102 protein-coding genes and 1 tRNA gene (2 of these 103 only partly in view) are annotated in these 115,343 nt (G+C 40.6%); 64 read left to right on the forward strand and 39 right to left on the reverse strand.

Annotated features, from left to right (window positions below; all coding sequences use genetic code 11):
- The 4 genes in view from CLV99_RS09215 to idi are tightly spaced (at most 8 nt apart) and all read left to right on the forward strand, a layout consistent with a single transcriptional unit that may run on beyond the window.
- Positions 1 to 339 carry the 3' end of a phytoene/squalene synthase family protein gene (locus CLV99_RS09215; RefSeq protein ID WP_133584219.1) on the forward strand. The gene continues 498 nt to the left of window position 1, outside the view, so the window shows 339 of its 837 coding nt (coding positions 499–837); the start codon falls outside the window, past its left edge; the stop codon is at positions 337 to 339.
- Positions 336 to 788, forward strand: a complete 453-nt coding sequence (locus CLV99_RS09220; protein WP_246032725.1) for a sterol desaturase family protein — start codon at positions 336 to 338, stop codon at positions 786 to 788. Before CLV99_RS09215 ends, CLV99_RS09220 begins: the two co-directional genes overlap by 4 nt.
- Before the next feature lie 4 nt (positions 789 to 792).
- Entirely contained in the window at positions 793 to 1,491 is a 699-nt protein-coding gene (locus CLV99_RS09225) for a lycopene cyclase domain-containing protein (protein ID WP_133584220.1), read from the forward strand.
- 8 nt (positions 1,492 to 1,499) lie between these two features.
- Entirely contained in the window at positions 1,500 to 2,030 is a 531-nt protein-coding gene (idi, locus tag CLV99_RS09230) for an isopentenyl-diphosphate Delta-isomerase (protein ID WP_133584221.1), read from the forward strand.
- A 37-nt stretch (positions 2,031 to 2,067) separates the two neighbouring features.
- On the opposite strand, the gene CLV99_RS09235 is transcribed toward idi, so the two are convergent.
- The 3 genes from CLV99_RS09235 to CLV99_RS23215 form a co-directional block, all read right to left on the reverse strand.
- Entirely contained in the window at positions 2,068 to 2,580 is a 513-nt protein-coding gene (locus CLV99_RS09235; protein ID WP_133584222.1) for a pyridoxamine 5'-phosphate oxidase family protein, read from the reverse strand.
- A gap of 251 nt (positions 2,581 to 2,831) precedes the next feature.
- Positions 2,832 to 3,425, reverse strand: coding sequence for a hypothetical protein (locus tag CLV99_RS09240; protein ID WP_133584223.1), 594 nt, complete (start codon positions 3,423 to 3,425; stop codon positions 2,832 to 2,834).
- A gap of 274 nt (positions 3,426 to 3,699) precedes the next feature.
- Positions 3,700 to 3,855, reverse strand: a complete 156-nt coding sequence (locus CLV99_RS23215; protein ID WP_162850081.1) for a hypothetical protein — start codon at positions 3,853 to 3,855, stop codon at positions 3,700 to 3,702.
- Positions 3,856 to 4,169: 314 nt separating this feature from the next.
- On the opposite strand from CLV99_RS23215, the gene CLV99_RS09245 reads away from it, so the two are divergent.
- The 5 genes from CLV99_RS09245 to CLV99_RS09265 all read left to right on the forward strand — a co-directional run bounded on the left by CLV99_RS09245 (position 4,170) and on the right by CLV99_RS09265 (position 12,517).
- Positions 4,170 to 4,739 carry an RNA polymerase sigma-70 factor gene (locus CLV99_RS09245; RefSeq protein ID WP_133584224.1) on the forward strand — a complete coding sequence of 190 codons (570 nt, stop codon included), beginning with the start codon at positions 4,170 to 4,172 and terminating at the stop codon, positions 4,737 to 4,739.
- A gap of 92 nt (positions 4,740 to 4,831) precedes the next feature.
- Positions 4,832 to 6,016, forward strand: coding sequence for a FecR family protein (locus tag CLV99_RS09250; RefSeq protein WP_133584225.1), 1,185 nt, complete (start codon positions 4,832 to 4,834; stop codon positions 6,014 to 6,016).
- Between the two features lie 297 nt (positions 6,017 to 6,313).
- A complete protein-coding gene (locus CLV99_RS09255) occupies positions 6,314 to 9,778 on the forward strand; it encodes a SusC/RagA family TonB-linked outer membrane protein (RefSeq protein ID WP_162850082.1) in 3,465 nt (1,154 codons plus the stop codon).
- 9 nt (positions 9,779 to 9,787) lie between these two features.
- Positions 9,788 to 11,353: a RagB/SusD family nutrient uptake outer membrane protein gene (locus CLV99_RS09260; protein WP_133584227.1), complete on the forward strand. Its 1,566-nt coding sequence runs from the start codon at positions 9,788 to 9,790 to the stop codon at positions 11,351 to 11,353.
- Between the two features lie 12 nt (positions 11,354 to 11,365).
- Positions 11,366 to 12,517: a TlpA disulfide reductase family protein gene (locus CLV99_RS09265; RefSeq protein ID WP_133584228.1), complete on the forward strand. Its 1,152-nt coding sequence runs from the start codon at positions 11,366 to 11,368 to the stop codon at positions 12,515 to 12,517.
- 527 nt (positions 12,518 to 13,044) lie between these two features.
- Here the strand turns inward: CLV99_RS09265 and CLV99_RS09270 are convergent.
- From CLV99_RS09270 to CLV99_RS09280, 3 genes are all read right to left on the reverse strand, one after another.
- Positions 13,045 to 14,115 (reverse strand): ligand-binding sensor domain-containing protein, encoded by a 1,071-nt coding sequence (locus CLV99_RS09270; RefSeq protein ID WP_133584229.1) that lies wholly within the window; start codon positions 14,113 to 14,115, stop codon positions 13,045 to 13,047.
- Between the two features lie 97 nt (positions 14,116 to 14,212).
- Positions 14,213 to 14,710, reverse strand: a complete 498-nt coding sequence (locus tag CLV99_RS09275; protein ID WP_246032726.1) for an ORF6N domain-containing protein — start codon at positions 14,708 to 14,710, stop codon at positions 14,213 to 14,215.
- 245 nt (positions 14,711 to 14,955) lie between these two features.
- Positions 14,956 to 15,165: a helix-turn-helix transcriptional regulator gene (locus CLV99_RS09280; RefSeq protein WP_133584230.1), complete on the reverse strand. Its 210-nt coding sequence runs from the start codon at positions 15,163 to 15,165 to the stop codon at positions 14,956 to 14,958.
- Between the two features lie 999 nt (positions 15,166 to 16,164).
- On the opposite strand from CLV99_RS09280, the gene CLV99_RS09285 reads away from it, so the two are divergent.
- From CLV99_RS09285 to CLV99_RS09295, 3 genes are read left to right on the forward strand one after another with little or no spacing between them, the layout of a single operon-like run.
- The gene (locus CLV99_RS09285) at positions 16,165 to 19,533 is read left to right on the forward strand and encodes a SusC/RagA family TonB-linked outer membrane protein (protein WP_133584231.1); all 3,369 of its coding nucleotides are present in this window, start codon (positions 16,165 to 16,167) and stop codon (positions 19,531 to 19,533) included.
- A 12-nt stretch (positions 19,534 to 19,545) separates the two neighbouring features.
- Positions 19,546 to 20,901, forward strand: a complete 1,356-nt coding sequence (locus tag CLV99_RS09290; protein ID WP_133584232.1) for a RagB/SusD family nutrient uptake outer membrane protein — start codon at positions 19,546 to 19,548, stop codon at positions 20,899 to 20,901.
- Between the two features lie 16 nt (positions 20,902 to 20,917).
- A complete protein-coding gene (locus CLV99_RS09295) occupies positions 20,918 to 22,147 on the forward strand; it encodes a TlpA family protein disulfide reductase (RefSeq protein ID WP_162850083.1) in 1,230 nt (409 codons plus the stop codon).
- Positions 22,148 to 22,207: 60 nt separating this feature from the next.
- On the opposite strand, the gene CLV99_RS09300 is transcribed toward CLV99_RS09295, so the two are convergent.
- The 3 genes from CLV99_RS09300 to CLV99_RS09310 all read right to left on the reverse strand — a co-directional run bounded on the left by CLV99_RS09300 (position 22,208) and on the right by CLV99_RS09310 (position 23,326).
- The gene (locus CLV99_RS09300) at positions 22,208 to 22,438 is read right to left on the reverse strand and encodes a hypothetical protein (RefSeq protein WP_133584234.1); all 231 of its coding nucleotides are present in this window, start codon (positions 22,436 to 22,438) and stop codon (positions 22,208 to 22,210) included.
- Positions 22,439 to 22,510: 72 nt separating this feature from the next.
- The gene (locus tag CLV99_RS09305) at positions 22,511 to 22,816 is read right to left on the reverse strand and encodes a hypothetical protein (RefSeq protein ID WP_133584235.1); all 306 of its coding nucleotides are present in this window, start codon (positions 22,814 to 22,816) and stop codon (positions 22,511 to 22,513) included.
- Positions 22,817 to 22,882: 66 nt separating this feature from the next.
- Positions 22,883 to 23,326 (reverse strand): hypothetical protein, encoded by a 444-nt coding sequence (locus tag CLV99_RS09310; RefSeq protein ID WP_133584236.1) that lies wholly within the window; start codon positions 23,324 to 23,326, stop codon positions 22,883 to 22,885.
- Between the two features lie 264 nt (positions 23,327 to 23,590).
- Between CLV99_RS09310 and CLV99_RS09315 the strand changes: the two genes are divergently transcribed.
- Positions 23,591 to 24,721 carry a hypothetical protein gene (locus CLV99_RS09315; protein ID WP_133584237.1) on the forward strand — a complete coding sequence of 377 codons (1,131 nt, stop codon included), beginning with the start codon at positions 23,591 to 23,593 and terminating at the stop codon, positions 24,719 to 24,721.
- A gap of 29 nt (positions 24,722 to 24,750) precedes the next feature.
- On the opposite strand, the gene CLV99_RS09320 is transcribed toward CLV99_RS09315, so the two are convergent.
- Positions 24,751 to 24,945, reverse strand: coding sequence for a hypothetical protein (locus tag CLV99_RS09320; protein WP_133584238.1), 195 nt, complete (start codon positions 24,943 to 24,945; stop codon positions 24,751 to 24,753).
- A 374-nt stretch (positions 24,946 to 25,319) separates the two neighbouring features.
- On the opposite strand from CLV99_RS09320, the gene CLV99_RS09325 reads away from it, so the two are divergent.
- The 3 genes from CLV99_RS09325 to CLV99_RS09335 all read left to right on the forward strand — a co-directional run bounded on the left by CLV99_RS09325 (position 25,320) and on the right by CLV99_RS09335 (position 26,973).
- The gene (locus CLV99_RS09325) at positions 25,320 to 26,078 is read left to right on the forward strand and encodes a hypothetical protein (protein ID WP_133584239.1); all 759 of its coding nucleotides are present in this window, start codon (positions 25,320 to 25,322) and stop codon (positions 26,076 to 26,078) included.
- Positions 26,079 to 26,190: 112 nt separating this feature from the next.
- The gene (locus CLV99_RS09330; protein ID WP_133584240.1) at positions 26,191 to 26,595 is read left to right on the forward strand and encodes a DUF5675 family protein; all 405 of its coding nucleotides are present in this window, start codon (positions 26,191 to 26,193) and stop codon (positions 26,593 to 26,595) included.
- Between the two features lie 180 nt (positions 26,596 to 26,775).
- A complete protein-coding gene (locus CLV99_RS09335) occupies positions 26,776 to 26,973 on the forward strand; it encodes a hypothetical protein (protein ID WP_133584241.1) in 198 nt (65 codons plus the stop codon).
- A gap of 533 nt (positions 26,974 to 27,506) precedes the next feature.
- Here CLV99_RS09335 and CLV99_RS09340 read toward each other — a convergent pair.
- From CLV99_RS09340 to CLV99_RS09350, 4 genes are all read right to left on the reverse strand, one after another.
- Positions 27,507 to 29,525 carry a fimbrillin family protein gene (locus CLV99_RS09340; RefSeq protein WP_133584242.1) on the reverse strand — a complete coding sequence of 673 codons (2,019 nt, stop codon included), beginning with the start codon at positions 29,523 to 29,525 and terminating at the stop codon, positions 27,507 to 27,509.
- A 14-nt stretch (positions 29,526 to 29,539) separates the two neighbouring features.
- The gene (locus CLV99_RS23220) at positions 29,540 to 29,716 is read right to left on the reverse strand and encodes a hypothetical protein (protein ID WP_162850084.1); all 177 of its coding nucleotides are present in this window, start codon (positions 29,714 to 29,716) and stop codon (positions 29,540 to 29,542) included.
- Positions 29,717 to 30,016: 300 nt separating this feature from the next.
- Positions 30,017 to 30,580, reverse strand: coding sequence for a biliverdin-producing heme oxygenase (locus CLV99_RS09345; RefSeq protein WP_133584243.1), 564 nt, complete (start codon positions 30,578 to 30,580; stop codon positions 30,017 to 30,019).
- A 262-nt stretch (positions 30,581 to 30,842) separates the two neighbouring features.
- Positions 30,843 to 30,924: transfer RNA gene (locus CLV99_RS09350), tRNA-Leu, on the reverse strand.
- 746 nt (positions 30,925 to 31,670) lie between these two features.
- On the opposite strand from CLV99_RS09350, the gene CLV99_RS09355 reads away from it, so the two are divergent.
- The 26 genes from CLV99_RS09355 (at position 31,671) to CLV99_RS09480 (ending at position 59,730) form a co-directional block, all read left to right on the forward strand.
- Complete coding sequence (locus tag CLV99_RS09355) at positions 31,671 to 32,891, forward strand: OmpA family protein (RefSeq protein ID WP_133584244.1); 1,221 nt, start codon at positions 31,671 to 31,673, stop codon at positions 32,889 to 32,891.
- A 187-nt stretch (positions 32,892 to 33,078) separates the two neighbouring features.
- On the forward strand, positions 33,079 to 33,924 hold the full coding sequence (locus tag CLV99_RS09360) for a DUF5106 domain-containing protein (RefSeq protein ID WP_162850085.1): 846 nt from the start codon (positions 33,079 to 33,081) through the stop codon (positions 33,922 to 33,924).
- A gap of 37 nt (positions 33,925 to 33,961) precedes the next feature.
- A complete protein-coding gene (locus tag CLV99_RS09365) occupies positions 33,962 to 35,116 on the forward strand; it encodes an MraY family glycosyltransferase (protein WP_133584246.1) in 1,155 nt (384 codons plus the stop codon).
- Positions 35,113 to 36,081: an NAD-dependent epimerase/dehydratase family protein gene (locus tag CLV99_RS09370; protein ID WP_133584247.1), complete on the forward strand. Its 969-nt coding sequence runs from the start codon at positions 35,113 to 35,115 to the stop codon at positions 36,079 to 36,081. The genes CLV99_RS09365 and CLV99_RS09370 overlap by 4 nt, the downstream gene beginning before the upstream one ends.
- Positions 36,081 to 37,091, forward strand: a complete 1,011-nt coding sequence (locus CLV99_RS23555) for an acyltransferase family protein (protein WP_133584248.1) — start codon at positions 36,081 to 36,083, stop codon at positions 37,089 to 37,091. The genes CLV99_RS09370 and CLV99_RS23555 overlap by 1 nt, the downstream gene beginning before the upstream one ends.
- A 19-nt stretch (positions 37,092 to 37,110) precedes the next feature.
- Complete coding sequence (locus CLV99_RS09380) at positions 37,111 to 38,670, forward strand: lipopolysaccharide biosynthesis protein (protein ID WP_133584249.1); 1,560 nt, start codon at positions 37,111 to 37,113, stop codon at positions 38,668 to 38,670.
- A gap of 6 nt (positions 38,671 to 38,676) precedes the next feature.
- Positions 38,677 to 39,666, forward strand: a complete 990-nt coding sequence (locus tag CLV99_RS09385) for a glycosyltransferase family 2 protein (RefSeq protein WP_133584250.1) — start codon at positions 38,677 to 38,679, stop codon at positions 39,664 to 39,666.
- A gap of 62 nt (positions 39,667 to 39,728) precedes the next feature.
- Positions 39,729 to 40,145: an adenylyltransferase/cytidyltransferase family protein gene (locus CLV99_RS09390; RefSeq protein WP_133584251.1), complete on the forward strand. Its 417-nt coding sequence runs from the start codon at positions 39,729 to 39,731 to the stop codon at positions 40,143 to 40,145.
- Positions 40,142 to 41,203 carry an iron-containing alcohol dehydrogenase family protein gene (locus CLV99_RS09395; protein ID WP_133584252.1) on the forward strand — a complete coding sequence of 354 codons (1,062 nt, stop codon included), beginning with the start codon at positions 40,142 to 40,144 and terminating at the stop codon, positions 41,201 to 41,203. The genes CLV99_RS09390 and CLV99_RS09395 overlap by 4 nt, the downstream gene beginning before the upstream one ends.
- Positions 41,204 to 41,249: 46 nt before the next feature.
- Positions 41,250 to 42,140 (forward strand): LicD family protein, encoded by an 891-nt coding sequence (locus tag CLV99_RS09400; RefSeq protein WP_133584253.1) that lies wholly within the window; start codon positions 41,250 to 41,252, stop codon positions 42,138 to 42,140.
- 11 nt (positions 42,141 to 42,151) lie between these two features.
- Positions 42,152 to 43,087 carry a glycosyltransferase family 8 protein gene (locus tag CLV99_RS09405; protein WP_133584254.1) on the forward strand — a complete coding sequence of 312 codons (936 nt, stop codon included), beginning with the start codon at positions 42,152 to 42,154 and terminating at the stop codon, positions 43,085 to 43,087.
- Positions 43,084 to 43,971, forward strand: a complete 888-nt coding sequence (locus CLV99_RS09410; protein ID WP_133584255.1) for a beta-1,6-N-acetylglucosaminyltransferase — start codon at positions 43,084 to 43,086, stop codon at positions 43,969 to 43,971. Before CLV99_RS09405 ends, CLV99_RS09410 begins: the two co-directional genes overlap by 4 nt.
- Entirely contained in the window at positions 43,961 to 44,941 is a 981-nt protein-coding gene (locus tag CLV99_RS09415; protein WP_133584256.1) for a glycosyltransferase family 2 protein, read from the forward strand. The genes CLV99_RS09410 and CLV99_RS09415 overlap by 11 nt, the downstream gene beginning before the upstream one ends.
- Positions 44,942 to 44,944: 3 nt before the next feature.
- The gene (locus tag CLV99_RS09420) at positions 44,945 to 46,192 is read left to right on the forward strand and encodes a hypothetical protein (protein ID WP_133584257.1); all 1,248 of its coding nucleotides are present in this window, start codon (positions 44,945 to 44,947) and stop codon (positions 46,190 to 46,192) included.
- Positions 46,189 to 47,325 carry a glycosyltransferase family 4 protein gene (locus tag CLV99_RS09425; RefSeq protein WP_133584258.1) on the forward strand — a complete coding sequence of 379 codons (1,137 nt, stop codon included), beginning with the start codon at positions 46,189 to 46,191 and terminating at the stop codon, positions 47,323 to 47,325. Before CLV99_RS09420 ends, CLV99_RS09425 begins: the two co-directional genes overlap by 4 nt.
- Entirely contained in the window at positions 47,322 to 48,464 is a 1,143-nt protein-coding gene (locus CLV99_RS09430) for a glycosyltransferase (RefSeq protein WP_133584259.1), read from the forward strand. The genes CLV99_RS09425 and CLV99_RS09430 overlap by 4 nt, the downstream gene beginning before the upstream one ends.
- Positions 48,442 to 49,569, forward strand: a complete 1,128-nt coding sequence (locus CLV99_RS09435) for a glycosyltransferase (protein WP_133584260.1) — start codon at positions 48,442 to 48,444, stop codon at positions 49,567 to 49,569. Before CLV99_RS09430 ends, CLV99_RS09435 begins: the two co-directional genes overlap by 23 nt.
- A 17-nt stretch (positions 49,570 to 49,586) precedes the next feature.
- A complete protein-coding gene (locus CLV99_RS09440; RefSeq protein WP_133584261.1) occupies positions 49,587 to 50,039 on the forward strand; it encodes a S24/S26 family peptidase in 453 nt (150 codons plus the stop codon).
- Complete coding sequence (locus tag CLV99_RS09445; protein WP_133584262.1) at positions 50,036 to 50,305, forward strand: PqqD family protein; 270 nt, start codon at positions 50,036 to 50,038, stop codon at positions 50,303 to 50,305. The genes CLV99_RS09440 and CLV99_RS09445 overlap by 4 nt, the downstream gene beginning before the upstream one ends.
- A 1-nt stretch (position 50,306) precedes the next feature.
- Complete coding sequence (locus tag CLV99_RS09450; RefSeq protein ID WP_133584263.1) at positions 50,307 to 51,401, forward strand: nucleotidyltransferase domain-containing protein; 1,095 nt, start codon at positions 50,307 to 50,309, stop codon at positions 51,399 to 51,401.
- 1 nt (position 51,402) lies between these two features.
- Entirely contained in the window at positions 51,403 to 53,025 is a 1,623-nt protein-coding gene (locus tag CLV99_RS09455) for an ABC transporter ATP-binding protein (RefSeq protein WP_133584264.1), read from the forward strand.
- A 29-nt stretch (positions 53,026 to 53,054) separates the two neighbouring features.
- Positions 53,055 to 53,999, forward strand: coding sequence for a hypothetical protein (locus CLV99_RS09460; protein WP_133584265.1), 945 nt, complete (start codon positions 53,055 to 53,057; stop codon positions 53,997 to 53,999).
- A 73-nt stretch (positions 54,000 to 54,072) separates the two neighbouring features.
- Positions 54,073 to 54,882, forward strand: a complete 810-nt coding sequence (locus CLV99_RS09465) for a polysaccharide biosynthesis/export family protein (protein ID WP_211348490.1) — start codon at positions 54,073 to 54,075, stop codon at positions 54,880 to 54,882.
- Between the two features lie 4 nt (positions 54,883 to 54,886).
- Positions 54,887 to 57,262 (forward strand): GumC family protein, encoded by a 2,376-nt coding sequence (locus tag CLV99_RS09470; RefSeq protein WP_133584266.1) that lies wholly within the window; start codon positions 54,887 to 54,889, stop codon positions 57,260 to 57,262.
- Between the two features lie 175 nt (positions 57,263 to 57,437).
- Complete coding sequence (locus CLV99_RS09475) at positions 57,438 to 58,919, forward strand: helix-turn-helix transcriptional regulator (RefSeq protein ID WP_133584267.1); 1,482 nt, start codon at positions 57,438 to 57,440, stop codon at positions 58,917 to 58,919.
- A gap of 61 nt (positions 58,920 to 58,980) precedes the next feature.
- Positions 58,981 to 59,730, forward strand: coding sequence for a tyrosine-protein phosphatase (locus tag CLV99_RS09480; protein ID WP_133584268.1), 750 nt, complete (start codon positions 58,981 to 58,983; stop codon positions 59,728 to 59,730).
- Positions 59,731 to 59,814: 84 nt separating this feature from the next.
- Here the strand turns inward: CLV99_RS09480 and CLV99_RS09485 are convergent, their stop codons facing one another.
- From CLV99_RS09485 to CLV99_RS09520, 8 genes are all read right to left on the reverse strand, one after another.
- Positions 59,815 to 62,985, reverse strand: a complete 3,171-nt coding sequence (locus CLV99_RS09485; protein WP_133584269.1) for an efflux RND transporter permease subunit — start codon at positions 62,983 to 62,985, stop codon at positions 59,815 to 59,817.
- A 24-nt stretch (positions 62,986 to 63,009) separates the two neighbouring features.
- The gene (locus CLV99_RS09490; protein WP_133584270.1) at positions 63,010 to 64,149 is read right to left on the reverse strand and encodes an efflux RND transporter periplasmic adaptor subunit; all 1,140 of its coding nucleotides are present in this window, start codon (positions 64,147 to 64,149) and stop codon (positions 63,010 to 63,012) included.
- Positions 64,150 to 64,184: 35 nt separating this feature from the next.
- Positions 64,185 to 65,516: a TolC family protein gene (locus CLV99_RS09495; protein WP_133584271.1), complete on the reverse strand. Its 1,332-nt coding sequence runs from the start codon at positions 65,514 to 65,516 to the stop codon at positions 64,185 to 64,187.
- Position 65,517: 1 nt separating this feature from the next.
- Complete coding sequence (locus tag CLV99_RS09500; RefSeq protein WP_133584272.1) at positions 65,518 to 66,096, reverse strand: TetR/AcrR family transcriptional regulator; 579 nt, start codon at positions 66,094 to 66,096, stop codon at positions 65,518 to 65,520.
- 327 nt (positions 66,097 to 66,423) lie between these two features.
- Complete coding sequence (locus tag CLV99_RS09505) at positions 66,424 to 66,852, reverse strand: c-type cytochrome (protein ID WP_246032727.1); 429 nt, start codon at positions 66,850 to 66,852, stop codon at positions 66,424 to 66,426.
- A 1-nt stretch (position 66,853) separates the two neighbouring features.
- Positions 66,854 to 67,489, reverse strand: coding sequence for an SCO family protein (locus CLV99_RS09510; RefSeq protein ID WP_133584273.1), 636 nt, complete (start codon positions 67,487 to 67,489; stop codon positions 66,854 to 66,856).
- An 8-nt stretch (positions 67,490 to 67,497) separates the two neighbouring features.
- Positions 67,498 to 67,926 (reverse strand): transposase, encoded by a 429-nt coding sequence (locus CLV99_RS09515; RefSeq protein WP_133584274.1) that lies wholly within the window; start codon positions 67,924 to 67,926, stop codon positions 67,498 to 67,500.
- A 44-nt stretch (positions 67,927 to 67,970) separates the two neighbouring features.
- A complete protein-coding gene (locus tag CLV99_RS09520; protein WP_133584275.1) occupies positions 67,971 to 68,480 on the reverse strand; it encodes a DUF4442 domain-containing protein in 510 nt (169 codons plus the stop codon).
- A 153-nt stretch (positions 68,481 to 68,633) separates the two neighbouring features.
- On the opposite strand from CLV99_RS09520, the gene CLV99_RS09525 reads away from it, so the two are divergent.
- Positions 68,634 to 69,857 (forward strand): MFS transporter, encoded by a 1,224-nt coding sequence (locus CLV99_RS09525; protein WP_133584276.1) that lies wholly within the window; start codon positions 68,634 to 68,636, stop codon positions 69,855 to 69,857.
- A gap of 199 nt (positions 69,858 to 70,056) precedes the next feature.
- On the opposite strand, the gene CLV99_RS09530 is transcribed toward CLV99_RS09525, so the two are convergent.
- From CLV99_RS09530 to CLV99_RS09540, 3 genes are all read right to left on the reverse strand, one after another.
- Positions 70,057 to 70,692, reverse strand: a complete 636-nt coding sequence (locus CLV99_RS09530; RefSeq protein ID WP_133584277.1) for a uridine kinase family protein — start codon at positions 70,690 to 70,692, stop codon at positions 70,057 to 70,059.
- Between the two features lie 101 nt (positions 70,693 to 70,793).
- Positions 70,794 to 71,723 carry a septal ring lytic transglycosylase RlpA family protein gene (locus CLV99_RS09535; RefSeq protein ID WP_133584278.1) on the reverse strand — a complete coding sequence of 310 codons (930 nt, stop codon included), beginning with the start codon at positions 71,721 to 71,723 and terminating at the stop codon, positions 70,794 to 70,796.
- Positions 71,724 to 71,732: 9 nt separating this feature from the next.
- On the reverse strand, positions 71,733 to 72,485 hold the full coding sequence (locus CLV99_RS09540; RefSeq protein WP_133584279.1) for a hypothetical protein: 753 nt from the start codon (positions 72,483 to 72,485) through the stop codon (positions 71,733 to 71,735).
- Between the two features lie 184 nt (positions 72,486 to 72,669).
- Between CLV99_RS09540 and CLV99_RS09545 the strand changes: the two genes are divergently transcribed.
- Positions 72,670 to 74,046 (forward strand): NfeD family protein, encoded by a 1,377-nt coding sequence (locus tag CLV99_RS09545; protein ID WP_133584280.1) that lies wholly within the window; start codon positions 72,670 to 72,672, stop codon positions 74,044 to 74,046.
- Here CLV99_RS09545 and CLV99_RS09550 read toward each other — a convergent pair.
- From CLV99_RS09550 to ychF, 6 genes are all read right to left on the reverse strand, one after another.
- Positions 74,032 to 75,093, reverse strand: a complete 1,062-nt coding sequence (locus CLV99_RS09550; RefSeq protein ID WP_133584281.1) for a PA0069 family radical SAM protein — start codon at positions 75,091 to 75,093, stop codon at positions 74,032 to 74,034. The two genes, CLV99_RS09545 and CLV99_RS09550, sit on opposite strands and share 15 nt — an antisense overlap.
- Before the next feature lie 32 nt (positions 75,094 to 75,125).
- The gene (gene ppk1, locus CLV99_RS09555; protein ID WP_133584282.1) at positions 75,126 to 77,192 is read right to left on the reverse strand and encodes a polyphosphate kinase 1; all 2,067 of its coding nucleotides are present in this window, start codon (positions 77,190 to 77,192) and stop codon (positions 75,126 to 75,128) included.
- 79 nt (positions 77,193 to 77,271) lie between these two features.
- The gene (locus CLV99_RS09560) at positions 77,272 to 77,646 is read right to left on the reverse strand and encodes a hypothetical protein (protein ID WP_133584283.1); all 375 of its coding nucleotides are present in this window, start codon (positions 77,644 to 77,646) and stop codon (positions 77,272 to 77,274) included.
- A 13-nt stretch (positions 77,647 to 77,659) separates the two neighbouring features.
- On the reverse strand, positions 77,660 to 78,238 hold the full coding sequence (locus CLV99_RS09565; RefSeq protein ID WP_133584284.1) for a DJ-1/PfpI family protein: 579 nt from the start codon (positions 78,236 to 78,238) through the stop codon (positions 77,660 to 77,662).
- A 68-nt stretch (positions 78,239 to 78,306) separates the two neighbouring features.
- Entirely contained in the window at positions 78,307 to 78,864 is a 558-nt protein-coding gene (locus CLV99_RS09570) for an NADPH-dependent FMN reductase (RefSeq protein WP_133584285.1), read from the reverse strand.
- A gap of 181 nt (positions 78,865 to 79,045) precedes the next feature.
- A complete protein-coding gene (ychF, locus tag CLV99_RS09575; RefSeq protein ID WP_133584582.1) occupies positions 79,046 to 80,146 on the reverse strand; it encodes a redox-regulated ATPase YchF in 1,101 nt (366 codons plus the stop codon).
- Between the two features lie 113 nt (positions 80,147 to 80,259).
- On the opposite strand from ychF, the gene CLV99_RS09580 reads away from it, so the two are divergent.
- From CLV99_RS09580 to CLV99_RS09595, 4 genes are all read left to right on the forward strand, one after another.
- Positions 80,260 to 80,943 (forward strand): hypothetical protein, encoded by a 684-nt coding sequence (locus CLV99_RS09580; RefSeq protein WP_133584286.1) that lies wholly within the window; start codon positions 80,260 to 80,262, stop codon positions 80,941 to 80,943.
- A 104-nt stretch (positions 80,944 to 81,047) separates the two neighbouring features.
- Positions 81,048 to 81,524 (forward strand): hypothetical protein, encoded by a 477-nt coding sequence (locus CLV99_RS09585; protein ID WP_133584287.1) that lies wholly within the window; start codon positions 81,048 to 81,050, stop codon positions 81,522 to 81,524.
- A 194-nt stretch (positions 81,525 to 81,718) separates the two neighbouring features.
- A complete protein-coding gene (locus CLV99_RS09590; protein WP_246032728.1) occupies positions 81,719 to 82,672 on the forward strand; it encodes a polysaccharide deacetylase family protein in 954 nt (317 codons plus the stop codon).
- 211 nt (positions 82,673 to 82,883) lie between these two features.
- Positions 82,884 to 83,330: a DoxX family protein gene (locus tag CLV99_RS09595; protein ID WP_133584288.1), complete on the forward strand. Its 447-nt coding sequence runs from the start codon at positions 82,884 to 82,886 to the stop codon at positions 83,328 to 83,330.
- Between the two features lie 34 nt (positions 83,331 to 83,364).
- Here the strand turns inward: CLV99_RS09595 and purL are convergent, their stop codons facing one another.
- Positions 83,365 to 87,039: a phosphoribosylformylglycinamidine synthase gene (purL, locus tag CLV99_RS09600; RefSeq protein ID WP_133584289.1), complete on the reverse strand. Its 3,675-nt coding sequence runs from the start codon at positions 87,037 to 87,039 to the stop codon at positions 83,365 to 83,367.
- Positions 87,040 to 87,162: 123 nt separating this feature from the next.
- Between purL and pheT the strand changes: the two genes are divergently transcribed.
- From pheT to rny, 4 genes are all read left to right on the forward strand, one after another.
- Complete coding sequence (pheT, locus tag CLV99_RS09605) at positions 87,163 to 89,559, forward strand: phenylalanine--tRNA ligase subunit beta (RefSeq protein WP_133584290.1); 2,397 nt, start codon at positions 87,163 to 87,165, stop codon at positions 89,557 to 89,559.
- A 28-nt stretch (positions 89,560 to 89,587) separates the two neighbouring features.
- A complete protein-coding gene (locus CLV99_RS09610) occupies positions 89,588 to 89,896 on the forward strand; it encodes a hypothetical protein (RefSeq protein WP_133584291.1) in 309 nt (102 codons plus the stop codon).
- A 51-nt stretch (positions 89,897 to 89,947) separates the two neighbouring features.
- Positions 89,948 to 90,238 (forward strand): cell division protein ZapA, encoded by a 291-nt coding sequence (locus CLV99_RS09615; protein WP_133584292.1) that lies wholly within the window; start codon positions 89,948 to 89,950, stop codon positions 90,236 to 90,238.
- A gap of 270 nt (positions 90,239 to 90,508) precedes the next feature.
- Positions 90,509 to 92,068 (forward strand): ribonuclease Y, encoded by a 1,560-nt coding sequence (gene rny, locus CLV99_RS09620; protein ID WP_133584293.1) that lies wholly within the window; start codon positions 90,509 to 90,511, stop codon positions 92,066 to 92,068.
- A 168-nt stretch (positions 92,069 to 92,236) separates the two neighbouring features.
- Here rny and CLV99_RS09625 read toward each other — a convergent pair whose 3' ends face one another.
- The 3 genes from CLV99_RS09625 to CLV99_RS09630 form a co-directional block, all read right to left on the reverse strand.
- Entirely contained in the window at positions 92,237 to 93,421 is a 1,185-nt protein-coding gene (locus tag CLV99_RS09625) for a tetratricopeptide repeat protein (RefSeq protein WP_211348492.1), read from the reverse strand.
- The gene (locus tag CLV99_RS23320; protein WP_211348494.1) at positions 93,418 to 93,951 is read right to left on the reverse strand and encodes a hypothetical protein; all 534 of its coding nucleotides are present in this window, start codon (positions 93,949 to 93,951) and stop codon (positions 93,418 to 93,420) included. The genes CLV99_RS09625 and CLV99_RS23320 overlap by 4 nt, the downstream gene beginning before the upstream one ends.
- Before the next feature lie 314 nt (positions 93,952 to 94,265).
- Positions 94,266 to 94,481 (reverse strand): VF530 family protein, encoded by a 216-nt coding sequence (locus CLV99_RS09630; protein ID WP_133584294.1) that lies wholly within the window; start codon positions 94,479 to 94,481, stop codon positions 94,266 to 94,268.
- Positions 94,482 to 94,611: 130 nt separating this feature from the next.
- Between CLV99_RS09630 and CLV99_RS09635 the strand changes: the two genes are divergently transcribed.
- The 8 genes from CLV99_RS09635 to CLV99_RS09670 all read left to right on the forward strand — a co-directional run bounded on the left by CLV99_RS09635 (position 94,612) and on the right by CLV99_RS09670 (position 104,988).
- The gene (locus CLV99_RS09635) at positions 94,612 to 96,117 is read left to right on the forward strand and encodes a hypothetical protein (RefSeq protein ID WP_133584295.1); all 1,506 of its coding nucleotides are present in this window, start codon (positions 94,612 to 94,614) and stop codon (positions 96,115 to 96,117) included.
- A 143-nt stretch (positions 96,118 to 96,260) separates the two neighbouring features.
- Positions 96,261 to 96,941: a response regulator transcription factor gene (locus tag CLV99_RS09640; RefSeq protein WP_133584296.1), complete on the forward strand. Its 681-nt coding sequence runs from the start codon at positions 96,261 to 96,263 to the stop codon at positions 96,939 to 96,941.
- A gap of 1 nt (position 96,942) precedes the next feature.
- Positions 96,943 to 98,277 carry a sensor histidine kinase gene (locus CLV99_RS09645; RefSeq protein WP_211348496.1) on the forward strand — a complete coding sequence of 445 codons (1,335 nt, stop codon included), beginning with the start codon at positions 96,943 to 96,945 and terminating at the stop codon, positions 98,275 to 98,277.
- Positions 98,278 to 98,345: 68 nt separating this feature from the next.
- Positions 98,346 to 99,602, forward strand: coding sequence for a TolC family protein (locus CLV99_RS09650; RefSeq protein WP_133584297.1), 1,257 nt, complete (start codon positions 98,346 to 98,348; stop codon positions 99,600 to 99,602).
- 11 nt (positions 99,603 to 99,613) lie between these two features.
- Positions 99,614 to 100,714: an efflux RND transporter periplasmic adaptor subunit gene (locus tag CLV99_RS09655; protein ID WP_133584298.1), complete on the forward strand. Its 1,101-nt coding sequence runs from the start codon at positions 99,614 to 99,616 to the stop codon at positions 100,712 to 100,714.
- A 6-nt stretch (positions 100,715 to 100,720) separates the two neighbouring features.
- Positions 100,721 to 103,816 (forward strand): efflux RND transporter permease subunit, encoded by a 3,096-nt coding sequence (locus CLV99_RS09660; RefSeq protein ID WP_133584299.1) that lies wholly within the window; start codon positions 100,721 to 100,723, stop codon positions 103,814 to 103,816.
- A 49-nt stretch (positions 103,817 to 103,865) separates the two neighbouring features.
- On the forward strand, positions 103,866 to 104,393 hold the full coding sequence (locus tag CLV99_RS09665; protein WP_133584300.1) for a hypothetical protein: 528 nt from the start codon (positions 103,866 to 103,868) through the stop codon (positions 104,391 to 104,393).
- A gap of 1 nt (position 104,394) precedes the next feature.
- Positions 104,395 to 104,988, forward strand: a complete 594-nt coding sequence (locus CLV99_RS09670; protein WP_133584301.1) for an LURP-one-related/scramblase family protein — start codon at positions 104,395 to 104,397, stop codon at positions 104,986 to 104,988.
- A gap of 17 nt (positions 104,989 to 105,005) precedes the next feature.
- Here CLV99_RS09670 and CLV99_RS09675 read toward each other — a convergent pair whose 3' ends face one another.
- Both CLV99_RS09675 and CLV99_RS09680 read right to left on the reverse strand, forming a co-directional pair.
- Positions 105,006 to 105,845 (reverse strand): prephenate dehydrogenase, encoded by an 840-nt coding sequence (locus CLV99_RS09675; RefSeq protein ID WP_133584302.1) that lies wholly within the window; start codon positions 105,843 to 105,845, stop codon positions 105,006 to 105,008.
- A gap of 38 nt (positions 105,846 to 105,883) precedes the next feature.
- Positions 105,884 to 107,047: a pyridoxal phosphate-dependent aminotransferase gene (locus tag CLV99_RS09680; protein WP_133584303.1), complete on the reverse strand. Its 1,164-nt coding sequence runs from the start codon at positions 107,045 to 107,047 to the stop codon at positions 105,884 to 105,886.
- Between the two features lie 222 nt (positions 107,048 to 107,269).
- Here CLV99_RS09680 and CLV99_RS09685 point away from each other — a divergent pair, with 222 nt between their 5' ends.
- The 4 genes from CLV99_RS09685 to CLV99_RS09700 all read left to right on the forward strand — a co-directional run bounded on the left by CLV99_RS09685 (position 107,270) and on the right by CLV99_RS09700 (position 111,791).
- On the forward strand, positions 107,270 to 109,108 hold the full coding sequence (locus CLV99_RS09685; RefSeq protein WP_133584304.1) for an ABC transporter ATP-binding protein: 1,839 nt from the start codon (positions 107,270 to 107,272) through the stop codon (positions 109,106 to 109,108).
- Between the two features lie 116 nt (positions 109,109 to 109,224).
- Positions 109,225 to 110,415 carry an aminofutalosine synthase MqnE gene (mqnE, locus tag CLV99_RS09690; RefSeq protein ID WP_133584305.1) on the forward strand — a complete coding sequence of 397 codons (1,191 nt, stop codon included), beginning with the start codon at positions 109,225 to 109,227 and terminating at the stop codon, positions 110,413 to 110,415.
- Positions 110,416 to 110,424: 9 nt separating this feature from the next.
- Positions 110,425 to 111,045 (forward strand): histidine phosphatase family protein, encoded by a 621-nt coding sequence (locus CLV99_RS09695; protein WP_133584306.1) that lies wholly within the window; start codon positions 110,425 to 110,427, stop codon positions 111,043 to 111,045.
- On the forward strand, positions 111,045 to 111,791 hold the full coding sequence (locus tag CLV99_RS09700; protein WP_133584307.1) for a menaquinone biosynthetic enzyme MqnA/MqnD family protein: 747 nt from the start codon (positions 111,045 to 111,047) through the stop codon (positions 111,789 to 111,791). The genes CLV99_RS09695 and CLV99_RS09700 overlap by 1 nt, the downstream gene beginning before the upstream one ends.
- A 16-nt stretch (positions 111,792 to 111,807) precedes the next feature.
- On the opposite strand, the gene CLV99_RS09705 is transcribed toward CLV99_RS09700, so the two are convergent.
- A complete protein-coding gene (locus tag CLV99_RS09705; RefSeq protein WP_133584308.1) occupies positions 111,808 to 114,846 on the reverse strand; it encodes an AAA family ATPase in 3,039 nt (1,012 codons plus the stop codon).
- Positions 114,847 to 114,852: 6 nt separating this feature from the next.
- Positions 114,853 to 115,343, reverse strand: the final stretch of a protein-coding gene (locus CLV99_RS09710; RefSeq protein ID WP_133584309.1) for a metallophosphoesterase family protein. Its footprint extends 736 nt past the window's final position; the window shows 491 of its 1,227 coding nt (coding positions 737–1,227); its start codon lies off the right edge, out of view; it ends in the stop codon at positions 114,853 to 114,855.

The following is a 115,343-nucleotide window of genomic DNA, read 5'->3' on the forward strand; positions in this document are numbered from 1 at the left end:
AAAATAAACTTCTTACGTGATATGCGCGAAGATTATTTCACTTTGGGACGTGTGTATTTCCCAAATTTAGAAATGGGTAAATTTGATGATCGTGTCAAAGCAAGCATTGAGTGCGATATTAAAAATGATTTTGTGATGGCTCTAGTTGGTATCAAGCAGCTTCCCTCTTGTGCCCGATTCGGTGTTTACTTGGCCTACAGGTATTATTGGTCCTTATTCAATAAGATTCACAAAATGTCCGCTTCTGATATAATGGCCAAGCGGGTACGTATTCCCAATAGCTATAAGTTCTCTATCATGATGGAGAGCTATTTTAAATATAAAGCAGCGGTCTTATGATGTATATAGCAATTGTCATTGGTGTCTTTATACTTATGGAAGGATTTACATGGTGCGTACACAAGTATGTCATGCATGGCTTTTTATGGTGCTGGCACAAAGATCACCATAATCCTGAGCACGATAAAAAGTTGGAGCGAAACGATTACTTTTTTGTCGTTTTCGCTATACCCGCCATTTGGTTGCTTTATATAGGAAGCAGAACTGAGCTTGGGCTCTTATTTTTTATTGGTTTAGGTATTGCTATTTACGGTATGGCCTATTTTTTCGTACATGATATTTTTATCCACCAGCGTTTAAAAATTTTTAAACACACCGATAGTCCATACCTGAAGGCCATTCGCAGGGCTCATAAGCAGCATCATAAACACCGCACCAAAGAGCAGGGGGAGTGCTTTGGTTTTTTGTGGGTTCCCCTTTATTATTTTAAAATGTACTTTAAAAAATAGGTATATGGAAAGATTCACCTACCTGGCAGTAGAGTTTTTTGCTATTATTATCTGCTTTCTATTTTCATTTCATCCCAAAATTAGATTTGACCGTTATTTCTTGACGTATTTGCAGGCCAGCATAGTAGTCGCCTTGCCCTTTTTACTTTGGGATGCCTGGTTTACAGATATGGGCGTATGGTGGTTCAATGACAGGTATATAGTAGGCTATAGAATATTAGATTTGCCTATAGAGGAGATACTGTTTTTTATCATTATCCCTTTCAGCTGTGTGTTTACCTATTTTTGTCTTACCCAATTTTTTAACCTGCGCTGGTCTCATCGAACCACTTCGGTTTTTGTAGTTTCTGCGATAGGGATATTGGCTATATTAACCATGTTGTCAATAGATAAAATTTATCCCTTCATTACTTTTATAGTTACCACAGGTACTATTATTTATTTATTTTACATTGCTCATTTTCAGTATTTTTCGGAGGCGACAGCCGTGTACGGAATACTGTTGGTCGGTTTCTTTTTGGTGAATGGCGTTCTTACTGGGACAGGGTTAGAAGAACCCATAGTAAACTATAATTCGGCTTACTTCTGGAACTACCGTATTGGTACAGTACCTGTAGAGGATGCCTTCTACGGATATACTATGATACTTTGGAATGTATATCTATTCCACAAGTTCAAGGGAAAAGGTAAGGAAATAAATTAAAGAATGTTATGGAAAGAAATACCGTATTGCTTGTCAACGAACATGATGAAGAACTTATGGAAATGGATAAGCTCGACGCACATCGCCAAGGCTTGTTACATCGGGCGTTTTCTATTTTTATTTTCAATAATAGGGGACAGTTGTTGTTGCAGCAGCGCGCACCGCACAAATACCATGGAGGCAGTTTATGGACCAATACCTGTTGTTCGCATCCACAGTTGGGCGAGTGCGTCGTTGATAGTGCCCGACAGCGATTGGAGTTTGAGATGGGGCTTTCAGCAGATTTAGAACAGATCTATTTTTTTATTTATCATTCTCCTGTTGAAAATGGTTTAGTGGAGCATGAACTTGACCATGTACTCGTAGGTTTTAGTGATATCAGTCCACAGCCCAATCCAGACGAAGTAAATGATTTCAAGTGGATGGATCCCGATGAAATCGAGATTTGGATGCTAAACCGACCTCAGGATTTTACAGTTTGGTTCAAAGAAGCTTTTCCTGTACTGATGAAAACTTTGAGCGTGAAGTTGCTCCAATGATTCCTCCATTCGCATTAGAGGTAATTAAGTCCCGAAATTAATTCGGGACATTAATTTCTCCGTGAAGACCTTGGTCACTTTTATTGCCTGTAATTGCGCTGTAAAATGTCAAGGCATAGGATAATAGTTTATGATGTTTAGTATCCCAATAATGTGCTTTTTGGGGTTTTACTCGTATCAATATAATATTTGGATCCTCACGTCCTTTTTCAAACCAGCCTTCTACCATTTTATTCCAGTACTTATCAATTCTTTTTTCGTCTCTTACGAGATCTGCATCTCCCACAACCGCAAGAAATTTGAAGTCTTTAGGTGATGAAAAGTATAACTGTATTGCATTATCCGTTTTTATATTTTCGCATTTGGTACTGGCGAGAGAAGCTAGAAACCAAATTGAACCTTCATCATCCACTTCCTGTACGCTCATTGGTGTAGAGTCAGGCTGCTCTGATTTGACATTAGTGCAAAAGAAGCAAAAGTCGATTTCTTCCGCTAGCACTTTCAATTTTGTTATTGCCTCTTTTCTGTCGTTGATATTTTGCTCGCTCATCGTGTAATTATTTTTGTTAAGAATAGTGATTTTAGGAAAAATTCTGGGAGTAAACTCCCAGAATCGGTCTTATCTCTCGACAAGTAAACTGTTTATATATTCAATGAACAGAGCAAATCAAAATTAGTTCAGCACTTTTTTTTATTTCCGTTTCAGTATGTAAAATAAAGCTATTCAGTCCAGCTTGTTTCCTAAACCCCTCGAGTTCGAGGGGTCTAAATCATTCATCTACTGTGAATGGCCTATTGTTTCTATTTCTCTTTTATTGATAGTTTAGGGATATCAGTTCCGATCATCTCGTTTATGTATTTTGTCCGCTCGGTTTTCAATGTTTGTAAAAAAGGAGTAATACGCTCGCCATAACTTCTTTTCGAGTAAAAATACAGGATAATAGCTTTTTTTCCTTCGGGTAGCTCTAGCTGCTTATAGCGATATACATTAAACTCGACTATAGTCATTTTATCATTTTTACTCTCCCCAATCAAGAAATCAACAATGACCTCATTTGCTTCAGGATTTTCTATTACCTGATAATTGCATATCGGATCTGTTTTTTTTCGTTCATTTAGTTCTCTCAATTTTTGACTAACGACATCATTAATAGAAATATCAGCCTCCAGCAGCTGTATAGAGAGCATCTGATTGAAACTCTCCACTTTTTCTCCTTTAGGGAGGTATTCTTGAACGTAGTACCCTTTGTTTGGGGTACTCGACCAGGCAAGATTGAAGACCGTTTTATCAAATGTCAATGGACCTTTGACACCGATTCTATCAATAGGATCATTTATTCCAGCTGTAAATGACTGGAGTATTATACAGGATAATAATAATAGGAGGTTTTTCATATCGTTTTTTGAACAGTATTATATTTTAGTAACTTCAAATATGGAGGTGTCAACAAATGAGCGGAGAGAGTTCTCTTTATCTGGATCTTATGCTATTTAAAATATTTAATCCGCTAATAGGATCAGGTCATAATATACTAATTGGGTGTTAATATGAGAAAAACTCATTGAGATCGGGATTTCCACAATCAAATGCAACGCAATCCTTTAAGATAGATTCGTCGTATGTATGTAAAGTGCACTTTTCATATAGAAATGCCAAAACGATGGGAATTTAAATTTTAGCCTTTTTCAAAATTTTTGCGAAAACTACTAACTGTTTGGTGAACTTAACGGTCGATTTTTTTGCAATAGCAGCTTCTGCTTTGTTATCAAAAGCGATAGCAACGTCTTCTTTTAATAAAGGGATATTTTTTATTGCAATAGCCATAATTGATTGTTGTTTACAATGTTAGGGGCAAATTTAATGAAATAGTTTAAGCAACACAAGTTTTTCCCCTTCTTCTGTTTATTACTGGCCACCTTCGTTTTGCTTCGCAGAATCCACCCATTGGGTAGAGTTCTTCTTCGGTAAGATCTCTGTCTGTCTCCGTGGTTATAGTTGTATAATTAGATTTTGCAAATTTTACTTATTCTGTTCTTTACTTTATGCCAAAGTAAAGTCTAATCCCTAAATTTTTGTAAAAATATTTTACTATACTTGTCCGCATTAACTTTTGCTAATATCAATATAGGCACTAAGCAATGGAATCCTATCCGACTTATTCTGAAGAGCGGCTCTTGCAGCTGATAAAAGCTGACGATTATGATGCTTTCGAAGAGCTGTATTCCAGGTATTTCGACCTGTTGTACGGTTATGCCTACAATGTAATTCGAGATAAGGAAGTAGCAAAAGATATTATTCAAGACATCTTTACCTGGTTCTGGGAGAATAGGCAGCAGTGGCAACTTACTTCTTGTAAAGGCTATTTATTGACTGCGGTACGCTTCAAGACCGCCAGTTATTTCAGGAGCGCCAAAGTGCAAGAAAGTTTTACCCAAAATCTAAAAAATGCACCAGTTTTGTATCCCGATGAGAGTCTAGAACTGGAAGTTAAAGAGCTACAGCAGCTTATTGAATCCCTGATTCAAGACTTGCCCGATCGCTGTAGAGAAATATTCCAACTTAGCCGATTTGCGTACCAGTCCCATAAAGACATTGCCAAGAAGTTAGGTATTTCAGAGAAAACCGTAGAGGCCCAGATTACTATTGCACTCAAAAAACTAAGAGGTTCGTTAGGCAAGTATCACTATCTTTTGTTTTTATTCCTTTAGATATCAGTTTGTTATGTTTTATTTTAAATAAATTCTACTATCCTTTAGGGGATAGCGGGAAGATTATCGCTTTACTAGTATAAGCAGATGATATGGACAGAGAAGAGTTTTTACATATTGCCGGTAAAGTAGCCGAAGGTACGGCCACAGCAAGGGAACTGGAACAGTATATCTACTATTTGGACTGGTGCGAGCAACAAAGCTCGCTATGGGACGAAATGCCCACCGCCGAAAAGGACCGTATGCAAGAAGGTATCCGAGACAATATGTCGCGCGCATTGAAGCCCGTTAAAGTTATCCCAATCTATCGGAATGTAAAATGGATTGCTGCTCTTCTGCTGTTGGTCGGTTTGAGTATCCTTTTCACCCACCAATACAACGACATAGGTACAACTGCGACAGACCTTGCTCAGGTCGATTCAGCTGCTACCCGTGATATTGCTGCTGCCAAAGCAGGTATTACCCTCACGCTAGCCGATGGCCGCAGTATACAACTAGAAGAAGCGTTAGCTGGAAATATCGCTGAGCAGTCCGGTGTCAAGATATCCAAGACCACCGATGGACAGATCCGTTACGAAATCACAGGTGCTGATGCCGCGACGGTAGGCCACAATACATTAAAAACCAATCGAGGAGAGCAGATTCAAGTGGTATTACCCGATCAAACTATGGTGTTCCTTAATGCCGAGTCATCACTCCAATACCCGACCCGTTTTACCGGTCAGAAACGTGAGGTCACACTAACCGGTGAGGGCTATTTTGAGGTCGCCAAAAACAAACGATACCCATTTATAGTACACACCGACAATCAAGATATTGAAGTCTTGGGAACTCATTTCAATGTCAACGCTTACAAAGACGAGGCGAATACCAAGACCACTTTGGTTGAAGGGGCTGTACGCGTTACTGCTCACGGTGGTACGCCTGGTACGCCAAGCGTGCGGTCATTGAAACCAGGACAGCAGGCTGTGGTATCGGATAAAGCTAATGCTATCCACGTTGCAGCGGTGAATGTAGAGTCGGTCATCGACTGGAAACGGGGTGATTTTGTTTTTGATGCCGATATCCGGTCCATTATGCGTCAGTTGGCCAGATGGTACAATGTAGAGGTCGTTTATCAGGGCCACATAAGCCAGGAGCCTTTGGTGGGTACCATATCCAAGACCAAGACGTTGGGCGAAGTGTTAAAAGTACTTCAGGGAACCAATAAAGTGCGTTTTAAAATCGAGGCTGCATCTACTGCTGGGTACAGCAAAAAAGTAATTGTCAGTCAATAACCATTTTGGAGATACCGTAAACGTCAAGAAAGGAGGTCCAGGGAACACAGTAACAAATGAACCTAAAGAAGTAGCAAGTCAAAAAAGAAGAGATCGAAGGTGTGGGGACACCTCCGATCAGCGATTGGCTTACTACAAAATATGCAACTAACATTTTTTATCAATTAACCAACACAACAAATGTATAAACTTTATTATAACACTTGTGCAGGATGGGATTCGTTTGTCTGTTTTTTAACTGAGAGCAGACGTAGCAAGTCATCTATACTGCAACGACCTGAATTAAGAAAATGGCTTATGAAGATTAATTTTACCTGTATTTTGTTGCTGATTGTCTTTCTACAATCTTCCTTAGCTATAAATGCGCAAAAGATCAGTTTATCTCATAAAAATGTAGGGATTGAGACCGTATTAAAGAATATCCGTACTAATACGGGGTACGATTTTGTATACCCTAAGAGTCTTTTCAAAAATACACCTCTGATCTCTATAGAAGCAAAAAATGAAGAATTAAGCAGCGTACTTCAAAAGCTCTTCAGTAATCAGTCTGTTCAATACAGTGTAGAGAACAAGACCATTATCTTGCGCGAGAAAATATCCAGAGTTGACCATTCTACTGGTATGGAATCTTTACAGCAAATTACGGTCAAAGGACGTGTCGTGGGGGAAAAGGGAGAACCTTTAGTAGGTGCTACTGTACATGTAAAGCAGCAAGGAAAGACTATCGCGACTGATATTGGAGGCAGTTTTTCTTTAAATATGTTGCCTGACAATGCGGTATTGGTTATCTCCTATATGGGCTATGTGCCCTATGAGATCAAGGTCGGAATTAAATCAGAAGATATAGGGACCATCCGCTTAAAGGTGGTCGTATCCGAATTGGGAGAAGCCTCGGTAGTTATTAATACCGGATACCAGACCGTATCCAAAGAAAGGACCACAGGGTCTTTTGCAACAGTAACGGGTGAAAAACTAGAACAAAAACTATCTACCAATATAAAGGCAGCATTAGAGGGGCAGTTGACCGGTGTGGTGATGGACAGCAAGGGTAACTTAGAAATCCGTGGTGTATCCACTTTTCAAGCCGAAAAGACACCTTTGGTAGTTGTAGACGGTTATCCGATAGAAGGCGGAATTGATAATATCAACCCACAGAATATAGAAAATATCACTGTGCTCAAAGATGCTGTAGCAGCTTCTATTTATGGAGCGCGAGCAGCCAATGGAGTGATAGTCATCACCACTAAGAACGGTAAAAAGGGCAGACCGACCTTAAACTACTCCGGCTTGTTAAATGTGGTTGCCAAGCCACATCTCAAGGACTTAAACAAAGCATCCAGCTCGGACTACATCGATGCAGAGATTGATTTATTCCAGCAAAACCCTAATGCAGCATCAACAGTTGATAAATTAAATATGAGCCGTGTCACCTATCTGTTGATGCAGGTGCGTGAGAAGAAGATCTCCGAAGCAGATGCCATGGCCGAGATCAATGCATTACGCAATATAGATGGACTACAACAGATTGAGGACTATATGTTCCGTCCCGAATTCAGCCATCAGCACGATCTGAACATGTCAGGTGGTAGCGACGAAAACAAGTACAACGTAGCTTTAAACCTACTGGATACCCGAAACAGTTTCATCCACAGCAATTCCAAGCGGATGCTATTGGATATCAAAAACGAATGGAAGCCAGTGGACTTCCTAACTGTCGGGATAGCGGCGAATACAACCTACAACAACCGCAAATCTCCGTATATGGACTACGGTACATTGACCACCTACTATGCCAATTCTTTGTTGCAGCCTTACACGTCTATCTTCGATGCACAGGGCAATCCAGCCGAGGTATGGGGACTGAGCCAGTACAAAGTAGCTACCTACAAAAATACCGCTGGTATGAAACCATGGGACTACAATCCATTAATGGATCTCACCAAAGAAAATCGACACTATACCGATTTGCAAACGCGTATAGGCGGATTTGTTCGTGCCAGTATCATTCCAGGGTTGACGGCAGAGCTAGGTGGTAACTGGCAGCGGGGCAATAGCCAAAATAAAGCCATCCGTGATTACGATGCCTATGCCGTACGTATCGCTTTCAATGATGGGACTTCCAAAAAGAATACCGCCAATCATTATTTACCCGATGGGGGGATTATTGACGAGAGCCGTAACATGAACCAGAGCTGGACCATACGGACACAGTTGAACTATAACCAGAGTTTTGCGGACAATAAACACCGGGTCAATGCCTTGATCGGAAATGAGGTGCGTCGTATTACCTTTGACAATAATACCTTAGAAACACGCGTTGGCTATAATCCTGTTGCCGGGACTTACGTACCGATGAATGCAAAAGATTACAATGCAGGCGTATACAATTCGGACATGTTGATGGGAAGGCAGATCAGTTTAAATCCAGGCGCTTATTCTTACCGGGACAACCGTTTTGTGTCTTGGTATGGCAACGGTTCTTACGAATACGACAATCGATTTATCGTAAGCGGTAGTATCCGTATGGACATGACCAATTTCTTTGGTACCAATCCCAAGTTCCGCTATCGTCCGCTATGGTCAGTCGGTGGTACGTATAAATTAGGAAACGAAGAGTTCTTTAAAGTGGATTGGATAGACCAGTTGAATATCCGAGGGTCTTATGGTATAGGTGGGAATATATCACTGAACGAAGGACCGTTCTTAATCTTATCCTCAGGCAGGTATAGTAACGTAACCGGCGGGGTTGACCGTGTCGTACAATCGCCACCAAATGATCAATTACGTTGGGAGAAGACCAATAGTGTGAATGTTGGATTAGACCTTTCCTTCCTAAAAAATCGTTTGACAGCTACGCTAGATTATTACCACAAGAACAGTACAGACTTACTTACCTCCGAGTTTATTGATCCAACTGTTGGATTTAATCGGATGACCCGCAATGCAGGTGAGATGATTAATAAAGGATTTGAGGTTGGTTTGGCATACAAAGCAATCAATCACACAGATTTCCGTTGGACCATAGCACCTAATCTATCCTACAATTACAATGAGGTTCGTAATTACTTAGTAAAACCTACTTCTGCTTATGTAACTGCTCCGGGTGTATTGGTAGAAGGCTATCCATCCGATGCCATATGGGCATACAGTTTTGCAGGCTTAAATGAACTTGGAGAGACTAGGATTTACAATGCCCAAGGGGATAAAATTGCGCCAAGTAATGCCGAAGCTGCAGACGTTATCTATGCAGGTACCATGCGTCCCAAATTTGACCTTTCTCTAACGAATACATTTAATTATAAAAACTTCGATTTGTCGGTGTTCTTCATTGCAAAATTAGGGCATAAGTATCGCAAGGATAGTTTTAGTGGGGTTAATTACAGCAATCGTTATGTAGCAGAGCGCTGGCGTAAACCTGGGGATGAAGCCCATACGATTTACCCGGTACTCAATGCTTCCAATAGGGATATGCTTTACTTCCCATTTGTGGACGCCATGGTGGGCAATGCCAATTACATGAAGTTAAGGGATCTTACTTTATCTTACAATTTTGATCAGATGTCCAAGCGATTAAAAATGAATAAAGTCAAGATGTACGTTCAGGGACGTAACCTATTTATAGTTCGTGGCAAAGGCGTCGATATTGATCCAGAAACGGTAGAAGTCAATACCTCTTCGGGATTCTCATCACGTATCGAACAAGCTTATACGAACTTACCCGTACCTGCGCAGTTCTTTTTCGGTGTTAATTTATCTTTTTAATAGAAAATCATGAAAAGAAAATATATAAGTATACTAGTTATTGCAACATTAGCCTTGGTTTCATCCTCTTGTAGCAATTTTTTGGACGTCAAGCCAGTAGGTAAGTTAATTCCATCAAAATCGGAGGATTTGGCCGACCTGTTAAACAGTAACAATACCATGGATTGGCAATTTAGAGATGGCTATTGGGGCAATTTCTATGCATTACTAGGCGATAATTATCAGCTGAGTGAAAATCAGTCAAAATATTTCTATACACCGAGCAACTCCTATACCGAGCGTTTTGCAGCCTATACCTTTAATCCGCCGTATGAAAACCCTTACGAGGGTTCTGGCAATTGGAGTTTAGGAATATACCGTGCAGTCGAAGTATTCAACAACGTAATCGATGGTGTGCAAAACTTACCGGGGCAGTCCGATACGGACTTAGGTAAGGTGATTACTGCTCAAGCCAAAGCGGGTCGTGCATGGACTATACTATTGGGCGCATTGGCTTATGGACCAGCCTACGATCCAACCAATATAAGTCAGAAACCCGTTATGCCTTACCGTACTTTTTCCGATCCGAATACCCCAAACCCAGCACTTTCCAATATCGGTCAGTTGTTTGATTTGGCAGAACAAGATCTGAAAGATGCCTTAGTAAATGCACCGGTTAATGTTGGCAATCCAAGTCGTGCTAATTTGGCTGCTGTTCATGGACTATTGGCGCAGTTGTACATGTACAAAAGAGACTGGCCAAAAATGTTGACCCATGCACAAGAAGCTTGGGATAAATCCGTCGCTGCCAAAGGTGGCGTAAATAACCTCATTTATAACCTTAACGATTTCTATTACCAACCGAATCCGAATGCTTCTCCAGCTCCAGGTACAGATGTGGAGGTAGTGTTGGATTTGCAGGGACCAGATATGTTGTTTATGCAAAGTGAGGCACGGGAAAATTTGTTTTATCGACCAGCGCCTGATGGAGATGGCGTCATACACTATCCATCCCAAGAGTTTATCGATGTGTTTGATAAAAACACAGACCGCCGGTACAAGCTGTTTATGTTGAAGACACTGGGCTACTCCACTACCGTGGGTGGGGTAAAATATGATGATGGAGTCATCACAAACTATTATAAGGATACCAAAGTATTAACTAGTCAAGGCTTGACCTATCCCGAGTTGTTATTGATGAAAGCCGAAGCCAATGCACGTCTCAACAATTTATCTGCAGCACTTGCCGATCTAAACTTGTTGCGCACATACCGTTATTCGGGAGCTTCTACAGATCTGCCCAGTGGTGGTTCATTGGGCCAAGATGCCTTATTGTTTGAGATTTTAAAAGAGCGCCGTCGCGAGCTGCCTATAGCAACTTGTCAGCGTACATTCGATATCAAGCGTTATTCCTTGGATCAAGGCAAGCCTTGGAGCAAAACCAGTATCACACACCACATCGGTACCAAAGCCTATACGGCACCGATCAATGAAGAGTACTTTACCTTACAGATTTCCAATCCAATATTGGAGTTTAATCCACAATGGGGGATAGCCTTATGGAATGGAACTTACGACCCTACATCTAAAAAATAGAATTTTAAAGTAATGAGAAAAATTAGCATAATATTATTAATAGCTTTAACGAGCATTAGCCTAGTGCAGGCCCAATCTCTCCCTTTTACGATAAAAGGAAAGATTCAAGATATTCAAGAACCCGCTACGGTATATTTAACGTATGAATCGGCCGATAGCGGTAGACAAAAGGATAGTACGGTTTTGGTAAAAGGGAACTTTACTTTTGCAGGATCAATTAACAAGCCGCACAAAGTCACCCTAATGATAATCAAGGATTCGGATCCCAATCCACAAATCGTAAAGCACGGTTCGACAGACGAGCTAACTGGCGTGGATGGGATGATGTTTTACTTAGACCAAGGGACGAACCGCATAGAAGGTAATACTTTAAGTAAGGCCGCTATAAAAGGGAGCAAGGCGCATCAGGAATATTTGGTTTATAAAAATAAAAACTTAGCCCTCCTTAAATCCTACGAAGCACCTTTTGAGCAATGGAATGGCAAGACCGAAGAGCAAATGACCGATGAGGACCGTGCTAAGCGGGCGCAATTGGTTAAAGATTTTCGTGCGCAATCGAACGCTATCCGCGATCAATTTATTGCCGAGTATCCCAAGTCTTACGTAAGTTGGAATATGGTAGTGGATAATTCCTCCTATACGGATATTGAAAAGCAGAAAAAGCAGTTAGAAAGCTTTGGTCCGAAATTTTTGAATACGGACGAAGGTCAAAAAGCAATGCAAGATATTGAAATGGCTATTAAGCTAGCTATTGGGCAGCCGGCACCTTTATTCACGCTGGAAGATGTCAATGGAAAATCTATTTCTTTAGAAGCCTTCCGCGGCAAGTATGTCTTTATTGATTTTTGGGCGAGCTGGTGTGGTCCTTGTCGAGCGGAAAACCCCCACGTAGCAAAAGCATATGAAGCTTACAAGGACAAAAACTTTGAAGCCATTGGCATCTCAACGGATAGGAGTCGTGAAGCATGGCTTAAAGCATTGAAGGAGGACGGTACAAAATGGATTCATGTGATCGATAAAAAAGAGCGCGAAAATAATGTAGCAAATAAGTATAATGTGCGTTCGATTCCATCCACTTGGTTAATCGATCCAACAGGTAAAATCATAGCAAAGGATTTAAGAGGCGAGGATTTACAGAAAAAACTTGCAGAGATATTTAAATAATAAGTTTTTGATATTTAAGCCGTCCTGAATTTACTTCGGGACGTTTTTTTCGTCTTATTGTACTTCCATCAATCTACTATAAAAAAATACCTGAAGCGGGGAGCTTCAGGTATTTTTAACTAACCAATTATTAACCTAAATTATGAATACTAATTCAGTTGCAAAGTGTATGCCAATTCTATGCCTGCATAGTAAAATAACATAAAGGTTACGATTCTACTGTGCAGACAATAGCTATGCAAGAGATTTATTTTCTATTATCTCGCTATTTTAACCGATGATTTATGTGACACTTCAAACATTGAAGCGCACGCAGAGTGGATAACAGTCTGGAGATCCTGATCTATAATTGAGGACTGATTATAGTTCGCTGCTGAATGGGGGATAATGATAAGTACTTTTTAGGAATAAGAGTTAGCTTGAAGCAATGAGTCAAATTTAGGAAACTGTTGTTTTTGCTGCGGTACTCCATTCAGCACACTGAAATCCTGTCAGATGGACCCCGATTTTAATAACATTGATACCACCTAATTTCCTGAATAGTTAATAAATGTTTTCCCATTAAAAAGGTAAAGACCTGTTTCTCTTGTACCCACCCATAGCCTTCCCGTTTTATCTTCAAAAAGCGTCCAGATCCAAGAGTTGACGAGATCTTCGCTAAAGTTGGTGAATGATCTTCCGTCATAACGAGACAGACCTCCATCACCGCCAAACCAAATATCACCATTCCTATCTTCTATGATTGTCGTCACCAGTCCATTATATCCGGCCAAACCATCACTTTTTGTATATTTTGTAAATGTTTTTCCATCATAACGGTAAGCCCCCGCCCAATTACTGAACCATATATCTCCGTTTTTGTCCTGTACTTGGGGCCATGCCCAATTATGTCCCACTTGTTTCGAATCGAATTGGAGCGTTAGTTCTGGTAATTTAAAATGTGTTATAGATTTTCCATCGTAGCGGAACACACCTTCATTAGTCCGTCCACCGAACCATATATTACCAGCTTTATCTTCTAAAATACATTCTGCCTTATCGTTACTGCTTAAAAAGCCGTTTGGTGCCTCCTTGATCAAAAATGGCCTAAAATTTTTACCATCATAGATATAGATACCATCTATTGTTACGAACCACAGTTTTCCATTTTTAGCCTGCATCATACTATATACCCGATGCGAGTTACGGTAGGGTGGAGTTTTATCGGACGGTAGATTTTTTGCTAAAGGAATCTGCATCTTGGTGAATGTTTTGCCATCGTAGATACAAAGTCCCATTTCAGTACCGATCCATATTTTACCATCTTTATCTTCCAAAATGGAATGAATATTATTACTATTCAGACCGTTGGTCACTAGAAATTTACTAAATGATTTTCCGTCATATTTATAAAGGCCATTGTCTGAGGTTCCAAACCAAAGGTTACCCGCTTTGTCCTGTATGCCACATGAAACATTACCATTCCCAGCGGTTTTTATAAGCTTTGAATGTTCTTTTTCTCTTGGAAGCTCCTTTTTAGTAGGACCGTTGCAAGAGGTCGCCAGAAAAAGTATTACTAAGAAGGTTAAAACTTGCATTTGTGGGGAGTATCCTTTCATAGCCTAGGTGACCTTTTATCTCCTGTTAAAGATACGTAAATCAGTTATTTTATTTCATAATTTCCACGTTGTTATAATTAGTCTGTAGTTTTTCGAATTATTTTCCTCCAACTTTAAATCCGATTTCACCTTTTGAGTTCGTCCTGGTCACCGTTCTTTCTTCCTTCTCCTGCAAGCGGTCAATGTATTCAAACAACAATTCGATATTCTGATCGTGGCCTTTCTGTTTCTTGGCAATCTGTTCTACAGTATGTTTGATCTCTGCTATTTCGAGTCTAACTTCTGTATTATCGACAAGTAGCTGTCTAATACGTGTGAATATCCGCATTATTTGAATGTTGATCTGAATAGCCAGCTTGCTATTTAGTACAGATGATAGCATGGCGACTCCTTGTTCTGTAAAACAAAAAGGAGCGTATCGCAAACCTTGCTTGTCAGAATTGGAGGTCACAAATTGTGACCTCCAATTCTCAAACTCTTCATCAGACATTTCAAACATAAAGTCTTCTGGGAACCTGTCCGTATTTCTACGGACAGATTGTTTCAGAACTTTAGTTTCGACACCATAAAGACGAGCCAAATCGCGATCCAACACCGCGTCCGACTACTGGCGGATGACTTTTTGCTTCCTGATGACATAAATCTTACTTGCCAGAATTTCGTCATCAGGTGGCATAGTTTGTATTATACTTTTCTTACTCATAATTTCCCTGGGATAATAGTCGGTTTACAAGTTACTGTCTCATTCCGCTTCTTGTCTGGTAGATAAGCTTCAAATATGGTAAAGACTATCTTTTGTTTTAACTAGATATGAGCTTAAAGGTTGCATTCGGGGAGGGTTTAAATACTATTTTTTGTTGAAAAGAGGAAATCTCTAATGTCAACGTCCAGAAACTTTGCAATTTTATGTAAGTCTTCAAGAGGTGGTTGTCGATGGTTGTTAGCCCATCTTGAAACCGTTTCTTCACTTTTTCCTACATGTTTAGCGATGTCTCTGTTGGATACTTTTTTTTCTTCTAAAACCTCAGCTAGTCGATTAATTTTAAGCATGATAAATTATTTGTTAAAAATAGTTTGACGTTTGACGTCAAACATCTATATTTGTATAGATTAATAGCGAATTATACTATACAGTGTAACACTGTGTAAGAACGAGTCTCTCTATAGGAAATAAATCCGGCTTAAAACAATGACCCTAGAGAGTACAGTGGATCGTCTATTTATTACTGGAAATGCATATCTTTACAGCATATCCAGTAGGACGGTCCTTGCGCTTGTACTCCTGTGGGTTGAGTAATGGTTTACTGTTACTCATTGGTTTTTTCCATTAAGCCGGATTTTCCACCCTAACAGGAGGAGTAAGGACCGAAACCGCTGGGCCATACTGCTTGCTGTAGAAGTTTCTCGTTCACATAAACTTTATAAATTATGAGAACGAATCTTAAAACTAACAAAAGCCATTTGCCACCGATATCCCATCGGTCGTCATGGTATTCCCAATCTTTACATATAAAGAACGTTCCGGCATCGCCGGAGTAATGTAAAACAATAGTTAACAGAAAAGGAGTAGGAGAGATTGGTAAACTATGTCGTCATACCGAGCGTAGTCGAGGTATCTAAAAGCTATATATTTAACCCTATATAGTTAGTAGACCTCTCCACAAGGTCGAGGTGACGTTTACTGTCGCTAGGTCTCCGTCGTGTTTGTTAAAAAACTTACCTTTCGCAATGACGGTTTAAAAAACGTCAAAGCCCTTTTCTGTAATCCGACCTCATATATGAAAACAGTTAGTTCATATAGGTCAAGAGAATCGGTTTGTCTTATTGTTTCGTAGCTTAAAGATAGCACAGATTTTATTGCCTACCAACTAAAATGCTTTACAGAGGTATTGTTTGTCAATATCTAGCGAGGTCTGTATTTTATTTATTTCGTGAATGGATGGTCAAAAACCGATTATAAACCAAGAATAACCAATTAGATCCATTCAGAAATCGCACTAGATTTTTGAATCCGCAATGGTGAAAACTGTTGCATAATGTAACCAAAAAATGAAACATTTTTTTAGGGGTGGGAGAGAACTGCCCAAAGGGCAGGGCTATGTCTGCTCAGTAAAACAAAATAGATTATCTGCGATGAGCCCTTCGGGGTTGCTTCACTTCGTTCGCAATGACGAGAGGACTGTGAGTCGCAACGACGTGAAGCGTATATTAATAATATTCTGTGTGTTGTTTAGTTGCCTCGCGATAAGTAGGGCGGTTGCTCAGACGCAGTCGGGGTCGGTACTTGTTGGGGAAGTACGCTCGGCTGCCGATGGGCAGGCTATCGAAGGGGCTTCGGTTTCTGTAGATAGGAAGCACACGCGCACGGATAAGCAAGGGAGGTTTACGATTAGTATAGATAAGCCTACAGGCGTACTAACTATAAAACATATCGGATACAGGGAGCAACGGGTTGCCTATGAGAATACGTCTACTACATTAAAAATCGCCCTACAGACTGGTGAAAAACAAATTGAGGAGGTGGAAGTGGTATCTACTGGATATCAGAAGATACCTAAAGAAAGAGCTACGGGGAGCTTTGAGTTTGTGGATAACAAGCTTCTAAATCGTAAGGTATCCTTAAACTTTCTACAACGCTTAGAAGATGTCATTCCTTCAGTATCCACAGTCAAGGTTTACAACGATAGAAGGGGGAAACTTCCATTTACAAATATTCGAGGACGAAGCACAATCAATTCGAATGTGTGGCCCCTCATAGTTGTGGACGGAGTTCCTTATCAGGGTGATTTTAATAATATCAATCCCAATGATATTGAGAATATCAGCATACTGAAAGATGCTGCCGCGTCTTCTATTTGGGGTGCGCAGTCTGGTAATGGCGTAATCGTGATTACTACCAAGAAAGCTGACTTTGAGAATCCTATCCGGGTATCCTTCAATAATAATGTGACAGTGACAAACACGCCAAATCTATATTATTATCCACAAATGGCGACATCGGATTTTATCGATGTAGAAACTATGTTGTTTGAAAATGGCTATTACGATGGACGTTTATATAACTTTCAGTACAATCTGTCACCCGTAGTTCAGCTCTTGAAGAAGAAAAAGGAGAATAAGATATCCGAATCAGATCTCGGTGTAGAGCTAGATCGGCTACGTAAGATCGATTATAGGGATGAACTGTTAAAGTATATTTATAGAAGAGAGGTTAACCAACAGTATAATGTACAGATCGAAGGTGGGAGTAGATCGTTGCACAGTATATTTTCGGTAGGATACGATAGAGGTGCCAAAAATATTGTACAAACCAATAATAGTCGTGTTACAGCTCGAAATCATACGGTGTATCGGCCTTTGGATAATCTGAGTATAGGACTAGGGCTACAGTATAGCGAGTATGATAGAAAAGAACCTGGTACTCGTTTAGGATATTTCGAGTTTGCCGGAGGCTATGGTAATTTTCCATATATGGAGCTTGCAGATGCTAATGGTAATCCTCTTGTTGTAGATTTGATCGGACTTAATCCGGAGTTTAGGGATACTGTGGCTGGCGGCCGTTTGTTGGATTGGAAATATAGACCCTTGGCCGAGTTGGATCAGACATCTACAGAGAGTAGACTGCGCGAAACTAATGTCAATCTAGATGTCAATTACAATATCACGCCATTCTTGCAAGCTTCTTTGCTATATAATTACAGAAATGCCAATGAAGTAGTGGACAACTGGCGCGGGATTGGCAGTATCGCACAGCGCGAGGCAATCAATTATTATGCAGAATGGGATGCACATTCGGTTAAATGGAACATACCCATAGGTGACTATCTACATAAGGTCAATGGAACAAACATATCACAACAGGGAAGGTTTCAGTTGGAGTATAATCAAACCTGGCAAGATCGGCATATTGTCTCTTTATTGGCAGGAACAGAAATCAGACAACAGAAACAAGGCTCGCATGCACAGGAGTTTTGGGGATTCGACCCCGAAACATTGTCCTTTCAACCTGTTGATTATGTTAATGACTATTCATACCTGAATGGAATGTACGGCACCAGTAAGATATATGGTTATATTGATTATACGGGATTGGTCGACAGGTATACGTCTTACTTTGCAAACGCATCATATACTTTTGATAGTAGGTATATCATGAGTGCAAGCGCGCGTAAGGATGCTTCTAATCTATTTGGAGTAAAGGCGAACGATAAGGGAAAACCTTTCTGGTCTATCGGAGGAGCATGGATAGTATCTAAAGAGCGTTTTATGGAAGACGGCGTATTCTCCCTTTTGAAGTTGCGGGCTACCTATGGGCACAATGGTAATGTAAATAATAGCACTTCGCCATATCCCATCATATACAGATCCTCTCAGCCACATCATATCACTGGGCAGCCGTATGCTAATATGCAGTCGCCACCGAATCCTTCGTTACGTTGGGAAACGGTAGGAATGTTAAATTTAGGATTGGATTTTCAGATGCTGGCTAATAGGGTAGGCGGCTCTATAGAGTATTATCAAAAGTCCCCTAGAGACCTAATAGCAAATACATTGATAGATCCCACCACAGGTTTTAGTAGTATGCGTATGAATAGTGCAGATTTACTAGGTAAAGGTATCGATGTATCCTTGCATACATATAATATTAAAGATAACTTGATTGAATGGCGTACTGATCTAGTATTTGCCTATAGTCGAACCAAGGTGACTAAGTCTTACATAGCTAATCCTCGAGGCAATAATTTTCTGGCAGGAGCTTACGGTCTGATGGCTACACCTGTAGAAGGGGCTGACCTGAATAGCGTATACGCCTTCAAGTGGGCAGGGCTTGATCCACAGACAGGGATGCCTCAAGGCTATCTGGATGGAGAGGTATCTACTGCTTATTCCAAAATATATAACGATACCAAAGTACAGGATATGGACAATCACGGATCGTCCCTGCCTGTATATTTCGGTTCATTACGCAATTCATTCCGATATAAGGCTATCGATTTGTCCTTTAATATCAGTTATCAATTGGGACATAAATTTATGCGTACATCGATCAATTATTCACGATTAATGGATGAGCGGGTCGGTCATAGTGATTTTGCCCGAAGATGGCAAAAAACTGGTGATGAGAAATACACCGATGTGCCAGTATTTACCTATCCTTCTAATTACTATGCAGATTATTTTTATGAGTATTCTTCTGCTTTGGTCGGGCCGGCAGATCAGATCAAATTGAGGGATATTCAGGTCGGTTATTCTCCAAAAATCAGCGAGCGATTTAAGGTGAAGGAGCTACGTCTCTATAGCTATATGGCCAATATCGCTACCATCTGGCGAGCTAATAGAATGGGCATCGATCCAGAATATGGGATGACAAATCCCGACCCATTTTCATTTTCAATCGGTTTTAGTTTTAAACTTTAATAAAGTAACAACATGAATGTTTTGAAATATATTGTAACAGGAGCCCTGCTATGCTCAGCATGCAATGGTTTCTTGGAGATTAAGCCAGACAAGAAGATGTCTGTGCCGCATACCTTAGAAGACTGCGAACTGTTATTGAATGATTATAGTACGCTCAATACAACTTATCCTTCTATGGGGATTATCGCAGGAGAGGATTATTACCTGACATCGGCCAATTGGAACAGCATATCAGTACTAGATGATCGGAATGCGTATATCTGGTCTGATGAACCCGCAATGTTGGCCACTCCGTGGCAGGGGGCTTATAGAGTAGTCTATCTGACTAATCAGATTTTAAGCGTATTAGAACAATTGCCTAGCAGCCAAAAAGTTGGTGCTCGTTATAGTAATGCTTACGGGCATGCATTGTTCCTTCGTGCATTTGCTTTTCAACAACTGGTAGAAGTTTATGGGCTACCTTATCGACCCAATACGTCTGATATAGATTTGGGGATACCGATCCGGCTATCTCCTGATCTGGATGTGGTATCCAAGCGAGCAACGCTCAAGGATACTTACGTACAGATTGTTAGTGATTATAGCAGAGCAAAGAATCTGCTAGCCGCTGAACGGACAATAAAAGGCGGTACGTCAAAATCTGCAGCTTATGCTGCGCTTGCCAGAACCTATTTGACGATGAAGGACTATGAAAAGGCCCTTAACTATGCGGATTCAGCATGGCGTTTGCAAGCCGAATTACTCGATTATAATGGTTTGAAAGCCTCAGATAGTTATCCTTTAAAGCGATTTAACAAAGAGGTGCTATTCTCTGCATTGAGCACGCATTCCAATGCATTTGGAAGGCTGTATGTTCGCATGAATCCCGGTCTGATAGCGAGCTATAGGGTGGGTGATTTGCGTAAAGACATTTATTTTCAACCCTATGCCTTGGAGCCTTCAGTATATAGTTTTAAGGGGTCTTATGATCAGGGAGCTACGCTATTTGTGGGATTGACCACAAGCGAGGTCTTGTTGATTAGAGCAGAAGCTGCTGCACGTATTGGGAAGATAGATAAAGCTTTGACGGATATTAATCTTTTAAGAGCTAATCGTTGGAAGGATAATATATATCCGGTACTAGCGGAGCAAAATCCGGATAGACTTTTAGATACGATACTTGAAGAAAGGGCAAAGGAGCTTGTGTTCCGAGGTCGACGATGGTCGGATGTTAAACGACTGAGTGACGACCCGCTCCGGGCGGTTGAGCTGAAGAGGACTATCGATGGCAAAGATTATACAGTGCCCGTAGGCAGCCCTAAATATGCACTGATGATTCCACATATAGTCACACAGCAGAATCCAAGTGTTGAACAGAACAAAAGATAATATGAGAGGGTATGTTATGATATGTTTGTTTGTGTGGCTCGGAGTGGCACAGGCAATGGGACAATCAAGGTCTATTGATCGCAGTCAGCAGTTTTTTGTAGGGGAGTCTATCCCCGAGATGGTAACAATGCCTATAGTGAATTGGGAACAATCTGAGATTGATTTGGGCAGATACAAGGATAGGGTCGTCGTATTGGAATTCTTTGATACGTATTGTGCGACCTGCATAGAAGGGATGCCGCATCTGCAACAGGTACAACAGCAGATGGGAGATAAACTATTGGTGCTGATGGTGACCTGGCAATCCAAGGAGGTAATTGAAAAGTTCTATCGCGACAATCGCTTCTTGAAAGAGAATAATGTAAAACTACCTACGATAGTAGATGATACCCTGATGCGGAAATATTTTCCGCATCAAGGTGTGCCCCATACGGTCTTCTTGTATCAGGGGAAGGTACAAGCGGTGACCTATCCAGATTATGTCAAAAAGAAGTTTGTTGACGAGTTGTATACCACGGGAAAGCTGTCGGTACCTCAGAAAGATGATTTTAAGGAAGGGACAAAGATGTTTGAAGAAGAAGTCGGCCTGATTGGTTCGGTCAGGCTTACAGGCTATCAAGAATCTTTGGAGGAAAAGCCGGGATTGACCATAGAAAGGGATTCGGTATCGGGAGTTTATAAGACTTATTTCTATAATGTTGGCATTCTGAATGCCTATAAGGCAATACTTGCTTATATTAAAAAGCCGACTTTTATATTGACAGAACAACGGATACTATGGAAGGTGAAAGATCCGTCGAAGTACCGTTATCAAGAGGGATCAGGTGGTTCACACATATGGTTGACCCAACACGGTATTAGCTATGAGCGTAGAAGTAAAGTGGTGGGGGATTTATCTGATCAGGCTAAACTGGTGTTGAATGATCTGAATAGTTTGTTAGGATTGAGCGTATATTGGGATACCTTAGAGATGGATTGTCTTATTGTACGCAAGGCAAGAAAAAAGGTGAAATCAGTAGATGCTGTTAAAACAGGAAAAAAAATAGAGAATATAGGAATTCTTACTTTCTTAATGGACTATTCCGGCAATTATCCGCCTATAATAGATGAATCAGGGTATACAGGAGGTTTGACGATAGCGAATTATGCAAGTATTGAGGAATTGAATCTACAACTCCGATATTACGGACTGGAGATCATAACTGGGCGCAGACCAATAGAGATATTGGTTTTAGAAGAACTGTAGTGACAGCATAAAGGGGGCACTTTTGATGCCCCCAGTTATTAGTTGGCTTAATCACTAGGATTAAGCTGTACCGCGTAATCTTACGTTCGGTTGTGCTATACCTGTATGGAGCGAAAGGATCATCTCATCTTTTAACGCATCCGTTAAATCTGGATCACCATTTCCGTCAGGATTAGCATTTACCGCACAAATCTTACCACTGCCAGAACAAGATGGAGATCCTGTAACTGGTGCATAGTTGGAAGGAATTGTAGGGTTACCGCCCGTATTTAATTGAAACCATTGTGCCATAAGCTTATGATTTAAATTAACTAACTTAGATTTATGAATTGATCACAATGCAGTAGCTGTCTTGGCTAAAAATCAGATACTGCATTGGCCCCAGCCCTCGCGAAGAGGGCTTTTTGGTTCTTGGCGGTGGGACTCCTTATTTGCCAGACCATTCCCTGTATACCGCTCAGCGGGGAATACCGCAAACCTACGCCGATACCGTGCTACGGTAAGGCCTGCGATATACCCTAGTGTATCGCGCATATCGTTGGCTCTCCCCAGTATGCATCGCATAGCGATGGTGTGGGACACGATAGCTTGATCGTGTATGGCCCAGCTGGATCTGTCTGGAGATATACCACGTACTGCTCGGTATCTAGGATATGTCTTTATATTCATGACTCATTTATTTAAATAACCAAAGATGGCCTGACGATGGGAGAGGGTACATCGTTGTTGGCTCTTTTAGTTTGCGTTTATATCTGGATAAGTGATACGGAATAGGAGCTTGGCGCCCTGCTGTTGTTGTTTATAATCTTGTTGGACGTCAGCTGTAGATTGCTCGGCTACGGCATTCTGCTTCTCCTTCCATAGGACCTTGGGGTTTTGTGCCTTGGCATTCTCTATGTTGTCATTGCGGACTGGGGCCTCTTCTTTATCCAAGCTGATCGGGCCACGCAGCTGCAGGGTGTTCTGTATATCGGTACTGTAGGACTCGTGTACGAGCGGACCTAGGCTGATCAGAAAGGTGACCTGATCGGAAGATAGAGTGAAGCGGTAGCGTATCCATTCGACAAAGTCATGTGCGATATAAGTACACTCTTCGTCGATACGTCGTGTGCCACCTGTGTAGATGTAAGCGACCCATTCTTGGACGCCGATACTGCTCAATGTGAATTGTTTTTTCATCCTTTATGTGTTTTAAGTTTATCAATAGATGCCCATGGGACACCGTGCTTTGGTCATAGCAAAACTAGGCGCTTTTGCCTCCGAAATGAAGATATTTCGCGTCAAATGACGGGAAGATAGTTCCCGACGTCGGGAACTATCGAAAAGGGGGCGTAAAGGTAGAGAGACGCTTTGTGCAAAGTGGCGATTGGACTACAGATTGGATTTTTGTTGATGGGGTTTTGTTCGTAATTCGTTAATATTGAGTTGCCTAAATTTGAAATTATGAAGAATGATCTATTGCCTGCGGTAGATAAACTCCCGCTACCGGCTTGGTTGAAAAGTATTTTTGTCGGTATCCTCCACTTTGTGTTTTCGCCCTACTATGGTTGGCGTATCGGTGTGTTGTGGCCTTTTTTCCTGGGCTATGCGTACGCGATGTTTCCTTTTGAGGATATGTCGGTCGGATATGCGATGCGTCCGGCAGTGTTTGCGACTGCGGTGGAGGCTACACTGATTATCGCGGCTATTATCTACTGGGTGATGTATGTCTGTTATCTGCTGGATACGAGGTATGACTGGCATACGAAGCTGAGCCAGCGATTGGTATTTCAGGTGTGGCTGGGTGTGCTTATTCCCTTCGGATTGTTACTGGGCTACCTCTGGCAGGTTTACGGATTGGAAATGATGGTGACAGAATATATGCATTTTGTATATGCTTTGTTTCTGATTTTTTTGGTCATCCTCAATCGACAGGGCTACATTGTATATCTGCTTAATGAAACCGCCGCATCGAAGAAAAATAGGGATGCGCTAGCGCAGGATCTTTCCCTAGCAAACGAACGTGCAAAGGAGGCGGTGAGCGAACAACGCTTGGTAGAGGGAAGGAGCAACGGTCTACAGGAACAGCTTAAAATAGCACAGCTGGAAAACTTAGAACTGCGTGAACAGGTGGAGCTGCTCCAGAAAGAGAAACTAACATTGGTTGCAGAATTGGCTGATAAGGCGGCCAAGCTAGAAGTCAAAAATGATATGCCGGGCAGAGCCATATATGAGCTGTCAAATCCTGGAAAGGAAAGTCGCTTTTTTGAACAGAGGGAGATGAGCCGGTTCCAGATTGTAGACCGTAAAAATAAGAAGCCAGTTATTTATCTTTTTCTTAACACGGAGGAAAAAATCTTGATTACGGAGAGTAGCTTAACGGCATTGGCAGCAACCTATACGGATATGATACATGTAGGGCGAGATCTTTTGGTCGGAAGGCAGACATTGACCAGACTGATTAAGGATGAAGAAGGAGGTCTTAAACTGGAGGTGAATTTTCAGGATGAATTGATTGGGATATCGCTCAACCGCTGGAAAACGATCCGTACTAAGGTTGAACATGTGCTTGCAGAACGAAATAAAGGCATCTAAATCCCTCAACAGATGCCTTTGTATTTTTATCATATACAGTGCTTCTTGACTTCGTCTGGTTCTAGGCCAGTGTATTCGGCAAATTCCTGTATGCTGATATATTGCTTGTCCTTCTTGCCATAGGCATCACGGATACAGGCGAGTATGCGTCTCGATTGGGAGAGGCTCTTGCCGAGGATATTACTTACGTCCTGGGCGTAGATACATAATCTTTGTGGTTTCATATTTATTGCTTTTCTGAGAGACCTGCCCTGCGTCTACATGTTAGCGGGGGGCGAGGGATAGCCTAGTATGAAGCGGTCGATAGGTCGTGTTAGTGTATTGTTCTTTAATACTCTCCTTATACACTGTTAATACTTCAAGCATACTTGATCTATACTTAGGTTATACACCTCGCACACGGTACGCTCCCTCTCCTGAGCGTGGTCTTATGCGTTGTTATGGACTAAAGTAGCTAATAATCAAAGGGACTGCAAATGCCATTTGTGCTCATTTCGCGCATATATAACAAGTTGTACTCATTTCGCTGGCCTTTGGCCGTTACGAACATAGGTCTGGAAAGGTCATAGCATCTTTGTCCTGTCTACAAGATATTGTTATGGCAAGATTAGAAGGATTAATCAAGATGAAAGGGCAGATCGGGGATCTGACTTTCTTCAAAACGAAAGACGGCAGTTATCAGGTACGCATGAAAGGTGGTGTATCTGGCGAGCGTATCGCTACGGATCCTAGATTCCAGCGTACCCGGGAGAATGGTGCCGAGTTTGGACGTGCAGCAGCGGCCTCGAAAAAGCTCCGCGACCAACTGCGCGAACTGTTTGAGCAGAATGTGGATACGCGGATAGCGCAGCGGCTGTCTTCGCGTATGTCGGCGGTGATCAAGGCAGATTCGGTCAATGAGCGTGGCGAGCGTCGTGTGCTGGCAGAAAACCTGCCGATGTTGACCGGACTGGAGTGCAATGCTACGGCCTCGCTAACGACGGTCTTCTACGGTAAGCTGCAGTATGGGTATGACCGTGCTGCCGGAGAGGCCACACTGGCTACGGGGTCGTTCTCGCCACGTACCAAAATAGCAAAGCTGGATGGGGCTACGCATGCTCGGTTTACACTAGCGGTATTGGAGTATAGTGCGGATTCGGAGGATCTACCAGTGGTTATCGAAAGCTCACCGTATATCGATGTGACGCTGATGGCACAGCAACAGGTAGATCTCACAGCTGTACTGACAGCCGATGCGAGCAAAGCGATGCTATTATTGGTCGGTATCGGATACTTTCAGGAGGTCAACGGAGCTTATTACCCACTGGCCAATGGACTGTACAATGCATTAACTTTTGCTGCGGTGGATGTGCCGTAGTTAATGGTTAAGTATTAATGGTTTCGGAGGTTATGAGGTTATACAGTTATAAGGTTATATATAGCTTTCATAACGCTATAACTTTTATAACCTCCATAACTTAAACAAAACAATGAAAACTCAACACACCCTACATCTCCAACGGAAATATGGAGAGAAGGGAACTAATGGAACGATCTCTTATCAGGGCGAGAAGATCTGTCACACTATCGAATTACCCTGGCGTAATAATATGCAACGTATAAGTTGTATTCCTACTGGAAGGTATAAACTGGTTAAACGTACCTATACTAAGCATGGCGAGCAGATCGGTATTCCTAATGTGCTAGGACGTGAAGCTATCTTGATCCATGCGGCCAATAATGCTGAGCGAGAACTACTGGGCTGTATAGCCCCCGTAACCAAGCTGACAGGCGAAGGTACAGGTGCCGAAAGCCGCAGAGCTCTAGCAGAACTGAAAGCGCTAGTATACGGACTGTGGGATATGGGGGGCGAGGTGTATTTGGTTATTAAGTAGGTTATAAGGTTAGAGAGTTATAGAGTTAAGAAGTTAGAGAATTATAAGGTTAAGGGGGAAATCGTAAAACCGTTAATGGGTTAGGAAGTTAAAGGGAAAGCGAAATCGTAAGGGTTTTGTCTTTATAACCTTCATAACTCCGACTTTGTCGGGACTAACCTGTATAACTTAAGATTAAAAATGCACAAAATCATCAAAAAAATCAGCCAGGCGGTACAGGTGGTACTGTTGGCTCCCATCAAGCTGCCGGTAAAGGCACTGAACATTATTAAATACGTCGCGATAGGGCTGGGGGTGTTGGAAGCGGTAGTAGGTGACGGGGATGAAGGTATTGAGGGAGAGCCTCTCCCGAACTCGCTTCGGGATGAGGGGACTTAAGGAGTGAAGTGATATTAGCACGTCACCTCGACCTTGTGGAGAGGTCTATAAACTGTATAGGATTAATATAAAGCTTTTAGATCTCTCTATTCCGCTACGCTTCAATCGAGATGACGAGTGATATTAGTACGTCACTGCGAGAGTAGCGAAGCAGTCTGTTTAGACAAAAGTAGGTAACTACCTTCATAACCTCCATCACTTTCATAACTATCATCACTTTTTAAAAAAAAATGAACACAAACGAAATCCGTGCAGGTACCCTGGGTGGTACACTGTGCAGCATCTGGGCGTCTATTACGCTCGGAGATTTATTGCAGACCGTGATCATGGCGGCACTGGGTACGCTGGTGAGCTATGCGATGTCGCGCTTGTTGCAGCGGGGGCGGAGATAGTCGGGAATAAGTAGTAGCGCTAGCTAAATAAAGAACGCCTGAGGGGATAAGCCTCAGGCGTATTGGTAATATAGACAAACTTTATGAAAAATAGGATTGTAAATCATTGTAACCTGATTGCAAAAGCAATCGAGATGATGTTTAATCAAAGAAAACCTGCTCACTAAAAGTAAAAGGTGATCTATCCAACATCATATAGTGAGATTGTGCTATTAAGTGTGCAAATACATTTCCAAATATGACCGAGTTGTGTACATGCCAGCCTCCGGCAGGTGTACCCGCCTCGGGAGAGCTGGATTGTGCCAGTCGTCCATATGCGGTGTGTGCAACCGGAAAGTTATTTTGGTCGGTAGCGTAAGGTTCTATGGTTGTACTTCCGTATTGCCCCCATTGCTTTTCATTGGAAAGCATGCCGGTATCGCCTACATAGAATAGATTAAAGGTTTTGTGACGGAACATGGACACACTACCCGGTTGTTGATTGTTTCTATTAACTGCCGATTCGCTGTAAATGAAGATATTTTCTTTTTCACTAGCAGGTATATTTTCTATATAGAAGGTTGATGAACCATCCTGCCCCCAGTATTTGCCACGGGTATCGCCAAATGGCCAGCCTAATACATCGGAATCTACATTATTGAGTTTATAAATGGATCCGCTGATGTCATATAGCTTCATGGTTACGGCCTGTGAGTTGAATATTCGTTGGAAAAACACCTCAGGTCTTCCTAGATTGGTGTTTTCTATCATTAAAAATACGACTCCCCCTCGTCTTACGTATATTTCTAAGGCATCGTAATCTGCTTGTGTAAACCCTGAAAACATCCCTGCAATAATAATATCGGGATAATTGACCGGGTTTGATAATTTGTTACGGAGGATATTGGCTGTAGACCCCTGTATATCATGGGTAAAACCCTGCACCCGTACGTATTTACTGACTGCACTGAAGTTTCTGGGGTCTCTTAAGAAAGCTCCAGAAGCTTTAGCCGGATTGGATGCCGCATAACTGTAAGTATCATTTCCCTCTATATGTAGAATGCTCTTGGTCGGTATGACCTTGAACGCTTTAATTTCGACATATTGTACCCAACCTGCCCCGCCTTTGGTAAATCCAAAAGTCCGGTCTGCTAGTCCTAAACTGCTTAGAGGTAGGTCTTCAACGGTATTATTAGGATATTTGACGGAGAGTTTTTCAATATCAATGGTATAGCTGCGCTGGGAGAGGTCCGCTGTGTAATACCTCGCTTCGACCTGACGCTCGGAGTCGTTCTCTATTTTTGAAAATGTAAGGTCTGCGATAGGTACATTGGTTAATGTCCCTGTAAAACCTCCGGTCTTTATGTCAAAAGCTCTGGTTTTGACTGGTGTATTGGCTGCAAACTTGGCCAAAAGGGAGGTTATATTACCAAAGAGGCCGCGGGTATTGAGCCGTATCTTTAGTTGTTGCAATTGGTGTTTGAAGGTGATGGATAAAGGCGTGTCTCCGGTGGTCGTAGCTTTGATCGTTCCTTTGGCATATAAGAAGGGGCGATTGGGTTTGGTCTGTATCTGCGGGTTGTTTGGGTCGAGAGCAGTGATATCATCGGTGTCATCGTAGGAATAGGCATACCATTCGTAGTTTTGGTTCCGTACCACATCCAGTTTTGTAGATGTGCCTGATACTAATTGTAATGATTGTTCAAATTTTTGGGTGGCGGGATTGAACAGGACAAACCAATATTTGACACCGATTTCCATGGGAATATCAGCTGCCAATGGATTAAGCGCCCGGGTGCTCATTTGTTTGGAAGATGGAGTTGCCCTTACTTTTTCAAAACTGATCGCTTTCGCATGTTCTCCGAAAGAAAGATCGCGTCCCTCGGCCGACGTGATATCGATCTCAATATCCTTGAATTTGACAGTTTCACTGTTTGTTATCTGTTCGCCCGTAGCTGTTTTAGGAGCAATTGACATCATCTTTGCATCGGAGGAAGATACAAGATCTTCGTCAATGATACTGCCAATGGTGATGCTTAGTTTGGTCGAACCATCAGGAGTGACTTCTTTTGGCCCCTCTTTAGAACAGGCGGACAATGTAAGAATGCCCAATGCTATTATAGTAATTAGGTAATATGGTTTAGAAATTACTCCTTTTATCATTAAATTGGTCTTTCTCATTTTTTAGTGCTTTATTAAAATACCCAGTCTTTTTCAATGGTTTCGGTTTGTTCTTCCGTGATCCAAGGTTGGTTGCTTGTGCCGCCACCACCTGGACTTATAGTGGTCGATGAGGCCGCGATGCTGTGCTCTAACTCTATTTTGGTTACCGTAAATAAAGGTGGGAGGTATTCTTTTTTCTTTCTGTCCATAATATATCGTTCTTCAGTCTCTTATGCGATGGAAACGACTAAGGGGTTGTAACCTAAACGTTTAAATTGCATGTCAGGGTAAATTAAGGAAGATTCTTTTTATTACTACTTAATTGACTGTTGATTTATATACTCAAAAATACTCACGCGTGCTTTATGTGGATTAAAGCGTGTTTTTCAGTCGTTAACTAAATTGTGAGTGTGTTATGATATGCTGAGCGGGTATATTGATCAGGAATAAAAAAGAGCGAGATGGGTATTCCCTGTCTCGCTCTTTTTTGTTGACTGTTGTAGATCGTATTATTTAGCTAGGGCTATGCCGCTGAATACTTCGCCAAACTGATGGAATGTCTCATTGGCCAGTTCGATAGCGCGGGCATGGGAAGCGGGATCTGCACCGTACTGGTTCAGTACCGTGGTAAAACCTGCCCACATCTGTCCGCTATTGGCACCGTAGCCTTCGAAGAAGGAGGTGCCGCGCTCGATGCCGTACTTGTTGAGCATCTGTACGATATAGGGGCCTCCCATGATGGATCCTTCTAGCACATAGAGTGAGCTTAGTGCTTCTAAGACATTGCTTACCGCCGGAGCATGGGCCTCGGGTAGGTTGTCTACATTGCCGCCTAGTGTCTCGATATCTTTTTTGATGTAAGACGAATTACGACGCTCAGCTAGATCCGGTAATACCTCTGCCGTGACGAACGGTGCAATATTGTCCTCTACCGCACGGAAATAGGCGTAAAAACCTTTTAATACTTCGGCGTAGTCGGCTTCTGAGCGGATAGCTTTCATTTGGCGTACGACAATACCCTCGGTTTTTTGGTGCGCCGCATGGGTGCTTTCTTTGATATTTTGGCTTAACATATTCTTTCTTTTTTATTTAAAACGATTCTATACAAAGATTCGTATTTATTTTGTCTCTTTTATGCTGATTTTTTGTTTTATCTGATACGACGGTTTGAGAGGCATTAATATGGATAGAATATACTACGCATCCTGTTGGAAAAGGGTTGATGATCAGGTGAATAAATCTGTGTCGAGGGATTTAATAAGTTGTGCTTTTGAAGTAGAGATGAAGGAAAGGTGGTTAACAAAAAAAAGCGATTCAGTGATGAATCGCTTTTAGTACCCAGCGCCGGAGTCGAACCGGCACATCCGAAGATATTGGTGTTTGAGACCAACGCGTCTACCAATTCCGCCAGCTGGGCAAGCTGTTGTTTTATTGTTGACGATGCAAATATAGAGCTAATCCTTAAGATAGCAAAGAAAAATAAAGGTTTTTTTCAAAGTGACTGATTATGAAATAGAAAATTTTTGAAGCGTGTCATTTCCTTAAAAAATTTCATCTGTACACTTGTCATTTGTTATAGATTAATAAGCAATAGGCAAAGATAAAATATAAATAATTGTTTTTTGTTCGATGGGGTATACGGTCATGCTCTCTTCTTCTGCTAGGGATTGTCTGTGTTAACATGTATGTTTGAACGTTATTTTTTTTACCTATAAGGATATGTTGATTTTGTCGTTGTTTTAATTTACTCAATGGGCTGTTTTGATCCTTTTTTAGGAACAATTATATACTCAAATCGGTATGTTCTTTACAAAAACTTCAATAAAAATGTAATTCGTTTTATTTTTTCATTCATAATGTTTCAACTTCTAAGTCTGGATATGTATCGATGCTTCCGCTGCTTAAAAGGTGGTTTTTTGTGCGTTTTTGATTTGATATAAGCATAATTGACAGATCGTGTTTTTTCTCTTTTTTTTATTTGAGTATATCTGAGTATCTGTTTTTTTGGGTGTTTTACTTGTTAATTGTAAACTTTGTGCATGCTCGAATCGTCTTTTACTGAGGTCGTCATATGTACCACATATGTTGACTAAGACAGGTTCAGATTTACTTATGAAATTAAAAAGTTGTGTCTGGATTTAGGGCGCAAAAAAAAAGACCATTATGCAAAACATCTCTTTGAGGAAAAATTTTTTCCTGCTTATTACAGGGTGCTTATTAAGTGCCAATGCTTATTCACAAGCGTCCTCTTCTCATCAGGTCAAGCGGGATACGGTAGTTATCGCGGATGATAACAAGTTCCGCGTGATGACGAATTCTTTTTGGTCCAATTGGTTTATGGGAGCATCGGGTGGAGGGGAGATTTACTTTGGAGACCACAATAAGCAAATGAAACTTGGGGAACGTATAGGTCCTGTATTCTCGCTGTATGGCGGTAAATGGTTCACGCCTGGATTTGGTGCCCGTATACTGGGGTACTATGGACAGGTAAAGGGCGTTACACAGAATCATAGTTACAGTACAGGAGAGATATACGATGCCAGCCAATGGTTGGAAAAACAGAAATTTTCTTACTATCAGTTCCGTGGTGATGTGCTATTCGATCTGATGAGCCTGATCGGAGGATACCGCGAAGAACGTGTGTATTCCCTTATACCTTATGTAGGATTGGGCTTCTCTGGTATTACGGACAAACCGAAAAGAACGGAGGTAACCGGTACTGGCGGCTTTTTGAATAGATTTAGATTGAGTAGGGCAGTGGATCTTACTTTTGAGGTGCAAGGGACTCTATTTGACGATGCTTTTGACGGTGAGCTGGGAGGAAGAAAAAAAGAAGGCGCCATGGCGACGTTATTGGGACTCTCTTATAAATTCGGTAAAAATAATTGGGATAAATCAGAAACGATGGTGATCAGAGAAAGCTATGATGACGCGCTGTTAATCAAGCTGAGAGATCAGGTGTCCGCATTGTCGAAAGATAATGATGCGTTGAGAGCACAATTGGCCAATGCTAAAAATCAGAGTATGACCGAGATTGTGGTGGAGAATAAGATAATCGCAGCGCCATTGTTGATCACATTCCCAATCAATAGCAGCAAATTAAGTAATGAAGTGCGTGTAAACCTTGGTTTCCTTGCTAAAGTAATCAACTCAGGAGCAAAAGAGGTGGTGTACAATATTACGGGCTATGCCGATCAGGCAACAGGAAATAATGATGTCAATATACGCCTTTCGAAGAAGCGTGCAGATGCAGTGTATCAGGCTTTGGTCAATGAGTTTGGAGTATCGGCCAAGCAGCTTCGCGTCGATTACAAAGGCGGCGTCGGAAATATGTATTACAACGATCCGAAGCTGAGCAGAGCGGTATTGACAATTGCAGATTAAAGAACTTAATCCTATAAAACACGAACGGTCTAAATAAGAACGGTGTTGGGCCGCTCGTGTTTCCGCATCTATTGATGTAAAAAAGACTGATCGATGGCGGCTATGCTATCACCCGTCTACCTATGAAAAACAAATTTTTAATACCGTTAAGAAGTAAAGCATGATAGTAAAACTATGTCATAAATTCATGTTTTTATCAAAGTATGGGGTGTTAATAGCAGCATTTTGGGGAATGCTGCTACTATCCTGCACATCGCATAGGCAGACCGATCCGATGACATTTTGGGAAAGCTACGATTTTACTAAAATCGATATACGGAAGAATGAATTCGGTTTGGAACGGCTCTTGATGGATTTTATCCTGGCATTGGATGATCTACCCGCAGAAGAGGCAGCCCAAGCGATTGTCCATACGATGGATATAGCGAAGAAGACGCCTCTTGCTTTTCAGTTTTTTACGGACAAATTCTATGAACGGCTGTATGATCCTATATCTACGCTAAGAAACGATTCTTATTATAGTGTGGTACTCAATTATCTGATCTCGTCGGACGGAATTAGTGAGGTGGACCGCGCGAAATATAGAACGCACCTAGCGCTTGTACAGCGAAACTTGCCTGGAGTGGAGGCGAATAACTTTAGTTTTCAACGCGCAACGGGTGAAGTCGGTGATTTGCATAGTTTGAGGGGCGCATATAAACTGATTGTATTCTATGCTCCGTTATGTAAGGCCTGTAAATCGACCATGCCTGACCTGAAAGCAATACACCGCTTGGTACAGCGTACCAAGAAGAGTAAAGTGACCCTACTGACGGTGTGTGCTACTGGGCGTGAAAGTGATTGGCTCCATTATCAAGCAGAGCTTCCCGAAGAATGGATCAACGGATACAATAAGGAAGACGAAATTATACGTAATGGATTATATGACTTAAAGGCATTTCCGACTTTTTATCTGATTGATAAAGATAATAAGGTGCTTTTGAAAGATGCGGATATGGAGCGTCTGGTAGGTTATCTCAGTAGTTTATCCTGAAATAGGACTAGTTTTTTATGCTAAAAAGGAGATTGTTATGGTGATTACAGGTATTTTGCTATTGTTTGTTCCGGCCTTATTAGCCGTTGTTCTGGGGGCGCTTTTTATCCCTAGGATTCTATTGGTGGCTTACCGCAAGCGGCTGTTCGATCCGGTCAGTGATCGGAAATTACATAGTTGTATTATCCCGCGTCTAGGGGGGATATCTTTTGTGCCCATACAGTGTTGCTTGTTTGCATTGACGGTGGTTTTGGTATTTAAGTTCGGCGTAGGGGACTGGAGTGTGCAGTCTTGGGCTCTGATCTCTCATTTTGCATTGTTGTTCTGTGGATTACTGGTGCTGTATATTGTCGGTCTTGGTGATGATTTGATCGGGATCGGTTTTAAATGGAAGTTTTTATTTCAGATACTGGTAGCTTGTTTCTTTCCGCTTTCGGGCTTATGGATCAATGATTTTTATGGGCTTTTTTCTATTCATGGTATATCGCCATGGATCGGCATGCCGCTCACGGTGTTTATTGTCGTATTGGTGATCAACGCGATCAATCTTATGGATGGATTGGATGGGCTATGTGCCGGTCTGGTCGCTATAGGCTGTCTGGTATTCGGGCTGTTGTTTTATTTTTCAGGAGCTTATGTGCATGCTCTTTTTGCATTTATTACAACGGGAGCTGTCGCTCCATTTTTCTATTATAATGTATTTGGAGTAGGACGCAAAGGAAGAAAGATATTTATGGGAGATATCGGTAGTACGACGTTAGGCTATTCCCTAGCTTTTTTGGCGCTGAGCTATGTGATGAACAATTCTTTTATAAAGCCTTTTTCCAGCAGTTCTATTGTGATTGCCTATTCTATTTTATTGTTGCCGGTATTGGATGTCGCTCGGGTAATGTTTGTCCGTTGGAAGAGCGGTAAGCCGCTCTATTCGGCAGATCAGAATCACTTGCACCATCTTTTGCTGCGTCTGGGGTTGCCCCGTAAAGGAGTAATGCTATTTATGTTTGCGATCAATCTATTCTATATCATATTTAATTTACTTGCTGTGCAGGTGATGGATAATAATCTGATTTTGATATTGAATGTACTGATGTGGGGAGGCTTTTATTTTGTTTTCGAACAGTTTGAAAAGAGCCGTTTTGTAGAGAAAACAGAAGTGGTTGTATTGAGCGCAGATATAAAAGAAACTAGATGAAGATAGCAATAATTGGAGGTTCAGGTTTTATTGGTACAAACGTAATTCGACTGCTCAAGGGCATAGAAGGTTATGAGGTATTGAATCTTGACAAAAGGGAGAGTACGGCTTTTGCCGAGGTAACACGTATAGCAGATGTGCTGGACAGGGAGACGATAGTGAAGGGACTGGAAGGGGTGGATGTGGTGGTCTTACTGGCTGCCGAGCATCAGGATAATGTACATCCCATATCACTTTATTATGATGTGAATGTAGAGGGAATGCGTAATGTGCTGTATGCAATGGATCAAAACGCTATAAAGCGACTGATCTTTACGAGTTCGGTCGCTATTTATGGGCTGAATAAAGATAATCCCGATGAGTCTTTTCCTGCTGATCCTTTTAACCATTATGGTAAAAGTAAATGGGAAGCGGAATTGCTGTTACAGGATTGGTATAAGCGACATGCGGATTGGAATATTAGTATCATCCGGCCGACTGTTGTTTTTGGGGAGGGAAATAGGGGAAATGTGTTTAACCTACTGAACCAGATTGCTTCTTCCCGTTTTATGATGATAGGAGCTGGGAAGAACCAAAAGTCAATGTCCTATGTCGGTAATGTAGCTGCATTTATTTTTTTCCTAATAAAAAACAATATGGAGGGGTACGGTGTTTATAATTATGTGGACAAACCTGATTTTACTACCAATGATATTGTTTACAACACAGGGAAGGTATTGAATAAACCTATTTCGAGCTTACGGGTCCCGTACTGGGCCGGTATGCTGGGAGGCTATGCCTTTGATATCCTTGCATTTGTAACACGTAAGAAGTTTGCTGTCAGTTCGGTTCGTGTGCGGAAATTCTGCGCAGTGACGAAGTATGATGCAACAAAAGTCGGTACTTCTGGCTTTGTGGCTCCCTTTACGATGGAAGAGGGACTGGAGCGGACTTTGGTAGCGGAGTTTATGGAGAAAGGGAGCTGATGTCTGAGAATAAAATAGTAATTAATAGTTTTTCAAGTCTAGATTTATTGAAATTTGCAATGGCTATTGTCGTTGTAGCTATTCATACTGCCCCCTTTGAAGATTTATTGGTGGGGAGACTTCGTACTTATTATGATTCAACAGTAATAATAGCAGTCCCCTTTTTTTTTATGTGTTCTGGCTTTTTGTTTCAGATTAGATTGGATAAATACAAAGAGACTGAAAAGACTATTTTATTTAAAAGATACATTTATAAACTCATAAAGATGTATGTTATTTGGACGGTTATTTATCTCCCCCTTACTATTTATGGGTTTTACATCAGTAATACAGGTCTTAGAGATAGTGTTTTTTATTTTCTTCGAGGAGTATTTTTAAGAGGTGAAAATTATTATTCATGGCCACTTTGGTACTTACTATCAATGATACTATGTATGACATTTTTGTTTTTCCTGTATAAAAGAGGTTTTTCCTATAAATTTATTTTACGTATCAGTTTAGTATTCTATTTCGTGTCGATATGCTTGAACAGTCCGTATATCGATAACATTGGGTTTTCCCCTTTTTTTGTTAATCTAGTTAAAGCTTCTGTAGGTTCGGGGAGATTACTTTCTGGTTTGATTTTTATTGTCTTAGGTATTTATGTGGCTTATAATAAGAACAATGGATCCGTTTTTTTTTCATCACTGTTGTTTGTGTTAAGTTGTGTCGCGAATTACTCAAGGATTCCTTTTCTGTCGGAGTTTAGTTTAATATCCCTCGTCTATGCATTATTTTGCCTTGCTGTAATATTTCCAATAATTAATAACACTGAAGTTTCCTATTGGATGAGGAAGGCAAGTACAGTGCTATTTTTTGTTCATATGTATGTTGTCTTTATTATTCGAGAATTGCTATGGGTTAAGGATGGTTTGGCGGTTTTTATAATGACTCTTATCGTTTGTTTATTTTTCTCATTTTATATCATAAAATATCAAGAAAAATATAAAGCACTTCAGTTGCTGTTTTAAATTTTAAAATAAGATTTATATGCAAGGTAAGAGAAGCAATCAAATAGTACAGAACACAGCATTCCTTTATTTTAGAATGCTGTTGTCAATGGGAATTGGTCTCTACGCATCAAGAATTGTCTTAGAAGTTTTAGGGGTTGAGGATTTTGGTGTTTTTAATGTAGTTGGTGGGGTCGTGAGTATGCTAACTTTCTTAAATAATTCTTTGTCAAGCGCCTCTCAGAGGTTTTTAACCTTTGAATTGGGGAAGAACAATATAATGGAGCTAAGTAAGGTTTTTAATATTAGCGTTTCTATACATTTGGCGATTGCAGGTCTCGTTGTTCTGTTGGCAGAGACTGTAGGTCTGTGGTTCTTGTATCACAAACTTTCTATTCCTCCGGAAAGATTTGATGCTGCTTTATGGGTTTATCATTTCTGCGTTTTGACTGCTTTTTTTGGAATTTTGCAGGCTCCTTATATAGCTATGATTATCTCTAGAGAAGAAATGTCTCTGTTTGCGTATATATCAATTTTGGAAACGGTGTTAAGGTTGTTAATAGTTTATTTGCTCAAAGTAATAATGTTTGACAAATTATCCTTGTATGGAATTTTAACTTTCTCTGTGTCGTTTTTTATCTTTTTGCTGTACTGGCAGCTTTGTCGAAAAAGGTTTGTCGAAACAAGAATCAAGCATTTTATTTGGGATAGAAAACGGTATATACAAATACTAAGCTTCTCTGGTTGGGTATTGAACGGAAATTTAGCCGTTGTTGGCTATACCCAAGGTGTTAATATATTGCTTAATATTTTTTTTGGTCCTGCTGTTAATGCTGCACGAGGCATCGCATTTCAATTGCAGAATGCAGTAAATAATTTTTCATATAATTTTCAAAAAGCGATGAACCCACAGATTACCAAAAGCTATGCGTCTGGTGATATGGGATTGATGCATAGATTAGTATTTGTTAGTTCAAAAGTTACTTTTTTTTTAACGTTAATACCTTGTATTCCAATTTTAATAGAAACAAATTTTTTTCTAGAAAAATGGCTAGGGAAATTTCCAGACCACACGATATCTTTTGTAAGAATATCTGTTTTAATTACGATAATATCGGCGCTTAGTTATTCTATGATTGTGTCTATTCATTCTACAGGTACAATAAAGAAGTTTCAGTTATGGGAAGCGAATATTTTATTAATGATAGTGCCAATCTCTTATTTCCTTCTAAAGAAGGGTGGAACTCCAGAAGTTGCTTATTGGACAACATTGGTTCTCATGATAATCGCCCAATCGGCTAGAGTGGTTATTGTTTCTAAAGCTATAGATTTTAAACTGTACACCTATTTTAACGAGGTTATTTTAAGAATCCTATTAGGACTTCCATTATGCCTTATTTTACCTTATTGGGTTTTTGTGAATATGAATGAGGGGTGGAGTAGATTAATCATACTTGTCGTTGTGGTTTGTATTTCTGTTGGATTGTCATTTTATTTTTTGGTGTGTAGCAAAAGTGAACAAAGGATTTTAAATAAAGTTGGTTTCGGTTTCGTAGCGAAATTTCAGGCGCTGATATCAAGATACTCACTTAATAAATAACTTATAATGAATAGATCCGTTGATGTTTCTGTTATTGTTCCCGTATATAATGCTGCGCATACTATAATAAGATGTGCAGATAGTTTGGTGAAACAAATTAATGTACAGGCGATAGAATTGATATTCATTAATGACAACAGTTCGGATGATAGCTTACAGCTATTAGAAGATTATTTTAATAAGATAGACAAAACTGCGGTTAAATTTAAAATTGTAAATCATGTTATAAATAAGGGAGCTGCAGCAGCTCGAAATACAGGATTGGATCACGCATCAGGGAATTATATTGGTTGGTTGGATGCAGATGATTGGGCTGCTGAGAATATGTTTTTTGAGTTGTTTAGAGGCACCGAAGGACAGATGAACGATTTGGTTTGGTGTGATTTTTATAAAGTGTTTGCAGAAGGACAAGAATTAGGAGAGCAAAATTTTGTAGAAGAGAATAAGGCATTTATGCGAGCGCTCCTGACGGGGGATATGCAAGGTATGCTGTGGAACAAGATAATTAGAAGATCTATAGTTACAGATTATAATATTCGTTTTATAGAAGGAAAGGATTTAGGCGAAGATCGAACATTTTTGTTTAAAGTGTTATTCTATAGCAAATCAATCAAGTATGTAAGTTGTGTGCTGTATTATTATGATTATAGTAATGAGGGGTCTATAACTAGAGATGTAAATATTGGAAGAGTTTATGAAGAGATTGATAACGTAGAAGAGATAACACGTTTTATTAACTCTAATAATATCAGTTGGTTAACAGGTCAAGAAGTGCAAGAGTTTCAATTCAGAACAAAACGTAAGTTGTTGTACTCAACAGATATTGGGGATTTTGTAAAGTGGAAAAGTATCTTCCCTAGTTCTAATAAATGTATTAGTACTTCGAAATTAAGATTTCGACATAAAATTCTGGGGCTTTTGGCCAAAAACAGTTTTTTCAGGTTGATAAGATGTTGGATTTTTTTGAAACTTCTTTCTAAAGATAGTACTAATTGATGGGTTTAGCTTATTAGAACTTTTCGGTTCTAGGGTGAATAGGGTATTAATTATTTAAAATTATGAATGTAATATATGTTATAGGTGTGTTTGATCTTTTTCATCGAGGGCATTTAGAGCTATTGAAACGAGCTAAAGATTTAGGTGATAGGTTGATTGTTGCAGTTAATGGAGATGATATGGTATCTTCTTATAAGAGGACTCCCTATTTATCAGAAAATGATCGAATGGAAATCGTTAAGGGGTGTAGATACGTTGATGAAGCATTTATTATCAGAAAATATGATAACAAAGAGTTTATAGAGAAATATAGTGTGACAAAAATTGTCCATGGAGATGATTGGGAAGAAAGTAGCTATATGGAGCAGATTAGAGTGTCACCTGAATATTTGAAGGAACAAAATTGTGAGCTGATTCTACTTCCCTATACACGAGGGATTAGTACCTCAGAATTAATAAAAATTATCAAAGAATCATGATTTATAAACAGCTGTCTTATTTGCCTATTATATTTCAGGTTGATGAAGGTATTGTTTTAGGTGTGGATGAATACTTAAGGAGAAACAAACTTTCATTTACAAATATATTAGTGGTTTCAGGTAAAAATTATTCGAATAAAATAGGTGCTTTAGTGGCTGATAAAAATGGGTGGAATAGATATACTCTGGAGGATAATACGTTTAGAGAAGTAGAACTATTGAAAACCTATGTTAATAGGTATAATATAGATTTATTAGTTGGTGTAGGAGGAGGAAAAGTTATCGACACAGTAAAGAGAGTGGGCTATCTATCAAATACTAATAATTTATCAATTCCTACTATAATTTCTAATGATGGGTTAATCTCACCGATTTCTGTCATAAAAAACGAGTTAGGAAAAACTGAGAGTTTGCCAGCAATGATGCCAATGGGGGTGATTATTGACATCGATATTATAAAGGAGTCTCCCGTTAAATTTCTTCAAGCAGCAGCTGGAGATGTTTTGGCTAACTTATCAGCAACAAATGATTGGGTTTTAGCTTTCCAGCAGGATAGGGAAAGAATGAATGATATAGCATTCCATCTATCGAGAAGTGCGGTGAGTAGTCTGATTAATTTCGATGAAATCCATTTGCTGTCAAAATCTTTTCTCCGTCTCTTAGTGCAAGGGTTAGTTAATTCAGGAATTGCAATGGCTCTTTCTGGCACTTCACGCCCTTGTTCTGGAAGTGAACATCAAATTAGTCATGCTATCGATTTCTTGGAATATGGTGAAGGGGTTTTACATGGTACTCAGGTAGGTAGTATCAGTTTGTTTTCTCTGTTTTTACAAAATAAAGTGGAAGCAAAGCAGATGAAGTTTGCCCGCACGGTCGGTATTCCGTTATTATTTGATGGTTTGATCCGTAATTTTTCTAGTAGGCGGTTTGAGGAAATAATAGATAAATCTAGAGAAATGAGACCAGGTAGGTACTCAATCTTAGATATGTTAACTACTAATCAGGTTATGGAAAAGTATGAAGAGTTTAGAGCTTTCATAAAGAGTAACAACTTTTAGGGATTAATCGCTACTGTTATGATTATAAAATTGCTAACTGTAAACTATGGAAAAGATGATAAAAGGAGGAATTAGTGATTTGCATAAGAAGATGCTGATTGATGTATTCCGTGATTTTGTAAGGATTTGTGAAAAATACGATCTACAGTATTTCTGTTGTGGTGGTACTGCTATAGGTGTTATAAGGCATCAGGGTATGATACCCTGGGATGATGATATCGATATTTTGATGCCTAGGCCTGATTATGATAAATTTTTGAAAATATTTAACTCTTTGGATATTTCTGACAACTACGAATTAATAACTGCTGAATCCAATAATCGTTATTATTTGCCTTTTGCAAAAATGTGTGATAAGAGGACTACTATATTGGAATATGACGATATTCCTTGTGTTTTTGGGGTGTTTATTGATGTTTTTCCTTTAGATGGAGCGCCAGCTAATCTATCTCAACGTAACAAACAGTTGTTAGGTTTCAGACGAGCAGCGAATAAGCTTCTTGTTTTACCAAAGTCGATTACGATTAATGTAAGGTCGGGGCTAACCAGAATATTTAACTTACAGATTAGAACTGCCTATAATGAATTTCGATATGCACTGAATAAGAAAAGAAACCGAGAAAAAGTGCTAGCCGAGATAGATGGCTACATGTTAGAAACGGATTATTCGTCATCTAGTTATTGTGGTAATTATGGCGGAATGTGGGGAATAAAAGAGTTTGGTCCAAAAGAGTGGTTTGATGGATATGAATTAGGGAATTTCGAAGGTATTAGCGTGCGATTACCACGAGGATATCATGAACTGTTGACCCAGATGTACGGAGACTATATGCAGCTGCCTCCTCTTGATAAGCGTGTTTCTCACCATCATGTTGCGTATTTAAACTTAGAAAAAAGGGTAGAGATTGATAAGGTTTTAAAGCTGATTAGAAATTAGGCCTGATAGTTATGGATATTATACCAGTGGTTTTTTGTTTTGACGATAATTGGCTTTTGCCAGCAGGTGTTTGTATTAGTTCTTTACTGGAAAATGCCGGTAGTAATACTTTCTATGATATTTTTATCCTTCATGATGACGCGGCGACCTATCCTAACTCTAAATGGTTAGATTGTTTGTATGGTAAATACACCAATTTCTCAATAAAATATCGAAGTGTTGGAAATGAATTTCACGATGCATTTCAGATCAGGGGTATAACAGTAGCTGCTTACTATAGACTACTTATTCCAGAACTTATTCCAGAATATAATAAGATTATGTATCACGACGTAGACGTTATATTTAGAGAAGACTTGTCAAGAATTTTCAATGAAGCAGACTTAGGAGGTAATTATATCGCTGGAGTCGTTTCTCCAGGTTTTTTCAATGAGAAAGCTTCTAAGAACAGAAGCGAGATGGGACTAACACCAGAAAAGTATATTCTGTCGGGTAACCTTATATTTAATTCAGAATTATTACGAAAGGATGAAATTGTCTCCTTATTTAAAATAGAAGCTCAAAAGGATTATATACACCAAGATATGGATGTGATAAATCTGGTTTGTAAAGAGCGGATCTCCTATCTCTCACCTGTATTCTGCGGTACAATTGAACTATTTAAACTAGCGGCTAATAAAGAGGATCAACCGTTATATACACTTTTGGAATTGGAAGAAATGCAAAGTAATGGGATAGTACACTACAATGGACCTAAACCGTGGAATGGATGGTGTCCAAACTTTGATATTTGGTGGGAGTATTATAGAAAGTCCGTGTTTTTTGACCCAGCTTATTATTTTGAATTTTATACGTCAAAATATGACGAGCTGGATAAGTTGGGAGAGGTCAAGCTGATTAAATTACTGCTACGTAAAATAGCTAAACGTTTGAATATCATTAAATGAAACACGCTTATCTCATTATGGCACATCATGAACCGGAGGTTTTGCAGTTATTGCTGGAGGCTCTAGATGACAAGAGGAATGATGTATTCATTCATTTTGATCGTAAGTGTGAGGCTGTGCCAGCTATTAGGATGAAGAAAGCACGGGCCTTTATTTTAGGGGAGCGTATAGATGTGCGTTGGGGGCATCGGTCTCAGATCGATGTTGAGCTGCTCCTGTTTGAAAGGGCCTACAAAAAGCAGGAATACCGTTACTATCATCTGCTATCGGGGGTAGATATGCCTATAAAATCGCAGGATTATATTCATTGCTTCTTTGAAGAACACAGCGGGAAAGAATTTATCGGTTTTACACAAGGAGATACGGAAGTGGAAATTACACGTAAGGTGAGAAGATATCATCTGTTTTCAACAGAGTTTCGTTTGCCAAAAGGATTAAGGGCCTTTTTTGTAAAAGGAGTACGTAAGGCTTTCTTAGAACTACAGACCTGTTTTGGGATAAAGAGGTATGCTGATATCGAATTTAAAAAGGGAACAAATTGGGTGAGCGTAAGCAGCGAATTTGTAGCATTGGTTTTGTCCCAAAAGGAGAAGATACAGAAGATGTATGTGCGGTCTTTTTGTGCGGATGAAATTTTTATACAGACTATATGCTGGAACTCTTGTTTCAGGGAGTGTGTATATGATTTGTTGGATTCGAGGAATAGTAGTAAGCGTATGATTCAATGGGTAAATAATGAAATAGTAGACTGGAAAATGGATGATGTACGTTTTTTATTGGACTCGCCAGGCCTGTTTGCTCGAAAGTTTTCAAAAAATAATATAGATGTCGCTAAGGCGATACTACAAGGTATCCAGGTAAAGGAAGAGAGTTATGACGGTTAGTATCATTGTACCTATTTATAATGTGTCCAGGCATATCGAAAAATGTGTCCGTAGTCTGATGGAGCAGACTTATGGAGATATAGAGTATGTTTTTGTCGATGATGCTTCTCCGGATGATAGTATCGCTTTATTAAAGGGGGTAATTGAGGAATATCCATCACGTGGTATGCAGGTGAAGCTATTGGTGCATGAAAAAAATAAAGGATTGCCGGCGGCAAGAAATACAGGTCTGGCACAGGTGGAGGGGGATTATATTTATCATTGCGATAGTGACGATTGGTTGGACACTGATTGTATCCGTGAAATGCTATCCTATGCATTGGAAAAGAGAGTCGATATTGTATATAGTGATTGGTATCTGAGTTTTTATAAAAATGAACGTTATATGCAACAACCTGATTGCGCGGGGCCACGGGAGGCAATACAGGCGATGTTGGACGGCTCTATGAAATATAATGTCTGGAACAAACTGGTCAAAAGGGAACTGTATGTGTTGAATAATATCAGCTTTCCAGAAGGAAGAGGGATGGGGGAAGATATGACTATGATCAAGCTATTTGCACATGCACAACAGGTAGCTTATCTACCCAAGGCTTATTATCATTATATGCAGACTAATTCGGAGGCTTTTACCAAAGCGTTTAAAGAGAGTCATCTAAATGATATTTTCGATAATACACGAGATACGATAGCTTATATAGAAAAAATATTTGGGAACGAGCTGTTCTTGAAAGAGATCCGTTTTTTTCAGTTGAATGCAAAGCTGCCACTTTTATTTAGTGCTGACCGGGCCATGTTTTCGGTCTGGCGCTCTTGGTTTACGGATGCGCACCCTTATATAAAGATGAATCTGGCTTTTTCTAAAAGAACCAAATTTATTCAATATGCTGCTATCCGAAAGCAAGACTGGGTAGTCAGCCTGTATAATGTGATTTTGTTCCGCTTGGTGTATGGTGTATTATATAGATAAGGGATGATGAAGCTAATCAAATATGCAGTGTTAGGGATGCTTGTCAGCATGTACTTTTTCTCTTTTGGCTTTACATTTCTGCCTGAACAGGTTAATACGAAGCTGATTTTTGCTGTTTTTGGGGCAAGTTTCTGGGTATTTAATTCCATCCGAGGAGGATCAATAGAGATCAATAGGAAATTATTGGGAGCGATCTGTTTTGCTGTTGTGTTCTCTGCCGTAGGTTTTTTCTCTATGGATTACAATTATTCTACGGATTCTTCCTATGCGACTTATATCGTTAGTTTTTCCGTCTGGATGTTTGCAGGCTATTTTGTGATCAATTGTTTAAAACTAGGGCATAAGGAGGTCGGCTTTGATCTATTGGCGTATTATCTGATCGCTGTATGTGTGGCGCAATGTATGTTGGCCTTAGTGATTGATAATGTTCCAGTGGTAAAGTCGGTTGTGGATCAATATATCGAACAGGGACAGGGGTTCTTAAATAATATAGAAAGACTGTATGGAATAGGAGCTTCGTTAGATAATGCTGGGGTGCGTTTCTCTATCGTATTGCTTATGCTAGTCGCTGTATTAATTAATAGTTGGAAAGTACAAAAGAATACGCTCCTGCTATTTCTATTATTAATTTCTTTTATCATCATTTTTACTGTGGGTAGTATTATTGCAAGGACGACTAGCGTGGGAGGAACTCTTGCGATTGTTTATCTGTTTCTGGGGACTGGTGTGTGGCGTTTTTTCTTAAAAAGGGAACTGTTAAAATTATACTTGGTTTTTTTTCTCTGCCTTTTGTTCGTCTTGTTGCTGGCGACTTATTTTTATAAGACCAACCCTGTTTTCTATGATTATATGCGTTTTGCTTTTGAAGGATTCTTTAATTGGGTGGAAAAAGGCGAATGGAAAACCACTTCTACTGATCGATTGAATTCAGTAATGTGGATATGGCCTGATCCGAATGATAATAAAACCTGGTTGATCGGGAAAGCAACTTTCGATAATTGGCATGCCGTGGGAACGGATATTGGGTATTGCCGATTCGTATTTTACAATGGGCTGTTGGGACTGTCTATATTTTCTTTGTTTTTTGTGTACAATGCATGGGCATGCAGTAAACTACTACCTGGTTATGAGCTTTTCTTCGCATTCCTACTATTACTGAGTTTTGTTATTTGGTTGAAAGTTGCTACGGATCTGTTTTTGGTCTATGCACTCTTTTACTGCCTGGAAGGTGGAGAAAGGAGGAGGATATGAAGATTATGTACTGTTTACTGGGGACATTCAACTCGGGGGGGATGGAACGTGTATTGGCCAATAAAGCTAATTATCTCGTGAGGGCGGGAAATGAAGTGGTTATTGTCACTACGGATCAACAGGGCAGACCTCCATTCTTTGAACTGGATGCTAGAATCGAGCAGATAGATCTTGGTATTAACTATACCGCGAATGTTGGGCGGAATTTTTTAGGGAAATTTTGGAGCTATCTTTTTAAGAGACAACAGCACCAGAAGAAATTGAAGCGCTTGTTAGAACAGTTAAAAGCGGATATCACGGTATCTATGTTTGATCATGACGCTTCTTTCTTGTTCAAGAGCAAGGATAACAGTAAAAAAATCCTGGAGATTCATTTTTCAAGATATAAGCGGCTGCAATATGGCAGAAAGGGAGTATGGAAACTCTTGGACGTATGGCTCAGTAGGCGGGATCTGAAGATAGCCCGTTCTTATGATCGCTTTGTCGTACTTACACAGGAGGATAGAGGCTATTGGGGCGATTTGGTTAATATTCGCGTGATCCCGAATGCCCACAGTTTTAACCTCGATGAAACAGCAACGTTGGAAAAAAGTAATGTCGTAGCAGTAGGACGCTATGACTACCAGAAGGGATTTGATGAACTGATTGCTATTTGGAGTGAGGTGCATCGGCAGCATCCCGATTGGCAGCTTTCTATTTATGGTAATGGTCCATTGAAAGAAGATATGAAGCGGCAGATAGCAGCACTGGGATTGGAGGATTCGGTCCGTTTATGTGATCCGGTAAAGCATATTGAACAGGTGTATCTACAAAGTGCACTGCTATTGATGACCTCACGTTATGAGGGCTTACCTATGGTCTTGTTGGAGGCGCAGGCTTGTGGTGTGCCCATGGTTTCTTATGCCTGTAAGTGTGGCCCTAAAGATATTATATCGGATGGTGAAAATGGCTATTTGATTCCGGAAGGTGAGCGGGAACTTTTTAGTCAGCGCATCGATGCCCTGATAAGGGATGTATCATTGCGAAAAAAAATGGGACAGGTGGCTAAGTTGCGGTCGGAAGGTTTCTCAGAGGATAAGGTCATGGAAAAATGGGTTGAATTATTTACGGAATTAACTGGTGTAAAGAAATGAAGACAATAGTTATATCTGCAGTCAATATTGTGGAAGCGGGGCCACTGGCTATTCTTAGAAATTGTCTCCATTATCTATCGGTGCTTGCTGCTAATAAAGAATATAGGGTGGTTGCTCTGGTGTATGAAAAGAAGCTGGCTGAGTTTCCGAATATCACTTATATCGAAACCCAATGGCCTAAAAAACGTTGGATAAACCGTCTATGGTATGAGTACGTAACGATGAAGAAAGTGAGTAAGGAGATAGGACCGGTTTATTTATGGTTTTCACTGCACGATACCAGTCCTCGTGTAGAGGCGGAGCTGCAGGCGGTGTATTGCCATAACGCCTTTACGTTTTATAAATGGAAATGGAGGGAGTTGTTTTTTGCACCAAAAATTGTGCTATTCTCCCTACTTACAAAATACATTTATGCCTTTAATGTCTCTGCAAATCGATATCTCGTAGTGCAGCAGGAATGGTTTAGGGAGGCTATGGCGAGAGATTTTGATTTTCCTGAAAAGGATATCATTGTTGCTAAGCCGCAGCAGGTTATTCCAGTCGATACGACCTCAGCTAAAGATGAAGAGCGAAATGGAGAAGATTATTCTTTTCTATTCCCGGCTTCGCCCAATAGCCACAAAAACTTCGAGTGTCTCTGTGAGGCCGTGGCCTTATTGGAGGGAAAGGAAGGCCTTCCGAAATTTAAAGTATATATCACGATAACAGGAGAAGAAAATAGCTATACCCGATGGGTTTTAAAAAAATGGGGTAATCGGTATGAATCATTATGTTTCATCGGCTTTTTAAGTAAAGAAGGTCTACTTGATTATTACGAGAAAGTAGATTGTCTGGTGTTTCCCTCAAAGACGGAAAGCTGGGGGCTTCCTATTTCCGAGTTTGCAAATTATGGAAAGCCTATGCTACTGGCCGATCTGCCTTATGCCCGAGAAACAGCCGCTGGAAGTAGGTGTACTGCGTTTTTTGATCCAGATCGGCCTGATAACCTGGCCGGGTATATGGGCCAATTGATACGAGGAGAAACGAAGGAGTTGGCACCTGTAGCGGATCGGAGAATCGCAGCACCGGTAGCCGATGAATGGGAAGCATTATTTAATCTACTTTTAAATGAACAGCATGAAGATATTACAGGTCGGTAAGTTTTATCCCATACGGGGAGGGGTCGAAAAAGTAATGTACGATCTGACATTGGGACTCTCAAACGAAGAGGTGTACTGTGATATGCTCTGTGCTTCGACAGAGGGGTATCCTCAAGGGGTGACACAGTTGAATGATTTTGCACGGTTGATCGTGGTGAAGACTCAGTTGAAGCTGGCAGCAACGATGTTGGCCCCGGCGATGATAAGTACATTGAGGCGGATAGCGAAGGACTATGATATTATACATGTGCACCATCCAGATCCTATGGCCGCCCTGGCCTTATATTGCTCGGGTTATAAAGGAAAGGTGATTATGCATTGGCATAGTGATATTCTGAACCAGAAAAAATTAATGAAGCTTTATGCTCCCCTGCAGTCCTGGTTGATACGTAGGGCAGACCTTATTGTTGGGACGACGCCTGTGTATGTCAAAGATTCTACTTTTCTAAGGAACGTACAGGGTAAATGTGATTATGTGCCTATCGGAATAGAACCTTTTGCGTTGCAATCTGATAAAGCGGAGGCGATTAAACAGCAATTTAAAGGAAAGAAAATTATTTTTTCATTAGGAAGATTGGTCCCATATAAAGGATATGAATATCTAGTGCGGGCTGCAGCCTTGCTAACTACAGATGTACAGATTGTCATTGGTGGGACGGGGCCTTTGATGGACGAACTAAAAGCTTTGGCGGAAGAACTAGGAGTAAAGGATAAAGTGACATTTTTAGGATTTGTGTCGGATGAGGATGTGCCTGCTTATTATGAAGCCTGTGATTGTTTTTGCTTGAGTTCTGTTTGGAAAAATGAGGCTTTTGCAATTGTTCAGTTGGAAGCAATGTCACTGGGAAAGCCTGTTATCTCGACAGCAATACCGGGATCCGGTGTAAGTTGGGTAAATCAACACCTGAAATCGGGGATTGTTGTGCCTGTGGCTGATGAGGTCGCACTGAGTGCTGGAATTAATAAATTGCTCTCCAATGATTTGTTATATAGTGAATTATCGGAAGGAAGTAGGGCGCGCTATGAGCAGTTGTTCCGTAGAGAGAAAATGGTCTCCAAAACAAATGAAATTTATTGCAAACTTTTATTGCAAAACAATGTTTAATAAATAGTGGCCAATTTATGGAACAGACAAAGAAGAAAATCGTTTGCAAAAACGATCATTTTCTGAAAAATGTGGAAGTGGCATTAGAACTGGGGAAGAAGGTGAAGATTGCGGTGAGGGGAAATAGTATGAACCCTGTTTTAAACGATGGAGACATTGTCATTCTAGAAAAAGGACAGCAGCTACCTATAGAAAAAGGAGATATAATACTGGCAAAATATGAGGAAAAATATGTTTTGCATCGTGTTGTATGGATTAGTTCAGATTTCTTTTACCTAGCGGGTGATGGAAATAAACTACAAGTAGAAAAAGTCCGTAAAGATAATGCTATCGCTACGGTAGGTTCAGCCTTTCGTGGAGAGCTGTGTCTGCCGTTGAGCTTCTCCGGGAGCCGGTTGCAGTTATTTAAACGTAGTGTGCTAGGTGCTTGTTGGTATTTGAATTACAGTATTAAAAAGAAGTTTTTATGAAGTTGAGAAAAGATCTGGTTTTAAGGGAGATAGGAAGTCATTATGTCGTGGTAGATCCTGGGCAGGAAATGGTGGACATGTCAACGGTATTCACGCTGAATACGACTTCAGCATTTCTGTGGAAAGAGTTGGAAGGTAAGGATATTACAGTGGATCTGATTGCGGATTTGTTGTGCGTTAATTATGAGGTGTCACGGGAAACAGCGGGAAAAGACGCTCAAACAATTTTTACTGCTTTTTTAGAGAACGGGTTAATGGTAAATTGAAATGGCAAATAGGGAGCGTATCTATACGGTGTTTTTTAACTTACTTCGATCGGGGCTATGGTCAAGACCTGTCGAAGCAAGCGAATCGTTCCCTTTATCTTCAGCTGAGTGGAAGGATATCTATGATCTGGCCTTGGCACAGACGGTGGAAGGGCTTGTTTTCAGTGGAATAGAGCGATTGGATATGGAGCACCTACCGCCAACAGATATATGGATGAAATGGTTGGTTCGGGTTACTAAAATCGAACAACATAATAAGCTTATGAACCAATGCTTGGCTGAGCAGATAGGTGTTTTTAATGATCTGGATGTTAATCCTATTCTACTGAAAGGGCAGGGGATAGCGCAGCAATATGAAGCTCCTCTTCGAAGACTGGCAGGGGATATCGATTGGTACTTTTCTACAAAAGAAGATTATGAAAAGGTGAATAATTGGGTGATAGAAAAAGATGTGCCGGTAAAATATATGCCTGGACGTAGTATGTGCTACTCTTACAGAGGTCTAGAGATTGATCATCATTCTAACCTGATAGATTTATATAATCCTTTTGTAAAGCCTTTTCTGAGTGATTTTATAGCGACGGAGCGTGTGTACGATCGATTTATCAAAGTGGATGGGGCGGATTGCCGGATATTGTCACCGGTCCTGAACATTGTACAGGTGGTGAGTCATGTACTGAAGCACCTTCTTTCATTTGGATTGGGATTGAGGCAACTGTGTGATGTAGCTCGTCTGTATGCTGTGCATTGTAATGCTATTCAAGATCGGGGACTAGAACAGGTGTATAAGCGGTTGGGGATAGGGAAATGGGTGGTTTTGTTGCACGATTTGCTGGTACGTTATTTAGGACTGGAACCTCGGTTTTTGCCCTATCAGGAGGGAATGGCTGTCAATGCCGATTGGATGATGGAAGATATTTTGCGCGTAGGTAATTTTGGTTTTTTCGACGAACGCTATTCTGATGCAGAGACAGGAAACCGAAAGAACGCTTTTGTACGGGTAAGTAAAAATCTATTGAAATATGGACGTTATGCACCGATGGAATCTGTTTTCTTTCCGTTAGTCCAGACCTATACACGTGTTTTAAATAAATAATATGCGGAGGACATTAATAGCGCATATGAGATGGATGTGGCTTCTGACGCTAGGGGCACGTTTTCGGCTGGGGCTCTATATAACCCTTGAAGTGCTGAGTATTGTATTGGGCTTGGTTTTCGTGCTGTGGACAAAGAAAGTTGTGGACTCGGCTGTGCTGGGAAATACTTCTTTTTTTGCGATGAACTTATGGATTATGGCTCTGTCGTTATTGGGCTCTGTTGTTTTTAGGGTAGCTGCAGGTTGGATAAATGAACAGATGAAACTGGAAATGTTAATAAATACCCAACAAAAGATGCTCGATAGGCAATTGCATGCTACTTGGCAATTTCTGAATAAATGGTCGTCAGGGGATCTACAGGTTCGTATACAGGATGATGCGAGAGAGGTTGTACAGATGGCAGGACAGACGATCTGGTCGACTTTGATAACCTTACTAAGTCTGATATCATTTTTACTGCTGTTAGCTTGGTTTGATCTTGTGCTTGCGCTGTTAATGCTCGGAATATCGCTGTTGTTTGGTTTTGCCAAGGTCTATTTTAAAAAGACAAAAGCACTGAATGAACAATTAAAAAGTGCACGAAGTGAATTTGGACATATTGTACAAGAGACGATACAGTTTAAGTTATTGATAAGAGCCTTATCCCTATATCCTATGCGGTGGGCTAGGGTTGAAAAAAGCCTGGAAAAGGTTTCTGATCTGCAAATGAGCTTAATCAACTTTACTACTTTTTCGCATGGACTGATTCGGTTATTGGCTTCAGCAGGCTTTTTGTTGGCTTTTGGTTGGGGGCTGTATCGCTTGCATCTAGGCCTCATTACGTTTGGTTCGTTGACCGCTTTTTTACAGTTGGTGGGACGTATACAGACCCCTGTACTGACATTAATGGCCTTTGTTCCTCTTGCAATACGCTCGCGGGTAGCCACGGATCGAGTGATGGATGTTATGGAAGTCGAGGTCGAACCGGAATCGAAACCAGATGTTTTGACGGATCTCCAAGCGATATATATTGATAGACTCTCTTTTCAGTATCAGGACGAATATATTATTACGGATTTCAGCATGACTGTCTATAAAGGAGAGTCTGTAGCTATTATGGGAGCCAGTGGTAAAGGAAAGACCACGTTTGTACGATTGTTATTGGGATTATTAGAGCCCACAAGGGGACAGATTGTTTTGGAGACGAAAAGCAGTCGATGTGCATTGACAGCGGATCATCGTATAAATATGGCTTATGTGCCACAAGGAGGAAAATTGTTCCGTGGTACGGTACGGGAAAATCTGGAAGTGATGAACCCTCTGGCCACAGCAGCTCAGGTGGAACAGGCTATAGTTCTAGCTTGTGCGGAGTTTGTATATGATCTTCCAAATGGACTGGAGACAGAAATAGGAGAAGAAGGGTATGGATTGTCGGAAGGACAGGCACAGCGTATTGCTATCGTGAGGGCAATGTTACGGGATTGCCCTATATGGCTTTTGGATGAGCTGACTTCGGCATTGGATGAGGATACGGCTCGTACTATGATAAAGAGATTATTGGAGTATGGTAAGGATAAGATTGTGGTCCTGGTTACGCATGATCTGGAGGTCGCAAGACAATGTGATAAAATTATACTGTTATAAAAAGTTGATGATCCTTTGAAAATCGATGCATGATGGAAAGAATAGATGGACATATAGTGGTTGATATTCGGGTTGCTGGATATGGGGTGCGATTGACCGTGCCTAAGTATTGTGACCTGTCGACTTGCCTACCTAACTTTTCGGAGTTTATCGTGGATTCGGTGGCGGAAAGTGATGTGGTGATGGAGGTGATTTTGCTGGAAGGAGATGCTCCTCCTATAAAAGGTAAGCGTAGAATATTGACGGATATCTCGTCGACCTGGGAGAATAATTTTTCATTGGAAGAATTGGAGGTAGGATACTTTGTTGCTATTAAAGGGGCTAATGAAGGGGACGTTTGGCAAATGTTTGCGAGCAAGGACTTTTACAATATTACAATTTATACCCTTAAGGGTGGATTTTATAATACGACAGCGCTAAATTGGTTTTTGATGATGGCGTATGGGCAAGCTATTTTAAAGCGAGATAGTGTTATGATTCATGCTTCTGTGGTGGAAAGAGAGAATGAAGCTTATGCTTTTTTAGGGAAGAGCGGTACGGGAAAGAGCACACATAGTCGGCTTTGGTTGCGGTATATTGAAGGGGTATCATTATTGAATGATGATAATCCTGTACTGCGTCTGGAAGGAGATGAAGTCAAGGTGTATGGGACACCTTGGAGCGGAAAAACAAAGTGCTATATCAATAAAGGGGTTAAGCTAGGTGCTATTGTCCGTTTGCGGCAAGCCGAGGAGAACTATCTCCGTTGGCTAGACGGTGTAGAGGCGCTGACTACGCTTATCCCGAGTTGTACAGCGATGCGGTGGAATATGGACTTATTCAATGGGATGATAGGGACTGCAGAAAAGATAATGGGAGATGTGCCTATAGGTGAATTAGCCTGCCTACCGAACGCTGAGGCCGCGATGTTATGTCAGAAAGAAATAATGGAACATACAAATAAAAATATATCTATCAACCTATTAAATACATAATGCTATAGCTATTCCTACTAGCAGAAGCGGTAAGGGACTGGTGGTATAGCGGATGAAAACAAACGGGACTACTATGAAAACTAAAACTATGAATAAAGCTATTTTTGGATTGATGATCTTATGCGCGTTGTTGTTAAATGCATGTGTGGTGGGCAAGAAAGTTGTTTATGTAAAGGACATGGGAGTCAATGGGCACCATAGGGTAATGGAGGAAGAACCGATGAAGATACAGAAAGGGGATCGGTTACGTATTGTTGTTCAGGCAAAAAGCCCGGAATTGGCAGCTCCATTTAACGGAGGGGCTGGAGCATATCGGATAGATGCAAGTGGCAATGTGGAAGCGGTGGCTGAGCAGACAAAGGATGGACAGAGTTATGTGGTAAATAGTCAGGGGGCTATAGATTTTCCGGTATTGGGAAATATTCCTTTAGAGGGATTGACCCTAGAACAGATTACCGAAAAAATAACCTCAAAGCTGAAAACTGGGGGAATGATAGCCGAACCGTTGGTAAAAGTAGAACTACTGAACTTTAAGGTAAGCGTGGTGGGAGCTGTAGTGCGGGAGAATGTGTTGAATGTAGAAAATGCACAGATGACACTGATGGAGGCTATAGCACTATCTGGAGGCTTGAAACCTAATGCTGCCCCTGATCAGATTAAAGTAATTAGAGAGGAAGGTGGAATAAGAAGAATAATCGTCCATGATATAGAGTCTAAGAGTTTTTTTGACTCACCAGCGTATCACCTGAGACAGAATGATATTGTATATGTAACGCCTAGATCTGCAGAAGATACGCCGCGCGAAAATAGAAGTTGGCGTTTCTGGAGTACGGCAATGGGGGTTATCTCTATTGTTCTGGCAGCATTAACACTTGCAAAATAAGGATATGGTTAAAAACAAAGATACAGAAGGAGTAGTACAAGAGCAGCGGGATCCGTCGCTGAATGTACTAGATGTATTAAAGTATTTGTTGTCGTATTGGCCCTGGTTCTTAGCGTCGATTTTGCTATTCGGAGGGTATTACTTATACGATTATAGTAAAACCCCATTTATGTACGGGCAGGCGCAGACGGTATTGATAAAGACACCTGCTAATACGCCTGCTACGGCACGATTTACAAGGGCGAGCGCAGGATATAACAGCGTAAGTGTCGCGAGTGAGACGTTACAGCTACGGTCAAAGGAACTGATGCGTCAAGCGGTAGAACATCTAGGCGCAGATATCAGCTACTCGCATAAAGTGGGGTTACGTGTTTATGAACTCTATGATAAATCTCCGATAAAGGTGAAAATACTAAAAGGATTGCCGCAAGATACATGGAGTCTATTGATTACACCGATCAGTAAGGATAGTGTAGAGATAGGGGGATGGAAGGATAATACGGATCGGGCACCTGTACGTCTGGCTATTGGGCAGGCATTTCGAACGCCTTTAGGGGAGATACAACTGGATTCGACAAGTCATTATTTGCCTGGTTCTTTTGGTAAAAGTATACGGGTTGAAAAATTTGCCAGAGAGTATATGGTCAACTTCTTTTTGAGTAACCTGAAAATTAAGCAAATGGAAGATGATGCTTTCCTGCTACAGATGCACCTTGAAGATCGGTCTGCTCGTCGTGCCGGTGATATTCTGACGGAGCTGATCACGGTCTATAATCGTACGGCATTGGAAGATTTAAATCAAACAGCGGTAAACACTGCAGATTTTATAAAGAACCGATTGCAGATCATTGAGGAGGAACTGTATGAAGTAGAAACGGATATAGAAAAATTGAAGGTTAATAATCAAGGAGTAGATGTAGGGACGGCCGGACAGTTGTATGTTGCCGAAGGAAGGGCATTCCAAACACAGCGGACCCAGATCGAAACGGACAAAAGACTGGTGGAGATGATGCGGGATTATCTGACTGCCGATGGTAAGTCGAAGGAGCTGATCCCTAATAATACGGGGTTGGTGGATGCGAATGTGGAAGGACAGATTGTGGAGTATAACAAAGCCTTATTGAGGCGTAATCGACTGGAGGAGGGAAGCAGTATGGCCAATCCGGTGGTACAGGAGTTGGACCAAGGGTTGGACGCCATGCATACGAATATCCTGAGAGCGATTAATAATACGCTGTCTGGTCTGCAGGTGAAGATTAATAATGTACAGCGGGAAGAAAATCAAGTGAAGGGACAGGTAATGCAGATTCCTGGTAAGCAACGTATGATATTGGAGGTGGAAAGAAAACAAAAGGTGAAAGAAGACTTGTATCTTTTTTTGTTGAACAAACGGGAAGAGAATGCATTGAATCAGGCGATGACAGAGGATAATATACGGATTGTCGATCCTGCCTATGGTTCGGAAGCACCGATGTATCCTAGTCGCCTGCGGAAAGTTGGGATGGGGCTAGCGGTTGGGACTGTTCTGCCGGCAGTAGTCTTATTATTGATGTTGATGCTAGACACGGGCGTAAGAAGTCGACAGGACATACAGAAGGTGGTGACTGCGCCATTTTTAGGAGAACTGCCAATGGAGAAAAAGTATGATGATAAGGGAATAGCGGTATCCAAAACCGGACGCGATCCTTTGACAGAAGCTTTCCGTATCCTGCGGACGAATATCAATTTTATGGCTATAAATGGTGCTCCGCCTCAGGTGATCACATTTAGTTCTTTTACAATAGGTGCAGGAAAGACGTTTAATGTGATGAATCTGTCCGCAACGGTTTCTTATCTGAAAAAGCGTGTGGTGATGGTTGATCTGGATTTGAGAAAAGGGACGCTTACAAGGCGAATGGGGATTAAGTTTCGAAAAGGAGTTACACATTATCTATCAGATAGTTCGGTAAAGATTGATGATGTACTGTATAAAAGCGATTTATCTGAGGGAGTAGACTGTGTGCCTATCGGGGTGTTAGCTCCCAATCCTGTTGAGCTTCTGCTCAGCCAGCGTTTGGATGAACTGATCGGAGAGTTAAAGCTACGTTATGATTATATTATTGTGGATGGTGTGCCAGTTGCTATCGTAGCAGATGGGAGTATAATTAGCCGTATATCTGATTTAACGTTATTTGTGATCCGTGCGGGGAAAATGGATCGCCGTCAGTTACCAGAACTTGAAAAACTATACCAATCGAACAAGTTAGCACGATTGGGAGTTGTTTTAAATGGAGTCAAGTTAGGTAGTGGTGCTTACGGATATGGTCGATATGGATATGGTAACTATGGTTATAGCTATGGGAATGAGAAAAAATCAATATGGAAAAAAATATTTGGATAATTTTTTTATTTTTAAATAAAACCATTCTTCTTGTTGTTTGTTGTAGTGTTATGAGAATAAGAACCTACAGCTAGGCTGTAGGCATTTTTAATTTTTTTGCCAGGTATTTTGGGGAACTGACGCTGCCTGTTGTAGTGTTTTGTAAATATTTGGTGAATTCAGATCTATCTTGAAAATGAATTTATTATTTGCTAAGCATCTTTTACCATTAGTGCCCTTTTTATTATTTTTTACCTCCAATATCACCGCCAACGGTGCTGATTCTGTAATGAAGGAGGATTATTCCGAAAAAAGGGAGCAGGTACCTATTGAATCCCTTGAGACAGGAAGGGGCGGGATTGTTGAACAAAATGCATTTGACTTTTTGTTTGATGTCGATAGAAATAAGGAGTTGTTGAAATCGGAAGATTATCGCTCGCTGTTAGCGAAATCCTTGATCAATAAGGATAGGATTAAGGATTTTGCAATAGTAGATAGTTATATTTTTAAAGAAATCGGGGTAAGTGAATATCTTTTGGATGTCTTGAAGAGAGCGTCCGAACTGACTGCTGGATTGTCCGATAATAATAGGAAATTCTTTTATTCCTGTTTGATTGATGCATCGATTGCAGGATTAAAGTCTTCTGTTGAAGAACAGCAAAAATGGTATTCCAGTGCATATGAAAACTATCGGTCGATTGATGAAAAAGTGGAGGAGTCTAGGCTAAGTGAATCAATTGGCATAACCAGTCATGCCCTCGCTAATGCGCTATCGCACAAAACAATAGAGGCGGATGAAGTGTTCTTACAAGGAATAGCTCAAATAAACGAAGAGAAGGTAGAAGACGATGATTATTTCCTGTTGTTCAAGTACATTCATTTTTTGGCAGGGAATAGTGCTTATGACAAGGTCGAGAAATGGTTGAATTATACGTTGTCTCTTACAAAAACGGGACATGATGCTTATTATAAGACATTGGCATATTATAATTTGGTTCTTTTGAAGGTAAAGCAAGGGCTCCCTGATGTGTCTGCACAATATCTGCGTGAATATCAGCTATCCAAGGTGCAGCTAAACAGTCAGGAATTGGTGCGGATAGCATTTGTAGAGAGTAATTATTACGATTTCGGGAATACTGCTGTTATTAAGGATGATAAGGGAATAATGGCTTTCGGAGGATTGGCGTTTTTGATTATCGGAGCTGCTATTGGAGCCTCGGTATATTTGTGCCGTTATGGCAAAATAGTTGAATCAGCTCTTGAAAAAGAGATTGAGCCCAATGAATCGGTGGAATGGTCGATTGCGTCGCCAAATGCTTTAGAAACGTCGTATTACGATGCTACGGATAAGGAGTCGGTGGTGGAGTTAAAAGCTGCACCGGTAGAGTATATCAGTGATCTGAAAAAAATGGCAGAAAATAATGATCCATTGTTTATGAAAAAGTTTAAGCAACTCTTTAGAGACTTTGCCGAATGTGTAGGAAAGAAAGCCGAAACTCCCTTGAATTTGGCCGAGCTGGAGGTTTGTGCGTATACAAAACTAGGGTATACGACGAAAGAAGTTGCTTATTACCGCGGAGACTCTATTCGGTCAGTGGAAAATAGGAAGTATAGAATTCGACGAAAGTTGAATTTACCTAGAGACGTTGATTTTACGGATTGGGTTTTGACTGCATAAATTGTTGGGGAATAACCATCGCTCAACATCTGATCTGACGATGGACTAAAAGAGCTTTTGTATGTCGTTATGGGATAAGATCTTTAAAAAAGATAAAGAGAAAGTGAAGGGCAAATTAGCCTGGTTGGGATGTGATATGCATAATCATGTGCTGCCTGGTATAGATGATGGTGCCAAAACCATTGCCGATTCACTGGTCTTGATTCAGGGATTGAAGGACCTCGGTATAGATCGGTGTATAGCGACTCCACATATTATTACAGGTTTGTATGATAATACAGCTGAGGATATTGCTGCAGCATCGAATAAACTGATTAAAGAGTTGGGGGGGAGAGGTATAGAATTCTCCATCGGTCACTCGGCCGAGTATATGATTGACGACGGTTTCTTGAATATTCTAGATCATAACAGGCTGTGTGCATTGCCTAATAAGTATGTACTGATAGAGATGTCTTATCTAGCTGAATCTAATATGCTTTTAGAGGTAATATATAGACTGCAGAGTGAAGGATATTTTCCTGTTTTGGCTCATCCGGAGCGCTATAATTATTACCATCAGGATTTTAACCAATATAAATTGATTAAAGAAATGGGCTGCCTCCTTCAGTTGAATGTGTTGGCTATTTCGGGATATTATGGTAGTCAGGTAAAGCTTGCTGCATCAAGACTTATTAAAGAGGGAATGTACGATTTTGTAGGAACTGATATGCATCATGAGCGCCATCTCCATGCTATAAAAGGGGTGGTCGATCGCTATGATATCGAAGCTCTACTGAAGCATAATCCGATAAAAAATGCAACTGCCTTTTAGGCTATGATGGGGATCTTTTAATATAACAACAAAGGCCAGTACATTTGTACTGGCCTTTATTGTTATTGAAAATGAGATCGCGTATTAATGCGCACTCAATTGCTTTTTCTTTTCTTCGTCAAAACCAGCTTCTAATTCAGCTAATTTTTTCTTTCCGTAAGCTAATCGTGTGATAACCACAAATAGCACTGGCACGATAAAGATGGCTAAGAATGTCGCTGCGGTCATCCCTCCAAATACGGTCCAGCCGATAGTCTGACGGGACACAGCACCAGCACCTGTAGAAAGCATCAAAGGAATAATACCCAAGATAAATGCAAGTGATGTCATGATAATCGGACGTAGACGGAGCTTCACAGCATCCAAGGTTGCTTCGATTAAATTCATACCGATGTCTACACGTTCTTTGGCAAACTCTACAATCAGAATCGCGTTTTTGGCGGCTAGACCAATGATGGTGACTAGACCAATCTGTGCAAAGATGTTATTGTCAAGCTGAGGAATAAACATCAATGTTAGTATCGCTCCAAATACGCCTAACGGAACCGAAAGAAGAATGGAGAATGGTACGGACCAACTCTCATAAAGAGATGCTAGAAGTAGGAATACAAAGAGAATACACAATGCAAAAATCTGTATTGTTTTTGAACCTGATTGTTTTTCCTGTAACGTCAGTCCGGAGAACTGATAGTCATATCCAGTCGGTAAGGTCTGAGCAGCGACTTCTTCTAGTGCCTTGATCACATCACCAGAACTGTAGCCTGGTGCAGCACCTCCGGATATATCAATCGCTCTAAAGATATTGTAGTGATTGATAAGGGATGGCATAGTGACCAATTCATAACTTACTAAGGCGCCCATAGGTACTGGTTGTCCTTTTACGTTGTTGACATAAAGCTTATTGATATCATCGATTCCCATACGGTATTCTACATCCGCCTGTGTTACGACACGGAAATTACGGCCGTACTTGGTGAAGTCGTTGACATAGCTACTACCTAGATAAGCAGATATGGTCGAGTATATACTAGAGATAGGAACACCCATACGTTTAGCCTGCTCTCTGTTTACTTCCAATTTGTAGTTTGGCGAATTGGAGTTAAATAGGGTATAGGCCATGCCGATTTCTGGACGCTGGTTGGCTGCCATTAAGAACTTACCTACTGTAGCCTCGAATTGTTTGATGTCTACCGTTTGTAAATCCTGTATCTGTAAGGAGAAACCACCAGATGCACCTAGACCAGGAATCGCTGGCGGTGTAACGGCTAATACTCTGGCTTTGGTATATTGAGCATACTTCTGCATAATCGCACCTGTAATTTCATTGACGGTACGCTTGCGGTCTTTCCAAGGTTTCAACGATACGAATAGTGTTGCTCCATTGGGTTTGAATGCTCTATTTAAGATGTTGATACCAGAGATGGATGTAACGTACTTGATTTCTGGGAACTCTTTCATGAATTCTTTTTCCAACTCATCTAATACGGCATCTGTACGTGCTGAAGATGAACCTTCTGGAAGGGTAATACCGGCAAAGAACATACCGCCGTCTTCAGAAGGAATAAATCCTGTTGGCTTGGCTGTAAACATCCAGCCGGTACCGATAAAAATACAAAGGAGTACAACTAATACAAGTGGTGTTGCTTTGATTGCTTTCTTTACTCCTCTAGAATAGGAATAAGTGACTTTTTCAAACCAAACGTTGAATTTGTAGAAGAATTGATTTAGACCTTTAGAGTCTTTGGTTACCGCAGTCGGCTTTAGCATAATCGAACATAATGCGGGCGTCAATGTCAAAGCTATGAAAGCGGAAAGCATAACGGATACCGCAATCGTAATCGCAAACTGTTGGTACAATTTACCTACCATCCCTGGGATGAAACCTACAGGAACGAATACCGCTGCCAAGATCAAGGCAATAGCGATTACAGGAGCCGTAATGTCTTTCATGGCACGCATAGTCGCATCTTTTGCACTCATTTTATAATGGTCGATATAGTGCTGTACCGCTTCCACCACAACGATGGCATCATCCACAACGATACCGATAGCGAGTACAAAGGCAAGCATGGTAAGGTTGTTGACAGAGAATCCGAACATCAAGAAGAAAATGAATGTTCCGACGATAGATACTGGAATGGCTAATACAGGGATTAACGTTGCTCTCCAGCTTTGAAGGAAGAAGAAAACAACGATAGTTACTAATAGTAGCGCTTCAATTAGTGTGTGGATAACAGATTCAATAGAGGCATTAACTACGGATACGGTTTCATAACCTATGACATAATCGACATCTTCGGGAAAGGATTGTTTCAACTTCTCTAAGGATGCGAATATTCCTTCTGCAGTTTCTACCGCATTACCTCCTGGGGTCTGACTGATCATCATACCCGTAGATACCATCCCGTTTACCTTGGTGGAAGTTCCATAGTTAAACTGTCCCAGTTCTACGCGGGCTACCTCGCTTAATAATACGATAGAACCGTCTTGATTGGTCTTAACGACAATGTTTTTAAAATCTTCAACATCTGAAAGATCTGAGTCTGTAATTACAGGGTATTCAAATACTGTCGATGACTCTTGTGGCTTGCCACCTACGGATCCACCAGGAATACGGATGTTCTGTTCTGCTATAGCAGCAGAAACATCGGATGGTGTCATCTTAAGGTTCGCAAGTTTGTTGGCATCTAACCATACACGCATCGAGAAAGGTTGCCCAAATGCGGTGACATCCCCTACACCTTTGACACGCATGATCGCATCTTTAATATAAAGGTTGGCGTAATTGGATAAGAATTTATCATCTCTACTTCCTTTTGGAGATACTAGAGATACCAACATCAGGATGTCGGTATTCGCTTTACGGGTGGTCACACCTAGTCGACGTACGGCTTCGGGTAAGGAAGGTTCGGCAATACCAACACGGTTTTGTACATCCAGGGTTGCAATGTCAATGTCTGTACCTACTTCAAAGGTGACTGTGATCTGCGCCTGACCATTGGACGTACTATTGGAGGACATATAAATCATTCCGGGTGTACCGTTGATCTGACTCTCAATAGGTGTGGTAACCGTCTGTTCGACGGTCTGTGCATCGGCTCCCGTATAGTTGGCCGTTACGGTAACGGTCGGAGGAGCGATAGAGGGATATTGACTGATAGGCAATGTGGATACGGCAATCACCCCAATAATGGTGATCAAGATGGATATAACCATCGCCGTAACGGGCCTTTTAATAAATACTTCTGATATCATTATTATTTATTTAGCGTCTGGCAATTATTTTTGTTTATTCTCTGCATTGTTCTCGGCAACTTTAGCTCCTGGTCTTAGTGATGCCGCTCCATCGACAACAATCTTCTGACCAGTTTCCAGACCTGAAGTCACTACAACTTTGTCTGCTAGCTTGTGACCGAGTACAATCTGCTTAAGCTCAACTTTGCTACTATCATTGACAGTATATACGTTGAATACCCCCAATTGCTCAAAGACAGCTTTGTAAGGGATGACCATTTCTTCTTGTGTCGATGTACTCTCTACATTTAATGTAGTGTTCATGCCCGCTCTTAGTGCGTTTGCACTATTAGCAAATGAAGCTCTCACTTTCAATGTTCCGGTCTGACTGTCTACGGCTCTATCAATCGTGACGATACGTCCACTTTCTTCGTAGCGGCTACCATCTGGCATAGATGCGTAGATTTGAGTGGATGCATTGCCTGCTTGCAATTTTGTGAACTCAGGGATTTCTTTTTCATTGATCTGAAACTCAACCGCAATCGGATTGGTAGATGATACGGTATTCAAAAGTGTAGTTCCTGCGTTGACTAATGCGCCATTACGTACCTGTGAGATCCCGATGTTGCCAGAGAATGGTGCTACTATGGTCGAACGTTGTAGGTTGGTCCGTGCTGTAGTCAAGGCCGCCTCGGCAGCTTGTACTTGTGCGCGTTGATTATTTACATCCGTAGTTGCGTAATCTAATGTCTGCTTTGCAATCGCATCTTTCTCCGCTAGGGTTTGGTAGCGCTGTAAATCTTTTTGTACGCGATCGAGGTTAGCTTTTGCTATTTCTAAACTCGCTTTTGCTTGATCCACGGCGGCTTGATAGCGTACGCGATCAATTTCATAAAGGCGTTGGCCTTTGCTCACAAAAGCTCCATCGGCAACAAAAATATTAGTGATATATCCTGTTACCTCAGCTCTGATTTCGGTCTCCTGTAGAGGCACGACACTGGCTGGGTAACTTTTTAAGCCCGATACAATTTCTTTACCAACGATAGCCGTAGAAACGGGCATTGCCATTTCGGCTTGTTGCCCTGGTGCACCACCCTTAGGCTTATTGTCTTTGGACCCACCGCAGGATTGCCATAATAATCCAGAACCGATAAGTAAGGCTGAAAGTAATTGATTTCTATTCATGACGTTGTATTTTTTCTGTTATTAAGGTTGTTATATTAGTTGATTTCTACTGTGCCTAATGCTTTCTGTATATCTAGTTTGCTAGACAATACGGCATACAGTGAATTTAAGTAGTTGAGCTGTGATGTCTTCAGGTCTGTCTCAGCAGTCATCAGTTCCAGGTAAGTTTTTACACCGGCATCGTACTGTAATTTGATCGTATTGTAGACTTCTTCTGAGAGCTCCATATTATCTTTAGAGTTGCGCCATTCGTTCATGTTGGCACGGTAACCAGCCATCGCAGCAGAGTATTCTGTGCTAATCTGGTTTTCTAGATTCTGTAGGTCAAGTGTGATACGCTCTTCTTGTAATTCCGATTTTTTAATCTCCTGGATTCTCTTGGTTCCGGTAAAAATAGGGAGGGATAAAGTCAATCCTACACTAGATCCTGGGAAGTTATCTGTATAAAGGTCTGAAAACTTGTTGTTCCTATAGTTTAAAGCATAGTTGGCATAGGCGTTTACTTTTGGTAAGTAATTCCACTTTTGATATTGCGTATTCAACCGTTGGATATCCTTAAGGTTTTCCAATTTCTTGAATTCAACTCTGTTTGCTATTTGAAGCAATTCTGTGGTATCCAATAGAATATTACTTTCTAGACTTTGATTGATGAAAGATAAGGAAAGTGGACGTTCATTAGGGATAGCCAACAACATTTTTAAATAGTCGTATTTGTATTTACGGTTTTCGGAAGCCGACTTTAAATCTGCTTTTGCATTGTTTAAGGATATCTGTGCTCTTTTAAAGTCCGTCTTGTCCACTAGTCCAACCTCATAACGGGCATTAGCTTCGGTATGTTGACGTTCTAGTCTCAGGATATTTTCGTTGATGATTTTAATTTGCTCTTCACTGGTCAATATATCATAATAAGCCTTGCTGACATCGACTACTGTATTGATTTTTGTAGACTCTTCATTAAGGTTATTTTGTTGACGTACATACTTAGCAGCCTTCGATGCTTGAAAGAGCTGTGGACTGATCAGTGCCTGATCGGCTTGAAAAGTTAAAGCACTGGTATTACGTTGTCCCAATGCGACGTTAGTACCATTAAAGTTGGTCGTAGGCAATTGCATGGAGTGTGCGATACTTCCATTGGCATTGATCTGTGGAAACCACCCTGATAGAGCAGATGCAATTTCCCGTTCGCCAATTTCCTTGTCGATCTGTGCTTGTTTGATCTCAATCTTATTACGTAAAGCGTAATTGATCAGATCATCTAATGTTGCATTGCTGCCAAGGTCTGATTGCTGTGCAAGTGAGACACTACAGCCAGCAATAGCTAGAAAGGCAACAGATACTATCTTCCTAAAATTATAATTCATATTCATATTATTGTTTTACACCGTTCCAAATAATTTCTATTAACTCATCGAGATGTTGTTTGTCGTATTTAATTTTTTGGTAAATCACAGACTTTGAAAATGTTACTGCCGCTCCAATGTACGCTGAGGCCATGACATGGACATCAATTTTTCTAAGATTATTTGTTTCCATACCTTTCAACAAAAAGGTAATCACATTGTTTTCATCACAGCCTCCGACTTTCTGTTTATCATGGGCGAGATCATTGAAAGGGGAGTTGTGAAACTGCTCTAGAAAGCTGAATATATCTGTGTTGTTGATCTGAAATTTGCAAAAGCGCTCCAATACTATGGCAAACTGTTCTTGGTAGGATAAGTCCTCCGCCAGGTCATCAAATATAAAAGCATTGATTTTCTTTCGGCAGTAGCTAAAAAGCTCAAGGATCAAGTTTTCCTTGGATGGAAAATAATGATAAATAGTGCCAATGGCTACATCCGAATTCTTGGCAATCATACTCATCGGGGTTCCATGAAACCCATTTTCTTTGATGAGTGCTAGTGTATGCTTGAAGATACACTCTATCTTATCTGTAAATTGAACGTTCATTCGGTTGCAAATGTACTGATTGAAAACCGATAAAAATGTCAAAATTTTGTTATAAAAGTATGTTTCTTAAGAGTGGAATGCGAAGTAGGGAAGGCCGATTGATAAGGCTTGTGTTAAGAAATTGTTAATTCTTAGGAAAGGTCTTGACAGGTGTCGTATTGACACTTATCTTTGTAGTATCATAATTTAGGTTTATAATTGGTTAGTAAAGGTTTTCATTCTCCCCGTTTGAAAACCTTTTTTTTTATTCTTTATTTCTAGAAAAATATTATAAATCATTCGATTATAGACTGTCGTCGATTCGTGTATCTGGCAATCTACTGTTATCTACTTACAATCTTTTAGTGCTTTCTGTACTTCCTCATGGGAATAGATGGAGTCACTCTTTGCAAAATTGGTCGTGATATAGGTTAAGATATAGGCAATATCAAGTTCGCTCAGCTGTGGGTTAGCTGGCATCTTTTCATTAAAGGTTTGACCGTTTACGGTGATTTCACCCTGCATGCCATGACGTACGATGCAACTTAGCTGTGCTCTGTTTTCCTCGAAAAATTTAGCATCCGTTAGCGGTGGATAGAGTTTGCCGAGGCCTTCTCCTTTTGCTCCATGACAGTTTTGACAATTGGTCATATAAAGTTTCTGGCCATTGACCGCGTATTGAGCTGTTTCTATATTCAGATTGGAATGGCATGACGCTAAGTGGGCTAAGCTCAATATCGTCATGCCTAGAATTGCGAAAATGTTTAATAAGCGCATATTATTTGTACTCTTGAAGGAGTATATCAATATCTGTTAAAAGTTTTTCTACTTCTTCATTATTGGTTCCATCATAGGCTCCTCGGATTCTCTTATCATGGTCTATGAGTACCAGATATCCGGAATGGTCGTATCCACCGGGTACATTGGGATCTTCTTTAGTAAACACCAGGTACTTGTCCGATAAACCATATATTGCGGCTTTCGAACCATTTACAAACTGCCACTGATCATTGTCCACACCTAGTTTGGTCGCATATGATTTTAAAACATGAGGTTGGTCGTATTTAAAGTCGATACTATGGGAAAGGAAAGCAATCCGCTTGTCGTTTTTGTATTTCTCGTACGCCTTTAGAAGGTTTCTTTGCATTGTCGGGCAGATGCTTGGGCAATGTGTAAAGAAAAAATTGGCGACATAGATTTTATTATCAAAAAACTTGTCGGACAGCATAACGCTATCCTGATTCAAAAATTCGAAACGAGGTATTGTAGGATAGATGGTATCAGTTACCATCTTGCCGTCTATTTCCTTTTGAACGACTTCGCGTTCGCCAATGATGGGGAGTTTTTTGGCTGTAGACTGACAGGACGCAAGTGTGAATACACATGCCGCAGTACAAAATAAAGTTCTAATCATGGTATAAATTAAAGTTTACCCAATTTTTTGTTGCTCTCTAAAGAGACGTCTTCAAATTGTTTTTTCATTGCTTTTATCTTCTGGATCTCAGCTTCTTGATAAGTGACTGCTGTACTATCTGGATTATATTCTTTCATCCAAGTCATCATATTTTCTGTAGCTGCTTCAAGGTTGCTTTTCAAAGTGATAAGATCGATTCTGATAGTAGCTGTATCTGCTTTTGGGTCTTTGATCAGGACTTGCCCCAAGTTTTCTAAAATTGAATCTATTTTGACGGTCGTTTTATCAAAATGGGCAATCTGAGGCATGATCTCATCATGGACCATGATCGCTTCTTCGGCAAGTTGCTGATGCTTGACAGCTTCTTTGGTCGCCTGCTGCTGGCATGAGCCCAATAGAATTGTGCTTGCGGATAGTAAATAGAAGATTTTTTTCATGTGTATAGCATTTCGTTATGACCCGCAGTCTGCGGATCGGTTTGTTATAAAGTTTGTTCTAATGTAGTCGGATTGTTTTCTCTTTTCAAGACGAAGTCTAAGTTTCGGATGTATATCTCGTTGTGACAGATGGCACACTTGATACCGTTTTTGTCAAATACTGCGGTTGTAAATGTTTTTACGACCTTCCCTTTTCTTTTGATCTCATCAAAAGCTTCTTCGACGTCCTCATCTGCTAAATAAAGCGAATATTGCAAATCTGTTCTTCCGGGTTTTAAGTATTCGATGCGTGCAGATTTTAGCCAGGCGACGGTTTTCTTTAAGCCGTTTGCCTGAAATATCTGATCTAATAGGATGGAATGTACGGGGTCTAGCGCCGTGAATATAGTACCCCCAAATACAGTTTTGTTGGAGTTGACATTTAGGAAGCTTTTATGGATCTTGACATCGATTCCTTTGAAGTCTCTGTGAACCTGCTTTACCCATATTCTTTGAAAAAAGAAAGGGGGATAGAATCTAAGCAACCATTTAAGTGAAGACGGATTTAACTTCATACTAACAAAAGTACGATTAAATATAGTTTAAATATTCAAATGGAGATAATATGTTGTGTAAAATGAAATTCTGTAGTAAATTACATCAAATTTAACCGTTTTGTGACTTAACTTGTTACCACCGTTTTTTAGAACATAATAAAAATACCTTTTATGCATTCCAATAGTAGTAAGAATACCTGGTTGTTGATTATGGTCGCTTCATTGGGGTATTTTGTAGATATCTATGATTTAATCATTTTTTCTATTGTTCGTGTGCGCTCCTTTCAGGATATTGGTGTACCCGAAGAACTGATGCGGGTGAAGGGCGAATTTGTATTGAATATGCAAATGGGCGGTTTGCTATTAGGTGGGTTGATATGGGGAGTAATTGCGGATAAATATGGACGTATCAAAGTATTATTTGGCTCTATATTGTTGTATTCCTTAGCCAATATTTATAATGGTTTTGTCCACGATGTAACAACCTATGCTGTGGTTCGATTTATTGCAGGTATAGGTCTGGCCGGCGAGCTGGGTGCAGGTATTACCCTGGTAAGCGAATCGATGCACCGTAGCAAGCGGGGGTACGGTACAATGCTGGTCGCAGGGGTAGGAGTATTAGGAGCTATACTTGCTTATTTTGTCTCTGAATGGTTCGATTGGCGCACAGCTTATTTCGTAGGCGGTGGAATGGGAATTCTCCTTTTAATGATGCGGGTTGGTACTTTTGAATCCGGTCTTTTTGCGCAGGCCGTAGAAAGTACCCATGTCCAAAAAGGAAGTTTGAAATTGCTGTTTTCACATCCTGAGCGTATAAAGCGTTATTTTTACTGCCTAGGGATAGGTCTGCCTATTTGGTTTGTGGTCGGTGTCTTGGTTACGCAGGCTCCGGAGATAGGAGCGGCCCTTGGAGCTACAACGACATTAAGCGCGGGAAAGGGAGTGATGTTTACCTATCTTGGTATCTCCGTTGGTGATTTTATAGCAGGCCTTTTGTCGCAATGGTTGAAATCTCGAAAAAAGGTTGTTTTTCTATGTCAGATACTAATCTTGATCTCCTCACTCTGGTATTTGAACAGTGAAGGAATAGGGGAGAACAAGTTTATGTTTTTGGCGTTTTTTATGGGAATCGGTGTAGGTTATTGGGCGACGTTTGTGACGATAGCAGCTGAGCAGTTTGGAACGAACCTAAGAGCTACAGTAGCTACGACAGCGCCTAATTTTGTAAGGGGAGCGTTGATTCCTTCAACCCTGTTGTATGGTTATTTTGTGGGGGTGTGGGGTATTATACCTGCGGCGATTGTCACGCTTTTATTGCTGACTGGGATTGCCATATTTGCACTGACGCAACTCGAGGAGAGCTTTGATAAAGATTTAAATTACTACGAAGAATAAGAGCTTAGCGATCAGGACATTTTTTACAACGTTTTCCTCTCTTGTACTTCTTACAGCATTTTTTGAATACGCAACAAGAAAAATCTCCAAAGGGATTGATTCCTTTTGGAGATTCGCAAATTGCTATATTCGATTCCTCCGGACTTAATATACTATGCCTTTCCATAATGCAAAGATAGTTATTTAGACCGATTTTAAATTAATGGAATTGTAATATTTCTTTCAGTTCTGTTGAAATGAGGTTGGTCGCATTATTGATGAGTGCTGGGTCATCTGTATTATTTACAATAACGCGGTCGCAGCTCTCTCTATAAGGGAGTAAATAGGTGTTGTAGGAAGGAACGACATGGTTGATCCATTTGTACATTACATCATCGTGATCATATCCCCGCTCGATAAGATCTCTTTTCAGCCTGCGCTGTAGCGCGATCTCTTCATCGGCATCCAAAAAGATACGGTAATTCAACAGATCATTGATTTCTTGATAATGGAAGATAAAAAGGCCCTCTACAATAAGAATAGGTGCAGGTTTTATCTCCAACATTTTAGGCTTCATGCTTGGGTTGTTGAAAGTGTATTCCTGTTTGTAGATTGTTTTACCGTTGAAAAGGTCTTTGATGTCATTAAAAAAAGCCTCTCTATCGATTGAAGAAGGTACATCAAAGTTGTACAGTCTGTTTTCTTCCTGTGTTTTGGTATTCGCAGGAAAATAATAATCATCCTGCGAAATCAATGTAATCTGGTCTGGTCCAAAATGGTCTAAAAAGCTTTTTAAGAAGAAAGTCTTTCCCGACCCGCTGCTACCAGCGATACCCATTACGTATGGTTTGTCCATTTACTACTTTAAAGTTACGGAAGTTATATAAGTGATGTAAGCTATTAAGGTGTCTTCTATAACTGCATAACCTTCGTCACTATTATAACTCTATTTTAAAACTACTCTTGTTCTAAAGGAACACCATAGGTGATCTCCACTTGAAATTTCCTATCCAGTGCTCCGATTGTAGTGGCTACAGATTTAGATAATACCACGATCGCATCTTGCGTATCTTGATTGTCTCCAAACTTGCCCACAACTTTTGCAAAGGTAACACTTCGATTCATAGGATTTGTAATTTTTAATATAGTTCCTATCGGAGCAGTCTTATGTAAGGCAAGACTGGTCTGTCCATCGCCCCCTCCTAAGCTTTCCATCCATACACCAATACCCCGTTCTTTTTTTTCACGGATACCGTATTTATTCGGCTTGAACATCGAGTCATCAATTGCTTGATGCTCTTGGACCTCTTGTGGTACCTCTACTACTGCAGGAACCTCAATTTTGGGTTCAGGCTCAGGGAGATCGTGGTTAGGTATCTTTAGGATTTGTCCCTCTCTAAGGTTTTCTGAAGTCAGACCGTTTACTTTTTTGATGTCATCTACGGAGATTCCGAATCGTCTTGAAATAGCATAGAGTGTTTCGCTCTTACTTACTTTGTACTCTGTAACTTCTTGCGGATCTATCGAGACTTTTTCAGGTGTCGTATTTTTGTTCTGTGACTTTTGCTCTTCGGCGATAGCTTTTCCCCTAGGAATTTTTACAGTATCACCTACGCGTAGGTTTTTCTTGTTGTTGGTATTCATGATGTCCTTGACCGGGACGCCGTATACCCTACTCAACTGATAATATGTCTCCTGGGGAGTCAATTTATGGACGACATACCGTTGTCCATTTACAATTTCGTTTCCTATAGAATCAGGAGCGATGGTCAACTTTAAGGTTGCCATATTCTTAGCCTGAATTGGGGCCAATGTGCTTAATCCTAGTCCTAAAGCCAATAAAAACGATAATTTATGATACGATTTAATAGTTTTATTATGCTTCATAGCTTGCAATTATACTAAATACGTTGCAATTTCTTGTTTAGTATTTGATAAAAAGAAAATATGACGTTTGACTTGAAAATAGGGCTGAGGGATTAATCTGTCTAGACCTTTTAGTATGATTTTACTGTCAAGTATTTCATTCCTAGTGGATAGACTCAAGTGTAGATTATAGTGGTCATCCTCTTTTTTATGATAGCACCAAATGAATATCTCCTGATGTGTTTGTAACCACAATTGATCCTCAAATGAAAGCAATTCTGTGAAGTTGGGTAGCTTGCCTTGAAACGGGATAGGATAGGTAACTGTGTTGTGGGGCAGCTGAAAAACTTCATCTACAGCGTTATGTATAGTGCCGGTTTTCAAATCTATATAATAATCTACACCCGAAGGAATAGACCTGTGCGCTACTTTGAGCCAACCCTTGTATACCTCTTTTAACACATATTCTCGGTAGCTGAATACGATAGATTGGCTAGGAATGTGTAATACCTCGATGCCAGCTTGTATAGGTGATGATGTGCCAAAACGCTTGAAGATGAGAAAGTCGTCTTGTATCGCCTCCAGTGTCCATTCTTTTTCAGATGTGGTGTGTCTTTCTAGGATGCTCTCTCCTTCAAAATTGATTACGCTGAATGAAGGAAGTGTATCTGCAGGATCTCTATACTCTATAGCCAAACAATTGTTGGAGCAATCCACTTCTATTTTCCATATGGGAAAAGGGAAGTGTTTTTCAAATGCTTTATTAATTGTATATTTATTCATATGTTGTAAATTTGACTATTAATTGCCATGTAACATGTTCTGATTGCTTTGGCTTAGCTTCTTGCAATCAGGCTGGAATATCTAAATTCTTTGTTTGTGGTCATTTTATGCTCAAAGACACGCATATTATCTGTCTAGGAGCAGTTAGAACACAGATACTCACATTTATTTTAAGATATAATTTATGCTATACAAATTTACAAAATCCATTTTGTTGTTGCTATTTTTTGTTGTTGCAGGTGTAGCGGTAGTCAATGGACAGCATGTCTATAAAACGGAGTTAAAGGAGGATGTCGGTGCGAATTCCTGGCGGATTATAAAAAAGTCTTACGATCAGGCGATAAAGGAACAGGCCGACTATTTTTTGGTCGAGATGAATACGTTTGGAGGGGCTGTAAATTTTGCAGACTCTATTCGTAGTCTGTTGCTTAATGCGGAGATGAAGACTGTGGTATATGTGAATAATAATGCGGCTTCTGCAGGTACTTTGATCGCATTGGCTTCGGATTATATCTTTATGCATTCGGGGGCTTCTTTAGGAGCTGCAAGCGTGGTCAATCAGCAAGGCGAAATCATGCCTGAAAAATATCAATCCTATATGCGGGGGTTAATGCGGGCTACTGCTGAAGCCAAGGGACGTGACCCTAAGATGGCTGAGGCTTTTGTAGACCCAAGTATCGCTCTGCCCGCATGGAAAGAGGATGGAAAGATATTGACATTCACAGCGTCAGAAGCTGTGAAGGCAAACTTGGCCAAGGCGGAGGTGAAGCAGATGGAAGAAATCTATGCTAGCCTCGATATCGCAGCACCAAAAGTACAGAATTATGAACGGACATGGGTAGATAGCATCATTGGGCTTTTGGTCAATCCTTTGGTGAGTGGTCTATTGATCATGGGGATCATAGGAGGGATTTATTTTGAACTGCAGACGCCAGGTATTGGTTTTGCACTAGGGGTAGCCTTGGTAGCTGCCACTTTGTTTTTTGCTCCTTTGTACTTACAGGGTTTGGCTGACCATTGGGAGATTGCACTCTTTGTCTTGGGGGTGATATTGTTGGCATTGGAAGTCTTTGTAATACCCGGTTTTGGTATAGCTGGGGTATTGGGTATTATTTTTGTATTGTGTGGGCTTGCATTTTCAATGTTAGCCAATGATTATTTTGATTTTAAAGTATCTCAACCAGGTTTATTGATGAATTCTTTTTTAATTGTTATTGGAGCAATGGTTCTCTCCATAATTTTGATGGTAATATTTGGGAAGAATATTCTCAATACTTCCGCTTTCAAGCGTTTGGTATTGGCTGATGAGCAACGTGCTGATAGCGGATATACCTCTTCTGTACCTAAGGTTAATTTGCTGAATAAAGAAGGGATTGCTAGGACTGTACTCCGTCCCTCAGGTAAAATAGAAGTAGATGGGGTATGGTATGATGCTGTTGCATTAGATGGCTTTATTGATGCCGGTGAGAATATTTATGTCGAAAAGCACGAAAACTACAATCTTTTTGTTCGAAAATTAAGCGATCGACCTGCAGCAGCAGAAGTGTCAAAAGAGGCTTAACTGCTGTGCCTGAGATGTGTTTTCTGTGCGTTTAGCATAAGAAAAGGGGACGGTATTGAGATTGTTGCGTAAGCAATGCAAGCGGAAAGTGTCCCGGATAATCTCGGATATTTTGCCGGAGCCTTTCATGCGCTGACCGAATACGCTACTATTTACATTTCCCTGATGACAACTCTGGATAGCATGCCAGATTTTATCGCTCCGGTCAGGATAATTTACGGATAACCAGTTGTGGAATATATCACCTATCTGTCCATTGAGACGTACGATGATATAATTGGCCCATAAGGCTCCGTGAGTTGCCGATTCTTTGAGGATGGCTGGGATTTCATGGTCCGTTAAGCCGGGGATGACAGGGGCTACATTTACCCCAACGGGGATGCCTTGTTTACTTAATTCTTCTACAACTTTTAAACGTTGGGTGGCGGTTACCGTGCGAGGTTCTAGTTTTTTTCGGGTTTCTTCCGAAAGCGAAGTGACGGAGACAAATACCTTTATTAAATTCTTGTGGGCAAGATCAGTTAATAGGTCAATATCCCTTAATATGAGACTGTTTTTTGTGATAATACTGATGGGTTGTCGCTTAGCCAGTGCAATCTCTAAGATTTTTCGGGTCAGCTGTTTGCTGCGCTCGATGGGTTGGTAACAGTCTGTATTCCCAGAAAGATGAATGGGTTGGAAATCCCAGTTTTTCCGGCTGATAAAATCTTTGAAGAGCTTTGGCGCATTTTCCTTTACAATGATTTTTCGCTCAAAATCAAGACCGGCACTCAGATCCCAGTATTGATGGGAATTGCGCGCATAGCAATATATACAGCCATGTTCACAACCTTGATAAGGATTTGCAGAATAGCCCATCCCTACATCGGGACTATCTACACGGTGGACGAGCGTTTTTGCATCGGATGATAGAAAAGAAGTGCGGTTGCTCTCCTCATGATCAATATCTATCCCCTCAATAAAATAGTGTTCATACTGCTGAGCCCTATACTTGTTGTGCAGATTTATTTGTGCTCCTCGTCCTTTGATTATCATTTTATCCTCCATCGTAGGATAAAATTACTAAAAATATTAGTTATTTAGTGGGCTGATTTATTTTTTAGGTATTTATACAGTTCTATTTGAGAACGGAAAGATGTATCCTCATTTTTTACATACTCATTATCCAAGCTATTGTTTAGTAAACGCGCCTTTACATTGTCTTTAAGCTGTATTTTTAGCATATCGAGAATATCTGCCTTTAGTTTTTTATCGTTGATTTTTACAGCTGCCTCAATACGGTGATCGAGATTTCTCGTCATCCAATCTGCTGATGATATATAAGTCAGGTCTTTACCTCCATGATGAAAATAGAATACACGCGCATGTTCTAGGTATTCGTCCACAATACTTATGGCATGAATCGGGTGGATAAACGTCTTTTGATTGACGGCACAATATATACTGCGTACGATCATTTCGATTTTAACACCAGCTTCGGCGGCTTCGTATATTTTCTTGATCAAAAGCTTGTCACTGAGTGAGTTTATCTTGACGATGACATGTGCTTTTCTACCTGCTTGTGCTTCGGCGATCTCGACATCAAAGTAGTGCATTAATGTGTTGCGCATGTCATTAGGGCAAACGAGTAGGCCCCGCCCCATTTTGAGGGATTGCTCTAAGTCATGTTTAGGACGTCGGAGGGCATTGAATATTTTATTGATATCGGCCATTACAGTTCTATTGCTTGTCAATAAGCAATAGTCTCCATAGAGTTTTGCAGTTTTCTCGTTGATATTTCCCGTGCTCACAAAGCCATATTGGATTGTCTTACCATGAACACGCTTTTTGATGATACCGAGTTTTGCGTGGATTTTCTTATTGGGTATCCCCAATAGAACTTTTACTCCTTCCATTTCAAAGCGCTCTTTCCACTCCAGGTTATGGGTCTCGTCAAAACGTGCACGGAGTTCCAACATGACGGTTACATCTTTGCCATTACGTACCGCATTCACTAATGCATTTGCCACTTTAGAGTTGGATGCGAGTCGGTAGGCTGTAATCTGTATGGATAACACATCTGGGTCCATAGCAGCCTCGCGCAATAGGTCAATGACGTGTTCAAATGTGTGATAAGGGAAGGATAATAAAATATCCTTCTTTGTGATTACATCTGTAATGCGGGTTTGATCTGCAAGATCTGGATGTAAGAATGAGTTGCGTTCTTTCGGTTTATGGTATTTCCTGAAAACAGCCGGAAAATTCATAAAATCCTTAAAGTTATGTATTTTTTGCCCTGGAATGATACTGTCCTTTTTTGATATGTTCAGTTTCTTAATCAAAAAATCAACGAGTGTGGTATCCATTTCCTGATCGAAGACAAACCGTGTTGGTTTTCCTTTCCTTCTACTTTTTACGGCTTTGGCGATTTTGTCTGCAAAACTGGTATTGATATCGTTGTCCAGGTCAAACTCTGCATCTCTCGTTATTTTGAAGGCGTGTGCCGTGAACTCATCGAATCCAAAGAAAGAGAATATATGGGGCAGATTGAATTTGATAACATCTTCTAATAAGATGACATGTACCTCTTTGCTGGGGCAGGGAAGTAGTATAAAACGGCCGACTTGTGCAGTCGGAATTTCTATGACAGCAAATTTTGTCTCATATTGCCAATCTGCCTTTTTCATGGCTACGCCAAGATAGAGCGACTTGTCCCGCAAATAGGGCATGGGTCTCAGGTCATCGAGCAATAATGGGATTACACTGGACTCTACCTCGTCGATGTAATATTGCTTTACAAAGTGTTGTTGTTCTTCCGATAGCTCAGAGTTGTTCTTGATATATACCCGTTGCTTGGCCATTTCTTTCTGCACATCACGCCAGGTGTTGTCAAACTTCTTCTGTTGCTTGATGACCAATGTATTTAATGCATTGAGAATCAATTGGGGTTTTTCGAAGAAAATATTCTTCGCTTCTTTCTCGTCCACAGCGAGAGCTCGCTTCAGACCCGCTACGCGTACTCGGAAAAACTCATCTAGATTGTTAGAGAAAATGCCTAGAAATTTAATCCTTGAAATAAGGGGTACGGTTTTATCTGCAGCTTCCTGCAATACTCTACCATTGAAGCTTAACCAGCTAATATCTCTCGGAACAAATTTACGTGCCATGCCTACTTATCAATTTGATATCAAAACTATATTTCTAATGTTATCTAAATGTTAATTTTATGTGAATAGTGCTTGTTTTTTACTTTGAACCCATTCTCTTGACAATGTTGATGGCGTTATACTGCGCAGTGTCGTAGTAGGGAGCCTCCAGCTGCAGGGTAGTCGGATAAGGAGAGTTTTTGTTGAAAAAGAAAATCCGTGTCACACTATTATAGTCGTTGGTAGGGAAGAGGTCGGCACAGGCTTCGTAATTAGCATTTATTGGGTCTCCCACCGTTACGGCGTAGATACGTACAATTCCACCTTTGTTCTGCTCGTTACGAACGAATGCGACTTCCGCAAAATCTCCAGGTATATCTTTCATCGAAGGTTGACTGAAAGAATCCCAAATTAAATAACCTAAAATTAGAATAATGGGTATGGCGATAAACCATACCCTTTTGCTTTTTTTCATTTGTTGTTTATGATTATAAGTTGATCGTAATGTTCAGTAGTTTGTAGAAATCACGAAGTATAGTCTGATGGCCTGGCCAAGCTGGAGAGGTGACTAGATTGCCGTCTACTACAGACTGATCGGCAGGTATGTTTTTCCATGTACCACCAGCTAGTTCAATATCTGGTCCTACAGCGACGTATGCGGTCAGGGTGCGGCCTTTTAATACTTTGGCTGTCGTGAGTACCTGTATGCCATGACAGATAGCAGCTACCGGCTTATTTTTCTCGAAGAAGTGCTGTACGATCTCAATAACACGTTTGTTCAGACGGATATATTCTGCAGAGCGTCCTCCAGCGATGTAGAGCCCGTCGTACTCTTCGGGATTGACCTGATCAAAACTCTTATTGATTACAAAGTTGTGTCCTCGAAGTTCTTTGTAGGTTTGGTCTCCTGTAAAGTCATGTACTGCCGTAGGGATGGCGTCGCCTTTATTTCGATCTGGAGCAATAGCGTCTACTTCAATACCGATAGATCCCATTGCTTGAAATGGAACCATAGCCTCATAATCTTCCACATAGTCGCCTACCAAGAGTAATACTTTCTTTGCCATAGCATTTTGTTTTTTTAATGTTACTTATTATTTATTTAAACAATCAACATGTTCTAAAGTTTTTTGACTTACTGGGCTAATCGCTCTGCCATCAAGCGTTTTGTTTTCCTTACCTTAGCCTCCAATTGGCTACGGAGAAGTGGGGTTGTAACTCCTTTACCTTCCTCAAAGTTGACGTCGAATTCAGGTAGAGAGAATGTTTCCAGCACTTCGGCGCCATCAAATGGCATTCGCTCCGTTGCAATCTGTAATACGGACTGCCCGCCTCGTCGTCCTTGACTGGTTGCTAGTAGAAAAACAGGCTTTCCGTTATATACCTTTCGGCCTTTGATCCGGGAAGTCCAATCGACTAGGTTTTTATACCCCACATTATAGTTGCCGTTATTTTCAGCAAATGAGATGAGAATCAGGTCCGCATTGTCGATTTTTTCTGCAAAATGAAGTGCTTCATTGGGGAGGCCTATTTCTCGCTCTTTGTCTTTGGAGAACAAGGGCATTTCAAAGTCATTCAAATCAATTATCTCAATGACGTCTTCTTTCTCTTTATAATACTTGCTTACGGAAGTTGCGAATTTCTTATTGATGGAGTCTGAGCTGTTACTCGCGCCAAAAACTAATATCTTCATGCTGATAGTTTAATTATTAATAGGTAGAGTCACCCTCAAAAATAAGGTTGCGCTGGTACCATTTTTCTGACTACAATTTAAGAATAATTTTAGATAAAGAAGACTGCAAACCGCAATGTCCAAAATAATAAAAGGGAGCTACCTCTACGGTGCTCCCTTTTATTATTATATAGCGATGAGCTTATACGTTAAAACGGAAATGCATGATGTCACCATCTGCAACGATATAAGTCTTTCCTTCTACAGCTAATTTTCCAGCTTCTTTGACAGCAGCTTCAGATCCATAGTGTACAAAGTCTTCGTATTTGGTTACCTCTGCACGAATGAATCCTTTTTCGAAATCTGTATGGATTACACCAGCGGCTTGAGGGGCAGTATAGCCTTTCTCTATTGTCCATGCTCTTACTTCTTGCACTCCGGCGGTGAAGTAAGTGGCAAGATTCAATAAGGAATAAGCAGCGCGAATAAGCTTATTGACACCAGACTCTTCAAGGCCTAGATCATCCAAGAAGAGCTGACGTTCTTCGTAGCTTTCGAGTTGGGCAATCTCAGATTCGATTTGAGCAGATATTACCAGAACCTCTGCATTCTCATCTTTAACAGCCTCTCTTACACGTTCTACGTAAGCATTGCCGGTATTGACAGAACCTTCATCTACATTACATACATAGAGTACCGGTTTTACAGTCAGTAAAGTAAGGTCTTCGATATATTCGAAATCTTCCTCGCTGATAGGTGCTGTACGTGCTGATTTGCCTGCTTCTAAGTGCTCTTTTATAATAGAAAGGATTTCAAAAGTCTTTTTAGCGTCTTTATCTCCTCCTGTCTTAGCCATTTTTTCGACTTTCTGTATACGTTTTACAACGGTATCAAGGTCTTTTAATTGCAATTCGGTGTCGATGATTTCTTTGTCGCGGATAGGGTCTACTGAGCCATCTACGTGGATGACGTTGCCATCATCAAAACAACGCAATACGTGGATAATCGCATTTGTTGTACGGATATTACCCAAGAATTGGTTCCCCAATCCCTCTCCTTTAGAAGCACCTTTCACTAATCCGGCAATGTCGACAATTTCAATAGTGTTCGGAACGATCCTTTGTGGATTTACAAGTTCTGCCAATTTAGTGAGGCGTTCGTCAGGAACGGTAATAACACCTACGTTGGGTTCGATTGTACAAAAAGGGAAGTTCGCTGCTTGTGCCTTTGCATTGGACAAACAATTGAATAATGTTGATTTACCTACGTTTGGTAGGCCTACTATACCACATTGTAAAGCCATGAGTCTTGCTGAAATATTTAAAATTTGCACAAAGATAGAAAATTTAGTGCAACAAAAAGTGTATTGTAATTTCCTTTCTTTGCTTATTTTTGTGCTGCAAATTATTACTTACTATGAGATTATTTTTTACTTTGTTAGGCACGCTCGTGTGCTTTGCTGTTTCTGCTCAAAAAAAGCTGGATCACAAATTTAGTTTTGGGATGAACTATGTCGTCGGAAGCTCTGAAAACCGTAATTACGATAGCTGGAGTGAGGCGATTGAAGACGACTACTTGAGTCTAAAGTTTGATTATGTCGCCAGTTTCAAGCTAAACCAGTTTATTGCGGTTGGGCCAGGTGTTGGGATACGCCATTTGATCTCTTTGGATGAAACTTCTAGCGATCGTTCTGTAAATACAAATGTATTTGGCTATTCGTCCAATACCATTTCTAACTATTTTGCGATTCCCGTTTTTGTTAATTTCAATGCCCGCTTTATCGATAAAAAGGTGAGCCCTTTTCTATCTGTTTCAACAGGGTATTCTTTTGCTCTTAATGATAGCGACATCGAGTTGTATGATATTAATTCTGGGGGAAGGGATAACTATACCTCTAAAATAAAATCGGGTTTCATTGCGAATGCACAAGCAGGTGCTAATGTCCGTTTTCGTAACGGTATGAATATTTCTGCGGGCCCTTATTTTGAATTTCAGCCTACCTCGATTGTCCGTACCAGTGATGCAGGTAGTCGGTGGACTAGTGATAAAGTGAAACGTAATCTGTATCATATCGGTCTACAGGTGGGCTTTGCTTTTTAAATAACATTAATTTTACATCTTTTAACAATTTCTCTGTTAATCTTTTTCCTTAGTTCTATGTCCTAACATATAACTAAGGAAAAAGAAGAATAAGGAGGATTGTTATGAAAAGATGTTTTTACCTATCGCTATTATTTATTGGACTCGGGTTTTCTCAACCCAGCCAGGCACAGGTCAGTGTCAATATTAATATCGGCAGCCAACCGCTATGGGGACCTGTAGGTTATGATTATGTACGGTATTACTATATGCCGGAAATTGATGTGTATTACGATGTGACGAGTCGGAAATACACGTATTATCAAGGTAATAAATGGGTGACTAAATCGAAGTTACCTGGACGCTACAAACATTTTGATGTCTATCGTACCTATAAGGTAGTGCTCAACGACCCTTCGCCTTGGCGTTACCATAACAACCACCGCCGGCATTATGGGCATTATGCGCACAATCACACACAGGTGATATTGCGAGATGGAGACCGGGGAAGGCATGGTCGACATGAGGAGCGATATAACAAAAAGTCACATGGAAAGCATAAAGAGTCTAAGCATCACGGACGAAGAAATTGGGATGATTAGTGTCCCATTAGTTGTAGTTTAAGTTTGTTTGGAAGCCCCTAAGCCTGATGGTTTAGGGGCTTTTTAGTTCACATGGAATTTTGGTATATAATTTGTTTCAACTCTTTTAGAAAACACAAAAAAATATACTTTGAATTAAGATATTTGTTCTAATTTTGTGGAATATTTAGGGTAATCGTTAATTGTAATAATACATGATGAAGAAAGGTAGAGGGTTAGCTTTTCTAGTTGGAGCTACTCTCCTAGGAGTGTGGATGAGTTCTTGTCAAAATTTGTCTTCGGCCGCTTTAGGCTATGTGAATCGGGATTCGATTGAAGGAATTGAACAAGAAGAAATTGTACAGATCAAAAAGCCGTTGTTGCTTGATAAGTGGGATTCCTTACAGAAGAACCAAATACACTTTGTTGTAGATACCCTCAAGCCGATAGATATTAAGACCCAAAAGAAGATGTTGAAAGACTCTCTTCGTCGTGAATTTGATAAAAAACCTAAACACGTCTTTTTGACATTTGATGATGGTCCTTTGGTAGGAAGTGCTGCGATAGACTCGCTGGCAAAGGCGAAGAATATTAAAGTCAATGTTTTCTTGGTTGGTCGTCATGCCAGTGTGATCAAGGGGCGTAAGCGTGATTTAGCGAACTACGAGAAAAATCCTTTGGTTGCTTGTTATAATCACAGCTATACGCATGCTTATAATAAGTATAGCCATTTCTACAGCAACCCCGTTACTGCATTCGAAGATTTTGAGAAAAACGAGAAAGAGCTGAATCTTAAGCATAAGATAGTGCGCCTCCCTGGACGTAATATCTGGATATACGATAATGTCCGTAAGATTGATTTGCAAAGTGGTGCTAGTACAGCAGATATGCTGTTTGCAAATGGCTATAAGATCTATGGTTGGGACGTGGAGTGGCGGATCAACAGTTTGACCGGAGTGCCTGTCCAATCATTAGAGTCAGTCTACACGAAGATGCGTAATTTCTTGAATTACCAAAGCTCTATGACTCCTAATAATGTGATCCTATTGATGCATGACGATATGTTTCAAACAAAGAAAGGACAGCAGTTGTTAGCTGGTTTGATCGATAGCCTCAAAAAAGAGAATTATCATTTTGAGTTCATGCAAGATTATCCTATTAAATACTAATACTGTAATTTTTACATGTAAACTGGAAGCATCAAAAAGACGATTTTTAACGTTTTTTTGATGCTTTTAATATATAATACCTATTTCTTAAATCCTCAAGCCTGTCTTCAGAGGAGTTCAATTGTCCCTAGGTGTGTTTTCATGATATACAACTTTCTTTCTGAAATTGCGTTATACTATAAAATATACCAATTTTAGAAAGGAGGTCTTTATGAACCTAATTCACAGTATTGAACATTGGGGTGATCGTCATCATCCACAGTGGTTAGACTATTTTAGAATAGCATTAGGTGTTATTATCCTTGCCAAAGGGATTAGTTTTGTCAACGATCAAGAAGCTGTGCGGCGATTGATTGAGCAAACGAATTTTCAATTGTCTATCTGGGGTGCAGTACACTATGTAGTTTTTACCCATTTGGTAGGTGGATTATTTATCATTTTTGGTTTTCAAACGAGATTAGCGGCCCTGTTGATATTCCCAGTGGTGGTAGGGGCGGTCTTTTTTGTTAATATCACTAGGGGATTTAGTTTCCTCAATTCCGAGCTATGGCTGTCGGTGGTGGTTTTGGTCTTACTGGCAGTCTTTATGATTGTCGGCTCAGGAAGATTTTCGCTGGATCATATGATGAATAAGCCGGGGTATCGTCGGTCTATCTAAAAAAAAGCTCTCCTTTTAAGGAGAGCTTTTTCAGTTATTTTTTGTTGCTTTCGCACCAAGTTTTTGCATTAACGAATGCCTCTAACCAAGGACTAACCTCGTCTTGACGGCCATTCGGGTAGTGTGCCCAGTTCCATTGGAATGTCGAGCGTTCGATATGTGGCATCGTGACCAAGTGGCGGCCTGTGGTATCACATAACATCGCTGTATTGTAATCAGATCCATTTGGATTGTGCGGGTATTGCTCATAAGCATATTTAGCAACAATCTGATAAGCTGACTCTTCTTTTGGTAAGTTGAATTTTCCTTCGCCATGCGAAATCCAAACACCCAAGGTAGAGCCCGCAAGAGTTTTTAACATGATCGAATTGTTCTCCTGAACTTTGACCGATACGAAGTTTGATTCGTGTTTGGCAGAGGTATTGTGCAACATTTTGCCATGAACATCGTGCTCTGGGTTGACCAGCTCAAGCTCCATAAACAATTGACAGCCGTTACATATTCCGACAGACATGGTGTCTGGACGGGCGAAGAAGTTGTCTAACGCTTTTTTCGCTTTTTCGTTGTATAAGAAAGCACCGGCCCAACCTTTTGCCGAACCTAATACGTCCGAGTTGGAGAAGCCACCTACAGCACCGATAAATTGTATGTCTTCTAGTGTCTCACGTCCTGTGATTAAATCGGTCATGTGTACATCTTTGACATCAAATCCAGCAAGGTACATGGCGTTTGCCATTTCTCTTTCTGAGTTGGAACCTTTCTCTCGGAGGATAGCGGCTTTAGGACGCGCTCCCGATGCATTTATAGCCGGTTTTTTACCGTTAAAGTGTGCTGGGAAAGCAAATTGTAAAGGTTGGTTCTTGTAGTTGTTATAACGCTCTTGCGCCATACCATTTTTCGACTGCTTTTGGTCTAGTAAGAACGAGGTTTTGTACCAAGTGTCGCGAGTTTCAGTCACACCAAATGTAAATACATCTGCATTGTTTTTGAAACTTACGGTATCACCTGCGATGACTTCGCCTATTTTCACTGCTTCTACACCCGCAGCTTGGAAAGCAGCTTCTAAAGTAGCGTTGTCTTTTGCCTGTAGTACGACAGCAATGTTTTCATTGAATAATGCTTTTACCATATCTACTTCGCCCAAGCCAGATAGGTCGTAGCTCGCGGCAAGGTTTACATCGGCAAATGTCATTTCGAGTAATGTCGTTACCAAACCACCAGAACCAATGTCGTGACCTGCTTCGATTTGACCATTTGCGATCAATTGTTGTATGGTATGGAATGCTCTTTTGAAATAAGCGGCATCCTGTATCGTTGGTACTTCGGCGCCGACTTTGTTTAAAATCTGTGCAAATGAAGAACCACCCAGTTTAAAGGTATCTTTAGAGAGGTTGATGTAATAGATAGAGCCACTATCCTTCTTTAGGACAGGTTCTACCACTTTACTAATGTCTGTACAGTTTCCTGCTGCAGAAATGATAACAGTTCCTGGTGCGATGACATGGTCTCCGTTTGGATATTTTTGCTTCATCGAAAGGGAGTCTTTCCCTGTAGGGATGTTGATGCCCAGTTCGATTGCGAAATCAGAACAAGCTTTTACTGCTTTGTAAAGGCGGGCGTCCTCACCTTCATTATTACATGCCCACATCCAGTTGGCCGATAGGGAAATTCCTTCGATACCATTAATGATAGGAGCGAATACGATATTTGAAAGTGCTTCACCGATTGCGGTCTTGCTGGCAGCAGCAGGATCAATCAACGCGGCTACAGGCGAGTGACCTACAGTGGTAGCAATACCTTCTTTGCCTTTGTAATCCAGTGCCATCACACCTACGTTGTTCAATGGCAGCTGTAGTGGGCCAGTACACTGTTGTTTGGCTACGCGACCACCCACACAACGGTCTACTTTGTTTGTTAACCAATCTTTGGAAGCGACAGCTTCCAATTGTAATACTTGGTTGACATATGCTGGTATTTCCTGAGTAGTGTAGGAAAGATCGGCATAGTTACGTGTGATACTGTTGTCCCGCATGATTGTTTTAGGAGATGATCCGAAGAAATCTTCTAAAGCATAATCCATTGGTTTTTCGCCTGTGGTTTTCGATTCAAATGTAAAACGGTTATCGCCCGTCACATCACCTACGGCATACATTGGCGAGCGCTCACGGTCAGCAACACGTTTTAACGTATCGATATCTTTTTCAGCAATCACCAAACCCATACGCTCTTGGGATTCGTTTCCAATAATTTCTTTTGCTGATAGGGTAGGGTCACCTACTGGAAGCTTATCTAAATCAATCAGGCCTCCGGTTTCTTCGACAAGCTCTGATAGACAGTTTAAGTGTCCACCTGCTCCATGATCGTGAATCGATACAATTGGGTTGTTGTCGGACTCGACCATGCCACGTACGGCATTGGCTGCTCTTTTTTGCATTTCTGGATTAGAACGTTGTATCGCATTCAATTCGATACCTGAGCCAAAAGCACCGGTGTCCGCAGAAGATACTGCAGCGCCTCCCATTCCGATACGGTAGTTTTCACCACCTAGAATAACGATTTTATCACCGACTTTTGGGGTGTGTTTTTTCGCTTGGTCTAGCTTTCCATAACCAACACCACCAGCCTGCATGATTACTTTATCATATCCTAATTTACGTCCTTCTTCTTCATGTTCAAAGGTTAATACTGAACCTGTGATGAGTGGTTGTCCAAATTTGTTTCCAAAATCTGAAGCACCATTGGATGCTTTGATTAAGATATCCATTGGTGTTTGATACAGCCATGGGCGTTCTTGCATTCCTTTTTCCCAAGGACGGTCTTGCAATAAACGAGAGTATGCTGTCATGTAAATAGCCGTGCCAGCGAGCGGAAGAGCTCCCTGTCCACCGGCCAATCTATCACGGATCTCGCCGCCAGATCCCGTAGCCGCACCGGAGAACGGTTCTACTGTAGTCGGGAAGTTGTGTGTTTCGGCTTTGACAGACAATACAGAGTCGAAGTCTTTCTCTTCGTAAAAATCAGGTTTGTCTGCTGATTTAGGGGCAAACTGTGTTACTCTAGGGCCTTTGACGAAAGCGACATTGTCTTTGTAAGCAGATACAATGTCATTCGGATTGGTCTCTGATGTCTTTTTGATCAACTTAAATAATGACGTAGGTTGTTCTTCTCCATCAATAATAAAAGTGCCATTGAATATTTTGTGACGGCAGTGCTCTGAGTTGGCTTGCGAAAATGCAAACACTTCGGAGTCGGTCAGCTTGCGTCCCAGCTTGGTCGATAGGTTGTTTAAATACGCTACCTCTTCTTGATTTAGAGCAAGGCCTTCTGACTTATTGTAGGCATCGATATCATCGATATCGATAATAGGCTCTGGCGTGATATGTATGGTGTACATATCCTGTGTCAAGGCTTCAAACTTTTGAGAAATCATCGGATCGAAATCATTGAAGTCTGCAGGTACAGGCTGAAATTCTTCAATACGGACAATTCCTTCAATGCCCATATTTTGTGTGATCTCTACAGCATTGGTACTCCAAGGTGTCACCATGGCTGCGCGCGGACCTACAAAGTAGCGGCTTAAGGTTTGTTCTTCTAGTTTTTTGGCATTGCCAAATAGCCAGTTTAGTTTAGTAATGTCTTCTTGTGATAAAGAGTTTACGCTTTGAACACCGTAGATGGTATTCGATGGGTTCTCAAAGAAATGAATCATTATATAATGTTGGGTTTTGAACGTTCTTCAACTTTAAAGCACAAAGTTACGGAATATTTTAAATAAGCAACTAGCTTTTCCCTCAAAAGCCTATCTTTGTATCTCTTAAAAAACTATTTAATAATGAATATTTCTTACAATTGGCTTAAGAATTACCTCGATATAGAAAAGACTCCGAATGAATTGTCCTTGATTCTGACTGATATAGGTCTGGAGGTAGAGGCAGTAGAGAAAATACAATCTATTCCTGGTGGATTAGAAGGATTAGTGGTAGGAGAGGTGATTTCGGCCGAACAACATCCAAATGCGGACAAATTACGTGTTACAAAAGTGGATGTTGGTACAGGTACAGCCTTGGATATTGTGTGTGGAGCGCCCAACTGTCGTGCAGGTCTTAAAGTAATAGTCGCTACGGTGGGTACAACCTGCCACCCGACTTCGGGCGAACCATTTAAGATTACAAAATCCAAAATCCGTGGTGAAGTATCCGAAGGGATGTTGTGTGGAGAGGATGAAATTGGGCTCGGTAGTTCGCATGCCGGTATTGTGGAGTTGCCAGAAGATGCTAAAGTAGGTACTTTGGTAAAAGAATTTTATCAAATGGAAGATGACTATTGTTTTGAGATTGGTCTGACTCCTAACCGTGCAGATGCAGCTTCTCATTTGGGAGTAGCGCGCGATTTAGCAGCTTATTTCCGTAAGAGCTATACGCTTCCTGATGTAAGTAGTTTTACAACGCCTGCTGCTGCAAATACTACAACAGTAGATGTTAAAAATACAGAGGCATGTCCAAGATATTCTGGAGTACGTATTTCGGGTGTTAAGGTTGGGGCATCGCCAGATTGGCTAAAAGAGAAGTTGAATGCGATCGGTATCCGAACGATTAATAATATAGTCGACATTACAAACTATGTATTACACGACCTAGGTCAACCTTTGCATGCATTTGATGCAAATAAGATTTCTGGAAATAAGGTAGTCGTACGCTTGGCCAATGAAGGGGAGCTCTTCACGACATTGGATGGCGTAGAACGTAAATTATCTTCTGAAGATTTAGTGATTGCCGATGACAGCAAGCCGATGTGTATTGCTGGTGTTTTTGGCGGTGAGTATTCGGGAGTTTCGGAGGGTACGACAGAGATTTTTCTTGAGTCTGCTTATTTTAATTCGGTTTATGTCCGCAAAACAGCTAAACGTCATGGGTTAAAGACTGATTCTTCGTTCCGTTTTGAACGTGGTACAGACCCGAATATTACGGTATTTGCATTGCAACGGGCAGCACTTTTGATTCAGGAAATTGCAGGTGGTGTGGTTAGTTCAACGGTATCTGATCATTATCCTAACCCTGTTGCTCCTTTTGCATTTGATGTAGATTGCAAGAATGTACAGCGCTTGATCGGTAAAGAAATCCCGGCGGAAGAGATTAAAGAAATCATCGAAGCTTTGGGAATTAATATCATTGCAGAAAAAGAAGAGGTGTTCTCAGTGGAGGTACCGGCCTACAAAGTCGATGTAACACGTGAGGTCGATGTGACAGAAGAAGTACTACGGATTTACGGATATAATAATATCGAACTAAAGAGCCAGATTCTAGCATCTTTGAATACACAGGATAAACCGGATAAAGAAGTCGTGTTGAATCAAATTGCTGATTTGTTGATTGGTAATGGTTATAGAGAGATTCTTTCCAATTCGTTGACCAAGCTGTCTTATGTGGATGACGAGTCGACAGCGGTTCGTTTGTTGAATCCATTGAGTTCGGATCTCGATACGATGCGCCAGAATCTGGTTTACTCGATGTTGACTGCTATATCCTATAATCAAAAACGTAAAGCTACGGACCTGAAGTTTTTTGAATATGGGAAAACCTATCATCTTTTGGATGAAGGATATAGTGAGCGTCAGCGAATGGTGCTTGGTATTGTAGGTAATCAGTCTAAAGAGCAATGGAATGTTACTAGTGGGGCGGTGAGCTTTTATAATCTGAAAGCTGCTGTAGATATGATCGTGAAGCGTCTAAAGGTCGAAGGACTGCAGGTTGTCGAGACTACAAACGCTAATTTGACGTATGGCCTAGACTATATGAAAGGACAGAAAGTGCTTGTTTCTTTGGGTGCTGTCGCTACCGAGGCATTGAAAAAAGCGGATGTCGATGGTCAGGTCTACTATGCGGATTTCGATTGGGATTTGGTCATTCGTTCGATACGTAAAAACGAGATTAAATTTAAAGAGGTTTCTAAATACCCTGCAGTACGTCGTGATTTGGCGCTGTTGCTGGATGATTCAGTTACTTTCGAGCAGTTGAAGAACGTAGCGTTGAAGTCAGAACGCAAGCTCTTGAAAGCTGTTAATATTTTTGATGTTTATAAAGGCGATAAATTACCAGAGGGTAAAAAGTCTTACGCTTTGAGTTTTACGATTCAGGACGAAGAAAAAACGCTAAATGATAAACAAATTGATAGCATTATTCAAAAATTAATTCTTAACTTTGAGAAAGAGACTGGGGCTGTAGTGCGTTAGTTTTATTAATTTAATTGCGAGTTATTATATGGCATCATTATCAACACAAATGAATCTTATCGTTGAGAAAACGAAGAATCTAATTCAAATGTGTGAAGCTTTGCAAGAGGAGAACGATCTTTTGAAATTGGAATTGCAGTCTGTTCAGGTTGCATTTGATACCAGTTCGGAGAAAGTTGGACAGCTGGAGGAAAAGATTAAAGCGATGGCAGTTGCTAAATCTTTGGAAGAGGCAGATATTGATAAAAGTGCTATAAATGAAAAAATACTTGACACAAAACAAAAAATTAACGATTTTGTGCGAGAAATAGACAGATGCATTAACTTGTTAAAATAATCCATTTGCAGGAATTTTAATTCAGGTTAGTACATTATAAAGCTCATTAAAATGGGAGAAATTTCCATAAAAATAAATATCGCTGATCGGGTTTATCCTTTACGGGTTACCACTGAAGAGGAAGAAGTGATCCGTCACGCAGCGAAATTGATAAATGAAAAAATGAAGGAATTGCAGGATAATTATGCAGTTCGTGATAAGCAGGATTTATTGTCCATGTGTGTGTTGCAATATGCTACGGGTATGATCAAAGCAGAACGTAATGCGCAGGATCAGGATTTGGGACTGGAACAGTCTGTTCACGAATTGGATACCATCTTGACTGATTTCTTTAAGAAATAAGTATCGTTCTTTATATTATAGAGCTTTAACAACGGATTTGCCGCAATTAAATTCGGGTTGTCACTATTTTAAACTTAACGCTTCAATATCACGAGCAAAAAAAAGATGTAGGCCATTTTGCATATTTGCCATCTAGGTCATGATCATACGCTCAAATCATGTGAAATCGAAGTTTAATAATACATGATACCTGTCAATTTAATTGCGGTTTTTTTTTGAAAAAAAATAAAGGGAGAACACACAAAAACTAAATAATATATACTAAATAACATGGAGTTATCTATAACAATTTCAATTATAATATCTCTTTTAATCGGGGTTGCAATTGGGAGGTTTTTATTGCAATTACTTTTTAAAAAGCAAGAGAAGAATGCTAGCGAGAAAGCAGAGAGTATCCTAAAAGAAGCTGAAAAGCAAGCCGAACATACTAAAAAGCAAAGACAGTTAGAAGCTAAGGAGAAATTCCTTCAGTTGAAAGCTGAACATGAAAAAGAGGTTAATCAGCGGAATAATACTATTGCTCAGAAGGAAAACTCAATCCGTCAAAAAGAGCAGTCTTTAAACCAAAAGTTGGAAAGTATCAACCGTGATAAACAAGAGCTTGATAACAAGAGTAAGAAGTTAGATCAATTGATTGAGATAAACGAGAAGAAGAGCGAAGAGGTGGATTTATTGAAAAGTCAACATATTCAGCAGTTGGAAACGATTGCAGGCCTTACAGCCGATGAGGCACGTGAGCAGTTGGTGACTTCGTTGAAAGAAGAAGCCCGTTCGCAAGCTATTATCCATATTAAAGATATTGTTGACGAGGCTAAATTGACTGCTTCCAAAGAAGCAAAAAAGGTGGTTATCCAAACTATCCAACGTACAGCTACGGAGTCGGCTATTGAAAATACGGTTTCTATTTTCAATATCGAGAACGATGAGGTCAAAGGACGTATTATCGGTCGTGAAGGTCGTAATATCCGTGCTTTAGAAGCTGCTACAGGTGTCGAAATTATTGTAGACGATACACCAGAAGCTATCATTTTATCTGGATTTGATCCGGTACGCCGTGAGATTGCCCGTTTAGCATTACACCGTTTGGTGACTGACGGACGTATCCACCCTGCACGTATTGAAGAGGTTGTAGCCAAGACACGTACGCAGATTGAAGATGAGATTGTTGAGATTGGTGAGCGTACAGCAATAGATTTGGGGATTCACGGTCTTCACCCAGAGTTAATCCGTATGGTAGGACGTATGCGTTATCGTTCGTCTTATGGACAGAACTTATTGCAACACTCCCGTGAGGTAGCGAATTTCGCTGCTACTATGGCTTCTGAGCTAGGGTTGAACGTGAAACATGCAAAACGTGCCGGATTATTACATGATATTGGTAAGGTGCCAGATGACAACCCAGAATTGCCACACGCAATCCTTGGTATGCAGTTGGCTGAAAAATATAAGGAACACCCAGATGTATGTAATGCTATTGGTGCGCACCACGATGAGATTGAGATGACAGCGATGATCTCGCCAATCGTTCAAGCTTGTGATGCGATATCAGGTGCCCGTCCAGGAGCTCGTCGCGAAGTTGTGGAGAGTTACATCAAGCGTTTGAAAGAGTTGGAAGCATTGGCGCTATCTTACCCTGGTGTCGAGAAGACATTTGCAATCCAAGCAGGACGCGAGCTGCGTGTTGTGGTGGAGAGTGAGAAAATTTCGGATGCACAATCGGAGATATTAGCTGCGGATATTTCTAATCGTATCCAGACGGAGATGACTTATCCTGGGCAGATTAAAGTGACGGTAATACGGGAAACACGTTCTGTGTCTTACGCGAAGTAAGAATAAAATGTTTTTATAGAAAGCCTCAAAATGAAAGTTTTGAGGCTTTTTTAGTTGAACTTTGTTGATCCCCGGCATGGAGGGAACAAAGTCGAGAACTAATTTCTGGTAGGATCCAAATCACCATAGATGGTGACTATAAAAGTGTTAGAAAAGATGTCGGTATTGTCAGAATATATTGGATGATGAGGTGATTTTGATGTCTGCATATCGCCATGCTTTATTAAAGGTTGATTTGGTGTCTAAGGCTTCATGTTCTTTTCCTTGTGCCAAGAGCGATTTGTAAAGCCCAATTAGTGCCCAGCCGTTTAATTTCCATTTTTGGAGATCTTGTCTATAAACAGTTTCGGCTTGGTGGTATTGTCCCTTTCGGAGTAATGCTGCCCCAAGGTGGTGTCGTACAGAAAAGAACCAATCTGGAGGTTCATTATAATTGAGATGGTCTTCTAATACAATCGCATCTTTGAGTAACGATATTGATTTTTCTAAATTACTTTGCCTAGAGGCTATGGCAGCAGCTAGTACATAGTCGGCTATTTTAGCTAGATCAGCCATAGTGTTGATATCCCAGACGGTGAGTTCTTGAAGATGACGGTCGGAGGCTAATATTCGCAGTGTATCGGATTCTTTTTGAGCACGTATCATATCATTCATGGAAAGATAGGCCAATCCTCGGGCATAATGTATGATGGCTTTTGGATACGGCAGATCTTCTTTAGGTGTAGGTAGAGATAGAACTTTATCCCACATACTAAATTTGACAGCGGTATAGTAAGGGATGGTATAGTAATGTTGTAATGTACTCCACTCAGGTTGATCCATTAAATCAACAGCGATATGCTGTTGCAGTTTTTGAGCTGTAGACCAGGACAGCGATGAATTACCTTCTAAGGCCGCAGTTGCAGCTAAGAAATGATAGTTGTGGGGATAATAAGCTAATGGGTATATGCCTTGGGCATAGCAGGCTGTTGTATATGCACTATCTACTTCTATAGCGCGTAGATTGGCTAGTGTACCTAAATGATAATCTCCAGTATTGATGTAAATATGAGCAGGCATATGCAACAGATGACCAGACCCCGGTACTAAAGTGTTTAAAAGATTGGCGCTGGATAATGCTTTTTCTGGATTTGATGACGCTTCCAAGGCGTGGATATAGAAATGATGAGCACCGGGATGCTTAGGATTCATTTTGATGAGTTGCTCTAAAATATTTACCAGTTCAATAGTCCAATTCTTTGTTTTTTTTGTGGTCTTGTCATAAAGATCCCAAGGATGTAGATTCATCAGAGCGTCGGCGTATAAAGCTCCGACATCAGGATGTGTGGGAAACTGCTCATATACTTTTTTCATAGCGTTAGCGTATGCGATATCCAGTGGGATCGGTCGGTCGCTGGATTGGTTTGGTATCGGGAAGATAAAGCTTGAATAAGTGCTGTTTCTAAAGGAGTGCAGTTTCTTATAAGTGATTTGGCCTTAAGAGCTGCATCGTAAGCTCGTTGAAAATTATCCTGTTCCATGCCACCATTGTAATTAGGGCCTAATACATAAGCGAATCCCCAATATGCCATAGCACAGGTTGAATCTAATCGGCTGGCTTGAAAAAAAGATCTTGCTGCTTCAGCGTGATTAAACCCATAAGCCAACATCATCCCTTGATTAAAGTATCTTTGGGCTTCCTGACTCATTGTCGTGATCTTAAAATCTATTCCATCTAAACCGTCAAATAATGGTGCTTTTTTACCTAGACTATACCATTCTCCGTCCGATGTTTGTGATCTAGAGCAAGTAGATACAGGACGGGAAGCTGTATTGGACTTATGTTTTCTATCACAACTGGCGAAAAAGATAGCCACTAATGAAAGTAAAAAAAATCTAAGCATATTAATGTCGTTTAAATGAATAAATTGATTAATAACTCTGAAATCGTCTGGAAGTTCTAAACGGAGTACTGTAATAACTGGGTAAAGTATCTTAGGATGAGCGGAATAACTGCGTTTGTAGTATAAAGATAGTGAATGTGTTTTACTTTTTTTAGATAAAAAAGTAAAACGCAAAATCAATCAGCGTATCGACTGAAAAACGACAAAATAGTCGACAAGAGGCTAACCAAGATAGAAGAATCAGTAAAAGACAGTAGCTTTAATTGATATTCTTGAAGAAAAAATGTTGGGTAATAAAGCGAAAAAGGGAAGAGCTAGTAAAGCTTCTTAATATATAATTGCTCTACTTTCTCCCGTGCCCAAGGGGTTTTTCTTAGGAACGTCAAGGATGATTTTATACTTGGATTCTCATTAAAACATCGTATCGGTATAATTCGGCCCAATTCTCTCCATCCATAATACTCGACTAGTGCCTCTAGGATGAAGTCTAACCTTTTACCATGTAGCGGATTGTTTTTCTGTTCTTGCATAATGGACAAAGATAGTGACTTGTTCTTTCGATCTGCATGTTACTGGAGAAAATAATTTTGTAAGCACCAATATCCCCGGATTCCGTTATTTTACCCTCTTCTGTTTGTCCTTACATTTATGCTGTTTTAAATGAAAGGCGAACTTATGCGTGTAAATAGACACTATAGACTTCAGCTATTCATGGCAGCTTGTATATTTACGAGTTGTATGAATCCAGCGATAGAAATAAAAGCCCAGGCACCTGCGGCTTCACCGAAAATACATGTTATGATTCCATATTTAAATAGCGATGGGCGGCTCAATTATGTGGACCGTGATGGTAAAGAAAAGATCAGTGAACGGTATACCCATGCCAGTCCTTTTATAAGCAAAGGTTATGCGGTAGTAGGTAATGAAGGCGGGGAGACGGCAGTGATAGATGCACAGGGGAAGATTGTAGAGGCGTATGCCGATCAGGAAATCCGTCTTGAGGTCTTTGGAGGATATACGCTCATGATGACCGAGGTTGAATATGAAAAGAAGATGCCCGTGTGGAAGTGGGACTGGAATATAATGGGAGGGGATGTCAAAAAGACAACTACCTATGTCAATGTGCGGATCAAGGTTCTGGAGACACAACAGGTATTGCTCAAAGAAGATGTACCTTCTGATGATGCTACTTATAGTCTAATGGTCTACGAGCTCGATAGTAGCCGATTCGTATTGAATAATGCGCTGTATCAAATAAAAAAAGGACAGATTAAAAAGGAAAAAACCGGTATCATAGTGATATTGGACAATGGTCGTTATTTTACGTCCAGTGGTAATACGTTTACCTTGTACGGTGTCAAGGATAAGAATGGTATAGCTTCGGGTTTGCAGAGCACAGACCGATTAGATCTCAAGCTGGGGGAGGGAATATTGACCCTGGATTCCATTAATCAAGAGCGGTATGCACCAGAGATTCCAAAACTGCTGAAAGATAATAAAACACAGGATGTATATTCTTTTCCGCAATACGACAAGCCATTCCCTAGCGAGATTAAGCAAGGAACAGCTGCACAGATGGAGTTTTTGAAGGAGGTGTCATTGGTTTATTCGGTCAATAACTCCCCGTATTTTATTTTGGGAAGGTTCAATTATGACCATAGTGTATGGGCGTACGATTGGCTTTATATCGATGTGAAGGGGAATCTGCTGAACGAAATTCAAGTTTCAGATTTTTTTATTTTTGATCAGGTGGGCAATTTGCTTTGGCCGGATCGAAAGATGCTCTTTGGGGCAATAGATATGCCCAAGGACTGGAGAGTAGGTAAGATAAAGTATGTCAATGCATCGCCCGAGATGTATATTGTGCAGGTCAAAAAAGGCGAAGAGAAGCCCACATGGGGAGTGTGGGATACACAACGAAAAGACTGGACAATCGAACCAAGTTATAGGGATGTTAATCTGTTGAATACTACAAAACAAATCTTTTCTTTGCAACAGGAAGAGGAAGGTGATTATTTCCTGTATGACAATTTGAAAAAGGCTCCTGTAGGCAACAAAAGCTATCGGTCTATCTCATCCGATGGAGCGGTACGAGTCAAATCTGCGGAGGGCAATGAAGAGTGGTATTATATCGATATACTTACGGGCAAGGAATATAAAGAATAGACCGGCCTTTGGGATGCCTTGAAGCTCTGGCTTTATTGGACGGTTTAAATTTCAAGAACTAAAATTAGAAATCCATTAGAAATCTTATTGATACTGATTTATGGATTAATTATTGATAAGTTTGTTCTTATTCAAGAAGACTTATGCAGATATTAGTTGTAGAAGATGACAAGCGAATCAGTGATTTTTTGATCAAAGGGTTGGAAGAGAATGGCTACTTGGTTGTATTGTGCAAGTCTGCGGAGGAAGTTCTGGATTCTTATCTGGGGATTTCTTGGGATTTGATTATTCTGGATGTTATGTTGCCACAGATGGATGGGATCCAGTTGGCGCAGACATTGCGTTACAAAAAGATATTCGCCCCCATCTTGATGTTGAGCGCACTGAACAGTGTGCAGGACAAGGTATCCGCTCTAGATTATGGCGCAGATGATTATATCACGAAGCCTTTCCATTTTGACGAACTACTCTCCCGAATCAGAGCGCTGACCCGGCGTACGCAGTACCAGCAGCAGGAGGTGCCTGTTAATGTACTGACTTATGGTAGCCTTTCGGTTGATATGAACCAATATATTGTGTCGAGAGAGGGGAAAGCCATTGATCTATCACCCCGAGAGCTCAAATTATTATTGTACCTTATCGAGAATAAAGACCGTACGGTGACGCGTATACAGATTCTTAATGCGGTGTGGGGAATTACGTTCGACAATCAAACCAATGTGGTGGACGTGTATATCTCTTACTTACGAAGCAAGATCGAACAAGGGCAGGAAAAGTATATCTATACTGTGAAAGGGATAGGCTATATGTTTAAGACTATTTAAGATGAAATTAAAACATAGGCTTTCGATTTACTCGGTCTCTATATTCAGTGTGATCACACTGATTATCTCTACGATGATCTACATCTCTTTTTACGCTGTTATGGAGCGGAAAGAACGGGAGTCTTTAGAGAGTAAGTCTCTCTTGGCTGCAATCTATTATCTGGAGCAAGATGAGCTTTCTTTTGTCGAGCATGAGAGTATCAAGAGCCAATTATTAAAAACAATTTCCCGAAAAAATATTATTCTCCTGGATAAGAATAATAAACGTTTTAATGGTGATATGCCTGCCGTTGAGGCAATCGATTCGGCTTTTATGGATAGGGTCCGAAAGGAACGGATAGCACACTTTGTTACCGCTGATTTCTTTTATAATGGTAGGTTTTACGAGGATAATCAGGGAGATTTTGTCGTAGTCACGCGCGAATCGAAGGAGGAGTTTAAGGAACAAATGGGGTCTCTTTTGCAAATTCTATTGATTGTTTCATTGTTGGGTATCATTTCTATTTTTATTGTGTCGCAGTATTTGGGTACGGTGGCTTATGAACCTATCGTACGTATAATAAATGAAATCAAAAGAAAGGATACTAAGAATTTTAATGAACCCATTGTTTTGAAAAAGAGCTATTATGAAATAGATGATCTGATATTGACCTACAATCATTTTGTGGATCGGATAGCGAAGACTTTTAATGTACAAAAGAACTTTATTGATTACGTATCGCATGAGTTGCGAACACCTATCACAGCTCTTTTAGGGACTTTGGAGGTGACCAAAAGCAAAAAACGTACGGTAGAAGAGTACGAAGTGGTGATTTCTCAACTCAAGCAATATACCACCGATCTGCAGGATACATTGGATAATATGGCCCTGTTGTCCGGAGCGAAAACTTCATTCGAGTTTAGTATGTTGCGTGTCGATGAGATTATATGGTCGGTCATTGAGAATGCTGTACTCTACCATCAAGCTAAGGTTGAAGTGGAGATGGAAGTGCAAAAAAATGAGCTTCTCAGTTTTGAAGGTAATGAGAAATTATTGGAATTGGCGATAGGTAATCTGCTTGAGAATGCATTGAAGTATTCTAATAATGATGTGGTAAAGGTTATTATCAAAGAGAATAAGGGACGGCTGATGATATTGCTAAAAGATAAAGGCATTGGAATATTACAGGAAGATATCTACAATATCAAACAGAATTTCTTTCGTGGAAAGAATGTAAAAGGCTATCAAGGGAAGGGAATAGGCCTATCAATGGCTAATGTGATTTTTCAATTGCATCGAATCAATTTGGAAATCGAGAGTGACGGCTCAGGTACCACCGTTATACTGACTTTCTAATCTACTTCTAATCTATATCGGACTTCACCTTAATGTACGGCAGGTAATTTTGCGGTATAAAACAAAAAATGGTGAGAAAGATCTTTTTATTAGTCTCCTTATTTCTAATTAAGGGGACCATCTATGCACAATCTTATTCCCTGTCTGACTTAGAAGCGCTATTTCTTAAAAACAATTATTTGCTTCTGGCTCAGCGCTATAATGTACAGCGGGTAGATGCGGAGGTGCTTCAGGAGAAAGTGTGGAATAACCCTACATTAAGTATTAGCGAGATAAACCTGTGGAAAAATACAGGCTATGAAGAACTGCCTCCAATTTTCGGGAATTATGGGAAAGCGCAGCAGGTATCGATAGAACTCGAGCAGTTGATCGAAACAGCAGGTAAGCGTAAAAAAAGAGTAGCGTTGAAGAATCTGGAAAAGAATGATGCGTTGCTTGAATATGAAGAACTCCTACGCCAGCTTAAAAAGGAACTACGGCAAGGGTTCTATAAGGTCGAACGGCTAACCGCTGAAGAAATACAGCTCCAAACTGTAATAACGCTATACGAAGAATTACAAAAGCAATATGCCAGTCAGGTGCAAAAGCAGAATGTATCGCAAGCTGATTTTTATCGGATACAATCGGAGCTAGTCGCTTTGCAGAGAGAGGCGATGGCGCTCGAATCCGACAAGCTGGAAGCACTTAGTGCTTTGCGTATCCTGACACAGTTGCCTGATCTTAATTCCAAAGATTTGATGTTTGATCGATTAATGACTTTTAAGCTTTCTAGTCTTCCTAAAGATATGATGACGATGGCATTGGAGCAGAATATAGGACTGAAGCGCCAAGAGAACGCTTCAGAGTCTGCAGAAAAGAAGCTTGTTTTAGAGCGCGCTATGCGTAAGCCGGATGTTACAGTGCAGTTGGGATATGATCGCGGAGGGAATATAATGCGTGATTTTGTGGGTTTGGGGGCGCAGATCGACCTGCCAATATTCAATAGAAATAAAGGCAATATTAAAGCAGCTCAGTTCGAAATTGAACAGGAGAAGTCTGTGGGATTATCTGTACGGACAGAGTTAGAATCTACGCTTATGCGTCTGCAAAGTCAATTGCATAGTTACGAACGGATGTTACAGCGTTGGGATAAAGAGCGGATTATGGATCAGGAGAAGATGTGGATCAGCTACAATAAACACTTGCAGAGCCGTCAGATTACGCTGTTGGAGTTTATCGACTTTACACAGGCCTATAAGGAGGCGCAGCAGTCCCAGGCAGAGCTTCTGGAGGATTATAAGAGTACCTACGAAGAGTTACAATATATTGTTGGAAAAGATTTTTAGAATATTTACAGATGAAGCATAGTTACTTAGTATTGGCACAGATAGTTGGATTATTACTGTTCGTAGGGTGCAAGCAGACTCCCACATCCAACGAAGATGGAGTTGCAAAGCAGGATACCTTCTGCCTGAATGATATGTTAAAGAAGAAGACAAGTATAGTCGCTGTCGAAGAGCGTCCGATAATGGAACAGTTGACACTGTCGGGCAAAATCGAATATAATGAGAATGATCTAGTGGCTTTCCGGAGTTTACTGGAAGGTAGTGTAGAGCAGGTACAATTTGAGCTTGGAGATTATGTCCGTAAAGGACAGGTACTGGCTACGATCCGTTCGGCAGAGATCCAAGGACTGTATCAAGAGAAACGAAATCAGGAGAATCAGATCCAACTGTTGAAAAACCAGATTCAGACAAAAAAGGAAATGCTTCAAGATGGTTTGTTTTCTGCTCCGGAGTTATTACAGATGGAACATGAACTTGAACATGCACGGATTGAACTGGACCGTATCGTTCAGTCGTTGGCATTGTATAGAGCTGTTGGTTCGAATTCCTTTCAGGTACTGGCTCCCAAAGATGGTTATATCATCCAGAAATCTATAAGCGCAGGCCAAAACATTGTGTCGGATAGTGATCCTTTGTTCTCGATATCTAACCTGAAGGAAGTGTGGGTGATGGTGAATATCTATGCAACTAATCTGCGGTATGTACAGGTCGGTGATCAGGTTAAGGTGAGGACTATTGCTTATCCAGATCAGGTGTATCCAGGCAAGATTGATAAGATATATAACGTATTTGACGATAACGAGCATGTGCTCAAAGCACGGGTGGTTTTGTCTAATCCGACGCTACGCCTAATGCCGGGATTGAGTGCAGATATCATTATCGATAAAAATAATAGCCAAGGGACAGCACTTGCTATTCCTAATAATGCAGTGGTATTTCACAGTAATCACGAGCATATTGTCGTTTATAAAGACGATTGTCACCTTCGGACTCTTCCGGTTACGAAAGTTGGGAGTAATGAAGAGTATACATTCATAGCGGAGAAATTGCAGCCCGGAGAGCAGGTGGTCGGTTCAAACGCATTGTTGATTTATGAAGAGTTAAACAAATAGGGAAAGATGAAGAGATTAGTACAGCGCTTAGTTACATTTTCTTTGCATAATACGACATTTGTGTTGTTTGCGACGTTGGCTTTGTTGTTTGCAGGAGTCTATGCACTCCGGCATACCGCTATCGAGGCCTTCCCAGATGTGACCAATACACGCGCACGTATCATAACACAATGGCCCGGTCGAAGTGCAGAGGAAATGGAAAAACTAGTCACCTTACCTATTTCCAAAGAAGTGAATAGTATACCCCACAAATCGAATGTGCGGTCTATATCATTATTTGGTCTATCGGTCGTGACGGTTCAGTTTGAAGATGGAGTAGATGATTTTTATGCACAGCAATATGTGGCTAACAAACTCAATGGGGTAAATTTACCCGAAGGGGCAGAAGCTGAAATCGAACCACCATCCGGTGCTACAGGCGAAATTTTTAGATATATCATTCGCTCGGACAAACCTATCCGCGATATTACAGCGATACAGGATTGGGTTATTGAAAGAGAGTTACTAGGGGTGCCTGGAGTAGCCGATGTGGTCAGTTTTGGTGGTGAGGAGAAAATATACGAGATCAAAATCAATCCAACTGAATTAAAGAACTTTGACCTCACGCCACTGGACGTATATGAGGCCGTATCGAGGTCGAATATTAACGTAGGGGGAGATGTAATTGAGCAGGGGGACCAAGCGTATGTGGTGAGGGGAGTTGGTCTATTAGATAAAATCGAAGACATCGGCAATATTACGGTCAAGCTGAACGGTACAGTACCCGTATTGATCAAAAATGTAGCAGAAGTAGTGGTGTCGAGCAAACCGCGTTTAGGACAAGTCAGTTTTAACGAACATGAAGATGTGGTGCAGGGGATTGTGGTGATGTTACGTGGCGAAAACCCATCGGAGGTGATCGCCAGTTTGAAAGACAAAATAGAAGAATTGAACGATAGGGTACTACCGGAAGGGGTGAAAATGGAGACGGTCATCGATCGGACGAAGCTGGTAGACAATACCGTCCGGACAGTGTCGGGCAATCTTATTGAAGGGATATTGTTGGTCTCTCTTATTGTATTTATATTTTTATACAATTGGAAGTCAACTTTTATTGTTGCTTCTGTGATTCCGCTATCTTTTCTATTTGCCATTATTGCATTAAAGATACAGGGACTCCCAGCGAATTTGATTTCAATGGGTTCATTGGATTTTGGATTATTGCTGGAAGGAACTTTGGTAATTGTTGAAACTGTTTTTGTAGCATTGGCCACCTTATCCCATCGTGTAGGACCTGAGCGTTTTGCGAAGATGAGTAAACTGGGGCTTATCAAAAAGAGTACAGGCAGTGTCGCTACTTACATATTTTTTGCGTTGAGTATCCTGATTGTAGCATTGCTCCCAATCTTCTCTTTTCAGAAGGTAGAGGGCAAGATGTTCTCCCCTTTGGCATTTACACTGGGCTATGCGCTTTTAGGTTCGTTGATATTGAGTTTGACTTATGTGCCAGCGATGTGTAAGTTGTTGTTTACAAAAGGGGTAGAGGAAAAGGAAAACTTCATTACACGATTTTTTCAGCGTAGTATTTATGGACTGTATGATACGGCATTTCGCTACAAGAAGATGACGATTGGACTCTTTGTAGCGCTACTGGCCCTGTGTGCTGTTCAGTTTTCACACTATGGTTCAGAATTCTTACCTAAGCTTAATGAAGGTGCGATCTATATCCGGGCGACATTGCCTAATAGTGTGAATCTAAAAGAATCGACCAAGCTCACGAAGGAGATGAAAGAATTGATGATGCAAGGCTCTGAAGAAATCGAGTTTATACTGACACAGACGGGGCGCCCAAATGATGGTACAGATCCGACCGGATTTTTCAATATTGAGTTTAATGTGCAGCTAAAGGATACCAAGGATTGGAAAAGAAGCGTCTCCAAAGAAGATATCATTCAAGAGCTACGCGATAAATTGGCGCACTATCCAGGTGTTAGTTTTGGATTCAGCCAGCCTATACAGGATAATGTGGAAGAGTATGTCGCGGGAGTGAAAAGTTCGCTGGTGATTAAAATATTTGGTACCGATTTGTATGATCTTGAAAATTACGCCGATCAGGTCGCTTCTTCTATCGCAAAAGTGGAGGGAATAACGGATATTAATGTATATAAAAATATTGGATTGCCGGAATTGCGTATACAGCTGCACGACGCTAAGATGGCGAGATACGGCGTGTTTACTTCAGATGTACAGGCGGTTATTGCGATGACAATAGGAGGACAGGCAGCAACAAAATTCTATGAAGATGATCGTCAATTTGACGTGATGGTGCGTTTTGAAGAAGGATATCGTGACACTAAGGAGAAAATTGGAAATATCTTAATACCAACAAGTAATGGACAGAATATCCCATTGCAGGAAATCGCAACTATAGGTTATCAAACAGGCCCTGCATTTATCTACCGGGAAGGGAATAGTCGTTATATCGGCGTTGGCTTCAGTATTGATGGCCGGGATTTGGGAAGTACTATAGAAGAGGCTAGAAAGGTGGTGGATAAAGAGGTCAAGTTGCCGAAAGGCCATCACATGGAGTGGGCCGGTGAGTTCGAAAGTAAAGAGCGCGCTGCCAAACAGTTGGCCATGGTTGTCCCGATATCATTGGTGCTGATCCTGCTATTGCTGTATTCTAACTTTGGTAATTTTAAAGATACAGCTATTTCTTCATTGACTCTTGCTTTTGCGTTTATCGGTGGATTTATATCATTGTGGGCGACAGGGACAGTTTTTGGAATATCAGCAGGTATAGGTTTTATCATTCTCTTTGGCGTAGCAACAATTGACGGGATTGTGCTGATAGGGGTGATCCGGGATAATATGCGACACAAAATGAAATTGAGGGAAGCTATAGACAGTGGAGTGCGAAGCCGTATACGTCCTGTGGTAATGATTGCCTTGATGGGGTCTATGGGGTTACTCCCAGCAGCGATGTCTACTGGAATGGGATCTGAAATTCAAAAGCCACTGGCTATTATGATTGTTGGAGGATTATTAATCTGTCTTATTTTGTCTTTTACGGTAATCCCAGTGGTGTTTTATTGGGTATATGCAAAAGGCCAAAAGAAGTAAAATATAAGGAACAGGGCTTGGAATATAGATAATTGCTTATTTTTGCGGTATGAGCAAAAATAAACAGAACAAGGAACAAAAGGAAGTGCCACAGCGGCCAGTAGATAAGTACTTTAAGGATATGGACGATATATTCGTAAATGGTAGTAAAGTGCTGTATGCTTTCTTTTTGTTCCTTGCTTTTTTTGGATTAATGGGGCTTATATGGATGATTCCTTTTCCTCAATTTGATTTTTTGATTCGCATGAACGCGCATACGTTCTTGAACTGGGGTTCTCTGTTTATTGCTATTGTAGTATACAGTTATCTTAAACTCGCTCCAACACTTTCCTATGCGATGTTATTCTGTATAGGGATTATGAGTTTTTTTATTGTGCAGCTTGAGTATGTAGAACGGGATGGTGGGCCATCTGTGGTACTGGTATGTTCCAGTATCGCCCTGGTTTCCTTGTCGATTTTATTTTTACTGATTAGAAAGGAAGGAAATCTAGGGCTTAAACACTTCGTTAAACTGTTGGGGATCGGGCCGATATGGTTATGGTCTAAGGTATTCGATCAATTTAAATTGAAATATTAATATGAGTACTTTTAACTATCCTCTGCATTTTCAATTTAAGATTGGAACTATAGCGAATGACTTTATTGCAAAGGATGAATCCGGTCAGACAATCTGCTATGTCCGTGAAAAAATTTTTGCTTGGCGCGATCAGGTTAAAATCTATAGTGATGAATCGAAAGCCAATCTTCTATATGAATTGATATCGGATAAGCTGATTGATTTTCAGCAGACATTTACGATTAAAGATCATTCGGGAAGGATAGTCGGTAAAGTGCGAAGAAAGACGCTGCGGTCGCTATGGCGGTCGACTTTCCGATTGATAAACAATGAGGATAATCACGATCACACGATACAGGAGAAAAATCCTTGGACCAAGTTTATGGATGGTCTGTTTGGAGAGATTCCTTTGATCGGTATCTTATCTGGATATTTCTTTAATCCAGCTTATTTATTGTCCAATAACGATGGACGGGTATTATTCGAAATTAAGAAAGAACCTTCTTTTTTTGGACGGAGGTTTACGGTGCATAAACTGACATCAGATAATGTGGATGAGGAACGCTTCGTGATAAGTCTGATGTTGATGGTATTAATAGAAAGAAGCAATGGTTAACCATTGCTTCTTTCTATTTATTTAATAATCCGCTTTATTTTGTTGGACTTCTTTATCAGTTTGTGCAGTCCTTCGTAATCTTCATCTTCTAGTTTACGATGTAGTTTTTGTAATTGTTTGATATGTTCTTCCAGAACCTCTAAGACGTTGTTCCTATTCTGCTTAAAGATAGGTGTCCACATGTCGGGAGACGACTTAGCAAGTCGTACAGTAGACTCAAACCCCGATCCTGCTAGTTCAAAAATCCTTCCTTGTGATTTTTCTTTTTCCAATACGGTAAGTGCTAAAGCAAAAGAAGTAAGATGCGAGATGTGAGATACATAAGCGGTGTGCATATCGTGTTCCTCTGCATTCATAAATAGGGATTTCATCTCCAATTGTTCCGTAATCGCATCCGCTATATCAAACGCATCTTCGTCTGTACGGAAGGCATCAACATAAACCATGTTTTTGTCCCTAAACAAGTTTGGTATGGCGGCCTCAGGACCAGAATATTCGGTTCCGGCCATGGGATGGGCAGCGATATAGCGACCTCTTTTGGGGTGATCAGCGATGAGCTGTAGGATATTTGTTTTAGTCGACCCCATATCGATGATGACTTGTGTGTCAATCTGATCGAGAATAGCTGGGGCCAACTGCATGATTGCATCAACAGGTACTGTTAATACAATTACTTTGGCATGCTGTATAGCGTCTTCCAGAGACATGATCTCATCAACAAGGCCCAGTTGTATTGCTTTTTTTTGATTGGATTCGTTTTTATCTACACCAATTATTTTGTCGAAAGATTTTATTTCTTTCAATCGGATGGCTGTAGACCCACCAATTAATCCGATACCGACAATAGCTATATTCATTTTATAGTACTTAGATATGAGTATTTAGATGTTATACCTTATTTAACCATTAATGCGATGCGGTCTAAAGCTGCATCCAGAACTTCTGTTTTGGCGCATAAGCTGATGCGGATATAATTGTTTCCCGCGGTTCCGAAAATCCCACCCGGAGTGATAAAGACATGTGCATTGTAAAGTGCCTTGTCGCTTAGTGCATAGCCATCGGCATATTGCTCAGGTACCTGGGCCCAGACGAAAAGCCCCACCTGATCTGGATCATATTTACAACCCAATAGATCCATGATATGAAAAACCTTTTCTCTTCGCTTACTGTATTCTCCATTCAACTGCGTATACCACGAACTATCTAGGTTTAGGGCTTTTGCCGCAGCGAGCTGAAGAGGTAAAAACATACCCGAGTCCATATTGCTTTTGAACCGTAATATTTCATTGATTCGATCTTCGCTGGCGACCAACATGCCGATACGCCATCCGGCCATGTTGGATGATTTACTCAAAGAATTTAATTCAATAGCTACTTCTTTGGCACCTTCTACCGACATGATGCTCTCCGGATGATCGTTTAATATGAAACTGTAAGGGTTGTCATGACAGATTAGTATATTATATTTCTTTCCGAATGCTACTGCTGCTTCAAAGAATTGTCTGTTGGCCCGTGCTCCAGTAGGCATGTGTGGATAGTTGATCCACATCATTTTGACTTTGCTGAGGTTCAATTTTTCCATGGCTTCAAAATTGACTAGCCAATTGTTATCCTGTGTCAGATCGTAGGGAATAACTGTAGCACCGGAAATCTTTACGGCCGAAGTATAGGCAGGGTATCCCGGATTCGGAATAAGAACCTGGTCGCCTTCCTGTAGGTAGGTCATGCAGATGTGTACAATACCTTCTTTTGAACCTATTAGAGGTAGTATTTCAGTGGTTGGATTTAAAATAACGCCATAATATCGCGAATACCAATCGGCCATAGCTTGACGTAACACAGGTGATCCTTTATAATTTTGATAACCATGCGTGTTGGTCTGAGCAGCTTGCTCGGTCAGTACTTGGATGACTTCTGGATGCGGTGGTAGGTCAGGACTTCCGATACCTAGATTGATTACCTGTGCTCCGGCTTTGTTCATCTCGTCAATTTCTCTCAACTTCTTAGAAAAGTAATATTCTTCCGTTTGTTGTAGCCTTTTCGCAACTTCAATGTTCATTTTTTTAAATTTGGTGCTAAATTTATAAAAACAAAATCGCTTTGTTGAATTATTTGGTTATAAAATAGGTAATAGCTGTAAATTGTGTAAAATAGAGCCTGTTAAGTGGTGCTGTCAACCATGCATAGGACAAATAACCGATATACTGACGAAATACTAGTATTAGTCAAAAGTAGGATTGATGGAGGTTTTTTTCTATTTTTGTTATTCTTAATTTTTTGGATGAAGACATACTTTAGACTATTATCTTTTGCTAAACCAATAAGTAGATTTGCAATACCCTATGTTTTTTGTACAATCATCACGGTTGTATTTGGAACGTTAAATCTGGCATTATTGATGCCTCTATTATCTGTATTATTTAAAGGTAGTGGAGATGTGCCTGAAGAAGCTGTTGCTGTCTTGGCTAAGCCTGACAACTTTTACGATATAGGGCAGTGGTTTAAATACTTGTCCAACACTTTGTATGTAGAATTAGGCCCTTACGAGGCACTAAAGTATATCTGTATTGTGATTGTCATTTCGGTATTTATCTCTAATTTATTCCGTTATTTCTGTCAACGGATCATGGAGAATTTTAGGATTCATACCTTGTTGAAATTGCGTAAGGCAGTGTTCGATAGTGTGATGGATCTTCATCTTGGCTTCTTTACCAATCAAAGAAAGGGAGATGTTATTTCAAAAATCGCTTCAGATGTACAGACTGTGCAGTATTCGGTGACAGGGACCCTTCAGGTGGTATTTAAGGAGCCACTTCAATTGATTGCTTATCTTGTTGCTTTATTTCTACTCTCACCGCAATTGACGCTTTTTTCAATAGCAGTCATCCCTGTTTCTGGATTTTTGATTGCACGTATTGTGAAGGGATTGAAGAAGGAAGCACTTGCAGGACAGGAATCCTTTGCCAATATGATTACCTATTTGGATGAAGCATTGTCCGGTATAAAGATTATTAAGTCTTTTAATGCTACGCGATTTGTGAAAGATCGTTTTCACGATGAAAACGAACGTTTTGCTTCTATTTTGCGCAAAATGGCTGCGCGTCAACAGATGAGCTCGCCGGTTTCGGAATTGTTGGGAGTGGTTATGGTGGCCATTATATTGCTGTATGGAGGTAGTTTGGTTTTGTCAGGACAGGGTAGTTTATCGGCAGAGGCATTTATTACTTATATCGGTATTTTTTCTCAGGTAATGCGACCTGCTAAAGCGTTGACAGATTCTTTTAGTGGAATTCACAATGGATTGGCTGCGGGTGAACGAGTGTTGGAACTAATTGATGAAAAATGCTTGGTAGAGGATAAAGAGAATGCAGAAGTCGTTAATATTTTTGAAAACTCGATTAAGTTTGAAAATGTTGATTTTAGTTATGGTGAGCGTAATGTGCTTACAGAACTCAATCTGGTAATCGAAAAAGGACAGACAGTAGCCTTGGTAGGCCCCTCTGGTGGAGGTAAATCTACTTTGGTGGATCTAATCCCACGGTTTATGGATGTGACCTCAGGTGCTGTTACGTTTGATGGTAAGGATGTGAGGGATCTGAATCAAGATTCACTTCGTGCGTTAATCGGAACGGTAAATCAGGAGTCCATATTGTTTAACGATACCATCTTTAATAATATTGCTTTCGGAATTCCGTCTGCTACTTTGGAGCAGGTTGAAAAAGCTGCACGCATTGCGAATGCACACGAATTTATCATGCATACGGACGAAGGGTACCAAACTAATATTGGGGATCGGGGAGCTAAGCTCTCGGGAGGTCAACGGCAACGTATATGTATTGCACGGGCAGTGCTGAAGAATCCACCGATTATGTTGCTGGATGAAGCGACATCAGCATTGGATACAGAGTCCGAAAGATTAGTACAGGACTCGTTGTATAAATTAATGGAGAATAGAACGACCGTGGTCATCGCCCATAGATTGAGCACGATACAAAGCGCTGATAAAATTGTGGTATTAGAGGGGGGAAAGATTGTAGAGGTAGGATCACATACAGAACTATTAACTAAGAATGGACTGTACCGCAGATTAATCGATATGCAACAATTCGCAGATGCCTAAACGCTTTTTATCTACTATTGATTGGATGTAAAAAAGCAGTGTTATACGGATATTTTGCGCGGGATATTGGTGAATACGCAGCATTTTAGGTAAGTTTGAATTAGAAGAAGAGACACATGGATGCGAACAAAGAGCTTGATTTTTTAATCAACAGTGAATTAGATACCGACTTAAGAAGAATAGCAGAGAAGGTTGTAGCCCAAGAACGTATTACTTTTGAAGAGGGAGTAATGCTCTACGAAAAAGGGGAACTGAATTACCTAGGTGTTCTAGCGAACTATATCAGAGAGCGCAAACATGGAAACCGCACCTATTTTAACAGAAACTTTCATATTGAACCTACCAACGTATGTGTGTACGATTGTAAGTTTTGTTCCTACTCACGGTTGATCAAACAACGTGATGAAGGCTGGGAAATGGATGTAGAAGGTATGATGGATGTGGTTAGGCGTTATGATAATGAAGCCGTGACCGAAGTGCATATTACAGGAGGTGTAGTCCCTAAACAGAATTTGGAGTTTTATGCTGACTTTTTTAAGAAGTGTAAAGCCCATCGACCTGATCTGCATATCAAGGGATTAACTCCGGTTGAATACTATTATATCTTTAAGAAAGCCAAATTAAGTCATTACGAAGGGATGAAATATCTTAAAGAGTGTGGCTTGGATTCGATGCCTGGAGGAGGAGCGGAGATTTTCCACCCAGAGGTACGGGAGAAAATAGCACACGATAAATGTACTGCTGAACAGTGGCTGGATATACATACGCAGGCGCATGCATTAGGGATGAATACGAATGCGACGATGCTCTATGGTCATATTGAAGAATATTGGCATAGGGTAGATCATATGGAGCGCCTGCGCCAATTGCAGGACAAAACGGGAGGGTTTCAAACTTTTATACCTTTGAAATTCAGAAATAAGGACAATCAGATGTCTGGTATTCCAGAAGTTTCGGTAATCGAAGATTTGAGAAACTATGCTATTGCTCGTATCTATCTAGATAATTTTGATCATATCAAGGCTTATTGGGCTATGATATCCCGGGATACAGCCCAACTGTCTTTGGCCTATGGGGTCAATGATATCGATGGGACGCTAGACGATACAACGAAGATTTATAGTATGGCTGGGGCAGAGGAACAGACGCCAGCAATGAGTACACAACAATTGGTGGAGCTGATTCGAAATGTAGGACGCCACCCGATTGAAAGAGATACCTTGTATAATGTCGTGACGGATTACAAGGATGTGGTTTTTGAAGAGGATAAATCCAAACGTTACTACGCTTTACCCGTAGTGAATTAAGCGAATATATTGAAGAAAAGTTTCTATTTTATAAGACACGGACAGACTGACCTTAATCTAAAAGGTATTGTGCAGGGGAGGGGAGTGAATTCTCCGTTGAACGCAAACGGTTTCCAACAAGCTGAAGCATTCTATGATGCTTATAAGGACGTAGATTTTGATAAGATTTATACTTCTACGTTGCTACGTACACATCAAACTGTCGAGCCATTTAGTGTTAAAAACATTTCAGTAGAGCAGCTGGAAGGACTGGACGAGATTAGCTGGGGGATATATGAGGGGCAGGAGCAGAACGAAACCATTATGAAAGGTTTTGAAGAGCTGGTGCAGGCTTGGCGTAATGATGAACTGGATGTCCGGGTCGAAAATGGAGAGTCTCCTAATGAGCTTGTCGTTCGGCAAAGACAGGCTATAGACTATATGCTGACGAAAACGGACGAAAAAAAGGTACTAGTGTGTATGCACGGACGTGCATTACGTATCATGCTATGCCATCTTACGAATGTTCCCGTTCGTCAGATGGATGATTTTCCACATACGAATACGGCGTTGTATGTTGTGGATTATGAAGATGGTCTATTTTCGATATCGGATTATTACAATACAGAACATTTGAAAGGATTATTATAATGAGTAAAGTAAGGGTTTCGGCTGTTAGCTATACCAATACATTGCCATTTTTGCAGGGGGTCAAGGCTTCGTCTGTAATGGAGATGATTGAGTTGAGTGTAGATTACCCCGCAGAATGTGCACGGAAGGTGATTACGAATGAAGCAGACTTGGGGATTATACCCGTGGCGGCATTGTTGAAGGTAACTGATCCGATGATTATTACGGATTATTGTATCGGTTCGGATGGAGCCGTGGATTCTGTTTTTATCTTCTCGGACAAACCTATAGCGCAAATCAAGTCGCTTCGTTTGGACCTACAGTCGCGAACATCGAATGGATTAGCTCGTATTCTTTTGAAATATTATTGGAAAAACCAAGTCGATATTGTTTGGGAAGGCGATGCTGACGCTTATGTTTTGATCGGGGACCGTACTTTTGGAAAGAAAGAATCCGTACCCTATGTTTATGATTTAGGGCATTTTTGGAAGGAACTGACGGGCTTGCCTTTTGCATATGCGGTATGGGTTGCGAATAAAGAATTGCCTGTAGAATTTGTGGAAAGATTCAATCAAGCATTGGCGGAGGGAGTAGCCCATCCAAAGGATGTCATAGCGGAATTGCCACACTATCCAAATTTTGATTATGAGTTCTATCTCACGAGGAGTTTGGATTTTAACTTGGATGATCGCAAGAGACAGGCTATAGCGAAGTATCTCGAACTTTATAAAACTTTAGAAGAAATAGAAAAAGCTCCTATAAAATAGGAGCTTTTTCTATAAGCTAGTTATGGGTGATCTGGCTCCCTTTTTCGAGGTCTTTTGTGACAGATACCGATCGCGGAATGCGTTCTTTCAACTCGTCAACATGGGATATTATTCCTACAACTCTGTTTTCATGATGCAGATACTGTAAGGTATCAAAGACGGTATTAATACTCTCCGCATCCTGTGTGCCAAAGCCTTCATCAATAAAGAAAAAGTTTCGGTCAGCTTTGTTGAGGGACTGGATATTTTCGGCCAATGCTAAAGCTAAGCAAAGGGAGGCCTGAAAACTTTGGCCACCTGAAAGTGTTTTGACAGATCGTTGATGTCCCTCATGAAGAAAGTCGATGACTTCAAATTCGTTACTCTCATTGAGGCATAGGCTGAGCTGATTTTTGGTCAGTCTATGGAAACGTTGGTTTGCAATCTCACAAAGACGGGCTAGATGTATGCTCGAAACATAGTTTATAAACCCATTGCCCTTGAACATATTGTCGAGGGTTCTAAGGTTTTCTTTACGACTATTGAGCTGTTCGTAGGTGGAAAGAAGTGTTTTTTTCTTGCCCAACTCTATGGTAAGACGGGCTAGTTCTTTTTCTAGGGTACCGCTCAACGTCAGCTCTAGCTCAAGTTCTTCCTTCTTGAGTTCATGGATTTTTTCGATCTCTTCAAATACTTCCTGTGAAAATGTACTGTTTTTCATCAATTCCCTTAGTTCGGCTATCCGTGTTTGTAGCGTGTTATACTGCACATAGAATTGTTGTATCTTTTCGCGTGTCTTTAGGATATCGAAGCTTTTTTCCAGAATAGATTTAACAATAGTGATATCTTCAAATTGGAATTCTTTTAACAGGCTATTGATTGTTCCCTGTAATGCTTGCAATTGGGCTGTGAGTGTTATGTACTGTTCGTGGGCTTCTGTATACTGACCTGCAACCGCCGCAAATTGAGTTCGCCTTTGGTTTAGAATTTCATTCCATTCTATATATTGTTTTTCGACGGTTTCAATTTTACGTTCTAACTCAGCGAGGGCTTTAACGAGTGTAGCCTTGCCCGTTTTTTCGTACGACGTATGATCTGCAGTTGTTTTCAGCTGTTGTATATTGTGGCTTATCTTGGCATCGACAATCTTTACCTGATTTTTGAAATCATCCAAAGATTTTTCATATTTAGCCAGATTTTCTTGTGTTTCCTGAATTTGTTTTCGAATGTCTTTGATAGAGTTTTCCTGTTCAAGGATTCTGACTTCTAACTGTTGTGCCTGTTTTTTTTGTGTTTCAAAGCTGCTGCGATTCCCTTTTTCGAAATTGTTCCAGGTAAAGGTACTGTCGTGCATCGAAATCAAATCGCTAATTTCTTTTTCCTGTTGTTTTAAGCCTTTAGTGTCGTTCAACTTGTCTGTGATAAGAACGGTTATAGCCGATACCTTAGCGTATTGCTCTCTAAGTTCCTGATCTAGTTGTGTTAATTTGTCTCGCTCGTTGTTGAGTACCTTTACTTCGAGTACCCAGTCTTCTTCATGCATGGGGGCCGGGTGCTCTAAAGACCCACATAAGGGGCAAGGAGATCCATCATGTAGTTTTAATACATATTGAGAGAGCTCTTGTTTGACAAGCAGTGCATTTTCTTTTTCTTTTAAAAGATTACTCGCTGCAGCAACCTTATCTATCTTGTCTTTGAGTATTTCTTGCCAGTTCGTCTCCGAAAGATTGATTTCTTCGAGCTGTCCTCTATAAGTGGTAAGATCCTGAGTCAACTTAGCGATTTTAATGTGGATGTCTAGGGCGTCTTTTTGTAACTGTTCTTGCTTTTGATACCAATTTTCGACATCCATCAACTCTTGTGTTTGGATTCGCGAGTTTTTCGCGGTGTCAAGCTGTTCTTCTTCTTTTCCAAGTTGTACTGAAAGCTCTTTTTCTTTCTGTCGGGTCTGTTCTATATAAGGAGTACCACGGTCGACACGGCTTTGTAACTCAATTTTTTGTTGTTGCAGATCGGTATTCGTAATCAACAGCCTGTAATCATCTGTTTTTTTTCGGGAGGTAGCCAAGGCTTCGTAATCCTCCTTTATGCTTTCTAGTTGTGATGCAGTCTCCGCTATTTGGGTATTTAGTAACTGTTTGTTGTCTTTGAGCTTTTCTATTTTGATCAATAGTTGCTCTTTACGGGAAGTGATGTCGTGGAGGTTATTGATAGGCTCTCTAAAGTTTTGGGTTACGGATTCGAACTGTTGCAGTTCTTTTTCGTAACGCTGAATCTGCGGATGCTGTAATTCTAGCTCCGCTAGCTGTTGTTCTTTATGGTCAAGATCACTCTTGTTTTCTTTTTCTAACCGTAATGCATGAAGCTGTTGTGCTATTTTTTCAAATTCTAACTTAACGTTTGTCAAGTTTCTCTTTGATTCTATTAGTGAACGTTCCTGTTCTACAATGATTTCTTCGGAAACTTCCTCATAGCCCGTAAGTGCACCTTTAATATGTTCTATCTTTTTGTTGTTGTCGCTCTGGAGTAGGCTGACCTTAGGCCCGAGATCGTATTGGTTTAGAAAGAATATTTCTTTCATCATATCCGATCGCTCTTTGCCTTTGAGTTCGAGAAATTCCATGAACTGCCCTTGCGGGATGATGATCGTACGTCTAAAATTTGGATAGGACAGATTGGTAACTCTGGCACCATCTGCAGACTCTAAGGGGAGCCAGTTGCTGTCTTTCCACTCGTAGGCATACCGCTCGATACTAGTTGTCTCTTCAAATTTCTTTTTGCGCCGCCATTGCGCTACAAAGCGAAACTTTCTCCCTTCAAAATTGAGAAAGTGAAAGTCGATGATCGCCGTATCTGATTTTAAATTGAGCATGTTGTATGCTCTTTTTTCCTGTTTGTTGAGCCGCTCTATTTCGCCGTATAGGGCAAAGCTGATGGCTTCTAAAATAGAAGATTTTCCAGAACCGACTGCTCCAAAGATTCCAAATAACCCACCTTCAGTGAGCTGTGTGAAGTCGACTTCTTGCTTTTTTTGGTAGGAATAAAGACCTTCTAAACTTAAATATATTGGCAGCATAGTAATTTATCCTTCTATATCTTTATTTTGTGTGAGCACTTCTTTGAATAAAGTGTTGATTTCTTCATTGGGCGCCTGACCGTATTTGCTTTTAAAATAGTCAGCAAATAGGGAGTATATATCTTGGTCCAAGCGGACGGGATTACTGCTATCTGTAGTCTCATGGATACCTGTCAAAACAGGTATGATATGGATTATTCCATCGTGTGCCTCGTGCAGTCGTTTTAGTTCTTGAGACGATAGGTATGCGTCTGTGACCATGGTCAACTCGATGAGTGTATTCGGATTTGTAACAAGCCAGTTTACCGCTTCGTCTACAGAATTGAATTTTTTTCGATGAAGCTTTCGCCCTTTTATTAGACTGATTGGGGTCAACTGCACCCGTTGTTCGGGTTCAATGTCTATAAGCACTACTTTTTTCGTTTGACCGGCTTCGGCAAAAGAATAGGAGAGAGGGGCGCTAGAGTATATGACAGGTGCATGGTGCCCCGGTATGC

Origin of the sequence: Sphingobacterium yanglingense, assembly GCF_004363245.1 — a bacterium.
Classification (GTDB): Bacteria; Bacteroidota; Bacteroidia; order Sphingobacteriales; family Sphingobacteriaceae; genus Sphingobacterium; species Sphingobacterium yanglingense.

Excerpts from the sequence above, each read along its gene's own strand:
- CLV99_RS09220 (WP_246032725.1), top strand. The coding sequence starts at position 336 with ATGATGTATATAGCAATTGTCATTGGTGTCTTTATACTTATGGAAGGA.
- CLV99_RS09225 (WP_133584220.1), top strand. The coding sequence starts at position 793 with ATGGAAAGATTCACCTACCTGGCAGTAGAGTTTTTTGCTATTATTATC.
- idi (WP_133584221.1), top strand. The coding sequence starts at position 1,500 with ATGGAAAGAAATACCGTATTGCTTGTCAACGAACATGATGAAGAACTT.
- CLV99_RS09235 (WP_133584222.1), bottom strand. The coding sequence starts at position 2,580 with ATGAGCGAGCAAAATATCAACGACAGAAAAGAGGCAATAACAAAATTG.
- CLV99_RS09240 (WP_133584223.1), bottom strand. The coding sequence starts at position 3,425 with ATGAAAAACCTCCTATTATTATTATCCTGTATAATACTCCAGTCATTT.
- CLV99_RS23215 (WP_162850081.1), bottom strand. The coding sequence starts at position 3,855 with ATGGCTATTGCAATAAAAAATATCCCTTTATTAAAAGAAGACGTTGCT.
- CLV99_RS09245 (WP_133584224.1), top strand. The coding sequence starts at position 4,170 with ATGGAATCCTATCCGACTTATTCTGAAGAGCGGCTCTTGCAGCTGATA.
- CLV99_RS09250 (WP_133584225.1), top strand. The coding sequence starts at position 4,832 with ATGGACAGAGAAGAGTTTTTACATATTGCCGGTAAAGTAGCCGAAGGT.
- CLV99_RS09255 (WP_162850082.1), top strand. The coding sequence starts at position 6,314 with ATGAAGATTAATTTTACCTGTATTTTGTTGCTGATTGTCTTTCTACAA.
- CLV99_RS09260 (WP_133584227.1), top strand. The coding sequence starts at position 9,788 with ATGAAAAGAAAATATATAAGTATACTAGTTATTGCAACATTAGCCTTG.
- CLV99_RS09265 (WP_133584228.1), top strand. The coding sequence starts at position 11,366 with ATGAGAAAAATTAGCATAATATTATTAATAGCTTTAACGAGCATTAGC.
- CLV99_RS09270 (WP_133584229.1), bottom strand. The coding sequence starts at position 14,115 with ATGAAAGGATACTCCCCACAAATGCAAGTTTTAACCTTCTTAGTAATA.
- CLV99_RS09280 (WP_133584230.1), bottom strand. The coding sequence starts at position 15,165 with ATGCTTAAAATTAATCGACTAGCTGAGGTTTTAGAAGAAAAAAAAGTA.
- CLV99_RS09285 (WP_133584231.1), top strand. The coding sequence starts at position 16,165 with ATGAAACATTTTTTTAGGGGTGGGAGAGAACTGCCCAAAGGGCAGGGC.
- CLV99_RS09290 (WP_133584232.1), top strand. The coding sequence starts at position 19,546 with ATGAATGTTTTGAAATATATTGTAACAGGAGCCCTGCTATGCTCAGCA.
- CLV99_RS09295 (WP_162850083.1), top strand. The coding sequence starts at position 20,918 with ATGATATGTTTGTTTGTGTGGCTCGGAGTGGCACAGGCAATGGGACAA.
- CLV99_RS09300 (WP_133584234.1), bottom strand. The coding sequence starts at position 22,438 with ATGGCACAATGGTTTCAATTAAATACGGGCGGTAACCCTACAATTCCT.
- CLV99_RS09305 (WP_133584235.1), bottom strand. The coding sequence starts at position 22,816 with ATGAATATAAAGACATATCCTAGATACCGAGCAGTACGTGGTATATCT.
- CLV99_RS09310 (WP_133584236.1), bottom strand. The coding sequence starts at position 23,326 with ATGAAAAAACAATTCACATTGAGCAGTATCGGCGTCCAAGAATGGGTC.
- CLV99_RS09315 (WP_133584237.1), top strand. The coding sequence starts at position 23,591 with ATGAAGAATGATCTATTGCCTGCGGTAGATAAACTCCCGCTACCGGCT.
- CLV99_RS09320 (WP_133584238.1), bottom strand. The coding sequence starts at position 24,945 with ATGAAACCACAAAGATTATGTATCTACGCCCAGGACGTAAGTAATATC.
- CLV99_RS09325 (WP_133584239.1), top strand. The coding sequence starts at position 25,320 with ATGGCAAGATTAGAAGGATTAATCAAGATGAAAGGGCAGATCGGGGAT.
- CLV99_RS09330 (WP_133584240.1), top strand. The coding sequence starts at position 26,191 with ATGAAAACTCAACACACCCTACATCTCCAACGGAAATATGGAGAGAAG.
- CLV99_RS09335 (WP_133584241.1), top strand. The coding sequence starts at position 26,776 with ATGCACAAAATCATCAAAAAAATCAGCCAGGCGGTACAGGTGGTACTG.
- CLV99_RS09340 (WP_133584242.1), bottom strand. The coding sequence starts at position 29,525 with ATGAGAAAGACCAATTTAATGATAAAAGGAGTAATTTCTAAACCATAT.
- CLV99_RS23220 (WP_162850084.1), bottom strand. The coding sequence starts at position 29,716 with ATGGACAGAAAGAAAAAAGAATACCTCCCACCTTTATTTACGGTAACC.
- CLV99_RS09345 (WP_133584243.1), bottom strand. The coding sequence starts at position 30,580 with ATGTTAAGCCAAAATATCAAAGAAAGCACCCATGCGGCGCACCAAAAA.
- CLV99_RS09355 (WP_133584244.1), top strand. The coding sequence starts at position 31,671 with ATGCAAAACATCTCTTTGAGGAAAAATTTTTTCCTGCTTATTACAGGG.
- CLV99_RS09360 (WP_162850085.1), top strand. The coding sequence starts at position 33,079 with ATGTTTTTATCAAAGTATGGGGTGTTAATAGCAGCATTTTGGGGAATG.
- CLV99_RS09365 (WP_133584246.1), top strand. The coding sequence starts at position 33,962 with ATGGTGATTACAGGTATTTTGCTATTGTTTGTTCCGGCCTTATTAGCC.
- CLV99_RS09370 (WP_133584247.1), top strand. The coding sequence starts at position 35,113 with ATGAAGATAGCAATAATTGGAGGTTCAGGTTTTATTGGTACAAACGTA.
- CLV99_RS23555 (WP_133584248.1), top strand. The coding sequence starts at position 36,081 with ATGTCTGAGAATAAAATAGTAATTAATAGTTTTTCAAGTCTAGATTTA.
- CLV99_RS09380 (WP_133584249.1), top strand. The coding sequence starts at position 37,111 with ATGCAAGGTAAGAGAAGCAATCAAATAGTACAGAACACAGCATTCCTT.
- CLV99_RS09385 (WP_133584250.1), top strand. The coding sequence starts at position 38,677 with ATGAATAGATCCGTTGATGTTTCTGTTATTGTTCCCGTATATAATGCT.
- CLV99_RS09390 (WP_133584251.1), top strand. The coding sequence starts at position 39,729 with ATGAATGTAATATATGTTATAGGTGTGTTTGATCTTTTTCATCGAGGG.
- CLV99_RS09395 (WP_133584252.1), top strand. The coding sequence starts at position 40,142 with ATGATTTATAAACAGCTGTCTTATTTGCCTATTATATTTCAGGTTGAT.
- CLV99_RS09400 (WP_133584253.1), top strand. The coding sequence starts at position 41,250 with ATGGAAAAGATGATAAAAGGAGGAATTAGTGATTTGCATAAGAAGATG.
- CLV99_RS09405 (WP_133584254.1), top strand. The coding sequence starts at position 42,152 with ATGGATATTATACCAGTGGTTTTTTGTTTTGACGATAATTGGCTTTTG.
- CLV99_RS09410 (WP_133584255.1), top strand. The coding sequence starts at position 43,084 with ATGAAACACGCTTATCTCATTATGGCACATCATGAACCGGAGGTTTTG.
- CLV99_RS09415 (WP_133584256.1), top strand. The coding sequence starts at position 43,961 with ATGACGGTTAGTATCATTGTACCTATTTATAATGTGTCCAGGCATATC.
- CLV99_RS09420 (WP_133584257.1), top strand. The coding sequence starts at position 44,945 with ATGATGAAGCTAATCAAATATGCAGTGTTAGGGATGCTTGTCAGCATG.
- CLV99_RS09425 (WP_133584258.1), top strand. The coding sequence starts at position 46,189 with ATGAAGATTATGTACTGTTTACTGGGGACATTCAACTCGGGGGGGATG.
- CLV99_RS09430 (WP_133584259.1), top strand. The coding sequence starts at position 47,322 with ATGAAGACAATAGTTATATCTGCAGTCAATATTGTGGAAGCGGGGCCA.
- CLV99_RS09435 (WP_133584260.1), top strand. The coding sequence starts at position 48,442 with ATGAAGATATTACAGGTCGGTAAGTTTTATCCCATACGGGGAGGGGTC.
- CLV99_RS09440 (WP_133584261.1), top strand. The coding sequence starts at position 49,587 with ATGGAACAGACAAAGAAGAAAATCGTTTGCAAAAACGATCATTTTCTG.
- CLV99_RS09445 (WP_133584262.1), top strand. The coding sequence starts at position 50,036 with ATGAAGTTGAGAAAAGATCTGGTTTTAAGGGAGATAGGAAGTCATTAT.
- CLV99_RS09450 (WP_133584263.1), top strand. The coding sequence starts at position 50,307 with ATGGCAAATAGGGAGCGTATCTATACGGTGTTTTTTAACTTACTTCGA.
- CLV99_RS09455 (WP_133584264.1), top strand. The coding sequence starts at position 51,403 with ATGCGGAGGACATTAATAGCGCATATGAGATGGATGTGGCTTCTGACG.
- CLV99_RS09460 (WP_133584265.1), top strand. The coding sequence starts at position 53,055 with ATGATGGAAAGAATAGATGGACATATAGTGGTTGATATTCGGGTTGCT.
- CLV99_RS09465 (WP_211348490.1), top strand. The coding sequence starts at position 54,073 with ATGAAAACTAAAACTATGAATAAAGCTATTTTTGGATTGATGATCTTA.
- CLV99_RS09470 (WP_133584266.1), top strand. The coding sequence starts at position 54,887 with ATGGTTAAAAACAAAGATACAGAAGGAGTAGTACAAGAGCAGCGGGAT.
- CLV99_RS09475 (WP_133584267.1), top strand. The coding sequence starts at position 57,438 with ATGAATTTATTATTTGCTAAGCATCTTTTACCATTAGTGCCCTTTTTA.
- CLV99_RS09480 (WP_133584268.1), top strand. The coding sequence starts at position 58,981 with ATGTCGTTATGGGATAAGATCTTTAAAAAAGATAAAGAGAAAGTGAAG.
- CLV99_RS09485 (WP_133584269.1), bottom strand. The coding sequence starts at position 62,985 with ATGATATCAGAAGTATTTATTAAAAGGCCCGTTACGGCGATGGTTATA.
- CLV99_RS09490 (WP_133584270.1), bottom strand. The coding sequence starts at position 64,149 with ATGAATAGAAATCAATTACTTTCAGCCTTACTTATCGGTTCTGGATTA.
- CLV99_RS09495 (WP_133584271.1), bottom strand. The coding sequence starts at position 65,516 with ATGAATATGAATTATAATTTTAGGAAGATAGTATCTGTTGCCTTTCTA.
- CLV99_RS09500 (WP_133584272.1), bottom strand. The coding sequence starts at position 66,096 with ATGAACGTTCAATTTACAGATAAGATAGAGTGTATCTTCAAGCATACA.
- CLV99_RS09505 (WP_246032727.1), bottom strand. The coding sequence starts at position 66,852 with ATGCGCTTATTAAACATTTTCGCAATTCTAGGCATGACGATATTGAGC.
- CLV99_RS09510 (WP_133584273.1), bottom strand. The coding sequence starts at position 67,489 with ATGATTAGAACTTTATTTTGTACTGCGGCATGTGTATTCACACTTGCG.
- CLV99_RS09515 (WP_133584274.1), bottom strand. The coding sequence starts at position 67,926 with ATGAAAAAAATCTTCTATTTACTATCCGCAAGCACAATTCTATTGGGC.
- CLV99_RS09520 (WP_133584275.1), bottom strand. The coding sequence starts at position 68,480 with ATGAAGTTAAATCCGTCTTCACTTAAATGGTTGCTTAGATTCTATCCC.
- CLV99_RS09525 (WP_133584276.1), top strand. The coding sequence starts at position 68,634 with ATGCATTCCAATAGTAGTAAGAATACCTGGTTGTTGATTATGGTCGCT.
- CLV99_RS09530 (WP_133584277.1), bottom strand. The coding sequence starts at position 70,692 with ATGGACAAACCATACGTAATGGGTATCGCTGGTAGCAGCGGGTCGGGA.
- CLV99_RS09535 (WP_133584278.1), bottom strand. The coding sequence starts at position 71,723 with ATGAAGCATAATAAAACTATTAAATCGTATCATAAATTATCGTTTTTA.
- CLV99_RS09540 (WP_133584279.1), bottom strand. The coding sequence starts at position 72,485 with ATGAATAAATATACAATTAATAAAGCATTTGAAAAACACTTCCCTTTT.
- CLV99_RS09545 (WP_133584280.1), top strand. The coding sequence starts at position 72,670 with ATGCTATACAAATTTACAAAATCCATTTTGTTGTTGCTATTTTTTGTT.
- CLV99_RS09550 (WP_133584281.1), bottom strand. The coding sequence starts at position 75,093 with ATGGAGGATAAAATGATAATCAAAGGACGAGGAGCACAAATAAATCTG.
- ppk1 (WP_133584282.1), bottom strand. The coding sequence starts at position 77,192 with ATGGCACGTAAATTTGTTCCGAGAGATATTAGCTGGTTAAGCTTCAAT.
- CLV99_RS09560 (WP_133584283.1), bottom strand. The coding sequence starts at position 77,646 with ATGAAAAAAAGCAAAAGGGTATGGTTTATCGCCATACCCATTATTCTA.
- CLV99_RS09565 (WP_133584284.1), bottom strand. The coding sequence starts at position 78,238 with ATGGCAAAGAAAGTATTACTCTTGGTAGGCGACTATGTGGAAGATTAT.
- CLV99_RS09570 (WP_133584285.1), bottom strand. The coding sequence starts at position 78,864 with ATGAAGATATTAGTTTTTGGCGCGAGTAACAGCTCAGACTCCATCAAT.
- ychF (WP_133584582.1), bottom strand. The coding sequence starts at position 80,146 with ATGGCTTTACAATGTGGTATAGTAGGCCTACCAAACGTAGGTAAATCA.
- CLV99_RS09580 (WP_133584286.1), top strand. The coding sequence starts at position 80,260 with ATGAGATTATTTTTTACTTTGTTAGGCACGCTCGTGTGCTTTGCTGTT.
- CLV99_RS09585 (WP_133584287.1), top strand. The coding sequence starts at position 81,048 with ATGAAAAGATGTTTTTACCTATCGCTATTATTTATTGGACTCGGGTTT.
- CLV99_RS09590 (WP_246032728.1), top strand. The coding sequence starts at position 81,719 with ATGATGAAGAAAGGTAGAGGGTTAGCTTTTCTAGTTGGAGCTACTCTC.
- CLV99_RS09595 (WP_133584288.1), top strand. The coding sequence starts at position 82,884 with ATGAACCTAATTCACAGTATTGAACATTGGGGTGATCGTCATCATCCA.
- purL (WP_133584289.1), bottom strand. The coding sequence starts at position 87,039 with ATGATTCATTTCTTTGAGAACCCATCGAATACCATCTACGGTGTTCAA.
- pheT (WP_133584290.1), top strand. The coding sequence starts at position 87,163 with ATGAATATTTCTTACAATTGGCTTAAGAATTACCTCGATATAGAAAAG.
- CLV99_RS09610 (WP_133584291.1), top strand. The coding sequence starts at position 89,588 with ATGGCATCATTATCAACACAAATGAATCTTATCGTTGAGAAAACGAAG.
- CLV99_RS09615 (WP_133584292.1), top strand. The coding sequence starts at position 89,948 with ATGGGAGAAATTTCCATAAAAATAAATATCGCTGATCGGGTTTATCCT.
- rny (WP_133584293.1), top strand. The coding sequence starts at position 90,509 with ATGGAGTTATCTATAACAATTTCAATTATAATATCTCTTTTAATCGGG.
- CLV99_RS09625 (WP_211348492.1), bottom strand. The coding sequence starts at position 93,421 with ATGAAAAAAGTATATGAGCAGTTTCCCACACATCCTGATGTCGGAGCT.
- CLV99_RS23320 (WP_211348494.1), bottom strand. The coding sequence starts at position 93,951 with ATGCTTAGATTTTTTTTACTTTCATTAGTGGCTATCTTTTTCGCCAGT.
- CLV99_RS09630 (WP_133584294.1), bottom strand. The coding sequence starts at position 94,481 with ATGCAAGAACAGAAAAACAATCCGCTACATGGTAAAAGGTTAGACTTC.
- CLV99_RS09635 (WP_133584295.1), top strand. The coding sequence starts at position 94,612 with ATGAAAGGCGAACTTATGCGTGTAAATAGACACTATAGACTTCAGCTA.
- CLV99_RS09640 (WP_133584296.1), top strand. The coding sequence starts at position 96,261 with ATGCAGATATTAGTTGTAGAAGATGACAAGCGAATCAGTGATTTTTTG.
- CLV99_RS09645 (WP_211348496.1), top strand. The coding sequence starts at position 96,943 with ATGAAATTAAAACATAGGCTTTCGATTTACTCGGTCTCTATATTCAGT.
- CLV99_RS09650 (WP_133584297.1), top strand. The coding sequence starts at position 98,346 with ATGGTGAGAAAGATCTTTTTATTAGTCTCCTTATTTCTAATTAAGGGG.
- CLV99_RS09655 (WP_133584298.1), top strand. The coding sequence starts at position 99,614 with ATGAAGCATAGTTACTTAGTATTGGCACAGATAGTTGGATTATTACTG.
- CLV99_RS09660 (WP_133584299.1), top strand. The coding sequence starts at position 100,721 with ATGAAGAGATTAGTACAGCGCTTAGTTACATTTTCTTTGCATAATACG.
- CLV99_RS09665 (WP_133584300.1), top strand. The coding sequence starts at position 103,866 with ATGAGCAAAAATAAACAGAACAAGGAACAAAAGGAAGTGCCACAGCGG.
- CLV99_RS09670 (WP_133584301.1), top strand. The coding sequence starts at position 104,395 with ATGAGTACTTTTAACTATCCTCTGCATTTTCAATTTAAGATTGGAACT.
- CLV99_RS09675 (WP_133584302.1), bottom strand. The coding sequence starts at position 105,845 with ATGAATATAGCTATTGTCGGTATCGGATTAATTGGTGGGTCTACAGCC.
- CLV99_RS09680 (WP_133584303.1), bottom strand. The coding sequence starts at position 107,047 with ATGAACATTGAAGTTGCGAAAAGGCTACAACAAACGGAAGAATATTAC.
- CLV99_RS09685 (WP_133584304.1), top strand. The coding sequence starts at position 107,270 with ATGAAGACATACTTTAGACTATTATCTTTTGCTAAACCAATAAGTAGA.
- mqnE (WP_133584305.1), top strand. The coding sequence starts at position 109,225 with ATGGATGCGAACAAAGAGCTTGATTTTTTAATCAACAGTGAATTAGAT.
- CLV99_RS09700 (WP_133584307.1), top strand. The coding sequence starts at position 111,045 with ATGAGTAAAGTAAGGGTTTCGGCTGTTAGCTATACCAATACATTGCCA.
- CLV99_RS09705 (WP_133584308.1), bottom strand. The coding sequence starts at position 114,846 with ATGCTGCCAATATATTTAAGTTTAGAAGGTCTTTATTCCTACCAAAAA.